The organism is Ammonicoccus luteus (assembly GCF_050880385.1).
In the GTDB taxonomy this organism is placed as follows: domain Bacteria; phylum Actinomycetota; class Actinomycetes; order Propionibacteriales; family Propionibacteriaceae; genus Enemella.
Genome location: NZ_JBNZCI010000005.1, coordinates 147,290 through 246,939 on the forward strand (window position 1 = coordinate 147,290; position 99,650 = coordinate 246,939).

Below are 99,650 nucleotides of genomic sequence, written 5' to 3' on the forward strand. Positions count from 1 at the left end.
CAACCTGCCGCGCGCTTCGACGCGAGGAGAAACACTAGCAACGAACGTTGAGTTTGAGAAATCCGATCTATCGACAGCACCCGAGCACATCGATCAGCGCCGCGATGGCATCGCGGTCAAGCGAATAGAGCACCGCGGCACCAGCGCGCCGTTTCGCCACCAGGCCCGCTTGGAACAGCTGCTTGAGGTGATGGTTCGTGGTCGGCTCCCCCAGGCCGACGAGCGGCGCGAGCTCGGAGGTGGTGGCCTCCGGCGTGCGCACCAGGTGATCGACCAGCCGCAACCGAACGGGATCGGCCAAGGCCTTGAGCCGCACGGCCAGCTCGATCGCGTTGCCCTCGGTCAGGGGGACCATCCCCAGCGGGTCACAGCAGATGGGCGACGCATCGACGAGCAACGGGAGCGCTTTCGGCATGAAAACAGCCTGCCAGCTATTTGACGAACATCAAATCAGGAATAGGCTGGCTCCAGTGATTTGGCATATGTCGAATCACACCATCGGAAGGATCAGCCATGTCACGACTCCAACTCGCCCTCAACGTCAACGACCTGAACGCTGCCATCGTTTTCTATTCGACCCTGTTCGGCACTGAGCCGGCCAAGACCCGGCCCGGGTATGCCAACTTCGAGGTCGTCGACCCGCCCCTCAAGCTGGTTCTCTTCGAGAACCCGGACGAGTCCGGCACGCTCAACCACCTGGGCATCGAACACGAAACCCTCGAGGCGGTGCGCGCCGAGGGAGTCCGGCTCCACGAGACCGGCCAACAGCTGTTGTTCGAGGAGAACGTGGATTGCTGCAATGCCAATCAGACCAAGTTCTGGGTTGAGGGGCCGGACGGCCAGAAGTGGGAGAACTATGTGGTCCTCTCCGATTCGACACCTGAACTCGAAGGACAGACCAAACTGGCAGGACCCGCCTGCTGCGCCGGCGAGCAGGGAGCTCCGTCAGCCGGCTGACCAGACGCCGCCAGCTAGTACGGCGGACTGGCACGGCGGACTGGCAAACGGCGCGTTCCGGCGGTCGATGCGCCATGGGGCAGAATGTCGCTCCAGATCCGAAGACATCCGACCGGAGGGAGCCGCTGTGGCCGCCGACAGCTCGTTCGACGTCGTTTCGAAGGTGGACCGCCAGGAGGTCGACAACGCACTCGGCCAAGCGGCCAAGGAGGTCGCCCAGCGCTTCGACTTCAAGAACACCGATTCCTCGATCCGTTGGTCCGGTGAGGCCATCGAGATGGAGTCGTCCTCGGAGGAGAAGGTCAAGGCCATCTGGGACGTATTCCAGTCGAAGCTCGTCAAGCGCGGGGTCTCCCTGAAGGCCGTCACGGCCGGCGATCCACGCGTGTCGGGGAAGATGTGGAAGATGACCGCCTCCACCTCCGAGGGCATCACGCAGGAGAATGCCAAGAAGATCTCCAAGCTCATCCGCGATGAGGGCCCGAAGGGCGTCAAGTGCCAGATCCAGGGTGATGAACTGCGTGTGTCGTCGAAGAAGCGCGACGATCTCCAGGAGGTCCAGCGGATGATCCGAGAGGCCGACTACGACTTCGCGGTCCAGTTCACGAACTATCGGTGACCGGTGTGCTGCGGAGAACCGCAGGAACTGAACAGTCGATCTGAAAATTGGGCGCTTCAGGCCCAGATTTTGCGATCGAGTGTTCAATTCTTGCGCTCAGGGCCAGTTAACCCCCGGCGCCGGCTGCCCTCCGGCCGGCCAGGGCCCGCCGGACCCACGCCAGCAGTTGTTTCTGCTCGGCCAGCATGGCAGCGGTCACGAGGAACAACTTCCAGCCGGCGTCCTGGAATTGATTCACCTTGAGTCGGTCTCGCTCGAACGACGCGGCATCGGAGTGGAACTGTCGGCTGTCGTATTCCAGTCCCACGCGCTCCTCGGCGAACGCAACGTCCACGAACCACGTGTCCGCCAGCTGAACCCGATGGTTCCCGGACCATCCTTCGAGGCGGTTCGCGCGCAACAGGTTGTGGAGCTCGCGTTCGGCCTCCGACCACGGCCGACGTTCACATTCGGCCAGGACCCGTCGGCGCTCGGCCATTCCTCTGCGTCCTTTCATGGACTCGAGCGCCTCCCACATCAACGCGAGTGCAGCTTCCCCGCGCGACTCCCCTGCCAGTCGGAGGACATCGGTGATCGCTTCGCCGCCGTGGGTGGGGACCAGATCGACGGCCGTGTACTCCGGACTCGTGAACCGCACGCCAGCCCTCTCCACCACGAACTCCAGGGGAACCAGCCGCCGTTCGAAGGTCAGCAGCGTCGACGCCCCCCTGAGTTGGCGGCGCGACGCACAGTGCAGTGCCCGGACGTCGTTGGCCGCCCAACCCAGGCTCCTCGCGCCTTCGCCCAGCACAATCGCATCCGGATCCACGAGCTGCGCACCTTGCAGCAAAGCCTCCAGATCGACCGGTCGTCCAGCCGGCGCCAGAACGCCCGGATAGAGCCCGACCAATCGGCCGGCCGCAAGCGCTCGGTCGACTCTGTTGGGATCAGGGTGATCAGATCGACGAAAAATCTCCTCCACACCCGGAAAGGCCGAAAAGCCCCGGACAATCGCACCACGTTTGCGCCGCGGCCGCCTGAATAGGAAGGAAAAGCGAGATCCGCCCGGTCCGGAACTGCGGATGACCCGATGGACGTCGACTGCGGCTCAGTCGAGCAGGATGTCCGCCACCTCTGTCAGTTCCACGCCGAACGCCTCCGCGACGCCGGGGTGGGTGACCTGTCCGCGGGCGACGTTGAGCCCCTTGGCGAGGGCCGGGTCGGCGTGGAGCGCGTCCATCCAGCCGAGGTTCGCCAACCGCAACACATACGGCAACGTCGCATTCGTGAGCGCCTGGGTGCTCGTGTTGGGCACCGCGGCGGGCATGTTGGCGACGCAATAGAACGTGCTGCCGTGCACCTGGAAGGTCGGCTTGTCGTGCGTGGTCGGGCGAGTGTCGGCGAAGCAGCCGCCTTGGTCGACCGCGATGTCGACGAGCACCGATCCGGGTTTCATCTCCGCGACCAACTCGTTGCTCACGAGCCGCGGCGTCCGGGCACCCGGGATCAGCACCGCGCCGATGACGAGGTCGGCGTGCCTGACCTGTTCGGCAATGGCGAACGACGAGGACGCGAGCTGATGGATCCGGTTGCGGTGCCGCCAATAGATCGACCGCAACTTGTCGAGGTCGGTGTCGAGCACCGTCACGTCGGCGCCCATCCCGAGGGCGGTGTTGGCGGCGTGCTGTCCGGCCACCCCGCCGCCGATCACCAGGACGCGGGCGTTGCCGACTCCGCCGACGCCTCCCATGAGCACGCCGCGGCCGCCCTCGGGTCGCATCAGGTGGTACGCCCCCACCTGCGGCGCCAGACACCCGGCCACCTCGGACATCGGATAGAGCAGCGGCAGCGTGCCGGAGTCGAGCTGCACTGTCTCATAGGCGAGCGCCGTGGTCCCCGCCTCCATCAGGCGGTCGCCCAGCGGACGGTCCGCAGCGAGGTGCAGATAGGTGAAGAGGACCAAATCCTCGCGCAGCCGGTGGTATTCCTCCCCCACCGGTTCCTTGACCTTCAGCACCAACTCGCCGAGGCCCCAGAGCTCGTCGGGATCGTCGACCAGCGTGGCGCCCTGCGTGGCATATTCCTCGTCGGTGATCGACGACGCCTGGCCGGCACCGGACTGGACGAAGACCTCATGACCCGCCGCGGTCAACTCGGCAACTCCGGCAGGCGTGAGTCCGACGCGGTTCTCGTTGTTCTTGACCTCGGTGGGGATCGCGATGCGCATCCCCGAAGGCTAGACCCAAACCGGTGGCGACCGTGAGCGGGTGGCCTATGCTCCCGGGGTTTGGGAAACACCGTGAGACAGGGAGAAACATGCGGGTCGCCACCTTCAACGTCAACGGAATCCGAGCCGCCCACCGGCGCGGGTTCCGGGGCTGGCTGGACCGGTCCGACCTCGACGTGGTGGCGCTGCAGGAGATGCGGTGCCCGCCGGAGGAGGTCCCGGCCGAGGCTGTGGACGGCTATCACCTCGCCTACGACCCGGGCGGCATCGCGGGACGCAACGGCGTCGCCCTCCTGACCCGGCACGCACCGCTGGCCGTCCGGCCGGGTTTCGGCAACCGCGAGTTCGACGGTGAGGGTCGCTATGTCGAGGTGGATCTGCCGGGGGTGACCATCGGTTCGCTGTACCTGCCGAAGGGCGGGACCCCCTTCGAGGACGCAGCGTCGGAGGCGAAATATCGCCGCAAGCTCCGCTTCCTCGCGTCCTTCCAGCACCACCTGACCCGCTCGCGACGCCAGGCCCTGGCCGCGGGCCGGGAGTTCCTCGTCATGGGCGACTTCAACATCGCCCACACCGAACGGGATCTCAAGAACTGGAAGACCAACCGGCGTTCGGAGGGTTTCCTGCCCGAGGAGCGGGAGTGGTTCACCGGCATCCTCGGCACGCGGCGCCTGGTGGATGTGGTGCGGCGGCTGCATCCGGAGACGCCGGGGCCCTATTCGTGGTGGTCGTGGCGTGGGCGGTCCTGGGACACCGACGCGGGCTGGCGGATCGACTATCACCTCGCGTCCCCCGGGCTCGCGGCCCGTGCGATGGCAGGGGGGACGGACCGGGATGAGTCCTATGCGGCACGCATGTCCGATCATGCGCCGGTGGTGGTGGAGTACGCAGACCCGGCGCCCGCTATCGAGTGAACGGCTTTCCCCAAAGCGCGGTGTGCCGGCGCCCGTACGATGCCCGCATGACAGTTCTGGAGATCGCGCACATCACGACCAAGCCGGGCAGCGAGGACGCGTTCGTCGCCGCCTATCGAGAAGGCGGTAACCTGCTGACGGACCTCGCCGAGTGCCACAGCGTGACCATGACCCGAGGAATCGAGTCGCCCAGCGACTTCCGTCTGCTCGTGGTCTGGGACAGCGTCGAGGCGCACCTCGAGAAGTTCCGCAACGACGAAGAGCGCTATGGGCAGTGGCGGTCGCTGATCGGCCCGCACTTCGCGGCACCGCCTGTCGTCGAGCACTATGCCGACGTCGACGCAGGCTGAACCGAGGGCTAAGTCCGAATCCGCGGGGCTCAGGCGCGCTCCAGCAACGGGCAGTCGAGCCAGGCGTCGGCGATCCCGAAAGCGTCGACCAGCGTGTCCGCGTGCGGGGCGAGCTGGGCGCAGAGCTCATCGACCCGGCGGGAGATCTCCTTGGACTGGGCCGCCGAAATGCGCCCGTGCTCGAGGAACCAGGCCGCGTTGACCTCGACGGTCGAATAGACGAACAGGTCGCACACCAGACCGAGCAGGTGGTGGCAGGCTTCGTCCTCGCACTCCTCGGTGGCACCGGCAAGGGCCTCCAGCAGGAGCCTGTCGATGTGCGCCCAGGCAGCGGCAAGCATGTGAGGCTGGACGATGTTGAGCACCCCGACCGGATCGGACTTGAAGTCGTCGCTGCGGGCACGCATGCGCGCTGCCAGCCCGGCGAGCGTGTGCTCGTCGCGATCCTCGAACACCGCCAGCTGTCCGCCGCGGTCCGCCAGCGCGTTGTCGGTGTCACGCCCGGGCGCGCCGGCGATCAGGCGCTGGATGATCGTCCCGCCGAAAGCCCGCTCGACCACCGTCTCGGCGACATCGCGGGCGGCGAACCGGATCATGGCACCGGTGTCGAACGACTGGAACGCATCCTTGTATCTCGTCAGCAGCCCCTTCGCCACCAACTGGAGCAGCACCGTGTTGTCACCCTCGAATGTGGTGAACACGTCCGTGTCGTTCTTGAGAGCGCCGAATCGGTTCTCCCACATATAGCCCGCTCCCCCGCATGCCTCCCGGCAGGCTTGGATCGTGCGCGTGGCGTGAGCTGTGTTGGCGATCTTGAGCGAAGCAGCGCGTTCCTCGAGACGCCGGATGTCGGCCTCGTGGGCCTGCTCCGCCTCGGCGACGTGATCGCTCTCCGCCGCGTTCCCCACCCGCTCGTCGTCGGTCTGCTCTTGTTCCCACTGGGCGCGCTCCTGCTCCAGGGCGTGCAGGTCCTCGACGAGCTCGTTCGTCGCCAGCGCGAGCGCATAACTGCGCGCCAGCGGCACGAGCAACCGCCGCCGATGGGTCGCATAGTCGATCAGTCGGATGCCGGTGTCCCCGTCGGGGCGGAGGAACTGCTCGCGGCGCGCGGCATAGCGGACAGCGAGCGCGAGCCCGTTGCGGGTCGCAGCACCGGCGGCCGCACCGACCGACACGCGGCCGCGAACCAGCGTGCCGAGCATCGAGAAGAACCGGCGGGCGTCGTTCTCGATGGGCGAGCTGTACGCCCCATCAGCGCCGATCGTCCCGAACCGGTCGAGAAGGTTCTCCCGCGGCACCCGCACCCGTTCGAAGGCGATCTCACCGTTGTCGACGCCCGGCAGCCCCATCTTTGCGCCGCAGTCCCGCAGGGTCACACCGGGCAGTGCCGCACCGCCCGAGTCCCGGATCGGCACAAGCACGCAGTGGACGCCATGGGATTCGCCGCCCACGATCAGTTGGGCGAAGACGGCCGCCATCGTGCCGTCCTTGGCCGCATTGCCGATGTAGTCCTTCATCGCGCTCGCCGTCGGCGTGTGGACCACGATCTCGTCGGTGTCGGGGTCATAGGTCGCCGTGGTCCGCAGATTCGCCACATCGGAACCACCACCGGTCTCGGTCATCGCGAAACAGCCGAGGAGGTCTCCGGTGGAGACTGCCGGGAGGTACGCACTGTGGTGACGCTGCGTGCCCAACCCCGCGATCGCGCCGCCGAACAGGCCGATCTGCACCCCGAACTTCACGAACAACGACAGGTCGACGTGCGCCAGGGATTCGAAGAACGTGAGGGACGCGCCGACATCGCCGCGGTTGCCGGGCTCGGCGGAGAAGCCGGCCTCGGTCCAGTCCTCGTGGAGCAGTTCGACGAGTTGGGCTGTGGTGCGTGCGCGATAGTCGGTCAGCGGCAGCGGCGCGGTCGGGGTGGCCCACTCCTCGGTGCCCAGCCGCTCCCGGACCCGGGTGCGCATGTCTGCCCAGCGGCCGTCGAGGATCGCGCGCAGCGCATTGACTTCGTTGTCAGCCATGCCCCGACCTTACGCATCGTCAGCGCCCGACCGACTCGTGGATGGCCTCCGGATCGCGGTCGGCCATTTCGGCGCGCTCCCTGCGTGGACGCGGATAGTGACGGAAGTGCAGCCGGTCGTGGGCCAGGATCATCCACGTGACGACAGCCGCGGCGGCAACCCCGACAGCGGTGAGGTCGTTGCGCCACGAAAAGCTCACCGACGAATAGGTCAGCAGCCCGATCGACGCCCAGGACGAGATCCGCACGATCATCGGGGAGGGCCGGCTGAAGGCGAGGAAGACGGCGGGCCACGTGAGATACCACGGATGCAGAGCCGGGCTGCCGAGGATCAGCGCCATCCAGGCATAGACGAGAAAGCGCATCGGCCGTGTCGGCGCCATCCGGACGAGCATGACCAGGATCAGCAGCACCATGATCACCATGGCGATCTGCCGGCTCAGCCGGACCATGCCGAGCGCCTCGCGGTGATAGCCGAGCTCGTTGAGGATGATCCGCGCCAAGTCACCGATCAGCGTCGGCGGCGAGATCGTCGAGACCATGCCGGGCACGTTGATCGCCTGGATCCAGCCCCAGCCCTGGCCGTCCGGGAGACAGGCCAGCGTGATGAGCGCGAGGGCGAGCACCATCACCAGGGTCGCGACGAAGACCCGCCAGCCGGCCTGCCACAACCGCCCGAACGGAGTGGCACCGGGCCGGCGTACCCCCCAGCCCAACAGGGCCACCGGCACGATCGCGAGGATCGCGGGAATCTTGACCGCCGCCGCGGCCGCGACGAGCACGCAGCCCAGCAGGAAACGCCGGCGCGACGCCGCAAGGAGGGCCAGGGCGATGAACCCGATCATCACCGCGTCGTTGTGTGCGCCGCCCACCAGGTGCGCGATCGCCAGCGGGTTCACCAGGCCGAACCACATCGCGCGACGCGGGGAGACGCGGAGACGCTCGGCGAGGATCGGCACCACATAGGCGGTCGCCACGATCCCTGCGATCGCCAGCATCCGCATGCCGACCGCGGAGGACCAGTACGGGGAGTGGCCGAACACGTCGACGACGAGGTGGGAAAGCTGCAGGCTCAGCGGCCCATAGGGCGCCCGCGTGAACCGCCACGTCTCGACCACCTGCTCGCCCCACCGGTTCTGGAGCATCCCCGCGCCCATCTCATAGGGGTTGAGCCCCTCATGGACCATGTATCCCTCGGCGGCATAGGCGTACGCATCATGACTGAAGATCGGTGGCGCCAACAGCATCGGGAGTGACCAGAGCGCGAGCACGGCCCGGAAATCGACCTCGGGGGCACCGTCGACCGGACGGATGCGGAACCAGGCGTCCATCACGAGGAGGACACCGGTCAACGCGGCGACCGTGCCCAGCGTCGGTCCGAGCCAGGAATATTCGCGGAACGCGCCGAGCACCCGCCACCACGGGCTGTTGGCGGGCAGGAACGCCGGCGACAGCCCCCCGATCGCCATCAGCAGACAGCCGACCATGCCGCGCCGGACCCACTTCACGCTGTACGCCTCGAACAGCGCTTCCGTAGCCCCCCGCTGGAGCTGGTTCGTCCGGTCCGCTATCCGCCGATAGAGCGGGACGGCCCAGCTCACGCCAGATCCTCGATCTCGTGGATCAGGTCCGTGAGCGACGGTTCCGCGGGCATCGCGTCATGGCGCCACTCGAGCGCGTCGAAGGGGCACTCCTCGACGCAGATGCCGCAATACATGCACAGCGACCAGTCGATCGCGAACCGGTCCAGGACGTTGATCGTGCGTTCGCGCAGACCACGGCCGGTGAGTTGCGCGGGTGCCTCCGGGTCGACCTCGGTGTGCGAGTCGATGTGGATGCACCACACCGGACATTCGCGGGCACAGATCATGCAGGAGGTGCACTTGTCCTCGATGAGCCGGATGCGCGCATGGGGTTGGTTGGCTGATGAGGTCGCGCCGGCGAGGGTCTCGGAGCCACTCATCGCCGCCTCCGCACACGGCCCCCCTGGGCGCTCTGGACGACCTCGGTCGGGTCCGCCGGGTCTGCGGCGGGATCGCGGTCGCCCCAGATTTCCGGATCGGGTACGCCGGGGGGCGCCATCCTGCGCCGGCCGGCCGATGCCTGGGCTTCGCCCGGTTCCTTGGCACCCGGCCAGGGCACCGCTGCACGGGCGGCGAGGATCTCGTCCTTGCGCAGGGGGTGGCCGCCATAGCGTCGGGGCAGCAGCAGCGGGGTGCCGTCACCGCCCAGGAACTCGACCCCGAACAGGTCATGGATCTCCCGCTCGGCCCAGCCTGCGCCGGAGAAGACCTCCGACAGCGTCGGAACCCGAGGGGTGTCCCGGTCGGTGCGCGTCTCGAGGCGACGGGTCTCCGCGGTGTCGCGGTCGAGCAGTTGCAGCACGAGCCGGAATTCGTTGCTCCGGCCGATCTCGTCCACGCAGTCGAGCCAGTCGAAATAGCGGAAGCCCGCCTCGCGGACGCCGGCGACAACCGCGGCCCAGTCCTCGACGGGCACTTTCTCGTTCATGCACCCACCCCCGGAGCACCCGTCCCGACGGGCGTGCTCCCCTGCTGGGCACTGGAGTCTCGCAGGGACACGAGCGCCTCGCGAAGTGCCGTCGGGGTGGGTGGGCAACCGGGCACGAACAGGTCCACATCGATGATCTGCTCGATGCCCTTCGTGACGGCGTACGAATCCCAATAGGGACCGCCCGCCGACGCGCAGGCGCCGAACGAGACGACCCGCGCTCCCGGGACCTGGTCGAAAATGTTGCGCACCAAGGGCAACACCGTGTCGGTCACGGTGCCGGACACCACGACCACGACCGGATCGTCCGCGCGCAGGTCGGAGAGCTCGAGGCCTTCGGCGGCTATTTCGACTTCAAGGGCGCAGCAGGCCAGGGCAATGTCGATGACGACCAGCGAACGGTCGCCGAACCAGTCCCAGCAGCGCACCGGGCCAGCGTACCCACCGCGCCCACGCGGGTCAGGCCACCGGGCCGTGCGCGCGGATGACCGACCGGCGGTGCGCGGTGAACGCGACCAGGACGGCTGCCAGCCCGAACAGGGCCGCGATCGCGAACGAGGACTGCATGCCGAGCGCTGCGCCCGCCACGCCGGTGACGCGGGTGGCGGCGAGGTCGAACACGAGGGACATCAGTGCCGTGCCGGTGATGAAACCAAGATTGCGGGCCAGGTTGAGGACACCCGAGACCGCGCCCTGCTGAGCCTTGTCGGCACGGGACATGACGGACGTGTTGTTGCCGGCCATGAACATCTGGTTGCCGGGCGTGAGAATCACCGCGGCGATGAGGAAGCCGATGACGCCCCAGACGGGAGGCAGGAGCACGAAGGCGAGGGAGGCCACTGTCATGGCCGACAGGCCCACCAGGGTCACCCTCGCGGCACCGAGGCGGTCGGCGAGTTGCCCGGCGGGTACGCCGGAGAGGATCGCCATCACCGGGCCGACCGCCATGACGAGGCCCATCGTCCAGGTGTCCAGGCCGAGGGCCAACGTCAGATAGAACGGCGGGATGACGGTGAACGTCATCATCACCAGCGCCCCGGCGAAGGTCATGCCGAGTTGCGGCACGATCCGCAGGGAGTTGAGCATCCGGAGGTCGACCAGGGGCGCGACGGAACGCAGCTCGCGTCGGACGAAGAACGCGAGGACAACCACGACACCGACACCGATGGCGGTCGTGCCGATCCAGCCGCCCGGGGTCATGGTGACGGCCAGTGAATAGCCGGCCAGCGCGAGCGCCAGCAGCAGGAGACCGGCGAGGTCCAGCGGACGACGCTGCGCCGGAGCGACAGCCTTGGCCGGCAGCTTCTTGCCGACGAGGAACAGCGCGAGCAGGCCCAAGGGCAGGAAGAGCAGGAACGCACCTCGCCAGCCGAGGCCGCTTGCCGCGATCAGACCGCCGACCGCCGGGCCCAGCGCCATGCCGGTCGCCATCGAGGAACCGATGACCCCCATCGCTCGACCCATCTCCTGGGGCCGGACGGTTTCGCGGACCAAGGCGACGGGGAGTGCCAGCATCGCGGCGACGCCGACTCCCTGCAGCGCACGACCGGCGATGATCACGCCGAGGCTCGGGGCCAGGGCTGCGACCAGCGATCCGGCCAGGAAGACGATGATCGCACCCTGCAGGACCCGCGCGCGGCCGAGCGTGTCGCCCAGCCAACCGGCCGGGACAATCAGCACGGTGCTGCTGAGCAGGAACGCCAGCGTGGCCCACTGGGCCGTGGACATGCCGGCGCCGAACTGCACGGCGACCTGCGGGAGGATCACGTTGATCAAGCTCGTGCCCAGCGCCGCAACGATCGTGACGATGGACAAGGGATAGATAGTGCGCAGCACAGAGGCTGACGAGTGGGTCGTCACCTGCGGCTCGCCTGAAACCTGTGCGGAATTCATGCATACCACCCTAGGTATGCGAATCGGCCACGGCAAAGCCGTTTGCCATTTTGGCAAACGATTGCCTAGCGTCAGCGCCATGGCGGACCTCGACAAGATCATGCACGGCATCGGGCCGCGCCTGCGCGGGCTTCGCACAGAGCGCGGGACCACCCTGGAAGAGCTTGCGGCCAGGACCGACATCTCGGTGTCAACGCTCTCCCGGCTCGAGACCGGCCAGCGCAAACCCACCCTGGAGATGCTGCTGTCCCTGAGCGCGCACTATCACGTGCCACTGGACGACCTGGTGGGCACACCGGAGCCCGAGGACCCCCGCATCCGCCTGCAACCCCGCAGGATCAGCGGCGGCCGAACCGTGTGGCCCCTGTCGAACAACACGGAAGGCGTGCAGGCCTGGAAGATCGAACTCCCGCCCGCCGGGAGGCCGCACAAGCTGCACACCCACGATGGACACGAGTGGTTCTACGTCCTCACCGGCACCGTTCGCCTGATTCTCGGCGAGCAGGACCTCGAACTGCAGGCCGGCGAGGCCGTGGAGTTCGACACCCGGGTCCCGCACTGGTTCGGCGCCGCGGGGCACGAGAGTGCGGTCATCCTGAGCCTCTTCGGCCGGCACGGCGAACGGGTGCACGTGCGGGACTGACGCTTGGCGCGGGAGGGGCATCAACCCCCGCAAGTAGGATCGCCTATGGACAGAAAAGAAAAATCTATGGCTGGAGGAGTATCGTCTCCCGAGACCCAAGCGTGGCCGCTCCGGACGCCCCTGCCGCCGACCCGCACCCAACGACTGCCACAGCCAACACAAGGAGCACACAACAGTGACCCCGACCCAGACCCTCGACCGCGTGGTCATCCGCTTCGCGGGCGACTCCGGCGACGGCATGCAGCTGACCGGTGACCGTTTTACTGCGGACTCCGCAGTGTTCGGCAATGACATTTCGACCCTGCCGAACTTCCCGGCGGAGATCCGCGCGCCCCAGGGCACGCTCCCGGGCGTCTCCAGTTTCCAGCTGCACTTCGCGAACTACGACATCATGACGCCGGGCGACAAGCCGGATGTCCTGGTGGCCATGAACCCGGCCGCGCTCAAGGCCAACCTTCGCGATGTCGCGTCGGGCGGTGTGATCATCGTGGACACCGCGGAGTTCACCAAGCGCAACCTGACCAAGGTCGGCTATGCCACGAGCCCGCTCGAGGATGGCTCGCTCGACAGCTATCAGGTGCACGCGTTCGACCTGTCCGGCCTGACGGTCGGCGCGGTCAAGGAATTCGGGTTGACCCGCAAGGACGCGACGCGCGCCAAGAACATGTTCGCGCTCGGCCTGCTGTGCTGGCTGTTCAACCGTCCCACCGAGGGCACCGAGCGCTTCCTGAGCGAGAAGTTCGCCGGGAAGCCGGAGATCCGGGATGCGAACATCACCGCGTTCCGGGCGGGCTGGGCCTTCGGTGAGACGACGGAGTCGTTCGCGCACACCTATACGGTTGCGGCCGCGACGATGCCGCCCGGGGACTACCGACAGATCACCGGCAACACGGCGATGGCGTTCGGTCTGGTGACGGCCGCCCAGAAGGCAGGCCTCACGCTGTTCTTCGGGGCGTACCCCATCACCCCCGCCTCGGACATCCTCCACGAGCTGACCAAGCTGAAGCGGTTCAACGTCCAAACCTTCCAGGCCGAGGACGAGATCGCCGCCGTCGGCGCCGCACTGGGCGCGAGCTTCGCGGGCGCACTCGGCGTGACGTCCTCGTCCGGCCCGGGCATCGCCCTCAAGGCGGAGACGATCGGCCTTGGCGTCATGACCGAGCTCCCGATGGTGGTCGTGGACGTGCAGCGCGCCGGTCCCTCCACCGGCATGCCGACGAAGACCGAGCAGGCCGACCTGCTGCAAGTGCTGTTCGGGCGCAACGGCGAGGCTCCCGTGCCCGTGATCGCGGCCAACTCCCCGTCGGACTGTTTCGACTCGGCGATCGAGGCCACGCGCTGGGCGGTGAAATATCGCACCCCCGTCATCGTGCTCTCCGACGGCTATCTCGCCAACGGCGCCGAGCCGTGGCGTCTGCCGAACGTCGCGGAGATCCCGGGGATCGATCCCGGCTTCGCGACCGCGCCCAACGGCGAGGACGGCACCACGTTCGAGCCCTATCGCCGTGACGCCGAGACCCTGGCCCGGCCGTGGGCCATCCCCGGCACCAAGGGCCTGGAGCACCGCATCGGTGGCCTGGAGAAGGCCGACATCACCGGCAATGTCTCCTACGACCCCGAGAACCACGAGCGGATGACCGGTCTCCGCCAGGCGAAGGTCGACGGGATCGTCGCCGACATCCCGGACCTGGTGGTGGACGACCCGTCGGGTGAGGCGAAGGTTCTCGTGATCGGCTGGGGTTCGTCCTATGGTCCGATTACCGCGGGAGTACGCCGGGTTCGCGCGGTGGGCGGCAAGGTCGCGCAGGTGCACCTCCGCCACCTCAACCCGTTCCCGGCGAATCTCGGTGAGGTGCTGCGGGCGTACGACACCGTGATCTGCCCCGAGATGAACTCCGGCCAGCTCGCGATGCTGCTCCGCGCGAAATATCTGGTCGACGTCAAGAGCTATTCCCGGGTGCGGGGCCTGCCGATCTCGCTGTCGGAGCTCGCCCACGACCTGCTCGAGTTCATCGGCCATCGGATCGAACCGACCGCCGAACAGCTCAACGAAGAGGTCACGTCGAACGGGCGGGAGCCCCGCCACGAAGGCCACCACGACGCTGACACCCAGACCCTTTCCGATCTCGCTGCGAAGGACGCCCAGTGACCACCGATGCGCGCAAGACGATTGAGGAGTACGCGGGCCTGAACCGCGTGCCGCTGGCGATCGAGCCGCTCAACCGCAAGGACTTCACCTCCGACCAGGAGGTGCGCTGGTGCCCCGGTTGCGGTGACTATGCCGTGCTGGCGGCGTTCCAGGGCTTCCTGCCCGAGCTCGGCATCGCCCGGGAGAACACGGTGATCGTGTCGGGCATCGGCTGTTCGTCGCGGTTTCCGTACTACGTGAACTCCTATGGCATGCACTCCATCCACGGCCGGGCGCCGGCGATCGCGACCGGTGTGGCCACGTCGCGTGAGGATCTGGGCGTCTGGGTCGTGACCGGCGACGGCGACGCGCTCTCGATCGGTGGCAATCACCTGATCCACGCCCTGCGCCGCAACGTGAACCTGACGATCCTGCTGTTCAACAACCGGATCTACGGGCTCACCAAGGGTCAATATTCGCCGACCTCCGAGCAGGGCAAGGTCACCAAGTCCTCCCCGTTCGGCTCGGTCGATGCCCCGTTCAACCCGTTATCGCTGGCGCTCGGCGCGGAAGCCACGTTCGTGGCGCGCACGATCGACTCCGACCGCAAGCACCTGACGCAGGTCCTCAAGGCCGCTTCCGCCCATCGCGGCGCGAGCTTCGTGGAGATCTATCAGAACTGCCCAATCTTCAACGATGGCGCGTTCGATGCGATCAAGGGCGGATCGACCGCGGACACGATCATCCCGCTCGTCCACGGCGAACAGATCCGCTTCGGCGCCGACGGCAGCCGCGGCATCGTCCGGGGTGCCAATGGGGACCTCGAGATCGCGGAGGTCGCGGAGGTCGGTGCGGACCGGCTCGTCGTCCATGATGCGCACAACCCGGACCCGGCGTACGCCTTCGCCCTCTCCCGCCTCACCAGCACAGGCGTGCTGCGCCAGACCCCGATCGGTGTGCTGCGGCAGGTGGACCGGCCGGCGTACGACGACACCGTCCGCGACCAGATCGACACCGCGAAGAACGGCCAGGAACCGACCGAGGACCAACTGCAGGACCTCATCAACGGTCGGGACGTCTGGACTGTCGTGTGATCTGACGCCGAGCACCTGCAACAGCGTCAGCTGAACGGGAAGCGCTCCGGCTCTGAACCCAACTGGGATCAGAACCGGAGCGCTTCGTCGTTCACCGAGGCTCAGGTGCTCAGTGGTTGTCGAGCTTCCAGATCCGCTCGATGTAATCGCGCATGGACCGGTCGGACGAGAAGAAGCCGCAGCGGGCGACGTTGAGAATCGCCGAACGCGTCCAGGCCTCCGGGTCCCGATATCGCTCCTCCACCCGCTGCTGCGCCTTCGCATAGGACTCGAAGTCGGCCAACGCGAGGAAGCGGTCGTTGTTGAGCAGGTCGTCGATCACCGGCTCCCCGTCGCCACCGCCGTTGAAGTGGCCGCCGGCGATGAGGTCGATGGCCCGGCGAAGCGTCTCGTTGTTTTCATAGAAGTCGCGGGACCGATAGCCGCGCGCCCCCAACTCGGACACCTCGGGTTCGCTGAGCCCGAACAAGAAGAAGTTGTCGTCGCCGACCAACTGCCGGATCTCGACGTTCGCGCCGTCGTCGGTGCCGATCGTCAGGGCGCCGTTGAGGGCCAGCTTCATGTTGCCGGTGCCGGATGCTTCCTTGCCCGCGAGGGAGATCTGCTCCGACAGGTCAGCCGCGGGGATGATGAGCTGGGCCAAGGTCACGTTGTAGTTCTCGGGGAACCACACCTGCAACCGGCCGTCGAGTTTGGGATCCGAGTTGATCGTGGCGGCGACGCGATTGATCAGATACATCGTTTCCTTGGCGATCCAATAGCCCGGCGCCGCCTTGGCTCCGAAGACCACCGTCCGGGGCACGATGTCGGCCGGATCGAGGGCGCCCGAGAGGACCTGCTCATAAGTGCTGACCACGTGGAGCAGCTTGAGGCTCTGGCGCTTGTATTCGTGCAGGCGCTTCACCATCACGTCGATCATGTGGTCGTCGTGCAGGGTGGGGCCGGAGAGTTCCTTCGCGAGCGTCCCGAGGCGCTGCTTGTTGGCGTTCTTCGCCTTCCGGAACGCCTCGCGGAACGCGGGGTCGTCGGCATGCGGCTCGAGCTGAGCGAGCTGATCGAGATCGTTCACCCAGCCCTCGCCGATGGTGTCGGTGATGAGCTCGGACAGGCTCGGGTTGGCCCCGCGGAGGAAGCGGCGCGGCGTGATCCCGTTGGTGACGTTGGTGAACTTGTCCGGCCACATCTCGGCGAAATCGACCAGCACCTTGTCCCGCAGGAGCTGCGAATGCAGTGCGGCGACGCCGTTGATCTTGGTCGCGGCGACGGCGGCAAGGTGTGCCATGCGCACGGCCTGATTGTCCCCGTCGCTGATGATGGACATGCGCCGGATCCGATCCAGGTCGCCGGGCCAGCGCTCGTTGACCTCGGCCAGGAACTCCTCGTTGATCTGGAAGATGATCTCGAGGTGGCGCGGCAGGAGCCGCCCGACCAGCTCGACCGGCCAGACCTCGAGGGCCTCGGGGAGAAGGGTGTGGCATGTGTAGGCGAAACACTGCGCGGTGATGCCCCACGCCTCGTCCCAGTCGAGCCCGTATTCGTCGATGAGGAGACGCATCAGCTCCGGGACAGCGATCACGGGATGGGTGTCGTTGAGCTGGAAGATGATCCGCTCCGGCAACTCCCGGACGTCGAAGTCCACGGGCAACGTGCCGCTGATGTAGTCCTTCAGTGAGCAGGCGACGAAGAAATATTGCTGCTGCAGCCGCAGCTCGCGGCCCTGTGGGGTGGAGTCCTCCGGATAGAGCACCTTGGAGATGTTCTCCGCGAAGGTCTGGGCTCGGACGGCTTCGGCGTAGTCACCGGCGTTGAAGATGGAGAGGTCGAAGGCGCTCGTGGCCTGGGCGCTCCAAAGACGCAGCGTGTTGACGACGCCGTTGCGATAGCCGGGGACCATGTAGTTGTAGGGCACCCCGAGGACGTTCCAGCCCGGAACCCAGCGACGCTGCGGCGTGCCGGAGTCGTCGGTGTATTCCTCGGTGTGGCCGGCGAAGTTGACCTGGACGGCGCGCTCGGGATTGGGGAACTCCCAAGGGGCACCCATCGAAAGCCAGCCGTCGGGCTGTTCGGACTGCCGGCCGTCGACGAACGTCTGCCGGAAGATGCCGTATTCGTAGCGGATGCCATAGCCGATGCAGCTCACGTCCATGGTCGCGAGGGAGTCGATGAAGCAGGCCGCGAGTCGGCCGAGGCCACCGTTGCCGAGGCCGGGCTCAACCTCGAGGGTCCGCAGGTCGGCCAGGTCCAGCCCGCACGAGGCGAGTGCACGTTCCACGATTTCCGCCAGGTCCTGGGCGAGCAGGGCATTGCCGAGTTGCCGACCGAGCAGATATTCAGCAGACAGATAGCCGACCATCTTGTCCTTCGGCGCCTGCCGCCGGCGGCGGGCCGTCTTGAGCCAGTCGGCCATGAGGTAGTGCCGGACGGTCCGGGCCAGCGCGAGATATTGGTGGTTGGCCGTCGAACGCTCGAGACTCGCGCCGCCGCCGAAATTCAGTTCCCGCAGGAACGCACGGGCGAAACCGTCCACAGAGTGGGGAGGAGCCACCGCCGGTTCGAGCGCCAGCGGGTGGGACGGATCATGTTTGGGCCCCAGCGTGCGGGCGTCCACGTCCTGCCCGGCGGGCCAGGCGGGGCGCTCCGGAGACGGTGTGACAGTCAGTCGCGGACGGGTCTCGGTCATGTTTCTTCCTCCGAGCGGTGGCGGGCGTGTCCCTGAGGCTAGTCCACCACCCTGACAAACGAGGAAATAGCTGTTGGCGCATCGATCAGCAGGCGCGTGAGGCGGCGCAGCGCAGCAGGTCGACGCGGCGAGGAACGCCGGGCGACCGTGCGCGACGCGGATTGCGCCGCAGCCGATACAGTCCCTCCGTGAACCCTGACCGTCGTTCCCACAATCTCGGTGTGGCTGCTGCTCTCGGTGCGTACACCCTCTGGGGCCTGGTGCCGGTCTTCTGGCCGTTGCTCGCGCGAAGCTCGGCGCCGGAGATTCTGGCGCACCGCATCGTCTGGTCGACGGTGCTCGGCGCGATTCTGATCGCCTTGTTCGCGCGAAAGCGGTGGCGTGCCCAGGTGCGGGGCCGGGGAACACTGATCCGGTTGACGCTGGCGTCGATTGTGATCGCGGTGAACTGGGGTGTGTACATCTGGGCGGTGAACAACGGCCGGGTCACCGAGGCGGCGTTGGGCTATTACATCAATCCGTTGCTGGCGATCCTGGCCGGTGTCTTCATCTTCTCGGAAAAGCTCGCCCCCATGCAGTGGGCCGCGATCGGGCTGGCGACGGTGGCCGTGGTGGTGATCACGATCGAATACGGTCAGCCGCCCTGGGCCGCGCTGGTGCTGGCGGTCTCGTTCACGATCTATGGCGTCATCAAGAAGCGTGTGCAGGTTGAGCCGATCGTGTCGATGACCGCGGAATCGGCCTTGATGACCCTGCCGGCCATCGGGTTTCTGGTGTTTCTCGCCTCGCGCGGTGACGGCGATTTCGCGCAGCACGGGATCGGCTATGACCTGCTGCTGGCCTGTTCGGGTGTGGTGACGGCGGTGCCGTTGCTGTTGTTCGCGTACGCGGCCCAGCGCATCCCGCTGAGCCTCATCGGCCTGACCCAATATTTGGCTCCGACGATGCAGTTCCTGCTCGGTGTCTTCTATTTCCGGGAGGCGATGTCGACGGGCCGGTGGATCGGGTTCGCGCTGGTCTGGGTGGCGCTGATGGTGATCTCGGTGCAGGCGGTGCTCGCTGCCCGGCGGTCCCGGCGGGTTCCGGTCACTGAGCCGACCTGAGGCCGCGGGCGGTCTTCGGTCGGCTGGCTAGGCTGGCCGGGTGACCACTGAACTCTCCACTTCCGAATCGGCGCCGGCCCTGACGTTCGCCGATTTCGACACCGCCATCAATCCGGGCGACGACCTGTTCCGCCACGTCAACGGCACCTGGCTGCGCACGGCGGAGATCGACGCGGACAAGCCCGGCGCGGGCGCGTTCATCACCCTTCGCGACCAGGCCGAGGAGGCGGTGCGAGACATCATCACCGGACTCGGCGGCCAGGATGGCGACGGTGTCGCGCCGGGAACCGATGCGGCCCGCATCGCGGATCTTTATGCCAGTTTCATGGACACCGAGCGGATCGAGGAGTTGGGCGCGCGCCCGCTGCTCCCCTGGCTCGACCAGGTCGACCGGGTCGACTCGACCCGGGCGTTGTCCCGGCTCCTCGGGACCTGGCTGGGCCTCGGCGTGCGCAGCGTGCTCGGCATCGGCTCCGACTCCGATCCGGGCAATCCCGAGCGCGCGTTGCTGTTCAGCGGCCAGTCGGGGTTGGGGCTGCCAGACGAGAGTTACTACCGCGAAGAGCAGCACGCGGAGATTTTTGGGGCGTACGCGGAGCATGTGGAGCGCACGTTCGCGCTCCTGGGCGCGGCTGACCCGGCGGCGGCCGCCGCACGCGTCGTCGAGTTGGAGACCGCGCTCGCCGCGGTGCACTGGGACAAGGTGCGCACGCGTGATCTGCAGCAGATGTACAACCTGCAGACCTGGGCCGACTTCACCGGGGCCGCGCCGGGGATCGACTGGGCCGAGTTCCTGGCCGGTGCCGGAATCCCCGACTCGGCGCTGGCCGAGGTGGTCAATGCCCAGCCGTCCTTCGTGACCGGGCTGGCGGAATTGGTGACAGACGACCGACTGGAGCAGTGGCGGGACTGGGCGCGGTTCGCTTTGGTGTCGTCGCTGTCGCCCTATCTGTCCGAGGATTTCGTGGCCGAGCGGTTCCGGTTCTATGGGACCGTGTTGAGCGGTGTGCCCACCAACCGCGAACGATGGAAGCGTGGCGTCGCCCTCGTCGAGGGCGCTCTCGGGGAAGCGGTCGGGCGGATCTATGTCGACCACCACTTCACGCCCCAGGCCAAGTCCCGCATGGATGAACTGGTCGCGAACCTGATTGAGGCCTATCGCCAGTCGATCAGCGATCTCGACTGGATGACCGAGGAGACCCGCGCCGAGGCGCTCCTCAAGCTGTCCCGATTCACACCGAAGATCGGTTTCCCCGAGGAGTGGAAGGACTATTCGACGCTGGCGATCGACGCCGACGACCTGATCGGCAACGTGATCGCCTCGAACAGGTTCGACCTCGACCAGGAGATCGACAAGGCTCTCAAACCCGTGGACCGCAACGAATGGTTCATGACGCCGCAGACGGTGAATGCGTACTATCACCCACTCCGCAACGAGATCGTCTTCCCGGCCGCGATCCTGCAGCCGCCGTTCTTCAACGATGCCGCGGATGATGCGGTGAACTACGGCGCGATCGGCGCCGTGATCGGGCACGAGATCGGCCATGGCTTCGACGACCAGGGCTCCACCTGTGACGGTGACGGACGCCTGCGGAACTGGTGGACCGACGCCGATCGGTCGGCGTTCACGGAGCGGACGGCGAAGTTGGTGGATCAGTACGCAGTCCTCTCCCCCGAGGGCGCCGACGGCCAGACGGTCAACGGCCAACTGACCATCGGTGAGAACATCGGCGACCTGGGCGGCATCGGCATCGCTCTGAAAGCGTGGCGGATCGCGACCGCCGGCACCGAGGTCCCGGAGATCGACGGGCTGACCGGCGAACAACGGCTGTTCCTGTCCTGGGGTGCGATCTGGCAGGCGAAGTTCCGGCCCGAGATGGTGAAGCAGCGCCTTGCGACCGACCCGCATTCGCCCAACGAGTTCCGATGCAACCAGATCGTGCGGAACATGGACGCGTTCTATGACGCATTCGGCGTGACGCCGGACAACCAACTCTGGCTCGCCCCCGAGGAGCGCGTCGCGATCTGGTGATCGCCGCCCGTTCGACTCACGCGCGGCGTAGCTGCGTGGGCCCGCGCACCCTGCATTCCGCCCGCGGGGCCAGCGTTAGGCCCGCGCACCCTGCATCACGCCCGCGGGGCCAGCGTTAGGCCCGCGCACCCTGCATTCCGCCCGCGGGGCCAGCGTTAGGCCCGCGCACCCTGCATTACGCCCGCAGCGGCCACATTCCGCATGCGCTGCACGCCGTGCGGGATGCTGCTCCAGCGGGCCTGATGCCGGTCCAGCGGGCCTGATGGCGGTCCAGCGAGCCTGATCGCCGTCCAGCCAGCTGGAGGCTGCCATGAGGCCCATTTGCGCCCGCGCACCCTGCATCACGCCCGCGCACCCTGCATCACGCCCGCGCACCCTGCATCACGCCCGCAGCGACCACATTCCGCATGCGCTGCACGCCGTGCGGGATGCTGCCCCAGCGGGCCTGATGCTGCCCCAGCGGGCCTGATGCTGCCCCAGCGGGCCTGATCGCCGTCCAGCCGGCTGGATGCTGCCATGAGGCCCACCTACGCCCGCGCACCCTGCATCACGCCCGCGCACCCTGCATTACGCCCGCAGCGACCACATCCCGCACGCGCTGCACGCCGTGCCCGATGCAGCTCCAGCGGGCCCGATGCCGGTCCAGCGGGCCTGATGCTGCTCAGCGCCTGACGGCGGATCAGGAGTCAGCCCAGGGTGGGGCGCACGGTGAGCATCTGCTGGATCGTGCCAACCGGGCCGGCTTCGTCGTGCAGGATCGTCGAGGTCAGGCCGTGGCCCCGGGCGCCGATGGTGACATGCGTGTCGAGCCCCATCCAACCCACGACGGGCTCGCGGTGCAGGTGGATCGTGATGTCGACGTTGGGGAAGGCCCACTCGTGTGGGGACACGCGGGTCGCCACACCGTTGGCAGTATCCGCGAGCCGCAAAAAGTGCGCGGTGGGCGTCGACTCCTCGTTCAGCACAATCGGCACCCCGGAGCGCAGCCACGTGCGCGACCGGCCGGGCCGACGACCTTCGGCCGTGCGGAACTCCAGACCTCCGATATACCCGCCGCCCCACAGGTCCCCCGCCGCCCAGCCCGGCAATTCATCGGGCGCCGGCATCGGCTCGAGCTCGTGACCGGCAACTCCGACGGAGTCGAATTCCGCGAGCCGCCAAGCCCGGGCGCTGACCCGCGGCCGCCCGTCGATGATCGCGACGGCCTCGACCAGCTCGATCGACCTGCCGGGTCGCAGCGTCCGCACCTCCACCGTCGTCGCCTTGAGGGGGATCATCCCGAGGATGTCGAAGGACACCCGCGACAACTGCACACCCGGCCGTGGTTCATGGCGCTCGATGCAGTGCGCAAGCAGCCCACCCACCGGGGCCATGTGCTGCTCGTCCAGGCGCCAGGCGCCCTGCACGTGGAGCGTCGGCTCGAAGGTCGCCTCGTCGAGGCGCCGGTAATAGGCGTTCGGCTGCTGCGCGACGAGTTCCATGGCCGCCACCTTAGGTCGGGTCGAGAATCATGGCAGGATCGGCCCGTGACGATCATCGCTGCTGCAGACGGATCCGCCCTCGGCAACCCCGGGCCCGCCGGTTGGGCGTGGTATGTCGATGACACCTGCTGGGCCGCCGGCGGCTGGCCGCACGGCACCAACAACATGGGTGAACTCATGGCCGTGCTCGATCTGCTGCGCCAGACCGCCGGATCCGACCAGGATCTGCACGTGCTCTGCGACAGTCAATACGCGATCAACGTCATCTCCAAGTGGACCGCCGGCTGGAAGCGCAAGAACTGGCGCAAGGCCGATGGCAAGCCGGTCATGAACGTCGAGCTCGTCAAGGCCCTGGACGAGGCGATGCAGGGTCGTCGCGTGACCTTCGAATGGGTACGCGGGCATGCCGGTCACGAACTCAATGAGGCCGCGGATCGACTGGCGCGGGCAGTTGCGACGGCGTACCAACAGGGTCAGGACCCGATCACCGGGCCGGGCTTCGAGGGGGCCGCGGCATCACCGGCGGATGATTTCCGCGTGGGTCAGACCGAGCCGGTGGCCGCGCTCTTCAGCCTTGATCCCGAGGACCCCGAGCTGGACGACGACCTCGAGGACCTGGCGCTGCCGGGCGACGAACCGATCGAGGACCCCGACCCGGACGACCTGTTCGGGCCGGTCGACGTGCCGGGTCTGGACGCGGACGTCACCGCGATCGAGCACGTCATCGACCTGGAGCGGGCATTGTTGACGGCCACGGTCCGCAGCGACCCCAGCCGGGTCGCCGCCCTCCTGCATCCGGACTGGTATGAGATCGGGACCTCCGGCCGCATCTGGAACCGGGCGGAGATGCTCGCGGCCATCGGTCCGCTGCCGGGCGAGGCGGAGTGTGAAGTCGTCGATGCACAGCGCCTCGGACCCGACCAGATCCTGCTTGTGTGGCGCAGCACCGGCGTCGGGCCGGCGGCCCTGCGCACCTCGCTGTGGGTACGCCGCGAGGCGAATTGGGAGCAACGATTCCATCAGGGAACGCCGGAGGCCTGACCCGCCAGCAGTTGCTGAGCCACCGCACTGCTGAGCCACCAGCACTGCTGAACCACCAGCAGGGCTGAGCCACCAGCAGCGCTGATCAGCACACCAGGAGGGGGCGGTCAGGGTGACCGGCGCCGCGATCACCGCCGGTCTCGATGGTCAGTGGAGGAGCACCGCGATCGTGTGGATCACCAGACCGGCGAGCGCGCCCACGATCGTGCCGTTGATGCGGATGAACTGCAGGTCGCGCCCCACGAAGAGCTCGATCTTGCGGCTCGCCACATCAGCGTCCCAGCTCTCCACCGTGTGAGAGATAATGCCGGCGAGTTCCGGTCCATAGCGCTGGACCAGATAGCAGACCAAGTCGTTGAAACGGTCCTCCAGCCGGGCCCGGAACGGCTCGTCCTCGACGAGTCGCGCCGCGAACTCCGCCAACCATCCGTCCGCGCGTCGCCATAGGGAACTGCTCTCGTCCTCCATTGCCGCCAGCAGCGACGTGCGCAGCGACGCCCAGAGGCTGATGACGGTAGCGCCGAGCGAGGGGTGGGTGAGCAGACGGACCTTCAGCGCCTCCGCCTTCTCCCGGATGTTGTCGTCCTCCTGCAGGTCTTGAGCGAGGTCGGCGAGCAGATCGTCCAGGGCGACGCGGATGTCGTGATCGGGGTTCTCGCGGATCTGGGTGATCCAGGTCTGGATCTGCTCATAGCCCCACTTGCCGACCATCCGGTCCACCCATACCGGGCTCCAGACCGGGGCCCGGTCACCGATCAGCTTCTGCAGTCGCTCGGGGTTGCGTTCGACCCACAGGTCCAACTCGCGCAGCAGCAGGTCCACCAGGCCGTGGTGGGCGCCGTCCTCGACGATCCCCTCGAGGAAGGCCCCCGCGATCGGCGCGAGCTCCTCCTTGGCGAGTCGAGGCAGCAACGACTCCTCCACGATCGTTCGGATGTCATCGTCGCTGACCCGGCCGAGAGCCTTGCGGGCCAGCGACACGACCTCGGTGATCACCCGGTGCCGGTTGCGGTCCTCGGCCAGCCACTCGGCCAGCCGCAAGCCGGTCCGGGTGTGCTCCAGACGTTGCCGGACGACGGCTTCGGTGAGGAAGTTGGTCGTCACGAACTGCTGCAGCGACCGGCCCAGGTCGTTCTTCCGGCGCTTGATGAGCGCAGTGTGCGGGATGGGGATGCCCAAGGGATGACGGAACAGCGCGGTCACCGCGAACCAGTCCGCGAGCGCACCGACCATAGCGGCCTCTGCGGCCGTGTTGATGAACCCGAGCACGCTGGTCGGCGGTTGCCCGAGCGTCAGCAGGAAGATGACAGCGGCGACGCCCAGCAGCGACGTCGCGACGATCCGCATGTGCCGGAGCCCTTTGCGCCGGGCCTCGTCCTCCGGAGAGTCCTCGAGCATCGACGGCGGTGCCGGCAGGAGATCCGAATCGGCCGGATCCTCGATCGCACGACGCGGAGCAACCTCGGTCGGCTCGATCGGAGCAGGCCCCCGCGCCCGCTCCCCGGTCTCTGGATCGGGCGGTGTCGAACCGGGCGTGGTGGAAACTGTCACGGCGCGAGAGTCCCCTTCTGCTCGAACGCGGCCACCTGGGCGAGCCTGCGTACATGCCGCTCCGCACCGGAAAAATCCGCTGCCAAGAACGTCTGCACAATCTCCCACGCCTCGTCGGGGGTGTGCATCCGGGCTCCGATCCCGATCACGTGAGCGTCGTTGTGCTCGCGGGCGAGGCGGGCGGTTTCGGGAGAGTACGCCAACGCCGCTCGGCAGCCCGGCACCTTGTTGGCGGCGATCTGTTCCCCGTTGCCCGAACCGCCGAGGACGACCCCTCGTTCCCCCGTCTCGACGCACGCCCGGGCGCAGGGAATGACGGTGGTGGGATAGTCGTCGTCGGGCTCGTACGCCGCCGCACCGTGGTCGACCACCGACCAACCGGCTTCCGCAAGCCGCGTGACGAGGAACCCTTTCAGCTCGAATCCGGCATGGTCCGTGGCGATGTGGACGCGCATCAGCCCTCCTGTTGGATCGGGTCGGTGGGAGGTTGGGGTTCGATCCCGCGGGGCCGGCCCGCATCGACACGCGCCGCGGAGGGGCCCTGCGGCGGGACCAGCAGGAGACAGGCAAAGACACCCAGCACGGCCACGCCGGCGGGCAGCAGCATCGACTGGCTCATGGCCGTGGAGAAGCCCTGCTCGAGCGGGGCGGGGATCCGGGTTCCCATCATCGCCATCCCGCTACCCCCGCCGGCTCCCAGTTGCGCGGAGAGCCGGGCCTCCATGAACGCCGCGACCGCGGCGCTGCCGAGGACTGCACCGATCTGGCGAGTGGTGTTATAGACGCCTGCGCCCGCCCCCGCCCGGTGCATCGGGAGGTTGCGGGTCGCCGATACCGACAGCGGCCCCCAGATGCAGGCGTTGGCCGCGCCCAGCATCCCCGACGGGATCAGCAACCAAAGGATCGAAATGCCGGGGCGCATGAACCAGGCGTACACGACCAGGGAGGCGACCATCAGCGAAAAACCCGCGACCGCGAACCATTTGGGATCGCCCCGGTCGATCAGCTTCCCGATGACCGGCGCGAGCCCGCCCGTGATCACGGCGAGCGGCAGGGACAACAACGCAGCCTGCGTGGGCGTGAGCCCGCGGGCGGTCTGGGCGAACAGGGTCATCGGGAACATCATCGACGTGATGAGGAAGCCCATGACGAGGATGGCACCGTTGGCGACCGAGAAATTGCGGTCGCGGAACAGGCCCGGGGGCACGAGCGGTTCGGCGGCCCGGGACTGGAAGACCGCGAAGAACGCAAGCACTACCGCGCCGACAATGATCAGGGACCAGACTGAGACCGGCCCGACGATCGTGCCCCAGTCGTACGTCTGGCCCTCCTGGATGGCGAACACGATCAGGAACATGCCGACCACGTTGAGAGCGACACCGAGCCAATCGAAACGGTGGTGATGCCGTTCCAGGCTCGGCACGTTGCGCACGACCGCGATGAACCCGATCACCCCGACCGGCAGGTTGATGAAGAAGATCCATTCCCAGCCGAGGGTGTCGATGAGCACGCCGCCGAGCACCGGGCCAACCAGACTGGCGACACCTGCGACAGCACCCCACAGGCCCATCGCGGGTCCGCGCTTGTCGGGCGGGAAGATCCGGGTGATGACCGCCATCGTCTGCGGAGTCATCATTGATGCCCCCAGACCCTGGACCGCGCGCGCAGCGATCAGCATCTCGATGGTGTCCGACAGCCCACAGGCCGCGGACGCGAAGGTGAAGACAGTCAGGCCGACGAGGTAGACGCGCTTGGGTCCGTAGCGATCGCCGAGGCGCCCGGTGATGAGGAGGGGCACGGCATAGGCCAACAGGTATGCACTGGTCACCCACACGACCGCCGAGATGCCGGCGTTCAGGCCGCGCATCAGCGCGGGGGTCGCGATCGAGACGATCGTCGAGTCAACCAGGATCATGAAGAACCCGATGACGAGCGACCACAGGGCGGGCCAGGGGCGCGCCGTGGCGAACGCGGGCGCGGTCATGTGGCGAGGCCGTCCCGGTCGGCCCACTCGAGCAACGGCTCAAGGCCGTGGTGGACGTCGTCGATCGACGCATGGAGGTCACCGAGGCGGGCGAACCGATCCGGGACCGTCGCGAGGGTGAAGTCCCGCGGATCGACCGCGGCGATCTCGGTCCACGCGACAGGGGTGGAGACATTGCCGGCGGGGACGCCGCGGAGCGAGTAGGCCGATGCGATCGTGTGATCGCGAGCATTCTGGTTGTAGTCCACGAACACCACATCGCTCGGGCGGTCCTTGCGCCACCAGGCGGTCGTCACGTCGTCCGGCGCGCGTCGCTCGATCTCCTTGGCGAACGCGAGCGCGGCCCGCCGGACCTCCTGATGACCCCAGTCGGGACGGATCCGCACATAGATGTGGAGGCCGCGACCGCCGGAGGTTTTCGGGAACCCCACGATCCCCAGTTCGTCGAGCACGCCCTCAACCACAGCGGCGACCCTGCGGACCCGGTCGAACGGGCAATCCGGCATCGGATCGAGATCGATCCGCCACTCGTCCGGCTGCTCGACCGCGCCCCGCCGGGAATTCCAGGGGTGGAACTCGACGGTCGACATCTGGACCGCCCAGATCACCTGGGCGAGCTCGGTGACGCAGAGCTCGTCCGCGGTCAGTCCGTAACGGGGGAAGAACAACTCGACGGTCTCGACCCAGTCCGGCGCGCCCTGAGGCAGTCGTTTCTGGTGAACCTTCTTGCCCGCCAGCCCCTTCGGAAAGCGGTGGAGCATCGTCGGCCGTTCCCGCAGCGCACGGACGATGCCGTCGCCGACGGCCAAGTAGTACTGCGCGACATCGAGCTTCGTCCACCCCTGCTCGCAGCCGTTGCCGCCGGCGGGAAAATAGACCCGGTCAGGGCTGCTCAACCGGACCGTGCGTTCGCCGACGGTCAGTTCGACCGCCGGGGCGGCATCTTTCGCCATGGCGACCACTGTAGAACTCCGGCGTCGCGCGGCGTTCGCACCACCTCCGGACCGGGGTCAGGCCGGGGTCGGCGAGGCGTCGCCGCCCTCCTCCCGCCCGGTCAGCATGGCGTCGAGGTCGACGGTCTCCTCCTCGGCAGCGGCTGCCCGTTTGCCGCCGGAGGTGCGGCGGTTGATGCGGTCGCGCAGGTGCTCGGTCAGGTGATAGAGCACAGGCACCAGGATCAGGGTCAGCAACGTCGACGACACGAGACCGCCGATCACGACGATCGCCAGGGACTTGGAAATGAACACGCCCCCACCGGTGATCCCGATCGCCATGGGCACGAGCGCCATGACCGTAGCCAACGCCGTCATGATGATCGGCCGCAGCCGGAGCCGGGCGCCGTTGATGACGGCTTCGTCGATCGCTGCGCCCTTGTCGCGGTATTGGTTCACCAGATCGATCAGCACGATCGCGTTGGTGACCACGACACCGATCAACATCAGCAACCCGATCATGGAGGCGATGCCGAGGGCGGTGTTCGTCACCAGCAGCAGCCCGATGGCGCCGGTCGCGGCGAACGGCACCGACACCAGCAGGATCAGGGGCTGGATCAGCGAACGGAACGTCGCCACCATCACGAGATAGACGATGACAATGGCGACCCCCATCGCCAGGAAGAGTTGGTTGAACGCCTCGGTCTGGTCGCTCGAGACGCCACCGATCGTGGCCTGCACCCCGGCCGGGAGGTCCAGCCGGTCCAGGCCGTCCTGCAACGCAGCGGTCGCGGCGCCCAGGTCGTCACCCGTCATCACCGCGGTCAGCGTGACCGCGCGCTCCCCGTCCACGCGCCGGATCGTCGCATCACTCGGGACCTCCACGACGTCCGCGACCTGGCGCAGCACCACCGGCGACCCGGTCGCTTCGCGGATGGCCTCGCTGCGGCGCTGCATCTCCTGACCGCGGGCCCGCTGGGCAGCCGCGTCAGCGCGGGATTCCCGGAGCTTCACCAGTTGTTCGTCCATGGCGGTCAGCTGCTCCCGCAGCTTGTCGCGTGACTCGCGGAGCTGCTCGATCTGCGCGTCCCGCTGGGCCTGTGCCTGAGCCTGTGCCTGGGCTGCCGCTGCAGCCTGCGCGCGGGCAAGTTCCGCGGGATCTGTGGGCGCGCCGGGGTCGCCGGGCGCCGGAAGGCCCGGAACCATCCCGCTCGGCACCACGACCGGCGCCCGCTCGAGTTCGGCGATCTGGTCGATCAGCCGGGCCAACTGGGTCTCGAGCTCGGCCCGCTGGTCGCGCAGCTGTTCCTCCTGCTCATCGAACTGCTCCTCGGCTCTCGCGGTCTGGCGGGCCGTCTCGGCGTCCTGCTCCTCCTGGAGCGCATCGGATTGGCGCTGCTGTTCGTCCATCGTCTGCTTCTGGGTCACCGGCAGCGCGAGATTCTCCAGCTCTTCCTTGGTCCGCACCGGTTCGCCCGAGCGCAGCACCAGGTCCTGTGACCGGCCATCGATAGTGACCTCGCCCAGCGGCGTGCCCCGCATTGCCTGCAGCACAGCCGGTCCGATCGTGCCCTGGTTCATGCCCACGGCAGCCGCATCAGCGGGGCGCACGTTCACCTGCAGGACTGTCCGGCGCTCCGCCACATCCGACTTGACCTGATCCATGTCCGGCAGATCCTGCATCATCCGCAGGACGCGGTCAGCCCCGTCGATGAGCTCATCCTCGTCCCGGCCGGTGACCTGCACGGCGAGGTCCTGGCTGCCGGTGGCACCGCCCGCGGTGATCACCTCGACCTCACCGATGTCCCGCCGGGCACCGAGATCGGCCCGCAGGCGATCGCCGACCTGTTTGCCCGATGAGCCCGGCACGAGGGACACGGAGATGTCCGCCTTGTTGGTGTCGGAACCGCCGCCGAAGAACTGGCTCTCGAAGCCTGCGCTGCCGACCGTCGTCGAATAGGTCTCCACGTCCGGGTCGTCCGCGAGCAGTTCCTCGATCCGCGCGGTGGCGGCGTCGGTTTCGGCCAGCGACGTGCCCGCCGGCATCGCCTGTCGGATGCTGAGGGAGGTGTCCCCGGTGTCACCGAGGAAGTCGGTCTTGAGCACGGTGGCACCCAACATCGTGGTGACGAACACCAGCGCCGCGATCCCGAGCGTCACCAAAGGGTGCCGCAAGGACCAGCGCAGCACCGGCAGGTAGGGCCGCTGCAGACCCGTCTCGGCCGACTCATGGGACTGCCTGACGGTCTCGGCCGCCAGCTTCTCCTGACGTTTGCGGCTGGGGCGCATAAACCAGTACGCCAACACCGGCACGACCGCCAACGCCACCGCGAGCGAAGCGATCAGGGCGATCGACACCGTCAGCGCGAACGGGCGGAACAGCTCCCCCGCCATGCCGCCGACGATCGCGAGGGGCATGAATACCGCCACTGCCGTGGCGGTCGATGACGTGACGGCCGCAGCCACCTCGCGCACCGCCCGGATGATGAGCGCGGGCCCGAACTCCTCGCCCAACCCGACATGCCGCTCGATGTTCTCGATGACCACGATCGAGTCGTCCACCACGCGACCGACGGCGACCGTCAGACCGGACAGGGTCAGGAGGTTCAGCGAATAGTCCGCGGCATAGAGGGCGAGGATCGCGAACAGCAGAGACAGCGGAATGGAGATCGCCGTGATGATGGTCGACCTCGCCGACCGGAGAAACAGCAGGATCACCAGCACGGCCATCAGCAGGCCGAGCCCGCCCTCGGTGGCCAGGTCATGGATGGACTGCTCGATCCAGGGCGCCTGGTCGAAGACGGTCGCGAACGTGGTGTTGGCGCCGATCTCGCGGCTGACCTGGGGCAGCACGTCGTGGACGGCGTGGGCGACCGTGACCGTGTTGGCGTCCAGGGTCTTGGTGATCGACAGCGTCAGGGACGGCTTGCCGTTGACGCGGGAGATCGTGGTGGCGTCGACTGGCACGTCGGCAACCTCCGCCACGTCGCCCAAGGGAACCGGACCGTCACTGCCCTGCAGCCTGATCTGCCGGATGGCGTCGAGCGAATCCAGCGTCGACCCGACCTGCACGGTGATGTCTTGGCCGTCCTGATTGATCTGACCACCCGGAACGACCGAACGGTGCGCCTGGATCATCTGCGGGATCTGGCTGCCATCCACCCGGCGCTCGTTGAGGTCGGCCTGGCGGGTCGTGATGACGACGTGGCGCGCCTGCTCCCCCGAGACCGTCGCGTCCCTGACTCCCGGGATGGCATTCAGCCTCGGCAGCGCGACCGTCTTGAGCTCGTCGGCCAAGGCATCGGGATCCTTCGTCGAGGACACCGCCATGAGCAGCACCGGGAGGTCATCGAGGCTGCCGACGGTCACCCGCGGGTCGACGTCCGTGGGCAGCCCCGATCGGACGCCTTCCACGGCTGATCGGACCTTTGCCTCCATGTCGCCGTTGTCCTCGCCGAAGTCCCACTGGACCTGGACCTGGGACATGTTGGTGGAGGACACCGACGACACCCGGGTGACGCCGGTGACGCCCTTGACGGCATCCTCCAGCGGCCTGGTGACATCCCGCTCGATGGTGCCGGCTGCTGCTCCCGGATAGACCGAGATCACGCTCGCGCCGGGGATCGTCAGCGACGGATAGATCTCTTGCTTGAGCGTGCCGGCCGCGAAGATGCCGAAACCGACGATGATGAGGGAGACCAACATGACCACCGCGCGGTTGGCCAAACTGATCCGGGTGAGGCCTGTCATGGGATCTCCTCCGACTGTGCTTGCCACCGCAAGATTAACCAGTCGGACAGACAGTGCTGACCGGCGAAACCCAGCGGGCCGCGGACGCCGCGCCGGCCGGGGACGCTCACGCGTCGCAGCCCCGACCCGCGACCCCTGATTCAACCGCTGTCGGTGCGCTGTGGTTGAGTCGGTCCATGCACCCCACACGCCGCATTCCTGCTCTCGACACCGCCGTCTCCGCCCTCGGTTTCGGCTGCATGGGCATCAGCTGGGCCTATGTCTCCGCCGAGGAGCGCGATGATGACGCGGGCGTCGCCATCATCCGTGAGGCACTCGACAGCGGGGTCACGTTCCTCGACACCGCCGACGCCTATGCCGGGGGGCACAACGAACAGGTCGTCGGCCGCGCGCTGGCCGAGTCGGGCGCAGCTCCCGTCGTGGCCACCAAGGCGGGTCTCGTCGGCAATGTGGTCGACGGGGAGATCGTGATGTCGCGCAACGGCCGCCCGGACCACATCCGCGCCGCGTGCGATGCCTCGCTCCAACGGTTGGGGCTGGAGGTCATCGATCTCTACTACCTCCACCGCGTCGACCCCGACGTCCCGCTGGAGGAGTCCTGGGGCGCCTATGCCGAGCTCGCGCACGCCGGCAAGATCCGGGCCGCCGGTCTGAGTGAGGTCTCCGTGGAGCAGGCCTCCGCTGCCCAGGCCATCCACCCGGTCGCCGCCATCCAGTCCGAGTTCTCGCTCTGGGCGCGCGACGCGCTGGGCGGTGGCCGGACGCACGACGGCGCCGACGCGGGTGACCTCATCACCTGGACCAAGGAGCATCAGTCGATCTTCGTGCCCTTCTCTCCCCTGGGTCGCGGCTTCCTCACCGGCCGTGTCTCGGTCGGTGATCTCAAGGCGGGCGACTTCCGCACCCAGCTCGGACGCTGGCAGAGCGACGCGGTGCAGGCCAACCAGGCGATCGTGGAGGGCGTCCGCAGGGTCGCCGACCGGCACGGGGTCACCCCGGCTGCGATCGCGCTGGCGTGGGTCCTCGCCCAGGGCGATCACGTCATCCCCATCCCGGGGACCACGAAGTCCGCGAACCTTCAAGCCAACCTCGCCGCGCTGACCGTGAGCCTCACCACCGAGGATCTCGCGGAGTTGGAGGGGCTGCCCCCGGCGGTCGGCGGCCGCTACTGATGGATCCCGCGGGGGACGCTGCGCGCGCACGGCTGGCTCGTTCCTTCGGCGCGCAGGCGGACGCCTAGGCCCGGGGCCGGCCGGACTATCCCGACCAGGCCGTGGCCTGGCTGATCGGCGGCGACCGACACGTCGCGGACGTCACCCCGGCGGTGACGCGTTTGTCGACTTATGGCAACCTCGTGCTGCTGGCACTGCAGCCACCCGAATGGAGCTGACATGGGACTTCTCGACCTTTTTCGACGCGGCGGAACCAAGGAAGACATCGCCACCACGCGATCCGCGATGGAGGCGGCCCTCGACCCGAACTCCGATGCCCAGGGGCCGGTGTCCCGCCTCATCGCCAAACTGCTCGACGTCGGGATCGACGGGCGCGGTCCCTTCGCCGGCGCGGCCAAGGTCGCGGACAAGGCCCGGCGCTCGGTCGGCGACTCCCCACGCGAGCAGGAGAAGGCCCTCGACAAGCTCGTCGCGCAGCACGTTCGCGGTGGCGCCGCGGGGGGCTTCGCCACCAGCCTCGGTGGTTTTGTCACCATGCCGGTGGCGGTCCCGGTCAACGTGTTCGAGTTCTATGTCCAGGCCACCCGCATGGTCGCGGGCATCGCGCACCTGCGCGGCTATGACATCACTGCGCCGGAGGTCCGGACGGCCGTCCTCCTCACCTTGATCGGCAACGACGCCACCGAGGTGCTGTCCCAGGCAGGCCTCCCGACGGGTGCCATCGCGGGCGGGGCCGCCACGTCCCTGCTCGCCGGCCGACTCCCGAAGTCCGCACTCATGGTCGTCAACAAGGCGGTGGGCTTCCGGCTGCTGAGGTCGGTCGGCCAGCGGACGCTCGCGCGGTTCGGCAAGCTCATCCCGGTCGCCGGCGGTGTGCTCGGCGCAGCACTCGACGGCTTCCTCATGCGTCAACTCGGCCAAGCCGCACGCCGGGAGTTCCCCCGCCGCTAGGTCTCGGCGTGTCTCACCGACGGGTCGGCAATCCAAGCCTCAGCAGACCCGCCGGACCCATCCGCGCGTGTCTTCGACCACGCCCTGCTGGATCCCCAGGAGATGTTCCCGCAGGGCGAGCGCCTTCTCCCCCGGCGCGCCCGCTCCGACGACCAGATCGAACCCGTCGCCCGCAAGCGCGGTGATCGGCGTGATCACGGCTGCAGTCCCCGCCGCGAACACCTCGGTGATCAGCCCGTTGCGAAGACCCTCCAGGAATTCGGCCAGGGTGATCTCCCGCTCGCGCGCCACCAGCCCGTGCTCACCGGCGAGTTCCAGGATCGACGCCCGGGTGACCCCCTCCAGAATGGTCCCGAGCCCGGGCGTCCACAGCTCTCCTTCAGCGGTGACGACCATGAGATTCATGGTCCCCGCCTCCTCGAGGATGCGGCGGTCGGCGGGACCGGAGGTGTACATCACCTGATCACACCCCTGCTCCTGCGCCTCGGTCTGCGCGAGCAGGCTGCCCGCATAGTTGCCGCCGCACTTGATGTCGCCGGTGCCGCCGATCGCCGCGCGGGTGTATTTCGTCGTCACCCACAGCTTGATTCCCCTGACACCCCCCGGGAAGTACGCTCCCGCGGGCGACGCCACGACACAGAAGGTGGACGTCGCAGACGGGCGTACCCCCAGGAACGACTCCGACGCGAACTGGATCGGCCGCAGATAGAGGCTCGCCTCGTCGCCGTGCGCCGGCACCCAGGCCGCGTCCGCTTTCACCAGTTCGACCAGCCCCTGGAGAAACAGGTCCTCGGGCAACTCCGGGAGCGCCAGACGTCGCGCGGACCGCGCGAACCGCGCCGCATTCCGGTCCGGGCGGAACAGGTTCACCGACCCATCGGGATGCCGATAGGCCTTCAGCCCCTCGAAGATCTCCTGCCCGTAGTGCAGCACACCCGATCCGGGGTGCATGGCGAACGGCTCGAGGGGACGCACGCGCAGGTCATGCCAACCCTCGCCCACCGACCACTCCGCAGTGGCCATGTGGTCGGTGAAATGCCGGCCGAATCCGGGATCGGCCAGGACCGCCGCGCGCTCCGCGGCGCTGCGTGGCGATGCCGTGAGGGTGATCGTGAAGGACATAGGCGGCATCGTAAGGCCGCGCGACGGCCACTTAGTAGGACGTCCAAGCATTTTTTCCGCCGGCATTTTGCAGCCCTCGAGCACCCCAGCCATCGCTGCCACGGGGCACCTTGCTAGACAGTTCACATGGCTCGTTATGTGATCCTCGGCACGGGTGCGATCGGCGGCGGCATCGGTGGGCGTCTCGCCCAGGCCGGGGTGGATGTGGTCTGGGTGGCACGGGGTGAGCAGTCTCGGGTCCTGCGGGAGTCCGGCCTGACCGTGCGCACACCGGACGAAACCATCCACGCCACTGCTCCGGTCTGGTCCGGGCCCGAGGAAGCGCACCTGACCCTCGAGGACGTGCTCGTGGTGGCGGTCAAGACCCAGCAGGTGGTCGACCTGCTGGCGACGTGGGCGGATGTGCCGGTCGAGACTCCGGAGGGAGTACGCCCGGCCGGGGCGGTCCTGCCGATCGTGCTCGCGACGAACGGAGTCGCGGCGGAGGACTTGGCGCTGCGCTGGTTCCGGCGCGTGTTCGGCATGTATCTCTGGATGCCCGTCACCTATCTCACCCCCGGTGAGGTGATCGCGCCGATGGCCCCGCACACCGGCGAGATGCTCGTTTCGCGTGTGCCGGCGGCGCTCACCGATGACGACGACCGCGCCCTGTTGGCGCAACTCGAACGGGACTGGGAAACAGCCAAGCTGGACGTGACGCTGCCCGACGACGTGATGCCGTGGAAATATCGCAAGCTCATCTCCAATATCGGCAACGTCTTCGAGGCCCTTCTCGGTCCGGGACCCCGTGGCGACCTCCTCGACGCAGCCGTCGCCGAGGCCCGCGGAGTCCTCGATGTCGCCGGCATCGACGTGACCTCGGACGATGAGGAAGCCACCTTCCGACAGGCGGGTTCCAACCCGGCGCCCGTGCCCGGCAATCCGGAGACCGGCAGCTCGACCTGGCAGTCGATGCGCAAGGGCGGATCGCTCGAAACCGACTATCTCAACGGGGAGATCGCCGCGATCGCGGCCCGCATCGGCAGCGACGCCCCGCTCAACGCGCGCCTCGCCTCGCTGGCCCGTCGCGCCGCAGCTGCCGGACGGCAGCCGGGATCCATGACATTGCACGAGCTTGAGGAAGAACTGGGCCTGCCGGGCTGAGCCGGCGGGCCGTTGCTCCCCCCGAGAACAGCAACGGACCGCCGAACTGGTCTTTCGACCACCACTCAACGCGCCTACTCAACACGCCCCGCGCAAAGGAAGCGCAAAGGTGACCTTCCTCACTGTGTGACACCGCCCTAGGATCCTTTGCGTGAGGAGCGCGGAGGCATGGTGACGATCCCGGCTGCCCCGGTCAAGATCTTGCTGCTGGGGCCGGCGGTCGTCGTCCGCGACGGCCGGGAGATTCGCTTGGGCGACCGGCAGCGAGCGGTGTTGACGGCGCTCGCAGCGAACCCCGGTGACGTCATCACGACCGAACGGCTCATCGACCGGGTGTGGGCAGGCGATCCCCCGGCGAGCGCGGCTTCTGCCGTCCGGGTCCACCTGTCCAAGATCCGCCGCGTCCTGTCCCGGGGCGGGAACAATGCCGTGCCCCGCCTGCCCACGGGCTATCGACTCGAACCGGACGGCATCGCCACCGACCTCGCTGAGCTCAAGGCCCTCACGAGCCGCATCGATCTGTCCGACCCCACAACAGCCGAGCCGCTGTTGTCCCGAGCGCTGGATCTCTTCCGTGGCGAACCGCTCGCCGATCTCCACGACGACGAAAGCCGCGCCATGGCACGGGGACTCCTCGAGATCCGGGAGCGGCTGGCCGAGGATCGCCTCGACGTCCTGCTCGCCATGGGCGAGGAGTCGAGCGCGATCGAGCTCGCCGCTGAGCTGGTGCGCGCCGACCCGTTGCGTGAGCGGCGCACCCGGCAGTTGATGTTGGGGCTCTATCGCGCCGGGCGCCAGGCGGATGCACTGGCTGCCGGCGGCCGCCTGCGGGAACTGCTGCGCGAAGAACTGGGCGTCGGCCCGGCCCCTGACACCGCGGAGCTGGAGGTCCTGATCCTCCGTCAGGACCAGAGCCTTCTGCGCCCGCGGCAGGACACCCCGCTGCCCGACCGGCACCGGACACCGCACCGACCCCGGACCCCTCGGCAACTGATGAACGCCCCCATCCGCGACCTGATCACCGCCCGCCTCGCCGATGCCCCCGAGGCGTCCCGGACCGTGGCGATGCTGATCACACTCCTCGACGACCTTCCCCAGCCGCGGCTGATCGCCGCCGCGACCGGTCTCACGTCCGACGAGGTCCTGGCGGCAGGCCACGACCTCGCCCGACGCGGGATTATCACCGCCCCGGTGCCGGGCGCACCCTTTACCCTGACCCGCACCGAGTTCGCCACGGCGCTGGCCGAGATGCTGTCGGACGACGAGCGAGCATTGCTGCACGAGCGAGCGGCGGACGGTGTGGAACGGGCCCTCAGCCCCGATGCTTATGCGTTGACCGCCGTCGCCTGGCACCGGCTCGCAGGACCCGACCCACGTGGCGAGCGGACCTTGGGCGCCGTGGCGCAGGCAGCAGCGAGCTGTGTCGTCAACGGCTTCCCGGAGTCGGCCCAAGCGCTCTGCGAGGCCGCGATGGACCAGCAGATCCCGGACCCCGCGCGCCTCGACATCACCCGACTGCTCATCGAGGCGCTCTTCGCCCAGGGCGGCACCGAACGCGCCGAGCTGGAGTGGGCAAAGGGTCTCGAGCTGGCGCGGGCCATCGACGACCCGGAACGGTTCGCGCTCACCGCCCTGACCCGCACCTGGATAGCCCGCAGCGTCATGCTGCAGAGCAACTTCGTCGATGTTCTTGAGGAAGCGCTGGAACGTCTGGGCCCCGGACCCACGGCTCTCCGGGTGCGGGTTCAGGCCGCGGTTCTGCTGGAGGCCTCGGTTCCGGGCGCCCGTCGTGTCACCGCCCGGGAGGACATTCGGGCACTGCGGCTCGCGGCCGACCGCGTCGGCGACCCCGAGTCGCTCCGCTTCGCCCTGCTCACCGAGCACGCGCTGCTGCGCAGTTCCCCGGATCTCACGGCACGGACGGCGATCGCCGACGAGTTGCTGGGGATGAGCCAGGGACTGCCCACGTGGGAGTGCCACGGCCTCACGGAGTCGCTGAACGACACGTTCACGCTGGGCCGTTTCGAGGCGGTCCCCGACCTCATTCACCGGCTGGAGGTGGCGGCCAAGGCCGCGAATGTGGAGCGCCCGCGATGGATGGCACACCTCGCCAAGGCCACGTTGCACCGGGACATGGGCCGCTTCCCCGAAGCCGATCGCCTCGCGGAGGCGGGCTTGCTCATCGGCGCGACGGGCGGCCTGCCCGATGCGATGGCGGCCCACGCGTCCCACCAGTTGGTGTCGCTGTTGCTGCGCGACTCCCTGACGCCGCTCCTGCCCGCGCTCGAACGTTTTTGGGCGGCCGCCCCGGACAATGCGAGCACCGCGGCCGCGATCGCTCTAGCGCTGGCCCATTCCGGTCGAGGCGCCGAGGGAAAGCAGTGGCTCGAGCGCAGTGTCACCACCATGCTGAACACGCCACCCAACGAGTTCACCGTGTTCGCCGTCGCTGTCGCGGCGGAAGCACTGTGGGCCGGTGCGGAGGGCTCGGCCGACCTGCCGCCGACTCTCGCCGAGTGCATGGAGCCCTATGCCGGGCAGTTCGTGACGCTGGGTCTGGTCAGCAGCAGCCTCGGTCCGGTCGACCGCATCCTGGGTCTGTTGGCGGCCGTTGCCGGCGACTGGGAGCGGGCCCGCGCGAAACTGACGTCGGCGCAGCACGGGTCGGCAGAGGCGGGTACGCCGGTCTGGGAGATCCGCTCGGCCGCCGACCGGGTGCGGGTGTCTCCACGGTCGACCGGTCGTGAGCTCGCGGCTCGCTATCTGCGCCGTGCTCGCGAGCTGGGCCTGGGCCCGAGCGTGCGGATCTTCGAGGCCGTGCAGTGATCAGCAGATCGGCATGCCCCAGCTTTCGAGCAGCCAGTCGCGGGTGAGATCCGCCGCTCGCTGGCGGTTCGCCGGACGGGTGAAATCGTGGCCCTCGCCGTCGATGACCACGCACTCGGCGGTCTTGCCACGGGCTTGCAGCGCCGCGACCATCTGCTCGGACTCGGAGACGGGCACGTTGGTGTCCGAACCGCCGTGGATGGCCAGCAACGGAACATCGACGGCATCGACTTTCCGCAGCGGGGACAGCGCCGCCAGCAAGTCGGCGTCGTGGTCAGGGTGACCATATTTCGACACTGCCGCCGCCCCGATCCATGGCTCGGTGTTCGCATAGAACGTCGTGAGATCGCTCATGCCGCACGTGGCGACCGCCGTCGTGAAGGTCCCGGGGTGGAAGGCGATCAGCGCATTTGTCAGATAGCCGCCATAGCTCCGGCCCGTCGCGGCGATCCGTTCGGGATCGGCGATGCCCGCGTTGATGAGTTCCCGCGCGACGTCGATGCCGTCAGTGATCCCGGCCCAGCGGAGTTCGCCGTCGTCGGCGTGCACGAACTCCCGCCCGAACCCCGACGAGCCCCGCACATTGGCCGCGAACACGGTGATGCCGGCGGAGAGGAGGGTGGGGAAGATATACGAATACTCCGGTCGCGCCTGCCCCTCCGGACCGCCATGGAACCAGACGGCGACCGGACCCGGTCCGACCTGGCCGGGAGCGCAATAGAGCCAGCCGTTGAGCTCGACTCCGTCGCGCGCGCGGAGAACGCGGAAGACGGGCCGGACGAGATCGGGCACCCGGGCCGGCCGCGTGATATCGACCCACTCCCCCGTGCGGGTCGAGCAGAGCTCCACCGACCGCGGCAGCCCCGGTCCCTCGACGGTCACGGCCAGAAGACTGCCGTCAGCGGAGAGGCTGGGTTCACTCGCCACCGAGCCCGTGATCGGGATCGGGTCGAGCAGCGAGCCGTCGAGCAGGGAGAGCAGCTGCAGCTCCGAGAAGCCCCCATCCACATTCCACAGCAAAGCTGCGGTCGACCCGTCGTCGCTGACGACGAAGTCGTCCAGCTCTGCGTCGCCTCGCTCGGCCAGGGTCCGCCGGGACACACCTGCGCCGGTGACGGTCAACAGCACCAGGTGCAGCCGGTTCGCGTCGTGATCGGTGCGCGCCACGACGCGCACATAGGTGTCCTGCTCACCCTCGGACTCGACCTGGTGAACGGGGTGGAGTTGATCCCCCCAACCGGTCACGTGCGGAAACCGCATGGGCCGTTGGTCGTCGAGAATATGTCCGGGATCGGTGGTCGACCCCGGGTCGCGGGTGAGCAGCGCGATCTCGCGACCCGGCCTGAGCAGCACCATCGACCGGTCACAGCGCGGCCCCTGCCGCACCAGGTGGCTGCCCGCCCAGGAGTCGGCGAACCGTCCGCCACGGCGCCGGTCGACGATCTCGACCTCGTGGGTCGAGGGGTCGACGAGCCGAGACTCCCCGATGCAGTCGTCGTCCTCCACCGTGATCGCGATGCGGTGCCCGTCCCATCCGACGAGCTCGGCGTTGACGTCCTCGGCCTCGTTGATCCGCCAAGCGCTCTTGTCGGTCGGATCGTTGGTGACGACCCACACCTGCGATCGTTCACCGCCGTCGGGGTCGACCTGGCAGGCCAGCCACTTGCTGTCGGGGGAATGGATGACCTTGCGCACCGGCCCCTGCACCGGCAGCTTCACGAAGCGCGAGGTGCTCACCTGCGGAGCCGAGGTGGCATCCGTGCGAGTCAGATAGCGCTGGACCGCCCGCGGATAGCCGTCCACCTCGATGATGTGCGCAAAGGCGCTCCCGTCCGGAGAAACCGATGCGCCCCTGGTCGGCCGGCCGAACAAGTCCATCGATCAACTCCTGTCAGCGGCCCAACTCCTGCAGCCACAGTTCCAGCGTCGCGACCTGCCACAAGGTGTTGGCATCGAGCGCGGTGCGGTGGGCGTTGGGGTCTGCGTACAACTCTTCCAACGCCTCCCGACGATAGAGCCCGCGATACCGCGCGACCTGCGAGTCCAGCGCATCGTGCACGAGATCGAGCAGCCCTCCCGACAGGTGCCGGATGCCCGGGACCGGGAAGTGGCCCTTGGTGCGGTCGATGACGGCGTCGGGAACCAGGCCCCGTGCGGCGTCCTTGAGGACGCCCTTGCCGCCGCCGGCGAGCTTCAACTCCGGTGGACACGCGGCCGCGAGCTCGACGAACTCGTGGTCGAGGAACGGCATCCGCGCCTCCAGACCCCACGCCATCGTCATGTTGTCGACCCGCTTGCCCGGGTCCTCGACGAGCATCGTCTGGGAGTCCAGGCGCAGGGCTGCGTCCACGGAGGTCTGGGCGCCCTCGGCGGTGAGGTGCGCTTCGGCGTACGCCCACGATGGGTCATAACCCAGCCGGTACGCCGGCTCGAGCAGGTTGTTGATCCGCTGGTGGTCGCGGTCGAAGAAGACCTTGGAGTACGCCTCCGTGGCCTCGTCCAAGGGCACGTCCAACAGCGGCGGATACCAGCCATAACCCGCCAGCACCTCGTCCGCACCCTGACCCGACTGCACCACGCGGACGTGCTGGGACACCTCCTCGGACAGCAGGTGGAACGCGACGCAGTCGTGGCTGACCATCGGCTCGCTCATCGCGCGGATCGACGGCAGCACCGCCGGCTCGAGCCGGCTGGTGTCGATGTGGATGCGGCGGTGATCGGTGCCGAAGGTCTCGGCCACGAGATTCGAATACGCATACTCGTCCCCCGTCTCCCCCGATGCCGCGTCGAAGCCGATGGAGAAGGTCTTGAGGTTGCTGTGGCCGCGCTCGGCGAGCAGGGCGACGATCAGGCTGGAGTCGAATCCACCGGAGAGGAGCACGCCGACCGGCACGTCCGCGACCATCTGCAGACGGACCGCCTCGCGGAGGGAACCCAGCAGCGCGTCCTGCCACTGCTCGGTCGACCAGTCCGCCTTCTCCGGGTCGCGGGCATAGGGCGGGTCCCAATAGCGTCGCTCGGTGACCTGGCCGTCGCGCTCATAGCGCCGGATGGTCGCCGGCGGCAGCTTGCGGATGCCGTTGAAGACCGTGCGGGGCGCCGGGACGACCGCATGGAACGAGAAGTAGTGGTGCAGCGCCACCCGGTCCAGACTCGTGTCGACGTCGCCGGCCTCGAGCAACGCCTGGAGGCTGGAGGCGAAGCGGAGCCGGCCGGGCCCCTCGGAGAGATAGAGCGGCTTGGCGCCGAACCGGTCGCGCGCCAGGACGACACGGCCGGAGTCGGTCTCGACGAGGGCGATCGCGAACATGCCGCGCAGCTTCTCGACGAAGTCCATGCCCCAGTGGTGATAGGCCTTGCCGATCACCTCGGAGTCGGCGTGGGAGAAGAACTTGTAACCCACCTTCTCCAGCTCGCGCCGGAGGTCCTGGTGGTTGAAGACGCATCCGCTGAACACCCATGCCAGGCCGAGCTGTGAATCCACCATCGGTTGGGCGCCGCGCTCGGTGAGATCGATGACCGCGCGGCGTCGATAGCCCAGCGCCCAGCGACTTCGTGCGTGGAAACCCGCCCCGTCCGGGCCGCGCGCGGCCATCCGGTCGGTCATCCTCCGGACGGCCTCGATGTCCACGGGCTCGTTGTCGAAGCGGACTTCTCCGCACATTCCACTCACAGGCTTGAGCTTTCCGGGCACACATCGTCCCATGTGTCCCTATGTCGGCTGGTTTTTTGACCGTTCCAGAGTAGCCAGCCGACCCAGCCGACCAAGCGCACGGGCCGGGAGCGACGCTTGGGCCGACCTATCGAGTCGCCGAATGCGCCACCTCGGCAAGCTCGCGGATCGACGGATCCGGCACCCGGGCCGCGGCTGCTGTCGCGTCCACCGCGATCTGCGGGAACGTCCGGTGCTCGGCCCACGGCCCGCCCCGGAGTTCCTCGGCCAGGCTCGCGGCGACGACCGTGGCATGCAGATGGGGGTCGGCGGCGTCGGGGCTGGGCGCGAGCATGAAGTTCATCAGCCCGGCCCGCCGCTCGATCGGTTCGCGGGTGTCCGGGTGCAGATAGCGCACGGTGGCGGTCACCATGGGCCGCACCGGAGCGGCGTGGGGGCGTACCCGAATCTCATAGACCGCCGTCGCCGCATGCCCGGCGCCCAACTCGCCACCGTCGACCTCATCGTTGCGGAAATCGTCGTCGGGCACGTCGCGGTTCTCATAGCCGAGCAGCCGATAGGTCGCGACCTGGTCGGGATCGAACTCGACCTGCGCCTTGGCGTCGCGGGCCGTGACGACGAGGGTGCCGGTGAGGTTCTGGGTGAAGATGCGGCGGGCTTCGTTGTCGTTGTCGACGTACGCATGGAAGCCGTTGCCCCGGTTCGCGAGCTGCTCCATGAGCTCGTCGTTGTAGGACCCGAGGCCGAACCCCACCGTGACCAGATCGACCTGCTGCTGGGCGGCCCTGCCGATCGTGTCGAGGATCGCCTCGGGCCCGGTGTTGCCGACGTTCGCCACGCCATCGGAGAGCAGGACCACGCGGTTGAGCTCGCCGTCGACCCGGTTCTTCAACGCCGTCTCATAACCGAGCTTCAGCCCGGCCTCGGCGTTGGTCGAGCCCTCGGTGTCCAGGTCGTCGACGACGCCCTTGATGCGGCTGCCGTTGCGGGCTTCCGTCCGCGGGAGCACCACGCGGGTGTTGTCGGAATAGACCACGATCGCGACCGAGTCGTCCGGCCGCAGAGAGTCGACGAGCTGGTGGAGCGAGGACTTCACGAGGTCGAGCCGCTCCGGGCCCTGCATGGAGCCGGAGACGTCGATGACGAAGGTGAGATTCGCCCGCGGCCGGGCGGCCTGATCGACGACCGCGGCCTGAACGCCGACGCGGATCACACGGGTGTCCCGGGCTTCCAGCCAGGGCACGGACGTTCCGTCGATGTGCACGTTCAGACCGTCGGCCGGTGGTGCATAGCCCTGGTTGAGATAGTTGATGAACTCTTCCGTGCGGACCTCGCTCGCGACCGGACGGCTGCCGGAGTTGAGCTGCGCCCGGGCCCGGGTGAACGAGCCGGTGTCGACGTCGAGCGCGAACGTGGACTTGTTGTCCTCCCGGGTGTCGACGGTCGGGTTCTGGTCCGGCCCGCGCGGGGTGACCGGCGACCCGGGTTCCTGGGTGGCCCGGTCCACCGGATAGGGCTGGACGGGTGCGGCGCCACCGTCCTGCTCGGAATAGGCAGGCCCGGTGGTGCCGATCGTCGTGCAGCCGGTGGCGAAGACCGCGCCCGCCAGAGGCAGGACGAGGGCGAGTCGCAGGGTCCGGCGGGGGCGGGCGGATGCTCGGGTGGGCTGGGGCATTGATCCTCCTCGGTTCACGCCCATCAAGACGGCCCCGCTGCGTGGAGGGTTCTGGCCCGACGGCCGACATGCCGTGACCCCGCGACTGCGCATAATGCGCGGTCGCGGGGCATTCGACGGCCGCCGGGCCTGCCGAAGACCCGGCCCGCGGGGTCAGACGCGCTCGGACTGTTGGTCCGCCAACTCCGTTTCCGTCAGTTCAGCCACCTCGCCCGCTTCGAGATAGACTCGCTTGCCGAGTTCGACGAACTGTTTGGACTTCTGCGCCATGCCCTCGCGGAGTTCGGCGGGATAGGCGTCCCGGATGTCCTGGCTGATCCGCATGGAGCAGAACTTCGGACCGCACATCGAACAGAAGTGCGCGGTCTTCGCGGGCTCGGCCGGGAGGGTCTCGTCGTGATAGGCGATCGCCGTCTCCGGGTCGAGGGCCAGCGCGAACTGATCGTGCCAGCGGAACTCGAACCGGGCCTTCGACAGCGCGTCGTCCCGCGTCCGGGCACCCGGGTGGCCCTTGGCGACGTCGGCGGCGTGGGCGGCGATCTTGTAGGTGATCACCCCCACCTTCACGTCGTCCCGGTTGGGCAGCCCGAGGTGCTCCTTCGGCGTGACATAGCAGAGCATCGCCGTGCCGTGCTGGGCGATGACCGCGGCGCCGATGGCGGAGGTGATGTGGTCATAGCCGGGCGCGATGTCGGTGACGAGCGGGCCGAGCGTATAGAACGGCGCCCCGTGGCACCACTCCTGCTGCAGCCGGACGTTCTCCTCGACCAGGTCGAGCGGGACGTGGCCCGGGCCCTCGACCATCACCTGGACGTCGTACGCCCACGCCCGCTGCGTCAACTCCGCCAGCGTCCGGAGCTCCGAGAGCTGTGCTTCGTCGTTGGCGTCGGCGACCGAGCCGGGCCGGAGCCCGTCGCCGAGGGAGAACGCGACGTCGTACTGCGCGAAGATCTCACACAGCTCGTCGAAGTTCTCATAGAGGAACGACTCGCGGTGGTGGGCGAGGCACCAGCCGGCCATGATCGACCCGCCGCGGGACACGATGCCGGTCACGCGATCGGCGGTGAGCGGGACATAGCGCAGCAGGACTCCGGCGTGGATGGTCATATAGTCCACGCCCTGCTCGGCCTGCTCTATCACGGTGTCGCGGAAGATCTCCCAGGTCAGCTTGTCGGCCTCGCCATTCACCTTTTCCAGAGCCTGATAGATCGGCACGGTGCCGATCGGGACCGGCGAGTTGCGCATGATCCACTCGCGGGTGGTGTGGATGTCGTCACCGGTGGAGAGGTCCATGACGGTGTCGGCGCCCCATCGGGTCGCCCAGGTGAGCTTCTCGACCTCCTCGGCGATCGACGAGGTGATCGCGGAGTTGCCGATGTTGGCGTTCACCTTGGTCAGGAACCGTCGGCCGATGATCATCGGCTCGGACTCGGGATGGTTGATGTTCGCCGGGATGATCGCCCGGCCGGCGGCCACCTCGGCTCGCACGAGCTCGACGTCGACGTTCTCGCGCAGTGCGATGAACTGCATCTCGGGGGTGATCTCGCCGCGGCGCGCATAGTGCATCTGCGTCACCGTGCGCCCCTCGCGGGCGCGCAGCGGCGTACGCCTCTCGCCCCGCCACGCCTGGGAGGCCTCGCCGCGGCGAACCGCCGCCCGGCCGTCGTCGGCCAGGGTGCGCTCGCGACCCGCGTACTCCTCGACGTCCCCGCGTGCGGCGATCCACTCCGCACGCCGGGGCGCCAGACCGACGGTTGGGTCGCTGCCCGGACCGGCGGTGCGATAGACGTGCACGTCGGGATTGATCTCGCCATCGGGCGACGCGGCCAGGGAGATGGCTGTGACAGGGACGCGGAGGCCGTCCTCATCGAGGTGGTGGAGGCGGTGCTGGGGATGGATCTCGTCCATGAGATTCCTCACTTCCTTCGCCGGCATGACCCGGACAGGTTCGACGGTCCGGGCGGCGTCAGCCCGATCTCAGCCTCCTGCCGAAGGCCCCCGTGTGGGTAACTGCCGCACACCCTAGCGAAGGAATCCTCACGACTCGAAGCGGTGCGCCTTCTTCTCCCCGGCCCGCACGGGCACGGTGATCGTGTTGCCGTCCACGGGCCTGGGGCAGGTGGCGTGGTCGGTGAACACGAACCACATGTTGATCGTGCGGTTGAAGTCGAGGGTGACGTTGCCGTCGGCATCGGGATCGTCGAACTTGAGCTGGCGCCACGCTTCGGTCTCGGTGCCGTTGGTCGGATCGTGGAACTCGATGCTGAGCCCGGTCTTGATGTTGGTCGCGATCAGGCGCTGTTCCTCGCCGTCGAGAGTGAAGACGACCTCGCCCATCGCCGGGAGCTGTTGCCGCAGCTCCGGCTTGTGGGTCGCCACGTCGACCTTCCGGCCGGCGGGATAGGGCTCGAAGCGGGCGGTGACGACCCAGTCGGGGTCATAGTCGAAGGTGGGCACACCGGCGAACGCTTCCCGGTGCGCCGACGTCTCGTTGCGCATCCGGATCGCCAGGCGCCCACCGCGGCGCAGGAGCTCGATCTCGGTGTCACCGTGCTCGATCCACGGCACCCGGCTCGTCTCGGCCACCGTCCGAACGGAGCGGCCGTCGACGATCTCGCCGTTCTCGGTCAGCCCATCGGTGGCCGTCGCATCGAGGAAGGCATCGGTGCCGTCGGTGGACCAGCGGCCGGGCAGGCCGTCGAACTCGGTCGGTGTCTCGGACAGCCACTCGAAGCCCGACAGAGTCAGCCATCCCCTCGGCTGCGCGAGCTCCGCCTCGCGGGTCCGCCGGAACTCCTGCCACTGTTCGATCGCCTCGGTCATCTGTGTCCCCTTCGCTCGGCTCGATCCATGCCTATCACCCAGACCTATGATTCGGTCATGGAGACGCACACGCCGGGAGAACGCATGAGGGCGGCTCTCGCCGAGCTCGACGAAACCACCGATCCGCAGCAGCGCATCGCGACGGCCCAGCGCATCCGGCAACTGGCCGAGGAACTCGAGCTCGCCCAAGTGCGCTCCGCCCGCGAACGCGGCACGTCGTGGAGCAAGATCGGCGCCATCTATGGGCTCACCAAGCAGGGCGCCCAGCAGCGTTTCCGCAAGACCACGAAACGCGACAAGGGCGCCGCTGACGACTGACGGTCACTCCAGCAACTCGGCGAGCCGGTGGATCACCGTTCCTTCGCCCTCCACCCGGGGCACCGGCAACCCGGGCGTCACCAGCAGCACCCAGGGGAGGCCGGCGCGACCCGCCGCCACCGAATCGATCGCCCGATCCCCCACGGCCAGGCACTCGCCTGGATTCAGTCCGTTCTGCTCCACCACCAAGTGGTGCATCGTGGGGTCCGGCTTGCGCGGAAAGCCGTCCGGCGCGCAGATCATGTCGTCCACCTCGAGCCGGTGCGCGGCCAGCAGATCCTCGGCGCTCTCGCGATCGCGATGGGTCACGACCAGGTTCAGCCCGCCCCGCTCACGGACGGCCGCCAACAGTTGCCGGGCCCCCTCCATGACCGGCGGGGGATCGGTCTTCCAGCCCTGCTTCAGCCGCGCGTACGCCGTCACGAACTCCCGCACCGGGATGCCGCACCGCCGCGCCAACTCCTCCCCCGCCTCCGCGATCGACACACGAGTGAGGCGGGAGATCTCCCCGTCGTCGATCTCGCAGCCGTGCACGCGACAGACGCGATAGAGGGCATGGTCGACCTGGGGATAGGTATCGATCATCGTCCCGCCCATGTCCCACACGAGGTGACGCCAGGCGGTCGGCAGTCGCGTCATGGAAGGGTGATGACGACACGGCCCCGGGTCTGACCGGCGAGGATCCGCTCGGCGAGCTCGGGGATTTCGTCGAACCCGTGCACCTCGGTCATTGCATCGAGGGTGTCGGTGGACAGGTCCTCGCCGAGCCGCTGCCATGCCTGCCGCCGACGCGGCATGGGGCACATCACCGAGTCGATCCCCAGCAGCGAGACACCCCGCAGGATGAACGGCATCACGGTCGTCGGCAGGTCATGACCGCCTGCGAGACCGCACGCCGCCACCGCGCCGGCACGCCGGATCTGGCTCAGCACGTTGGCCAGCGTGGTGGAGCCGACGGTGTCGACCGCACCTGCCCAGCGCTCCGACCCGAGCGGCTTCCCCTCCCCGGTGAGTTCGGCGCGATCGACGATCCCACTGGCCCCGAGGCCGCGGAGATAGTCGTGGGTCTCTGCACGGCCGGTGGCGGCCTCGACCTCGAACCCGAGCTTGGCCAGCACGGCCACCGCCACGCTGCCGACGCCGCCGCCCGCGCCGGTGACGAGCACGGGACCTGAGTCGGGGCGCACCCCCGCATCCTCCAGTGCCAGCACCGCCAGCATCGCAGTGAACCCGGCGGTCCCGACCGCCATCGTCTGCTGCAGCGACAGGCCCTCGGGGCGCGCGACGAGCCAGTCGGACCGGACGCGCTGGCGGGTCGTGTAGCCCCCGGGATGGCCCTCCGACAGCCCCCACCCCGTCAGCACGACCTCGTCGCCCGGCTGCCAGTCCACCGAGTCGGACCGGGCGACGGTGCCTGCGAGGTCGATGCCGCACACCATGGGCAGGCTCCGGGCGATGCGGCCCTTGCCGGTGACGGCGAGGCCGTCCTTGAAGTTGAGGGAGGAGTATGCGATATCGACCGTCACGTCCCCCTCCGGCAGGTCGGCGTCGGTGAGTTCGACGCGCCGGGCGGGTTGGCCCTTGTCGACGAGTTGGTACGCGGGATAGGTCACGGGGTCCTCCTCGGTGTGCGGGTGCGGCTCACCCTCGATCACATCACGTGAACGTCGCGCCCGCAGAAGAAGGGCACGACCCGGTCACCGGGTCGGCCTGTAGCGCATCGTGCCGGCGATCACCGCATAGACGATCAGCGCACCCAGCGTCGCCCACATCGTCCAGGCGGACCAGGCAGGCGCTTCCGCCGTTTCGGCCGTCGCTTGGGCCAGTGCCCCCGCGAGCACACCGAGAAAGAGCACGACCGTGAGCAGTGAGATCACCAGCATGTCGGCCGCGAGCTTGTCGCGCAGTTCCTGCTCCCGCTCGCGCGTCTCGAGCCACCACTTCTTGTGCGGGACGTTCACGTGGGTGAGGCTGCCGCCCCGCCGGATCCAGCCGCCGAGCCAGACGGGGAGTGCCACCGTCAGCAGCGCGGCACCGCCGAGCACACCGAGCAGTTCCCACCTGCTGCCCCATCGGGTGGCGGTCCCGGTCCAATCGGTGTGCACGGGCACCCGATCGGGCATCGTGAGCAGCGCCCAGACCCAGAGGATGACGAACCCGGCAACAGCCATGAGCCACAGGCCGAACAGGATTCTCGTCGCGCTCATGGTCACAGTCTGCCTGCGATCCCTGCCACACCCTTGGCAACCCCCGGCGGTTGGCACAAGATGGGGACAGACAAGTAGTGACCCGGAGGCACCGATGCCCATTCCCACTGGATTTCATCGCGTTCGCCCCGAGGGTAGCGCGCTGGTTTTCACCCGGACGTTCAAGGACTCGATGACCGAGGTGTGGGCCTCCGTGACCGACCCGGAGCGCAGCGCCCACTGGTTCGGCTTCTGGACCGGGGACCCGGCGGACGGGTTCGTGATGTTCACGATGAACGCGGAGGGCGAGGAGAACGCCACTCCTTTGCGCTATGACCTCAAGCGGTGCGAACCTCCGCGGGTCCTCCACGTCACGTCCGACACCGACTTCGGCTCGTGGAACCTCATCGTCGAGCTCGAGAAATCGGCCACGGGCGACACGCATTTCACGCTCAACCACATCATCACCGACCCGGAATCGGTGCCGAGCATCGGCCCCGGGTGGGAGTACTATCTCGACCGCCTCTCGACCTATCTCCGCGGGCGGAATCCCGACGATGTCCTGTGGGACGACTACTATCCGGCGCTGGAGCGGCACTATGTCGCGATCCAGCAGTCACTCCCCCGGGAGGACGCGTCCAGCGTCCAGTGAGCGGTCGAGAAAGTCGGCGACGCGATCGATGTACGCCGGCCGGTCCGCGAAATAGCCACCGCAGTGGTCGACGCCCTCGAACGTGACGAGCTCGACCGTGCCGGAGGTGGCGGCCTCCGCCAATTGGACCGCATGCTCATAGGGAATGACACGATCCGCGGTGCCGTGCAGCAGCAGGATCGGCCGCGGTCCCAGTGCGGCGATCATCTCCAGCGGCCGGACCTGTGCGAACCGATAGCCATAACGCAGCCGGTTCACGAGGTCGGCGACCGGCAACAGGGGTTCCGACGGCAGCCGATAGCGCCGATAGTTGGCGGCGATCACGTCGCTCATCGTCGCGAACGGCGAGTCGAGCACGAGCGCCTCGATCCGTTGGTCGGCGGCGGCGGTGAGGATCGCCGTGGAGGCGCCCATCGAGAAGGCGACGACGGCGATGCGTGCGTCGGGACGTCTGCGGCGTACATAGTCGAGGGCGGCGCTCAGGTCCCGCTGCTCGTGATGCGCGAGCGACTGCGGACCGTCGCCCGACTCGCCGTTGCCGCGGAAGTCGAAGAGCAGGACGCTGTGGCCCTTGCGATGCAGGCCGGGACCGATGCCGAGCATGTCCGCCTTGTTCCCGCGGTGGCCGTGACAGCAGATGACCACCGTGTCGGCCTGCGGATCGTCCAGCCACCAGCCGGCGATCTCTACGCCGTCGTCGGCAGTGAACGTCACGTCCTCGGTCGGGAGGCCGATCTCGAACGGAGTGAAGGTATAGGGCGGCCACGGGCGCCTGGCCGAGTTCAGCGTCCACGCCGTGTATCCCGCCAACGCACCCACCCCGAGGCCGGCACCGGCGGTCACCCAGCCGGCGACGCGTGCCGCATGTTTCATCCGCATGGCGTCAGTATTCAGGCTGCCCTCGGCGGGCGTGGACCGGGTGGCGTGCCGCTGACGAAAGGGCGGAATGTCGGAACAGAACCGCGCACTCGCGGGGATCTATGCCCCCCGGCGTCCCCGCGAGCGCGGCTTGTGACCTTGACAAGCAAATCCCGGTCGCAAAACCAGCTGACCCGAGACTCCCCCAAGCACTTGCCAATGCGCTCCATCCAAGCCGAGCCCCGGAACATTCCCCAGTTCCTCTCCGGGAGGTCCCGTCCGGCAGCACTCGACCATGGGTACATGGGTGTGTGGTCTTGGGCGCGAGGGTAATGTTCGTGCATCTGACCGCGTGAGTCGGGCAATGCCCGCCCAGCACACTGACAAACCCCGCTCGAGCAGACAAGGTGACCTGATGGTCAATTGGCACCTCCCGGACGTCGCAGACCTCGACGACGTGCAATTGAGCTCGGTGCTGCGGAACATCAACCGCTGGACGGCGGAGGGGCGACTGCGCGCCGCGCAGAACCCCGCCACCCGAAGCTATCTCCAAGCGGGTCTGCGGCTGCTCGCCGAAGCGCTGATGCCTCCGGAGGACGGCGAAGAGGCCACCGATCCGGTCATTCATCCGTTGGTGGCGTTCCTGTCCCGCAAGAAGGTGGTCGACGAGGTCAACGAGGAGGCGCATCCGGAACTGCCCCGGCGGGGCTCGGTGGGTGGCCTGCGGGACTTGTGGGATCCGCATCGGGATTATCTGATGGATCTGTTGCGCACGGCTCTTCTGGAGGACGCGTGGGTCTCCGCGGTTCCGGCCACGACCAAAGAACAGGTGCTGGCCCTCGGGGACCCGATTAGCATGGTGCGCGCTTTGGCGCTCGCCAACGCCCGCTCCGTGCCGAAGCACGCCTCGTTTCGGTTCCAGTTGCTCGCGACCTTGCTGACCGCTCATGAACCGGAGTTGCACGAGCCGCTGGTGGAGGCGTACGAAACGCTGAACAGGTCGTGGTCGGAGGTCTTCGGCGCGGTGATCGCCGCGCAGGGATACAAACTGCGCGAGGGCATCACCCTCGAGATGCTCACGAACATGCTGATGGCGTTGGCGGAGGGACTTTCATTGCGCATCGTCGCCGCCCCCGATCCGGTCATTCTCGACGACGAAAAGGGGACCACCCTCATGGAGACCGCAGCGCTGGCGCTGTTGAGCTCCTGCGTCGAGCCGTTGGACGGCGATGTGAGCTTCGAGGACTACGTCCGCGCACGCTTCGGCGGGCAACACCAGGATCCGGGGGCTGAGACGCCTCGCCGGGGACTGGCGTGAACGCAATGGAAGAACGTGCCAGCAGGCCCAGCTCCCAACGCATCGGGATCATCGGCGGCATGAGTTGGGAATCGACCGCACAATATTTCCGACTGCTGAACATCGGCGCCCGTGAACGGCTCGGCGGTCTGCATTCGGCGCGGTTGTTGCTCGCCACGGTCGATTTCGCACCGATCGTGGAGATGCAGCGGGCCGGGGACTGGGCCTCCGCCGGCGAGGCGCTCGCGGCGGAGGCCCGGGCACTCGAGGCCGGCGGCGCGGACTTCGTGCTCATTGCAGCGAACACCATGCATCGAGTGTTCGATCAGGTCGCCGACGCGGTCTCGATCCCGGTGCTGCATCTGGCCGACATCCTCGCCGACGCCGTGCGGGCGACGGGGTTGTCGCAGGTGGGATTGCTCGCCACGAAATACACGATGGAACTCGACTTCTATCGAGACCGCCTCGCCGCGCACGGGGTCCGAACTCTGATTCCCGACAGCACCGATCGAGCCGTGCTGCAGCAGATCATCTTCGACGAGCTCTGCCAGGGCCTGGTCCTCGACGCCTCACGCGAGCGGTTGCTCGAGATGGCCCGGAGCCTGCTGGCCGGCGGCGCGGAAGGCATCGTCCTGGGTTGCACGGAACTCGAGCTCAGCATCCGGGCCGAACACCTGGCGGCGCCCCTTTTCCCAACGACGGCCCTCCACTGCGAGGCTGCGCTCGACCGGGCGTTCGGACAGGTCAGCGAGGCTCCGTGACGGACGCCCCGCGAATGAGTTGATAGATCTCGCTGCGCACCTCGGCGAATTGCTTCGTCCGCTTGGTGGTCAGTTGATCGCGCTCACGGGGAAGGCCGGTCCGGACGATTGCCTTGATCGTCGAGGGTTTCCCGCCCAGCGCGAGCACGCGGTCGGACAGATAAACGGCTTCGTCGATGTCGTGGGTCACCACGAGGAACGTGATGCCCAAATGGTCGCGCACGCGAAGCGTCAGGTCCTCGAGGTCGGCCCGCGTCTGTGCGTCGACAGACGCGAAGGGCTCATCCATCACCACCAGTCGCGGACGGAAGGCCAACGCCCTCGCGATCGCGACCCGTTGTTGCATGCCGCCGGACAACTGCCATGGATATTTCCGGCCGGCGTCGGAGAGGCCGACCTCGGCGAGCGCCTCTGCGGCCTGCTGCCGCCGTTGGTCCTTGGGGATGCCGGCAGAGCGCAGCGGCAGCATGACGTTGTCCTCCACCCGCAACCAGGGCATGAGTGACCGGCTGTAGTCCTGGAACACCACGGCCATGCCGCGCGGGGTGCCCACGATCGGCTGGTTCTCGAAGAGCACGGCACCTGCCGAGGGCCGGCGAAGTCCCGTCAGACAGTTGAGCAACGTGGTTTTCCCGGCCCCGGAGGGCCCGACGATGCACATCAGCTCGCCCTGGGCGATCGTGAAGTTCAAGCCACGCAGCACCTCATGGTCGCCATAGGAGTGCCCGAGGTCGCGCGCTTCGAGCGCCGGGGTTGATCGATCGTTGGTCACTTGTGCCCCTCATGGTGTTGCAGCATGCCGCGGTGCCACCGCAGGACACGCGACTCGGCGAGCTCGAAACCTTTGTTGACGGCGTACCCGATGATGCCCAGCACGAACACCCCGGTCCACATCTCACTGATGTCGAAGCTCCTTTGCGAATCAAGAATGAAATAGCCGATCCCTCCGGGCGCACCCACCATTTCCGTCACGACCGTCACGACCACCGCGACGCCGAGCGCAGTCCGTCCGCCTGCGAGGATCTGGGGGGCAGCGGAGGGGAGGACGATGTCGCGGATCCGGCTCACTCTGGTGAGTTGATAGCTGCGGGCGACGTCCACCAGCACGGGCTCCACCGCACGGACGCCATCGATGGTGTTGAGCAGGATCGGCCAGCAGGAGACCAGGGCGATCGTGAAGACCTTCATGGCGTCACCCGTGCCGAGCACCACCATGATGATGGGCAGCATCGCGATGCCCGGCGTCGCCCGGACGAACTCGATCACGGGTCTCGTGGCGGTCTCGAGCGCGGGGTTGGTCCCGAGCAGCAGACCGATCCCGACCCCGACGATGAAGGCGATGCCGAAGCCAATCGTCAGCCGGACGATCGTCGGCAACGCGTCCGTCAGGAGGTGGTCGAAGACCCAGAGTCTGCGGAAGTCGCTGAGGATCTCGGCCAGCGGCGGCCAATAGAACGATTCACTGCCCAGGGAGGCGAAGAACCAGACCACCAGCAGCAGCACGGGGAGCCAGATCTCCCAGACGAGGCGTCGCAGCGAGCTCATCGCGCGACCTCCCCACGGACCGACGGATGCCAGAAGAGCACCTGGCGCTGGAGGAAGAGGAACAGATAGGTAACGGCGATGCCGATGCCGGCGGCGGTCAGGGCGTACACCACGATCTTGCTGCCGTCGTTGACCTGCAGCGCGAGATAGAGGTTGCGGCCCACGCCCTCCGCGCCGCCGAGGAACTCCGCGCTGACCGACATCAGCAGGCACACGGTGGCTGCGATCCGGACGCCGGTCGCCAGGAAGGGCATGGCCGCGGGCAGATAGACGAACCGCAGCCGGTCGGCGAACGTGAGGTGGAAGACGCGACTGACGTTGCGCAGTTGCGGCGACAACTCCCGCACGGCGTAGGTCGCCTGGATCAGCAGCGGCCAGACCGCCGACAGCAGGATCAGCGTGACCTGCATCGCGCGGGATGCACCGAACAGCAGGAGGACCAGCGGAAGCAGGGCGACGGAGGGGATGAACCGGCCGAAGTCGACGATGACCCGGGTGCTCAGGTCGAGTTTGCGGCTGAAGCCGATCAGCACGCCCAGCGGGATGCCGATCGCCGCGCTGGCGACAAGCCCGATCGCGGTGGTGAGCAACGTCTGGCCGACCGCCAGCCAGAAGTCGGCCGTCCCCATCTCGGCCACCAGGGCGAGAAGCGCCTGCCAGGGAGTGGGCAGGTCGGCCGGCTGGCCCGGACCACGTGCGAAGACCGTCCAGATCAGCAGGGCGGCGGCCAGGACCGACAGACGACCCGCGAGGCGCACGGCGGGGGCGCGGTGTGGTTTCGACTCAGACAAAGAGGGCCTCGTCAGGAGTGGGTACGCCCTCCGGCAGGAGGCCGTATCGGTCCATTGCGGTCGTTGCGTCCACGATGTCCGTGGCCTCGATCTGCCGCTCGGCGAACTGCGGGAACACGCTGCGGGAAATGAGCTCCGGCTCCAGGTCCATGATCTGGGCGGCGGCTGAGACGCGAAGGGCCTCGTCGGTGTTGGCGAGATGGTTCGCCTCGAGCATGGCGGCCCGGAAAGCGAGCACCGTGTCGGGATTGCGATGGGCGAAGCGACGGCTGGTGATGAAGGCTGTCGTCATGCCCTCGCTCGGGTTGTGGCACAGAAACCTCATGTCGGGATCGTCCAGGCTGAGCGTGCCCACCGGCTCGGAGGTGGTGATCGCGTCCACTTGGCCGGCTCTCAGGGCCGCGACCGTGTTCGGCGCCTCCATGAAGCGAATCTTGGAGGAGTCACCCCCGGCCTCGTCCACCGCGCGCCGGATGGTGACCCAGATCTGGCTGTTGATCTCGGGAATGGCGAAGGTAGCGTTTTCCAGCTCGCGGATCGTCGTGATCGGGGAGTTGGGGCGCACCCAGATGTTCCCGAAGGCAAGCGGGCTCTCCCCTGTCGGCGGACGACCGACCACCCCACCGGCCACATAGAGGATCGGCACCCCCTTGGACATGGCGATCAGGGGCGCGGTCAGATCCACCAGTGCGAAGTCGATCTGACCACCGAGGACTTGCGGAATCGCCTGGCCGGGCGTGCCGAGCACCTCGAGCTCGACATCGAGCCCACGGCGCGTGAAGATCCCCGCCTCCGCGGCGGCGGCCGCGGCGACCGCGTTCATGGACGGGAACACCGCCACGGTGACCTTGCTGCGTTCCAGCACGCTGTCGCGGGTGCCTGCGACACCGTCGTCACCACAGGCGACGAGCCCCAACGCGACGAGCGCTGCTGCGCCACCGCGAAGGAGGCCCCGACGGGAGACGGACTTCATTGACGTTCTCCTAGGACTCTCAGATGAGAAGGGTAGACCGCACGTGACTGACCGGCATCCGTGGGGATGCCGGTCAGTCACGTTCGATGTTCAGGACACGGGGGTCCGGATGGACTGCTCGCCGGACTCGGCGGCCGGAGCCGTCGTGGCGAGCGCTGCGGCCTGCTGCTTGCGCTCGATCTGGTCATCGTGCGGATCGTCCAGGCGCGCCATGCGGACCTGGCCGCGGACGATGGCGAGCAGGATGACGACCACGATCATGGTCACGCCGGCGCCGAGGATGGCGGTCTGCACGCCGTACTGGTCCGCGATCCAGCCCTGAGCCAGGCCACCGATCGGGAACGAGAGGGTGTAGACCACGTGGCGCAGGCCCAGGATCCGGCCGCGCATGTGGGAGGCGACGATCAGCTGGACTGCGGTGTTGATCGCCGACAGCGCGGCAAGCGCGGCGGCGCCGAGCAGCGCCAGGGCGATCAGGCCGACGACGAAGTTGTCGGTGAGACCCACGACCACGAGGCAGGCGCCGTAGGCAACCATGGCCCCGCCGATCACCCAGGACATCTTGAACTTGTCGTTGAGGCCGGCAGCGATCGGGGCGGACAGGATGGCGCCCAGGCCGAGGGCCAGGTTCAGCGCACCGACGCCACCTTCGTTGACGCCATAGACATCGGCGCCGAGCACGACCGTGAAGCCATAGATCGGGTTGCCGGCGAGGCCGACGAGGACCGACAGCAGGATGGCGACGAAGATGCCCTTGGAGGAGAAGATATAGCGGGCGGCGTCGACCGTCTGCTTGATCACGTGGCCGTCGACGTGCTGCGAGTGGGAGATCGGGACGGTCTTCAGGGCGAACAGCGCGCCGATCACGAAGAGGTAGGACAGGGCGGCGACGAGGAAGGCCCAGTCTGCGCCGACCACGAGGAGCAGCACTCCGGCCAGCGCCGGGCCGATCGCCTTCGCGATGTTGTTCTGCAGCGAGTTCAGCGTGACGCCGGACATCAGGTCCTTGCGGGGAACCAGGTCGTTGATGAAGGACGCCCAGCCCGGAATCGTGATGCCGTTGAAGATGGCGATCAGACCGACGAGGCAGAGGATCACATAGGGTTCACGGACGTTGAAGACGGTCCAGGCCAGCCACATCAACAACGTGGACGCCATCATGCCGAACTGGGCGAAGATGATGACCTTGCGGCGGTTGAACTTGTCGGCCAGGGAGCCGCCGACGGGGCCCATGATGACGCCGGGGAGATACTGGAACGTCGTGACGAGGCCCACCATGACGGCGGATCCGGTCATTTCATAGAGGACGATCGGCACGGCCAGGGCGGCCAGAAACTTGCCGGTGTTGGTGAGGACCGCACCGGTCCAGAAGATGCGATAGTCACGGTGCTTCAGGGCCCGCAAGGAGTGGAGGAAGACTCTCCAGCCCCCGGATCGGGGCAACGAGGGCGCGCTCGGGTTGGACATTGGGATGACTCCTAGAAGATGGCTGCCGGAGCAGTCCGGCGGAAGAGGTGTGGCAGAGGAACGATCTGGGCAGGGCGGGGCCTGCGGGCCGGCAACGGAGGGGGCCGGCCCGCAGGGACGGTGCTGGGGAATGCTGCTTTGGGCGGTGTTGGCCTGAGGATTAGACCTTGACGCCGAGGGGGCCTTCGACCCCGTAGTGGTCCAGGCTCCAGGCCCGGTACTTGGGCTCGGCCACGTTGACGATGTGGTTCATCCCGGCGTGCATGTCGCGCCAGAACCGCTGGAGCGGCTGGTGCAGGTGCAGCGAGCCACCGCCCGCGTGCAGGAAGAGATCGTCGACGGCAGCCAGCGCGCGGTGGGTCGAGGAGGCCTGGTTCCGAGCGACTCGCAGCCGCTCGTCCAGACCGACGACCTGGCCGGTGGCCGCGAGGTCATAAACGCGGGAGAAATCGGTCTTCATCTGGGTGACCGCGGACTCGATCTCAGCAGCGGCGTGACCGATGGTCGAGAGCTGATAGGGGTCCCCCGCGGCCTTCTGGCCGCTCATGCCGACGCGGTGCGCCGCGAAGGCGATGGCGGACGCGAGCGCGCCTTGGGCAATGGCCAACGTCGCGGTCGCGACAGCACCCGAGAACATGACGCTGCGCGGGATGGCGTACAGCGGGTTGTCGAGGCCCAGCGCCTTGGCGGCGGTGCCGGCGTTGATTTCCTCCTGGCCGATGACGCGATAGTCGGGGACGAAGACGTCGTTGACGATCAGGTCCTTGGAGCCGGTGCCGCGGAGACCGAGCACGTCCCAAGAGTCCTGCACGATTTCGTAGTCCTTGCGCGGCAGGCAGAAGTGGCGCACGTCGCCGCGGTTCGGCGAGCCGTCCGGGTTGGCGACGAAACCGCCGATCATGACCCACTGGCAGTGGTCGGTGCCGGAGGAGAACTTCCAGTGGCCGGTGAAGCGATAGCCGCCCTCGACCGGGGTGGCGATGCCCATCGGGGCGTACGGCGAAGCGATCCACGTGTCCGGGTTCTCGGCCCACAACTCCTGCTGCAGGCGATCGTCGGCCTGGGCGAGCTCGTGGGGGTGCACACCGACCACGCCGGCGACCCAGCCGGTCGCGGCATCGGCGGTTCCGGTGGCCAGCACGGCCTCCATGAACTCGACCGGGTGAGCTTCCATGCCGCCATAGCGCTTGGGCTGCAGCATGCGGGCGACGCCGGTCCACTTGACCCGGTCGGCGACCTCGTCGGTCAGGCGGCCGAGGCGCTCGTTCTCGGCGCCATTGGCGGCATAGAAGTCGACGAGGCTCTCGATGCGCTCGAGAACGGTCGAGGAGCTCTTGGCAGGATCGGCGACCTCGCCGGTGGTGACGGGGGGCTTCTCATCGATAACGGTGGCAAACATGATGTGTCCTTGAAGTGTGAGGGGTGTTGGATTCGGAACGTTTTTTCAGTTGGTGGGCCGATTGCGCTGGTGGCCCCAGTAGTGGGCGCCGGGATAGCGCGTCGGGGTCCAGGTGTCGTCGTCGATGACGACGCCACCGGTGCCGTATTCCACGGCGAAGCCGCCGGGTGACTGGGCGTAGAAGCTGATCATCTTGTCGTTGGTGTGCATGCCGAGCGTCTGCACGATCGGGGCCGCGTTCTTGAGCAGCACCTGGTCCCAGGCGCGGCCCACGACGTCCAAGCCGGTGACCTCGAACATGAGGTGCCCGATCCGGGGCGCGACGCCGTCGATGTGGCCGAAGGCGTACGAGTGGTGACGCGGATTGCAGTGGAGGAAGGTGAGCTCGACGTCCTGGTTGGCGCCGCCGTCGACGAAGTCGCTGAGGCGGAAGCCGAGGAGGTCGAAGTAGAGGTGGCGGTAGGCCTCCCAGTCCTCGACGAACTGGAACACGTGGCCCAGTCCCAGGTCACCGGTGACGAAGCGGGCGCCGGTGGGCGACACGAAGGCGGTGAAGGACTCTCGCAGGGCATAGAAGAGCTCGATCTCGAGCACTCCGTCCGGGTCCGGGAAGCGCACGCCACCGGAGATCCGGCGGGCGCGGAGCTCGTCCTTGGTGAAGGGGGTCACGACGTAGCCGGCCATCGTGAGGCGGTCGGCGAGGGCATCGAGTTCGTCGGGGCCGGCGACTTCCCAGCCGAGAGCGCTGACTCCGTCGGTCTCGCCGGCGGTGATCGCGAGGCGGTATTCCTTCTCGTCCATCCGGAGCTCGAGGAGGCTGTCGCTCTCGCGTGCGATCTGCAGACCCATCAGGTCAACGGCGTACGCCTTCCAGGCCGCGAGGTCGGTCGTGGTGATGCGGATGTAGCCAAGGCTGCGAACGGTTGCCTCGGGGAGGCTCTTGCGGGCCACTTCGGGGAGCTGCTGCGGCACCGCCAGGAGCGCACCTGCTGTCATGAGAAATCTCCTTGTCGGTCTGTGCGGTGATCAGCGGGTGGTCTCGAGGAACGAGTCGACGGCGCGGTTGAACTCGGCGGGGTGCTCGACCTGGGCCCAGTGGCCGCAGCGGTTGAGGAGGAGCAGGCGCGAGTTGGGGATCAGCGTCGCCAGCCGGAGTCCGTGCTCGTAGTGGACGACGCGGTCGTCGCGGCCATGCACGATCAGGGCCGGGATCTCGGTGCGGGCGAGCCCGGAGAGATCCATGGGGAGCCGGCCCTTGGGGATGCCGTTGATGAAGTTCTCCAAGTGGTCCGGTCGGGACCGCGCGGTCTCGGACCGCTGCTGGACGAGCTCCTCCGTGGCGAACGCCGGATCGAAGGTCATGATGTCGACGAGCTTGCGCATGCCCTCGACCGAGGGATCGCGATAAGCGCCCTGCAGCACCTTGATGCCTTCGGACGGGCCGGCCGGCTGGAAGATCGGGTTGGCGGAGGCGCCGGCGCCGGAGCCCATGGTGATGATGTGGCTGATCCGGTCCGGGTGGGCCATCGCGAAGCGCAGCACGGTCGCGCCACCCATCGAGTTGCCCATGAAAGCGGCCTTCTCGATGCCGAGGGCATCCATGAAATCAACGGCGGCCTTGACGTGATTCCGGTCGTCGAAGGAAACCGGATCCGACGCGCCCCAGCCGGGCATATCGGGTGCGATCACGCGATATTTCTTCGAAAGCTCCAACATGTTCGGACCGAAGTTGCTCCAGCCGGTCGCGCCCGGCCCACTGCCGTGCAGCATGATGAGCGGATAGCCCGTGCCGGCCTCGTGATAATGGATGGTGCCGGACTCGGTATTGACGACGCGGTGAGTATTTTCCTTGGTCAGTTCAGCGGGCGAGACAGGGGTCAGCAGAGCAGTCATTCGTTGCGTCTTTCTAGTATTTGGGATTCGAGCGGAATAGATCAGGAGTTGGCGGCGACGAAGCGGATGGAGGCTTCTTCCGCGGCGCGGATGAGGTGGTGGGCCCAGAACTGGACCTCGCTGCCCTTCACCGCCTGGGGCAGTTGGGTGAGCCGCAGCACGAGCTGGACGGCGCCCTTGTCGTTGAGCACGGGGGCGACGATCGAGCCGATGTCGAAGCTCTCCTCGTCCGACAGTTCGACCGGCCGATAGCGGTCCGCGGCACTGGTCAGGGTCTGGTTGATCTGGCGTTCCAGGGCCGGCGTGCGCGACGGGTCGTTGTAGAGGCGGAAGGCTTCGAGGATCGGGTCCGAGGAACCGTCCCCGGCCTTGGCGAGGGTGAAGGCCCAGCCGGCCTCCCGGGTTCGCGACAGCCGGTCGCGATAGAAGTCCTTGACCTCGTCGGTGAGCCCGTGGGCTCGGCCGAGCCAGGTGTCGATCTCCGCGTCGTCCCAGGCCACGAACAGCTCGCCCATGGGCGGCATGAGCGGGAAGCGGGAGCCGAGCACAGCCTGCGGGTCCAGGCCCTCCCCTGCGACTGTCGCGACGGCGGCGATGTCGTCGCCGATGCGGGCATAGGCGGTGACCTCGACGCCGAGGCCTTCCGCAAGGACCTCCATCTCGGCCCGGGCCTCGTGCGCCATCGCCACGCCGGCCGCGAGGTCGCGATCCGAGGGCACCATCAGGGAGCGGGGGGTGAAGCCGCCATAGCCGCCCTGGAAGAACAGCAACGGGACGACGGGGCGATGCACCTGCAGGTCCCTGACCCGTCCGAGGACGATCCAGTGATCGCCGCCCTCGACCTCGGCGTGGAACTCGCAGTCGAGGCTGGCGACGACACCGTCGATGATGGGCGCACCGCTGCGAGCGGGGCTCCAGTCGAGACCGGCGAACTTGTCCCCCGAGGACTGGGCGAGCTGGCGGCAAACGCTTTCCTGGTCCTGAGCGAGAATGTTCACCGCGAAAGAACTGGCGTTGCGAATCCGCTGATAGGTATAGGACGTCTTGGTCGGGAGAAAGGCAACCAGCGGCGGATCGAGAGAGACGGAAGTAAAGGTTCCGACAACCATGGCGAGGGGTTCTTCATCCTCGGCAATCGCGGTGATAACGGCGACGCCGGTCGGATAATGCCCGAGCACTTCTCGGAACTTCTTCGGATCAATCTCGATCAGTTCTGCGGTGGTTGTCATGTTTCGGCCTTCGGTTCTGGAGTGTCATTTCGTTTCCTTCTGACATCAATGGAACAGCAGCGGAAACGTCTGGAACAGGCTTCGGTTCCAAGGTGTGGAACTTCGCCAAACTTCCTGGTTGGGCGGGCTCTGGCTACACTCCGTTGCACCCGGCGTGCACGTGGACGCCGCACCAGGAGTGCACATCAACGGCGATGGAGGCTCGGACGTGACAACGTCTGCGAACAGCTCACGACCGGCTCGACGATCCCCTGCGGCAGACGATGCGAGCGCTGTCACGTCGGTGTCGAAAGCACTGGCGCTGCTCGACTGCTTCCGCCTGCAGGACACCCCGATGGGGGTCACCGAGCTCGCGCGCCAGACCGGTTTACCCAAGAGCACGGCCTTCCGGCTGCTCGCGCACCTCGAGGAGATCGGTTATGTGGAGCGCCACGGGAAGCAATACAGACCCGGGTGGCTGCTGTTCGAACTGGGCACGGGCTTCGACGCCGTGCAGCCGCGCGGCCTGCGCAGCGCAGCGCTCCCCCACATGGCGGACCTCTTCGCCCTGACGAAGCAGACGGTCCACCTGGGCGCCCTGCAGCGGGACGAGATCATCCACGTTGCCCGCATGCGCGGCTCGCAATCCGTCGTCTGGCCGATCCGCTATGGCGGGCGGGGACCCGCGACATGCTCGTCGATGGGCAAGATCCTGCTCGCTCACCGCCCGGCATCGGAGGTGTCGAAGGTGCTGCGCGGGCCGTTGCCGAAGATGACGAAATATTCGATCGTTGCCCCGGGCGTTCTGGCCGAACAGCTGAAGCGGGCCCGGGAACAGGGCTATGCGGTCGAACGCGAGGAAACGGGGCCGGGCTTGTTGTCGGTCGCGGTCCCGGTGAACTATGGCGGCCGGGCCATCGCGGCGCTGGCTCTCGCGGGGCGCAGCGGCGCGTTCAAGTTCGAGGCCCACGTCGACCAACTGCGCCGGAGCGCAGCCTTGATCGGCAAGTCCCTGCAGGAGATGCGGTGATCGGTTCGGGGCCGCAGGTTCCGGCGATCATCGAGGTCGCAGGGCTTGCGTACCATCTGGAACGCGCCACCGCCGACGATCTGCCCGCGCTGGTCGCGCTCCTGACCGACGATCCCCTGGGCAGCACCCGCGAGACCCCCGATCCGGCGCCCTATGCCGCTGCGTTCGCCGCTATCGACGCCGACCCTGCGCACCTGCTGCTGGTGGCCCGGGATGCGGCGCATCAGATCGTCGCCACCATGCAACTCACCCTCATCCCCTGCCTGGCCCGGGCCGGGGCGACAAGACTGCAGATCGAGGCGGTGCGCGTGGGCGCGGGCGTACGCGGGCGTGGCCTCGGGGCCGCGCTCATCGCTTGGGCGCACGACTGGGGCCGGGAACGCGGAGCGGCGCTGGCCCAACTCACCTCGGACCAGCGCCGCCCGGACGCGCATCGCTTCTATGAACGGCTCGGCTATGTGGCGAGTCACACCGGCTTCAAGCGGAGCCTCTGACCGCCGACAGACGAGCCGGGAACTCAGTCCCAGCCGGGGAACTCAGCCCTTGAGTCGCGCCTTCAGGTTGACCTCCTCCACGCCCGCGAGGGCGCGGGTGACGAGGCAGGCTGCCTTCGCCTCTTCTGCGGCCGCGACGAAGCCGTCCTCGCTCAGGCCTTCGACCACGCCTACCGTGGTCAGGTTGATCGCCGTGATCGTGGGCGCGCCGTCGATGAACCGCAGCTGGCAGACGGCGTCGGTGTCGACGCTGGTGGCCGGCGTACCCTTCTCCGCCAACATCGCCGACAACTGCATCGAATAGCACGCGGCATGCGCAGCCGCGATCAGTTCCTCGGGGTTGGTGCCGCTGCCGTCCTCGAAGCGAGACTTGAAGGAATAGGGACCTGTGTGGACGCCATTGCCCACCGTCACCTCACCCTCGCCGGTCTGCAGGTCGCCGCGCCAGATCGCGTTCCCGTTGCGTGTTGCCATCATTGCCTCCTCGCAATTGGGCTGTTCGGGAATACCTACGCTAACCGCCGACTAAATGCGCCAGCCGCTCGGTAGGGACCCGACGCACCCCAGCCGACCCGGAACACCTAGTCAGCAGTGGGTACGCGGTCCGATCGGCTCACCGAAGACGATCAGCAGCACGCCGACGCCGAAGCCCCCACCCCACCAGCAGCGCCACCGCCACGAGCAGGATCACCGTGACCTCGACGACCGGGCCGCTCGCGCGCGCCGCCTGCTGGGTGAGCCATGCCTGTGTGTCGGCCGGGATGAGCTCGGGCGCGCCGACGAGTCCGTTCGTCGTCCAGAACAGGATGCCGACACCGATCATCAGCAGACCGGTGACCAGTGAGGTGGTGTGGAAGTCGCGGCCGAGGACCGTCACGCTGCGCCCCCGCAGGGCTCGGCGTCCTCGATCGCCCAGCGTCCGCCACAGGGCGGCGATCCCGAGCAGCGGCGCCACCATGCCGGCACCATAGACCGCCAGCAACCCGGCCGCCGTGATCGGGTTGCCGCGGGACGCGGCCAGCGTGAGCACAGCACCCAGGATCGGACCGGCGCAGAAGCCCGCGACCCCGCTGGCGATGCCGAGGAGAAATGTCTTGGCCAAGCCCGTAGCCGCACCGGCGCGCGACTGCAGGCCGGAGACTCCGGGCAGCGCCCGGGACACGTCGAAGCCGGCCCCGAAAAGCTGAGCGATGCCGAGAACGATCAGCACGAGCGAGGCCACGATCACGATCCCCTGCCGATGCTGGAGAAACAGGGATCCGACGACCCCGGCCGCGACTCCGAGCGGGAGGAGCAGCACGAGCATCCCGACATAGAACACCGCACCGTGCAGCAGCAGCCTCGGCCCCGAGCCGATGGTCGACGCGAAGAATGCGGGCAACAGCAGCGCGGCACAGGGGCTCAACAGCGCCAGCACACCGCCGAGGAACGCGCTGACGAGCCCGATGTCCATCAGGAGTTCTCCGCCCCGGCGAGCGCCAGGTCGAACGCGCTCTCGAACACGGATGCCGGCTGCGCCCCCACGATCGGCTGGCCGCCGAACACAAACGACGGCGTCGACGCCACCCCCAGTTGCAGGCCCAGCATCGCGTTGCGATCCACGGCCTCCTTGGTCTCCACTGATGCGAGGTCGGCACGGAACCGCGCCATGTCGAGACCGCCCATCTCTTCGGCGAGCGCGATGAGGTTGTCCTCGGTGAGCTCGCGTGCGGTTCGTGACTGTCCGTCGGCGAACAGGACCTCGTGATAGTCCCAGAACCGGCCCTGTTGCCCGGCCGCGAAGGCCGCCCGCGCGCCCCGGTCCGAGTCCTCGCCGAACACGTTCACGTCCCGCCACTCGAGGCGGAGCTTGCCTGCGTCGATGTGCCGCTGCAGGGTCGGCAGCGTTTCCGCGTTCCACTTCGCGCAATAGGGGCACTGATAGTCGGAGAAGACGACCAGCACCACCGGCGCGTCGACCGGTCCCATCGACAGGGCGTCCTCGGCGTCGCGGCGCTCGACCTCCTCGCGCAGGGGCGCCTGCTTGTCATAGACGTCCTGCGCGCTCTCCCGCTGCTGTTGTTCCTGGCCCGACACCTCGGCCGTCGGCACCGGACCGGGGGTCGCCGCGTCGCGGCCCTGGCTGCGACCCAACGACGCCGCGATCAGAATCACTGCGAGTGTGACGACGATGACGGGGAACAGCCAGGCGCGCTTGCCCGACCGTCCGGAGTTCTTCGCGCGATCGGGATTCACTGGATTCTCCGGGTGACGGCTCTCCGGGCTCACTGCATCTCTCCTGAGTATCGGCGGCGCCGCCACCCTAGTCCGAAATCCCGGTCCGGCCCCTGAGATGTACCCGTCAGCGGCCCGGCATCGCTCCTATCGGGGTCGCACCCGGTCCGTCGGTACTTCCCACACCGACACGCCCGGACCCATGAGCCATAGTGGAGGCATGGAACCAATCGCGCGCCTCTCCGAGCAGCCCGCGACCGAACTCGACATCCAGACGGTCCGTCCTGCCGGACGGTCTCCGCTGCTGGAGACCCCGCGCCAGGCCTGGACAGCGCTGCGGATGTGGGGCCGGCGCCAGATTCTGGTTGCGGTGTTCGCGTCGGTGGCGATCGCGCTGCTCATCGGCGCCGCGACGGTGATGTTCCCGAATCCGGTGTTCGGGCGCGAGGTGCCGACGGTGTGGTGGAACTATCCGGTCTGGCTGCTCGCGTCGGTGTTGTCGGGAATGCTGGTCGCGACCTACGTACGCAGACCCGGCGGCACCCAGGTTCCCGCTGACCCTGCGGCCGAGCGCGCCGAGCGACGCAGCGGCCGGCTCGGCATGGCCGGTGGTGTGCTGGCCTGGTTCGCCGTCGGATGCCCGGTGTGCAACAAGATCGTGCTGCTGGCGCTGGGCTCGGCCGGCGCGATGACGTGGTTCGCACCCGTCCAGCCGTTCATGGGACTGATCGCGCTGGCGATGGCCGGCGTTGCCCTCGTCTGGAGCCTGAAGGGCCAGGTCGCCTGCCCGGCGCCGAAGCGGCCGGGCTCCATCGCCGGCTGACCTGCGTGCGCACCCCAGCAGCCCCGGGCGGTGCGTCAGCGACTGTGGAAGAAGATGTGCGCGAGCACCCGCGTACCCAAAGTGAAGGCCAGGAACAGGCACACCAGGCCGAGGAACTGGAACATCCCGAACGTCGGCAGCAGCATCGCGCCGCCGTCGCGGGTGATGAGGAACGTGCCGCCGATCCCGAGCATGCTGGCGAGCAGGGTGACGTTGAGCTGATGTGCGACCCCGGCCACCCAGGCACGATCGCGCACGTCCCCCATGCTGCGGACGTTCACCGTCAGCGTGCCGTCCTCCAGTTGCTCGCTGATCCGGGACAGTCGGCGCGGCAGCCGCGCGAGCACCGGCAGCAGGGTCGCGAGTTGATGCTCGGCCTGCTCTTTCACGGCCGCGGGACCGGTGATCTGCTTGGCGAGTTCGCTCCCCCGCGCCCGGGCGACACCGACGAGGTCGATGCCCGGATCGAGCAGGCGGAGAGTCCCGTCCAGGGTGCCGAGCGTCCGGAACACCGCCGCCAACTGGGGCGGCACCCGGAACCCGTGCCGGGCGACGAGGTTGATGAGCTCGGTGAAGACGGCGGCGGCTCCACCGGGGGCGAGCCCGTCGCCATAGCGCACGATCATCGACCCGATCTCCCGCTCGAGGACGCGGTCGTCGAGGTCCGCGGGCCGGTCCAGCAGGTCCAGCAGAGCGTCGGTGGCGGCGATGGAGTCCTGCCGCTCCACGGCGTACAACAACATCACCAGCGCCATGCGCACCGGCCGGTCCAGGCGACCGACCGACCCGAAGTCGAGCAGCGCGAGGCCGTCGGAGGTGAGGACGACGTTGCCGGGATGCAGGTCGGCGTGGAAGACACCGGAGACGAAGATCTGTTGGAGCACGCCGCCCAGCAGCTCCTCGGCGAGCTCCTTGCGACGCTCGGCAGACAGTGCGGCGAGCTCCGCACCCGCCGAGGACAGCGGCTTGCCCGCGAGCCGCTCCATCACGATGACTTCCGAGGAGGACAGTTCGTCGAATGGCTCGGGCACGATCAGATCGTTCGTCCGGGCCACGCCGCGCATGTTGGCGATCTCGATCCGATAATCGAGCTCTTCGTGCAGCGACTGCGCGAAGCCCTCCGCGAGCGCCACCGCGCCGATCGCACGGCCCCAGCTGGTCTGCTGCTCCAGCCGCGCCGCGAACCGGTGGAGGATGTCGAGATCCGCGGTGACCTGCTTGCGGGCCTTGGGCCGCTGCACCTTCACCACGACCTCCGTGCCGTCCACCAGCGTGGCGGCATGGATCTGCGCGACCGAGGCCGCGGCCATGGGCACGTCGGACAGTTCGGAGAAGACCTCGTCGAGCGGTCTCGCGACCGCGTACGCGACCGCTGGGCGTACCTCCGCCCAGGGCTCCGCCGCCACCTCCGAATGCAACTTCGACAGCTCGGCGACGACGGCCGGCGGCAGCAGATCCGCCCGGGTCGCGAGCATCTGCCCGAACTTCACGAACGTCACGCCCGCGTCGGTCAGCGCCAGCCGCAGGGACCGGGCGACCCGTGGGGTGGGGAGGTCGGGGTTGGGGGTGGGGCCGAGGTAAGCGGTCAGTCCCCGCCGCAACAGGATCCACCAGATCCCGGCATAGCGGCGCAGGCGACGAAACCATGCGGGCATGCCGGTCAGGACCGCGGTCAGTGCCGGCACCTTGACGGTCGGCAGGAAGGCCTCGATCACGGTGAGCACGATCATCTGGGCCGTGACCACGCAGCCGAGCACGACCACGGTCAGCGCCAGTGCAGCCAGCTGCGGGCTCGACGGGTCGATCTGGAAAGTGTCGAGATAGAGCTGCGCGGCGTCGTTGAGGAACCCGTTGGTGATGAAGGAGACGATCGCGACGCGGCCCCAGCCGATGGGTACGCCGAGGAGGCGGCGCGTCACATAGAGCAACAGCACCACGTTCACAAGGGCGGCGATAAGCGTCAAGGAAACCTCCGGGGGTGTCGGCTGCGGCGAGTCTGTCAGAGATCCGCTCCGTGCCCGAGCGCCTGTTTCGTCCGCGAATCTTCCCGGCTTGCCCCCACGCAGGCGATGGCGCACAGTGGTGCCCGTGTCCGACCAGCCCGCGCACGAACCCCTTGGCACGAACGATGAGCAGCCCCCTCGGGCGACCGGTCCGCAGGACCCGACGGGCCGCGGTCGTGGCCCGTCCCCCAGCCGCAAACAACCCCAGCGGGGGCAGTTCATCCGGCGGGCTCGCGACGTGGTGCGGGATCTGGACGCGCCGACGTGGGGCATGGACCTGCGGGCCTACAGCGACGGGGTCGAGCAGGCACGCTCCCGCAGCGTGATCGACCTCGCGATGCGGATCGGCGACTCGACGCTCTCGACGGGTGCCTCGTCGGCGGATGTCACCGCGGCGATCATCGCCGTGACCCGCGCCTATGGGCTGCGGTCGGTGCACGTCGACGTCACGTTCACCTCGATCGCCGTCACCCACCACCGCGGCCCGTTCGACGACCCGGTGACGATGGTGCGGATCGTGGTGGCCCGCACACCCGACTATCAGCGGCTCGCCGAGACCCACCGCCTGATCAACGATATCGCCCGCAAGGAACTCCCCCTCGACGACGCACGGGCCCAGTTCGAGGAGATCATGGCCCGCCCGCGGCTCTATCGGCGCTCGATCGTCACGCTCGGTTTCGTGGTCATGGCGGCCGGTGTGTGCGCGCTCCTCGGCGGCTCCCCGCTCGAGATCCTCCTCGCCTCGGTGATCGTGGCGATCGTGGACCGTGCCTCGCTGTGGACGGCCCGCCGGCGCCTCCCGGCATTCTTCGGCCAGATCGTCGGCGGCGCGATCCCCACGGCGTTCGCAATGGTCCTCGTGGCCCTGCGCTCCTATTGGGAGCCCATGGTCGACGGCTTCCGGCCCTCGATCCTCGTGGCCACCGGCATCGTCGTGCTCCTCGCCGGACTCGCGGTCGTGGGCGCGGCCCAGGACGCGATCGACGGCTACTACGTGACCGCGTCGGGACGCACTTTCGAGGTCGTCATCCTGACCCTGGGCATCCTCGTCGGCGTCCTGGCCGTGATCACCGTGTCGTTCCGGCTGGGCGTGCCGGCGTACCTCATCCCGCCCGCCACCCTCGCCTCCTCCCTGCTCGTGCAGACCGGGGCGGTGATAGCGACCGCGGCGGGGTTCGCGCTGAGCGGCTATTCGGGCGGACGCACGATCCTCGTCTCCTGCCTGCTCGCCGTCCTCGGCTGGCTGGTCTATGTGCTCGCCACCGAGCTCGGCTTCCAGTCGATCGTGGGGACGGGATTCGCGTGCGTCGTCGTGGGTTTCCTCGCCCAGCCCGTGGCTGCGCGGCTGCGCGTGCCGGCGCTCGCCATCACCACTTCGGGCATCGTGGCGTTCCTGCCCGGGGGCATGGTCTATCGCGGTCTGTACTACCTCGTCGAACCGGGCCCCGCCGCCACCGCGGGCACCAGCGGGCCGAGCCTCCTGTGGGGAGCAGCGGCGATGGGGTTGACGATTGCGGGCGGGATCAGCCTGGGGGCGTACTTCGGGCGGTTCACCGCCCGCACCCACCGCGCCGGGGCACGCGCGAAGTCCAAGGCGCTCGCCCGGTCGACCGCGAACTCGCGGGAGTGACGCGGGCGTACCGTGCGTCCGTGCATCGGATGGCAACGTGCTCAGCCTCCTGCAGGACCGCTCACCGGGGGAGAATGTCACTGGACGAACACGTTGGCGCATGGTGCGGTGACGTCATGACCTCATCGATCCGGAACCGACTCCGGTCAGCACTCAAGCAGGCCATGCGGCAGCGCGACAGGGAGACCGCAGGCGCGCTGCGGGTCGCGCTGTCCGCCATCGACAACGCGGAGGCCGTCCCGCTCGAAACCGCACCCGACGCCGGAGCGATCGAGATGTCCTCCGTCGGGGTGGGCAGGATGGACAGACCGCGCCGGGAGCTGACGGAACAGGCCATGCGCTCGCTCGTGGCCAACGAGGAGGCCGAACTCCGGGAGTCAGCTGAGCGCTACCGAGACGCAGACCCCACTCGTGCCGACGCTCTCGCGCACGCCGCCACGACGCTGCGCCGCACGGAGCGGAATCGGGCGCGGGCTTCCGGGATTGCGCGAACGCGTGCGGGCACGCGGCGGCAGGCTGGAGGCGGGGCAGACTGCTGAGGGGGGCTATCGCTTGGCGGCGTGGCTGCCGTGGCCGACCGCGGAGGATGGGATGGAAGATGGCTGAATCGATCCGGGTCGTGATCGTCGACGACGACGCACTCGTGCGGGCGGGGCTGGCGATGATCCTCGGTGCGGCGGATGACATCACCGTCGTCGGCGAGGCCGAGTCCGGCCATGGGCTCGCGGCGCTGGTCGATGAGACCAACCCCGATGTGGTGCTCATGGACATCCGGATGCCCAGGGTCGATGGCCTGGAGGCCACGCGAGTGCTGACGGCCCGCCCGGGCCATCCCGCGGTGCTCGTGCTGACCACGTTCCATCTCGACGACTATGTCTTCGGTGCGCTGGAGGCCGGGGCCTCCGGGTTCCTGTTGAAGGACACGCCACCGCAGCAGATCATCGAGGGCGTGCGGGTCGTCGCCGCTGGTCAGGCCATCCTCTCCCCCGCGGACACGCACAAGCTGGTGCGGCGTTATGCCGCTCGCCGCGAGGACGCGAAGGCCGCGCTGCATCGCGCGCGGCTGTCCGAGCTCAGCGAACGGGAACGGGAGATCGCGGTGCTCGTCGCGCGCGGGTTGTCGAACGCCGATATCGCCGCAGAGCTCGTGGTGGCCGAGGCGACCGTGAAGGCGCACGTCTCGCACATCCTCACGAAGCTCGATCTCGACAACCGAGTGCAGATCGCGATCGCCGTGCTGGAGGCGGGGCTGGACGGCAACTGACCGCGCGCGTTCAGTTCTTCGCCACACCCAACTGGATCGTCCCCCACGAGATGCTCGTGCTCTCGCCGCGGAAATGCTCCGGCGTGCGATAGGCGAACGGCACAACGGTCCCGTTGTCCGGATCGGGCCGGCACTGCACGCGCACGCGCTCCAGCTCGAACAGGTCGGCCGCACAGTGCCATGCGCGAGGTGCCAGGGCTTGCTGCACCTGCGGGCTCTCACAGAGTTCGAGGTGCGACTGGGCATAGCGGGCGCGCTGCTCAGGGTCCTCGTGATAACCGTCGATGTAGTGCTCCACCGCCGCGGCACACCCCTGCGTCAAGGCGATCTCGAGCAGCTCCTGGGCCTGGACCTCCGACGGGTGATCGCCCGCGCGGGTGACGGTGACCTGCTGGGCACATCCCGCCAGTCCCAGTCCCAGAGCCAGTCCCAGAGCCAAAGCGGTGGCCAGACCTCGCACCGCGGCAGGACTCGGCATGGCATGAACTTAGCCGAACCTGACGGCGGCGCCGCACCGTGAACGGGCCGCCGCTGGGCCGCTGAAGGCACACGGAAGCGAGGCAGCTGCCTGATCAGGGCCTCTGTTGGGTCTTGATCCCGACAGGTGTTGAACTATCCGGCCAAAGTCGTCCCGCTCGGCGGACATCGGCCCTTGTCGGCGATGACGAGGGACCCGAGCTTGACCGGATAGTTCGAGGGGTTCGGAATAGCTCTACCGTGGAGACCAGTCCACGATGGGAGCAACGATGCGACTTCCCACGATTCCGATCTCGATCCTCGACCGGGCGAATGCGCGCGCCGGGAGCTCCCCCGCCGAGGCATTGAACGCGGTGATCGAGCGGGCGATCCGGGCCGAAGAGTTGGGATATCGACGGTTTTGGGTCGCCGAGCATCACGCCGTCCCGGGCATTGCGGGGTCGACACCGACGCTCCTGATGGCTGCGATCGCGTCACGGACGAGCAGGATCCGCGTCGGGTCGGGCGGCGTGATGCTGCCGAACCACCAGCCGTTGGTTGTCGCGGAACAGGCCGCCACGTTGCAGGCGCTGTTCCCGGGTCGCATTGACCTCGGCCTCGGCCGCTCGGTCGCGTTCACCGAGGCGATCCGGACCGCGTTGCGGCAGGGGTGGGATGCAGCCGAACGCTTCGAGCAGGACCTGGACGAGCTGCTGGCCTATCTGTCCGGCACGGCCTCGATCACGGCTCGGCCGGCCGATGGCGGGATGACGCCGCCGTTCGTGTTGGCGATGGGCAAGGGCGTCGAATATGCCGCGCGTGCCGGCCTGGCGGTCGTCGTCGGCGGCCCTGCGTTCACCGGACGGAAGTCGGCCCAGGCGCAGGAGACCCTGCAACGCTATCGCGAAGAGTTCGCGCCGTCCCAGTGGTGGGCGGAGCCCTATGTGATCGCGTCGGGGAATGTTGCTGTCGGCGAGACCGCCGAGGCTGCGCGGGACCTGCTGCTGCCGGAGGCGTGGGCGATGACGGCCGCCCGCACCATCGGTGACTTCACCCCGCTCGAGCCAGTGTCGACCGTGCGGGATCGGAGCAAGACCCCGCGGCAACAGACGATGGTCGACGAGCATCTCGCCGCCGCCATCCACGGGACAGCGGATCAGGTCGCGGAGCGCCTGACCGAGCTGCTGACACGGACTGGGGCCGACGAACTGCTGGTCACGACGAACACGTTCGACACCGACGCGCTGTGGGACTCGGACCGTCGCCTGGCAGAGCTCTTCGAATGAACCGGAGCGCTGGTGCTCCAGACCGGGGTCGGGCCCGGCGGCACCTTATGGCGCCTGCGTCGACGGCGTCCCTCAGGGACACGCAATCCGGATCCAGGTCGGGCTCGGATCACTGAAGTCGCCTGACCTCAGCAATCCCGGAACGCCGCCTCGAAGGCTTGTGGGCCGCCGGCAGTGCGATATTCCGAGCGGCAGATGCCGGTCGGGAATCCCGTATAGAACTCCCAGCCCTCGCCCTTCGGCCGCAGCATCAGGGTCGAATCCCCGGGCTCGTTCGAGGCCAGCCGCACCCACCGGTCGACGCACTCGCCCTTGAGCGACGGGTCGTTGGCGAAGAAGTCGAACCCACCCGCCCGAAGTGCCTGACGCATCGGGTCGGTCACCGCACAACTGACATCGGGGTGGCGCTTGGTGATCAGGAGGTTGCGGTCGGGAGCCTCGCTCGGACCGGCCTTGACGAAGACCGTCTGGTCGGTCCGAGCGTCCTCGACGGTGAGCAGGAACCCGCCAACGCTGGCATCCGCCCCGAAGGGTCGGCGCTCGTCGACCGTCCAGGTGGCGAGCTTCTCGCCCTGCTCATAAGTCGCGAGGCCGTCCGGACACATGGCAATGACGAGCGTGCCCTCGGCGTCCGCACCCTCGACCGCCCACTCGGCACCTGAGCAAGGCACCCACGCGGGCTGCCCTTGCGCCGTGGGTAGAGCCGACTTGGTCGGTGTCGCAGAGTGCGCCCCCGTCGGGGTGGCAGTGGGGGCGGCGGACGATGCCGTGGGCGTCGGGGTCGAGGCCGTCGGCGAGGAGGACGCCGGGGTGGGGGTGATTGCCGTCACAGGCTCGGAGGAGGGGGCGGTGCCGCAGCCTGCGAGCACTATGCAGAGCGCGGCGCCCGCGAGCGCTTGGGAACGGCCGGCGATGTGAGTCTTTGCGTGCACGTTCGCAGTCTGCCCCAGCAATCTCACTGACCCGGTGCTGGCTGGCGAGGCGTGTTGACTCGGACCCTGCAACCTGAGTCGCGACCCTGCAGCACGACCCTGACTTAGTGACATGCATGCGTGTCGGAGAGTGCATCTGGTGATGCAGAGTGATGGGGCGTGTTGCGAGGTCGGCCAAACAAAGCAGCGAAGCAATCGGCCGTGGGGCAATCGTGACGTGATGGCTCGCAGCAGAGAAGAGATCGTCTGCCAAGCCGACCCCGGCACCATCCACCCCGGCACCACAGCTGCATTGACCGGGGAGCTCGACCGCGTCGCAGTGCGCGGTGAACCGCCCGTCCCCATGTGTTCGTGGTCGAGAACAATCGCCCCGTGAAGCGGACGGTCACAGCACCCGTGCGATCGAGGAAGCCGGTGTTGATGCGGACGACGAGGCCGACGGGCAGATCGCGATCACCTCGCCCCTGGACGATGCAGCTCACGGATGGCGCCGCGGGTGGAAGCTCGCTGACGGCCTGTCTAATACCTCCTCCTTGCAATCAAAAGCACGCTCGTGCTTTTCTTGTGCCGTGAGCAAGGGCGAGGAGACCCAACAACAGATCGTGCGCGGCGGCCTGCGCGAGGCCAGCCGGATCGGCCTGACCCACCTCACGATCGGCGGCCTGGCCGCCGCACTCGACCTGTCGAAGAGCGGGCTCTATGCCCACTTCGGATCGAAGGAGAACCTGCAACTCGCGATCCTCGACCACGCCGCCGAACACTTCAAGAACACCGTCGTCCTGCCGTCATTGAAGGAACCGGCGGGCCTTCCCCGGATCCGCACACTGGTCGAGCGATGGGTGGGGTGGGATGGGGAGGCGGAGTACGCACTGCCCGGGGGTTGCGTCTTCGTGGCCGCGGCCAATGAACTCGACGACGCCCCCGACGGGCCCATGCGTGACCGCCTCGTCAGCCTTCACACGACCTTCCAGGAGACCATCGAGCGGGTCCATCGCTCCGCGGTGACCGCCGGCGACCTGATCCCCAGCGACAGCACAGACTTCGCGCATGAGCTGTATTCCCTGATGCTCGGCCACCACTTCGCCCACCGCATGACCCGAGACCCCGAAGCGGCCGCCCGCACCCGGCGAGCCGTCGATCGCCTGCTCGCCGCTCTGCGCGCCTGAATCGCCCCGTCCCCGCCAACCCCGATTCCGCACCCGCCTCACCCCCAAGGAGTCCCAATGACCAAGAAAAGCACGATCGTGCCAATGCTGACGCAGCACGCCCTGCACCTCACCACCCGCAGCCTGGAGGCCGTCCACCCCGAACTCTCCGCGGCCATCGCCGCGCGCCTCTGGTTCCACGTTGGCCGACCCCCGACCGCCGCGGTCCGCAACCGGCACGCCACCCCCAAGGGGACCCCGTTCAGCGTCGCCCTGCACGGCAAACCGGTGCACGGCATGCAGTGGGGCGATCCGGCTGCGCCGCTCGCGTACCTCGTCCACGGGTGGGGTGGCTGGTGGCAGCAGCTCAGCTCCTTTGCACCGCTCCTGCTGGGCCTGGGCTATCAGGTGGTCGCGTTCGACGCCCTTGCTCACGGCGACTCCGGGCCCGGCGCGTTCGGGCGTCGATCGAGCTCGGTGCCGGAGATGGCGGAGTCCTATCAGGCCGTCGCGGACCGCTTCGGGCAGCCGACGGCGACCGTCGCACACTCCATGGGGTGTCTGTCGGTGTTGTGGACCCAGCGCCATCACGGCGTCGTGCCGCAGCGTCAGGTGCTGATCGCGCCCGCCGCGAGCACCCGGGGCATGGTGGACGTGTTCGCGCAGGCGGTCGGAATCGGCAAACCCACCCTGACCCCGCTGGCCCGGCGGTTCCGGAGTCGGATGCATCGGCCGCTCAGCGACTTCGACCTCCTGCCACTCGTCGCGGCCGAGCGGCTGTTACGACAACTCCCGCCCGCACTCATCGTGCACGACCACGACGACCGGATGACGAGCCCTGCCGAGTCGGAATTGCTGGCGCAGCAGTGGCCCGGATCCGAGCTGCTCCTCACCACCGGGCACGGGCACTATCGCGTTCTGCGTTCTTCCGAAACCCTCGCCGCCGTCGTCGGGATCCTCGCGGAGGTCACCGCATAGGCCGGAACGGCAACAACTCCTTCGGCACCACACCCGTGGCGATCTGCTCGGCCAGCAGACGCCCGGTGACCGGGCCGAGGGTGATGCCCCACATTCCGTGGCCGCCCGCAACGAACACCCGGGGCGAGGCTGTCGCGCCGATGAGCGGCAGCCCGTCCGCGGTGCACGGGCGCGAACCGACCCATTCGTCGGCGCGATCATCGAGGTCGACCCCGCGCAGGAATGGCCGGGCGGCCTCGACGATCGCACGGATCCGCCGAGGATCGAGTGGCGCCTCGGGGTGCCGGAACTCCATCATCCCGGCGACCCGCAGTCTCGAGCCGAGCGGCGTGCACGCCACCCTCGCAACCGGGAGATAGACCGGGCCCTTCGGCAACTGCTCGGCGGGCACGCTGAAGCTGTACCCCCGACCCGCCTGCACCACCCGCCGCATACCAAGGGGGCGCGCCAGCCGGCTGAGCCACGCGCCGGTGGCCAGGACGACCGCGTCGTAGTCATCCTCGCCACTCGTCGTGCAGACGGTGATCAGCCGGTCACGATCGACGATGTCGGTCACCTCAGGACCGACGTCCAGTTTCCCGCCGCGCGCCACGACGGCATCGGCAAGGGCTTGGGCGAAATCGCCGGGCGCCAGATATCGCTGACCCCGGAGCCGGATGGCGGCGCCGACCTCGTCGGACAGCACCGGCTCGAGCGCGCGGGCCTCGTCCCCAGTCAGCGCTTCGAAGTCGATCTCCTGCCCCGCGGCATGGATGTGCCGGATCTCGGCGAGGAGGGTCTCGCGGTCCTTTTCCGTGCGGTACGCCGCCACAAAGCTCTCGGCGGGTTTCGTCCTCGCCGCGACTCCCCCGGCCTCGAGCAGATCGAACGAGTCCAGGGCCAGGCGGTTCAGCGGAACAAGGGCGCCCATCGCCCGGCGCCACGCACCCATGGTGCTGTGCCGGGTGAAGCCGACGACGAAGCGGAGGAAATCGCTGCGCACGCTGGGCGGGACGTAGACCGGCGAGGAAGGGCTGAACACCGCCCGGAGGCCATAGCGCAGGACCGCCGGCTCGGGCAGCGGAGTGCAGATCCCGGGGGTCAACCACCCGGCGTTTCCCCAGGACGCGCCGGCCGCGACGCCCTCGCGCTCATGGACGACGACCGAGATGCCGCGTTCCTGGAGGAACCAAGCGGTCGCCAGGCCCACCGTGCCGGCGCCGATGACCGCGACCCTGTGTGGCTGATTGAGGGCGCTGCCCGGTGCAGCAGCGCCACCCGGTGAGGTTGTCATGCCTCCATGGTGCCCCTATGTGACCTGCATCACTGATCCGGCCCCGACGGTGCCCCGGGGCTCACTTCCCGAACGCCGGTCATCACGCGATGCGCTCGCCGCAGCGCAGTTGACCTTGATGGTGAGCATGAGAGAAGGGCGGGACCTCGATGGGTCCCGCCCTTGCATGCGTGGCAGGTTAGGCGTTCGGGCAGTCGGCCGGAGTGCGCTGAGCGCGCGGGCCGGTGCCGTCGCGCAGGCCGTTGCCCGTGCCGTCGGCCTTGCGCTGACCCTGGGCGCTGCCATCGGCCCTGCGCTGCCCCTCGCCGGCGCCATCGGCACGAGGCTGCTGCTGGTCGTCGGCGTTGTCGGTCTGGCCATGGCGGTGCCGCAGGCCCGTGCCGTCCATCGGTCGAGTGCCGTCGCAGGTGCCGTCAGCGCGTGGGCCGGTGCCGTCACGCGCGGGCCCGGTGCCATCACAGGTGACCGCGGGTGCCGGCGCAACGGGACCGGGATCGGGAGTCGCGAAGGCAGCAGGTGCTCCGAAGGCAATCACGGCGGCGGTGAGCAATCCGAGCCCGGCTCCGAGTGTCTTTTTCATGATCTGCTCCTCTCTTGTGTTCGATGACTTCATTCCATCGCGCGCGGATGAAGGAACAACGAGCCGCATCATGAAGCTTCTGTATGGCCGCCTCCCCGGGTCAAGGTGGATCAATCGGGACCCGCGAGCTATCCGTTCCACCTCGGGATCGTGAGGCCCGGGGGCACATCGTCGCGGTTCTCGGGATATCCATCCATCCGCTCAGTGGCGTCCGCCCACCACGCCAGCGTGCGGTCCCGCAACGGCCCGTCGGTCACTCCCACGTCCGCCAGGGCTGCGGCGAAGCACGCGGCGCCGGCTGCATACATCTCCGCCGCGTCACCATTGCCCGAATGCATCCGGACGACCTCGGTTTCCGTGCCCAGCACGCCGGAATAGCGCGCCGGACCGCCCAGCGCCTCGGTCCAATAGGCCGCCAACCGCGCCGTGTGCTCGGGATGGAAGCCGTGCGAGAACGCGTGCGCGACGATCGGATCAGCCAGGCACCGGGCGTGCCACGCCTCGGCGAGCCGTCGAATTCCCGACTCCCCGCCCAGGCCCTCGAACAGCGTGGTGGATTTCGTCATGGTCCCAGCCTGTCGCGCTTGGTCAGGCTTTGTCTTGAACGATCGGGCAGAACCTGACAGATCCGAATTCCCGGACATAGTCGGCCAGGCTGTCAGAAACCGCATTCTCCGGCCGGTCCACGACAACCACGTCGACGGACCCCCGCGGCAGAGCGGTTTGTGACACGGTGCCCGTGAACCAGCCTGGGGTCAGCAGGGACGCCAGGTCTTGCCACCCGGTGCATAGCACCGCGGACCGTTGTATCCGGGATAACTGCCGGACTCCGACTGGGTCGTCTGCGCACTGGTCGGGCGCGGGGCGGTGGTGGGCGCGCTCGTTCGGCGCGGCTGCGTCGCTGGCGCCGTCCGTTGGGTCCGGGGCGCCGGTGCGTTGGTGCGGGTGTTGCCGCTGACGGGGGCGGAGGTGGCTCGCGACCTGGTCGTTGCCGCGCGCTCGGCGGCCTCACGTTCGGCCTGCTCACGAGCCGCCTCTTCGGCAGCCCGCCGCTCGGCCTCTTCCCGAGCCCTGCGCTCCTCCTCCTCGCGAGCCAACCGCTCCGCCTCGACCAGGTCCTTCCGGTGCTTTTTCAATGCTGTCCGCTGGGTGCGCACCCGGGTGTCCACGTCGCGCACATCGCTGCGCAGCCGGTCGAGGTGTGTCGGCGAATAGAACGCGAGAACCGACGGATCCTCCGGTGTATCCACCGCGTTCAGGCGCGTCAGCAGCACCGAGGCCACGTCAAGGTGTTCCTGCAGCTCGGCTATCTCGGCATCGACCTCAGCAGGGGTGCTGGGTTGCGCGGCCGCCGGCTGCGCGGCCGTCGCGGCCACGAGTGCTGCGACCTGCACGGGCAGCGCACATTCTTCGTTCGGCGCATAAGCCCCGACTTGGTTTCGCTGTGCATCCTCCGAGGCAGCACGAACTTCCGGATAGAAGCGCCGGTTCGGCTCGAAGACGACGGGCGCGCCAAGGCCGGCCGCGGCGATCTCGGCATTGATCAAACTGTCCGACTCGAAGACGCCGGCGAGCAACCGTCCATGCTTGTCGCGGCGCTCCTCGTCGTATTCGAGTTTGATGACCGTCCCGGCAGGCAAGCGATTGGTCAGAAAGGCCGAGGCCTCCGGCCCAAGGCACTCGACTTCCTTGCCCGGATGTTTGGTCTCCGGCGCATCAATGTTCAGCAGGCGCACCGTGTCCGTCTTGTCGCCGATCCGCACATTGATCGTGTCGCCATCGACCACCCGGTCAACGACGACGGTGGGCCGGGCTAGGGCCATGGCGGAAACGCCAGCAGCGACCAAGGCAATCGAAACCCCACCGACGGCGAGGGCAAATCGAGGGCGCACGGAAAAACCTCCAGGAGACGGTGAACTGGCGTCATGTTCCCGGATCGGCACTCCGTGGAGCGCCCGCGCCCACGTCTCGGGCGTCCGACTCCTGATCAACCGCGCCGGCCCCGCGCGGCCGCCAATGCGCTCAGCCCATCGTGCGCTGCCCGTCGATGGCTTCCCGGATGATGTCGGCGTGGCCGGCGTGCTGCGAGATCTCGGCGATCATGTGCAGCGCCACCCGGCGCACGGACCAACTGGTCCCCGGCTCGAACCAGGGTGCTTCCGGCAGCGGCGTCGAGTGGTCCAGGTCGGCCTCGCGCAGGATCTGCTCGGTGGCAGCGGCAACGGTGTGGATGCGGGCGCGAAGCACGTCGAGGGTCTCGTCGTCGCTGAGGACGAAGCGCGTGTCCTCCCATTCGCTCGAGCCCCAGTCACCGTTGTTGTCGGCAGCAGCCGCGTCGACGGCCTCCCAGTCGACGTCCGACTCGTACACACCGCCACCACCGAACGACTCACTGCCGTGGATCGCGAACTGCATCCACCCCTCCTCCGTGTCGGCGACATGCTTGAGCAACCCGGCGATGGTCAGGGCGCTCACCGTGCTGGCGGTCCGCGCCTGCTCCTCGGTGAGCCCCGCGGCGGTGTGCAGCAGGAAGCCCCGATGGCGGGCCAGGGTCTCGATGAGTTCGTCGCGTTCGGTCATTGCGTCCTCCTTGAGCGGCTGGTGACATCAACGCTAGAGCTCAAGGCGGACAGCTCCTGTCCGCAGACGCTGGCTTCATCGCCCGGCGCGCCGGAGTGCCTCCAAGGCGTCGCTGTGGGCGATGGTGTTGTCGCGGACATACGCCTCGTGCTGGTCCTCGATCAGCGTCGGGTCGTAGCGGTAGTTGATCATCACGCCGTGAGCGCGTCGCAGCGCGTCCTCGGACAGGTCCGCCGGCCAGTTCAGCTGCCAGGCCGAGGCGCCGTTGCCGAGGTGGAAGCGGGCGACCGGATCGAGCGGCTCCCCCGAGTCGGCCTTGGCCCGGAGGATGTAGGCCGCAGCCGCCGCGAGAACGTCCGCGCGCAGGGACTCCCGCGTACCCTCCTCCGCACGCCACCCCGCCTCCCCCAGCCGCTCAGCGAGCTCGCGGGCGCGCTCGTCGTGCTCGGCCTCGGCGGCGAGCCACCGGGCGAAACCGGGGACGGGCGAGAGGGTGACGAAGGTACGCAGGCCCGGCAGGTCCGCGGCGAGCGCGGCCGCCACGTGCTTGATCAGGAAGCTGCCGAAGGAGATGCCGCGCAGGCCGGCGAGGGAGTTGTTGATCGAATAGAACACGGCCGTGTCGGCGTCCTCCGGGTCGACCGGGTCGCCGGGCAGCAGCAGCGGGGCGATCGATTCGGGGATGCCGCGGGTGAGCGCGACCTCGACGAAGATCAGCGGTTCATTGCCGGTCGTGGGGTGGAAGAACGCATAGCAGCGCCGGTCGACCGGGTCGAGCCGGCGGCGCAGCTCGTCCCAGCCGACCATGGGATGCACGGATTCATAGTCGAGGATCTTCTCCAGGATCGACGCCGGGGTATCCCAGTCGATGCGCCGCATCTCCAGGAACCCGCGGTTGAACCAGGCGCGGAACAGGTGGGCGAAGTCGGCGTCGATCGCCGCGAGATCCGGGTCGGACTTGGCGGCCCGCAGCAAGTCGGCCCGCATGTGAACGAGCGCAAGGGTCGCGTTGGGCGCCATGTTCAGCCGGCGGAGCAGCTTCTGGCGGCGGGGCTCGGCGGCCTGGAACAGCGTCGCGAGCCGGGCGGCATCCGGCTGGTCCGCCCACGCTGCGTAAGCCCGCTCGATCGGCTCCGGCTCCGCGCCGAACCGGTCGCGGAGATGGGCGAAGAAGATGGGTTTGTCGGTGGGGGGAAGTTCGGAGTACGCCTCCACGGCGGTTTCGGCCACCGCCAGAAGGGCCGCTTCGCCTAGGTGGCCCATGAGGACATCGCACGCCGCGAGGAGCCGTTCGAGCGGCGGTCGGGCCAGCGCCTGCGCGACGGCCTCGGGGCTGTCGGCGTCCCGTTCCTTGCTGCGGCGCTCACCCGTCAGCGCGCGGATGAGGTCGGTGAGAAACGGTCGGGTCCGCTTGGCCATCGCTCCTCCCCTGATCGCCGTCGCATCCCACCCTGACACATGGCGATCGGTGTGTGCCGACGAAGGGCGGACCGCGCCTGTTCGCGCTGCGACTTTCGTCGTACCCGAGGTCGATCAGGTCGGCCGATGGCCGGGGCTGTGAAGCGAGCGAGGGTGGGAGTGACAAGAAAATCAGGCCACGGCATTCCGTGGCAGGCAGGGCGAAGGGCAGCAGCCGTGTTTCTCAATCAGGCCATTTCGGCACTCATCCAGACCGTTCTGTTCATGACCATTCCGTTCATCTGGTGGCTCGTGACCGCACGCAAGCGGAAGGGGTTCTTCCGATGGCTCGGGTGGACGCGGATCAGGACCGATCGACCCCGCCTGCTCATTGCGGCAACCGCCGGCACGCTCGTCGCCTTCTGCGCGTTGAGCCTGCTGCTGGTCCCGGCCCTCGCCGGGCGTACCGGCAACTCGATCTATTCCGGAATGGGCTGGGCCGCGCTCGCCCCCATGCTGCTCAGCGCCCTCTATCAAACGTCCTTCATCGAGGAGTGCGTCTTCCGCGGTTTCCTGCTGAAGCGCGTCGGCGCCCGGTTCGGGATCACAGCCGGCAACATCGTTCAGGCCACGCTCTTCGGCCTCATCCACATGGTGCCGTTCGTCCTCCAGGGCATGAGCTTCGGGCTGGGCCTCATCCTCGCCGTGTTCTCGGGCGCCATCGGCTTCATCGCCGGCTGGATCAACGAACACCTGGCCGGCGGGTCGCTGTGGCCGTCCTATGCGCTCCACGCGCTCGCGAACGTCTTCGGCGCCGCCCTGGTGCTCGTGGGCATGGTCTGACCGGGGCATCGCCGGACGGGTTGCACAGGTCCGGCGTCTCGGACTTCATCGACCGACCCGAGTTCCCCGACATTGTCGGCCCGGCGGTTAGAAACCGCATTCTCCGAGGGGTCCACGACACCCACATCGATGGACCCCCGCGACAGAGCGGTTTGTGACACGGTGCCCGTGAACCAGCTCGGGTCAGCAGGGACGCCAAGTCTTGGTCGCATGATCGACGTGCAACCGCTAAGCGTGGCCACGCGACGATCAGGGTCACGAAGCGCTCTATAGCTGGGCCCCGGATGCGGTTCGGCGACCGTACGGGGCGGTCGCCGCGATCGCGAAGAGGGCGACGAGAGCGGATCCTTGAAGGGCCACCCACAGCCCTTCCGGCGAGCCGAGGCCGAGGTCGGGGTTGACGCCGGCGGGGGTGAAGGCGGTACCCACGACGCCGGCCACCGCGAGGACGCCTGTCGCCACGCGGGCGGCGGGACGCCCACGCCCGGCGAGGGCGTAGGCCCCGGCCATGGCGACGAGGGCGATGCCGAGCGCGCCGGTGCCCTCGCCGGTCCGGAACACGCGGAGCAGATTCGGCGGATAGAACAGGGCGACGCCGAAGATGAGCGGCGCAGCGACGAGAGCCCGCGGCACCGGCCGGCCGGCCCGGCGCAGCCCGGATGCGTAGCCGAGCAAGCCGCCGATCGCCGCGCCCGGCGCCAGGACGAAGACCGGCGTCTGCCAGGTGGTGACCGACGCGTCGCCCGCCAGGTGGACCATCCAGTCCCGGAACGCGCCCGCCCACGCGAACCCGGCCAGCGCGCCTGCCGCGATGCGGGCGGGTGTGACAGCACGGACCATGACGACCTCCTTCCTCGATATTAGGAAGGTAACCTTTCTATTACCCTGCTGTCCATGATGGCGCCCGATCTCTCCCGGCTGAACACAGTGGCGATGCTCGGCCAGGCGTACAGCCTGCTCGGTTTCCGGATTGTCGACGGCGTCGTCGGGGCCGGATATCCGCAGCGCGCGATTCGCGAGGTGTTGACCGGGGCACGCGGCCTCAATCCTCAAGGCGGAGAAGCGATATCATGGCTGATAACGTTAGGAGGTTGGCATGACCGACGTGCTGATTCGCGATGTCCCCGAGGATGATCTGCGCAAGATCGACGCAGAGGCTGCTCGGCTCGGGCTGTCCCGAAACGCCTTCCTCAGAAGGGAGATGCACCGGATTGCCCGGCACCGGACGGTCGGCGCTGCGACGGCTGAGAACTACCGGCAATCCCTTGATGCAGTGCCTGACATCGACTCCGATGAGGTCGCGCGCCAGGCCTGGTCATGACCTCAGGATGGCTGATCGACAAGTCAGCCTACGCACGCCTGGGCCGGTCGCCCGATTTCGAGCTGTGGCTCACCCGGATCAACCGAGGCCTCGTGCACGTGTCCAACCTGACGTTGCTGGAGCTGGGCTTCTCCGCCACCAACAGCCAAACCTGGGCCGACGCACTCGAGTCGCCACCGCTCGCGTTGCTCATGGTGGAATATCTCACGCCGGCGATGGAGGATCGCGCGCTCGAAGTGCAGCAACTCCTGCTGGCTCGCGGCCAACACCGAGCGCCCGGCATTCCCGATCTCGTGATAGCCGCGACAGCCGAGTTCCTGGGCCTCGCGATCTTGCACGTGGACAAGGACTTCGAACTGATTGCCTCCCTCACCGGGCAGGCCGAGGAGCGGCTCACAGGTGTCTTCTGACCTCGCGCGCCTGCTGGGAGCTGTTATCACGCAGCAGCACGGCAGGGTGCTCGAGGAATCCCTGGAGTTCGTCGCCACAGAACCGATCGACGTCGGCGCGTGCTCAGTCGGACGGCGAATTTCGCAACGGCACGCGGTACGCAGCCGGTTTCCCGAAGCAGACTCCCTGCTTGGCCTGCCTTGTCCGCCGACCAGACCGAATTGGCAGATCGTCGCGACGTCATGGCCGCTCATGGTGATCTGCGCTCGGGTCTCCCAGGACACGCAGGTACGCGGCGACGTCGGGGATGAGAGTTCGGATTCGGTCGACGGCAATGTTCGCCAGGACCGAGCTGAGTTCCTGCAACTTCAGGAGGCTCTCGACGAGAAGCGGGGTGGACAGGAGCTTCATCCCCATGAGCGCTTGCGGCCCCCACCACTCGGGGTTGATCTCCGCAGGCAGGTCCAAGTTCTGCGCCAGCAGCGGAGCATCCAGGAAGTCCCAGGGCAAGTCACTCAAGAGGGTGGCTGCGTCGCGCAGGAGCGCCCACACCTGACCCGGCTCCTTTGGCAAGGGCTGCTCGACCACGATACGCGGCACCTTGAGCGCCTCCGCGCACCGGGCGAGATGCTGCACCACGAAGCCCGCGCACATGAGATCCGCAGCGCGCAGTGCCTCCATGACCGCTTCATCGGACGCTTGGGCGGCCTGCCCACTCTCGGCCAAGGCAGCCAAGTCAGCGGCGAGAAGTCCGATCTGCTGCGCGTAGTCCGCCATCCCCGCCGCCACCGCATATCCCACAATGTCCTCCCAGGGGTGGGGTGTGTGCACGTGCCCGCTGCCGGTGATGAAACGCTCCACCGCTGCGAGATCGAGCACCGGATGCGGTGTCAGCCCCACATCGGCGAGCAGTTCGGTGAGCCGGTCATCCCAGGGTCGCAATCCCACGGCGGGCGCACGAATGGCCATCCAGGTATGCGTCCAACCGGTGCGAGTGACGGCAGTGACGACCCGCATGTCGGGATAACGATCGAGGGGGACGGGGGAGATGAGGAGTGCGCCGTCGGCGTCGGACTTGCGCGTCAAGCGCTGGAGCACGACCCGGGCACGCGCAGCGGGCCAACCCCGCAGGATGCTGACCAGCCCCATCGTCTCGCGGAACTCCACCACGCCCCGGTCATAGCGAGCGACCGCATGTTCGATCAACGCTTCTAGACGCACGAGCCCCACGCTAGGTCACGGGCGGCAGGGCCGCGCGCGCCTCAAGCGTCGCTATGACCAACCCTGAGTGACACACCAGCCACCCTGGGTGGAGTGCTATACCACGGAACAAGACGTGAAGTCATGTTTTGGACATGCGAATGTTGAATCGTTAGAAAGCAGCCCCAAAAGTTTCTTGGGGCTCCGCGAGGGCAGTGGCACGGATTGCCGACCTCCTCGCAGCTTTCGCCAACGAAGCCATCACATCCAGGGAGTTTTGTCGTGTCACAAAGTCCGATCCACAAGCCCGAAACCCCTCGCGCCCAGCGCGATGGCGGCCGGAGCCCGAGGCGACTCGTCGCCGGTGGACTCGCCTCTGTGATCGCCTCAGCGGCGCTCGCCACGGCCTCCGTCGTCGCCCCCGCACCGGCCCTTGGCGCAGAGATGGCCAATGCGACCGCTGCCAACCAGGCGGACGTCTATTCTCTCCCGACCGTCAACCTGGCCCCCGAAATCGAGGACACCCTGCTGCGCCACCAGGCGGCCGAGGACCTGAAGCGTCAGCAGGAGGAAGCCGCCCATCGCGCGGCTGCGCCCGTGGCCCACGAGCACTACACCCTCGGCAGCGGCTGGGGCGCTGTCGGCGCCTGGTCGCGCTATCACACGGGCGTGGACCTCCAGGCCCCCGTCGGCACTCCTGTCCATGCCGCGGCCCACGGCGTCGTCGAGGAATCGAAGGCCGGCGGCTGGGCCGGCGTACACGCTGTCATCAAGCACGACGACGGCTCCAGCCTCTATGCACACCTCGACTCGCTGACGGTCAAACCCGGCGACACCGTCGAGGCGGGCGACCTCATCGGCTATGTCGGGATGACCGGGCGCACGTTCGGCGCTCACCTGCACTTCGAGTTCTATCCCGACGGCGCGGCCACGTCCGATCCCTATACCACCAGCGACCCGTCGCGCTGGCTCGAATCACGCGGCGTGCACCTCTGAGGCTGCCGCCTCGTGGGACAGGCGGGCCCTGAGCTGGGTTGCGAGCTTGTTCATCTGGTCGACGTGAGCGGAGTCGCCGTCGCTCTGCACCTCGGCGGGACCAACCCCGCTGGTGATGAGCGCAACGGCGTACCCATCAACGATCCCCATCTGACGGGTCTCGGTGTTGGCCCGCAGCCAGCCACCCTTGTAAGCACTCGAACCGGCGGCACCCAGCCCCCAGCTCTGGGATGTGATCGGCTGCATGTGGTCGAGGATGTACTGACTGCTCTCCGGTGACACCACCCGCCCCTCGTGGAGGGCGACGAGAAACTCGACCTGCCGTTCGACGCGCCAGGTCATCGTGCCCTCCAAGCGGCTCGGGACTGTCGTCTCATCGTCCCCGATGGAACGCAGCACCTTCGTCATCCCCGCCTGCTTGCCGCTCGGGATCGCATTCGCCAGCGCAACCACCGACGTCATGTCGGACTCCGAGAGCGACCGCGACATCTCTCGCTGTTGGGCGGCCGACGCATTCCGCGGGTCGCCATCGCAGGCTTCGTCGAGAAAGGCGGCGACGACCAGCAGTTTCGACGTGGACCATGCCCGTTGGCTCGGGACGCTGCCCTCCACCACCAGACGCTCCGGGGCATCCAATGGCGCGAAGGCCCACGCGTTCAAATTGTCTCCGATGAGGCTCGGCGGTGGCTTCGGGCTCTGCGATGGGCTGGGGGTCGCGGTCGGAGTACGCAGCGGCGACGGCTGAGCGGGCGGGGGCGTGACGGCGGATGATTCGGGCGTACGCTCCGCAGCCGCTGGAGCGGACGGCGGCACACGGTCGACCGGCACCCCACAACTGCTCGACAGGAGCACGACGCCGACCAGAGCGCCCAGCAGAGGTCGGTTCACTGGCACAGTGCGATCCCATTCACGGGCTGGTTGGTGGCACCCTGCGCCAGCGCTGTTTCGGGGAACCAGTCCCAGGTTCCGTCGTCGGCCGTCGCCCGGAACCACCAAGTATTCGTCTGCCCTGCGGTATAGACGGGATTCGGTTCCTGCAGGTCAGCCTGACACGTCACCGTGAGCGTCCCCGTCCTCAACGGGGCCTGGGTCAGCAATCCCGTGGAGGGCTTCCACGTCCGACACGTGGCCACCGGATATGAACCCCACGCTGACACCGCAGAACCCGCACTGCAGGCACTCCCGCTCGACGAAGTCTGGACGACCGGAGACTCCGGCGTACGCGTGGGTTCCTCCCGGCCCGTGCGCTCCCGTTTGGTCGGCGATGGCTCGGGGCTCGGGGTGGGTTCCGGAGCCGCTTCGACGATGGCAGGAGTTGTTGCGTCCGACGGGGTCGGGACGGTCGTCGTCAAAACAGCCTCGTCGCTGTCGCGCAGGGTGAACGCGAAGATTGCGGCAATCAGGGATCCGACCACGATTACGGCAGCAGCGGCAATCGTGGCGCCCTTCTTGCGACTGGGGCGAGGAGGATCCGGAGGAAGCGGCTGACCAGGGGGGACCTGCCTGGAAGGCGGGAAACCGGAGGGCGACCCCGTCATCGTCGGATGCTGCGGGGCACCCCAGGGCGGCTGCGCGGGCGGAGGGTTTCCCCATTGGGCTTGAGGGGCCCACTGCCCGCCGGGTGGCTGCCCCTGTCCCGGTGGCGGGCCACCCACACCGCCGGGATTAGCCCGATCGGGTCCCGGGTGTTGCGGCCCATTGACGTACCCACACCGCACGCAACGAGGCCCTTCTCGCAAGGGTTGCTGGCAACGGGCGCACTGCATGTCAGCCCTCATCTCACCCTCCCCCGGCGGATGGCACACATTGTCATGCCTGAATCAGCATCCTAGGACGCATCACGCTTGGCCTCAGATCATTCCGAGCCCCGCCTGAATCGGCACTGACCGCGACATCGGACGTACGCCCGAACGACGACTCGCTAGGGTCAAACGCACCCACCAGCAGTTGAGGAGCCGCCATGACCCTGACAGTCGCGCCGGGATCCGTGGTGGTCGTCCGCGACGAGGAGTGGCTGGTCACGTCCGTCGAGGCGAAGGACGACGGCCAACTCCTCCACGTCCAGGGCCTGTCCGAACTCGTCCGCGGCACGAACGCGGCGTTCTATGAGTCGCTGGACACCATCACAGCCCTCGACCCGACTCAGGCCCGACTCCGCGCTGACGACTCCCCCGGCTATCGGCGCGCGAAACTCTGGCTCGAGGCGACGGTCCGGAAGACTCCTCTGCCCGTAAGCGACCAATCCCTGTCCGTGTCCACCCAAGCACTGGCTGACCCGCTGCCCTATCAGCACTCGGCCGTCACGAAAGCGCTCAACCCCGACCTCCTGCGCCCCCGCATTCTGCTCGCGGACGCGGTCGGCCTGGGCAAGACGCTGGAGATCGGGATGATCCTCGCCGAGCTCGTCCGCCGTGGTCGCGGTGAGCGCATCCTCATCGTCTGCCCCCGCCACGTGCTGGAGCAGATGCAGCACGAGATGTGGACGCGCTTCGCTCTGCCGTTCGTCCGGCTGGACTCGGTCGGCGTACAGCGCGTGAAACAAGTCCTCCCCGCCACCCGCAACCCCTTCACGTTCTTCAAGCGCGTGATCATCTCCATGGACACGCTCAAGCAGGACCGGTTCGTCCGCGATCTCGGCCGCCACCGCTGGGACGCCGTGGTCATCGACGAGTCGCACAACGTCACCAATACGGAAACCCAGAACAACCGGCTCGCCCGCATCCTCGCCCCCAACACCGACGCGCTGATCCTCGCCTCGGCCACCCCGCACAACGGGCGGGCGGAGTCGTTCGCGGAGCTGGTACGCCTGCTCGAGCCGACCGCGGTCACCCCCAGCAACGAGCTGATCGAGGCCGAGGCCAAGCGCCTGGTCGTCCGCCGGCACCGCCACTCCGACGAGGTCGCCGGCATCGTCGGCGCTCAGTGGGCCGAGCGCGCCGAGCCGAACAATCTGCTCGTCGACGCCTCCCCCGCCGAGGACGCGGTCGCCACCGAGCTCGACGAGATCTGGCTTCACCCGTCATTGCCGGCTGAGGAGCGAGGAACGAGCGTCTCGAAGGCCCCCACCCAAACGCGGCTCTTCCCGTGGACGCTCGCGAAGGCGTACCTCTCCTCCCCCGCCGCCCTCCGCGACACCATCAGAGCCCGCCTCAAGTCCAGCACCGACGAGCGCGAGATCGAGGCACTCCAGCGCCTCGACAAGCTCAACGACGCCTCGTTCGCGTCGTCGGCGAAGTACGCGGAGCTGCTGAAACTCCTGACCGAGATCGACGTCAAGAAGTCCAACCGCGCAGTCGTCTTCGCCGAGCGGGTAGCGACGCTGCACTGGCTCCAGGACAAGCTCTGCAAAGACCTCAAACTCAAGCCCGAGGATGTCGAGATTCTTCACGGCGGTCTATCCGATGAGGAACAGCAGCGCATCGTTGAATCGTTCAAGCAGGCAACCTCTCCGATCCGAGTCCTGGTGACCGGCGATGTCGCGTCCGAAGGCGTGAACCTTCATCGGCAATGCCACGAGCTGATCCATTTCGATATCCCGTGGTCGCTGATCCGGATCGAACAGCGCAATGGCCGAATTGACCGGTACGGCCAGCTTCATTCCCCGCGCATCACCACGCTGCTGCTCAATCCGAGTTCGCGGCGCTTTTCGGGTGACGTCCGCGTGCTCACCCGCCTCATGGAAAAGGAAGCCGAAGCCCATCGCGCACTCGGCGACGCCGCCTCCCTGATGGGCGCCTATTCGGTGACGGCGGAGGAGAACGCGATTCGCGAGGTGTTGGCCGGGAAACGGGATTTGGATGAGGTCGTACGCAGCCCTAAGCAGGTGGTTGAGACCGATTTCATCGGGGCTTTCCTGGCGGGCTGGGAGAACGTCAAGGAGCAGGCGCCTCGCGCGGCGACGACCCCCAACAAACCCACCTATCCGGACCTCGATTTTCTGCGCGATGCCCTCTATGAGGTCTTCGGCACTCCCGAGGCCCCGACCAGCGCCAACGGCGTGAACTGGCGCGAGCATGCCCACCACGGCACGGTGGAATTCACCCCGCCCGCCGATCTGCGTCAGCGCTTGGAGGTCCTCCCGCAGAGCTATCTGCGCGATCGCAAGGTGACCGAGACGCTCAAGCTCGCGACGACGGCCCAGCGTGGCAAGCAGCTCCTCGCCGATGCGCTGACCGACGAAACCGACTCGTCGTGGCCGGAGGCGCACTATCTGTCTCCACTCCACCCGGTGCTGGAATGGGCCGCCGACCGCAGCCTCGCGTCGCTCGGCCGCAACGAGATCTTCACCGTGCGAGGTGCGGTCGACTACCCGACGTTCGTCGTCCTGGGCACCCTCACCAACCTCCGCGGACAGGTCGTCGCCGCGAGCTGGATCGCGGTCGAGTGGACGGGCACGAACGCCTATCCGACCACCTATGACTCCCCGCGCGAGCTCCTCGAGCATCACCCGATCGACCAGCACAACCCCGGCCCGATCCCCGACCTCGACCGCTATCAGGCAGCCGTTCCCAGGGCCGTTCAGGCCGCCGAGAACGATCTCGCCCTCACCTTCGCAGCGGCGGAGCAGGCCACAATGGATCGCGTCGCCCGCTGGCAGCGCCGCGCCGAGGCGTGGCAGGAATCGGCCGACCATCTCGCGCAGCGCGCCGAGATCAGGAACCGCAGAACCGGCGTACGCGATGAAGCCGAGCTCATTGCCGAGATGGCGCCCGATCGCCGACTCGTGCGGCCGCTGCTGCTGATCGTCCCCACAGCGACCTCGTGATCGCTTGGCGCTCGCAACCGTCAACCAGGCATACGGACCGTCTGGAACAATTACAGCGATGAAAGTTTCCACAATGGCCAGTACTGTTGCATTGTGGATCTCGAACTGTTCCAGAAGGCGCCCTTCGGTGACTTGATACCGATCTCTGGGACGAGCCCGGATGGGACCCCATGGCATCATCGCGCGTTCCTCCCTCATGCGCTCGGCGATGACAGCCCTGAGCTGACCGGCGAGGCGTACCGACGCGTCGGGGACGCGCGAGCCGCATTGGCAGCGCTCGACGCCACGGCACAGCGACTTCCGAATCCCAGCCTCTTCCGCACGTCGACACTCCGGCTGGAAGCTCAGTCCACTGCAGCACTCGAAGGAACCTATGAGCCATTGGCAGACGTGCTCGCGGCGGACTCGGAGGACCCTCAGGACGCCTCGATGCGGGAGGTCCTGAACTATGTAATCGTGGCCGAGACGGCGTTCGGGTGGGCTGAGGAAGGGCGCAGGTGGACAGTTTCCTCGCTCGCAGACCTACAGGCCCAACTCATGGACGGAACCTCATCAGAGCGCGAGTTCTCGGGAATGGTGCGTCCCATCCAAGTCGTCATAGGGCGTCGCGACGAGGTCCCGTTGACTGAGCTGCCGATCAAGGCGGCGCGCTATGTTCCGCCACCGCCTGGCCACGATCTCGAAGCCCGCTTGGGCGACCTCATCAACTGGATGCAAGAGGATCACAGCGCGCAGATTGACCCTGTGGTCGCGGCGGCGATGGCGCATTACGAGTTCGAGGCACTGCACCCATTTCATGATGGCAATGGTCGACTCGGCCGGCTGCTGATCGTCCTGCAGTTGTACGCATCAGGGGTGCTGGCTGAGCCAACCCTCTCCGTCTCACCGTGGTTCGAACAGCGCCGATCCGAGTACTACGACTCGCTGCTGAGCGTGTCGTCCAATGGTGACTGGTCAGGCTGGGTCGAGTTCTTTGCCCTTGGTCTCGCACAGTCTGCGAAGACTGCACAGAAGCGGATGCTCGACCTCGCAACTGTCCAAGCGCACCTCAAGGATCGCTTGCGCGCCACCACCATTCGAACCGCGAACGCCCGCGTGTTGATCGACTTCGCTGTAGGGCACCCGATCTTCACCGTCGCCCAAGCAGCAAAGGCGATGGCCATGGGGGCAGCGGGCGCGAAGAAGTTGATCGACTCCATGGTGCGGCACGAGATCCTCCAACCATTTGGTGCTCGCGTTTATCAGCGTCGGTTCCATGCTCCCGAGGTGACTGACGTCCTTCTCCGCGGCGGCTGACGCCGCCGCATCGCACACCGGGCCCGAGCGGGAGCGCTTCACCCGGATCATCCTTCGCCGACGGGAACAATGACCTGAGGCAGCTCTGATGAGGTCGAGCGCGAGTCCTGGGCGTGACTTCAGGATGGCCGATTGACTCAGTGTTTCAGCGTTCGCGTGCGTCGTGGCTACCGCCATCACGACAGCAGCCGCGCACACCAAATCGGGTGTACGCGAGAACGAGGCCTCAGTGCGACGCCGCGATGTTCAGCACGTTCCCGCTGGGGTCCCGGACGAAGAACCGGCGTACGCCCCACGGCTCGGTGACCAGCGGATGCACGATCTCGTATCCCCGCCGGCGCGCCTCGGCATACGCGGCGTCCACATCGGCCACCCGGATCGTGGCCACGGAGTCCTCGGGCGCGGTCGCGTCGCGCGTGACCATCTGCAGATGTGCGCCCGAGTCGGGGCACTCATAGCGGACCACCCAGCCTTGGTCCATCGTCGCCTCCAGCCCGAGGAAGTCGCCGTAGAAGTCGTCTGAGCCGTCCCGATCAGCCATGGGCAGATTGGTGATGATGTCGGAGATTCCCATGCTGGCATTGTGCACGATCGAACACATTCCGTAATGTGACTGAACGAACACATCGCGGGAGGTGGCATGAACAGGCGCGTAGCGACGGCCGCGGAGCTGGGTCGCGCCATCCGGGACGCTCGCAACGAGGCGAGGCTGACCCAAGAGGAGCTATGCGCCGCAGCCCACGTCTCGCGACGCTGGCTGGTCAGGCTCGAGCAGGGACATCACGCCGCCGAGCTCAGCAAGGTGATTGACATCCTGCGGGCATTGCAGCTCGACATTGCGCTGGCCCCGCGTCCGGAGATCAAGGAACCGACGCTGGCCGAAGGCGGGCTCCACGATGACGCCACAGATGTCAACGACGCTCTGAGAGCTGCGCGGAAGCGCCGAGGTTAGGACTGCTTTGGCCAAGGCCAACCGTTTTACTTTATGACTTAACGTAAAACGGAGCGCCTGTCCGGAGTACCTTTCCGCGCAACCTCCCACGGCGCACACATGCCCCTTCTCGCCCGATCACCCCCGCGAGCACACGGGAACACGAGCGTCGCGTCGATCGCCAGAACCACATCTGGAAGGATCGGTCCATGTCCGGGGGAATGAACTGATGGCTACCAGTGATGCTTTGGTCGTGGTCGAGGACTGGATCTCCGAGCACTACTTCACGTCTGACGCGACCAAGGAGACCTTCCGCAAGCACGTCCTCGACCGCCGCAAGGAATGGGACGCAGACAAGGCCACGTCACCGCTCGCACGGTTCACGGCCCAGCGCGCCCAGCTGAGTTCGGATCTCGCGGCTCTGCACGACTACGACGTCGCCGATGAGGCCTCCGAGGCCGACGATCCCAAGCCGAACCCGGTGGACCTCCAGCTCAACGCTTCGGTCCAGGACAAGCTGCTCACGATCCTCGGGTTCACGACCGCTCCACTCACCATCACCCACGACGGTCCGCTCATCCGGTACGCCACCCCCGGCATCGACGCCCCCGCCCCGTTCGTGGTCGTCCGCGCGAAGCCGATCGAGACCCCGACGGACATCTTCGCCAAGAACGAGTCCACGCTCGCGACCCCAACGACCCTCGACGACACGGACTACACCTCCACCGCCCGCTTCCTCTCCGCTCTCTTCGTCTCCGACGAAGCGCCGAAGTTCGCGCTCATCCTCGCGGGCCGCTGGGCCGTCGTCGCAGAGCAGGGCCGCTGGGCCGAAGCCCGCTGCCTCGCGATCGACCTCCAGACAGTCGCGGACCGCAACGACACCAAGCGCGGCGGCGAGATCGACACGGCCCTCACCTGCCTGGAGGCCGCCTCGCTCGCCCCGACCCCGGACGGCGACATCTGGTGGGAGAAGGTCTTCGAGGACTCGGTCAAGCACACGGTCGGGGTGAGCAAGGACCTGCGTGAGGGCGTACGGCTCTCGATCGAGATCATCGCCAACGATGTCGTACGCCGCCGCCAGGCGGAGAACCTCCCCTCGCTCCCTGCAGAGGACGCCCAGCCCCTCGCGACCGAGGCGCTGCGGTTCCTCTATCGAATCCTGTTCCTGCTGTTCGCCGAGGCGTCGCCGGAGCTGGAGGTGCTGCCGACGGGCGCGCCGGACTACGACCAGGGCTACTCCCTCGATCGCCTCCGCGAGCTCGTCCTCGTGGAGCTGACCTCACCCCAGGCCAGGGAGGGCAAGCACTTCTATGAGTCCCTCGCCGTCCTCTTCAAGCTCGTTGACCGCGGCCACAAGTCCGAGGACGGCCTCACGTTCAACTCCCTGCGCGCGGACCTATTCCTCCCCAAGGCGACGGCACGGATCGATGAGGTCGGGCTGTCGAACGAGGCGCTGCAGAAGGTCCTCCGCCACCTGCTCCTCAGCAAGGAATCGCGCCGCCAGGACCGCGGCTTCATCTCCTATGTCGAGCTGGGCATCAACCAGTTGGGCGCGGTCTATGAGGGCCTGATGTCCTACACCGGCTCGTTCGCGACCGAGGATCTCTATGAGGTCGCGAAGAACGGCGACCCCGAGAAGGGCTCGTGGGTCGTGCCGATCGACCGCGCGCATGACATCGCGGACAGCGATTTCGTGAAGGTCGAGGACGAGGCGACGGGCGAGAAGCGGCCGGTCATCCATCGGCGCGGGACGTTCGTGTTCCGGCTCTCCGGGCGCGAGCGGCAGCAGTCGGCCTCGTACTACACCCCCGAAGTCCTCACCAGGTTCACCGTCTCCCAGGCGCTGGAGGAGCTGTTGGATCAGGACGGGCACACGACCACGGCGGCCGAGATTCTGCAGTTGTCGGTCTGCGAGCCCGCGCTCGGCTCGGGCGCGTTCGCGATCGAGGCGGTACGCCAGCTCGCTGAGCAGTACCTTCGCCGCCGCGAGGACGAGCTCGGCGAGAAGGTCGATCCGGAGGTACGCCCGCAGGTCCTGCAGCGGATCAAGGCGTCGATCGCGCTGCATCAGGTGTATGGGGTGGACCTCAACGCGACCGCGGTGGAGCTGGCGGAGATCTCGATGTGGCTGGACACGATGGCCGCCGGACTGGAGGCGCCGTGGTTCGGGCTTCGGCTGCGTCGTGGCAACTCGTTGATCGGGGCGCGCCATGCGGTCTACACCGAAACCGACCTCAAGAAGAAGACCTGGCTCAAGGCGCCTCCCACCGACGTACCCCTCACCAACCTCGTCGACGCCCACAACTCCAGCAACCCGTGTGACTCCGGCATCGAAGGCCGCATCCACCACTTCCTCCTGCCCGCCGAGGGCTGGGGCTCGACCGCAGAGTCCGCCGAGGCGCGGAAGCTGGTCCCCGAGCGGGTGAAGGCGGTCCGCGACTGGTCGCGTTCCCTGCGCAAGGCCCCGACCACCGCGCAGATCAAGCGGCTCAAGGGCTTGAGTGAGCGGGTGGAGGTGCTGTGGACGTACGCCTGGCGCCGCCTCACCATCGCCGAACAGCAATCCGCCCGCGACATCGATCTCTGGCGCAATCCCACGACGGCTGAGGAGGCCGCTCGCGGCCGTCTCGAAGCCACCGTCACCCGCGAACAGATCGAGGAATCCCTCGCCGACCCCGATGGCGCGTACCGCCGCCTGCGCTTGGTCATGGACGCCTGGTGCGCACTGTGGTTCTGGCCGCTGACTCTGCCGGACGGAGAATTCGGTACGCCGGTCGCGCCGCCGGGCTTCGACCAATGGCTCGACGCGCTCGAGGGCATCCTCGGTACCCCCGTCCAAGCCACTCGCGCCGACCGCACCAAGGCCAAGAGCGGTCAAGCCGTACTCACCTCCTCCTCCTGGGAAGCCCTCGGCGAAGACGAGGAACTGGACCGTACGCTCGCCGGTGCCCGGCGGATTGCCGACGTCGAGGCGGACAACCCCTGGCTCGGTGTCGTACGCGAAGTCGCCGCACGCCAAGGCTTCTTCCACTGGGAACTCGACTTCGCCCCCGTCTTTGGTCGCGGCGGATTCGACCTCCAGGTGGGGAATCCACCGTGGGTACGCCCGATCGTCGACGCCGACGCTCTTCTCGCTGAGACCGACCCCTGGTGGATGCTGGCCCTCAAACCCAGCGAGGCACAGCGGACGGCCAGGAGGCAGCAGACGCTGGCCCACCCCAAAGCCGTACAGCTTCTGCTCGAAGGAGCTGCGGAGCAGATCGCTGGCGCTGCGTTCATGGGGAGCGGCGTGACCTTCCCTGTGCTCACTGGCCTGCAACCTGACATGTACCGCTGCTTCATGGCTCGCACATGGGCGAACGGCTCAGTGCAAGGAACAATCGGGCTGATTCACCCTGAAACTCACTTCACAGATGAAAAGGCGGGCCTACTCCGAGAAAGCACCTACACGCGTCTCAGGCGGCACTGGCAGTTTGTAAATGAGAAGACCCTGTTTGAGATTGACCACCACGTCAGCTTCGGTGTGCATGTCTATGGACGGCTAATCAGCTCTCCAAGGTTCTCCAACGCATCGGCGCTATATCATCCCGAAACCATCGAACGATCTCTACAACATGAGGGCCAAGGTGCCCCACCCGGCCTCAAGGACGAGGAGGGCAACTGGGACCTCCGGCCTCATGGCCAACGGATCGTGAGCGTAAACGATGAGGTGCTCGGCGTCTGGCGAGACGTACTAGAGGAGCCAGGCTTCTCACCGCGTCGTACCCGCATGCTTTACACAGTCAACGCCGCTGTATCAGATGTACTGGCTAAGCTGGCCAAGGCCACTCGCTTTGGTCAGCTTGGACTCCAGTTCTCCTCGGGGTGGCACGAGAAGATGGACCGAACAAAGGGCCGTTTCGAGCAGCGTTGGGGGGCCCCTCAGTCGTGGCGCGACGTCATACTGCAGGGCCCGCACCTGCACGTGAACAATCCAGCGTACAAAGTTCCCAACTCCACGATGAAGCACAACCTGGACTGGTCCGACGTCGATCTGGAAACGCTGGCCTCCGACGCAGTCCCCGTCACCGCGTACAAACCCGCCGGCGATCGATCTATCTACGACGCCGCTTACACCCACTGGGACGGCACGCCCGCCCGCGACCATTACCGGGTTGCCTGGCGCGCGATGGCTGCGAACACCGGCGAACGGACCTTGATTCCAGCCGTCATCCCGCCCGGCACATCGCATATCCACGGCATCGTTAGTGGCGCTGGGGTACCGAATGTCGACCTGATGAAGGCACAAGCCGTAGCAGCCACGCTGCTTGCCGACTTTGTGGTGCGCTCAGCACCGAAAGCCGTCGTCTACCAGGGAGCCTTCAACCGACTGCCGTTGCCCGGCCATCACCCGCTCTGGCCACACGTACTGCTTAGGTCCCTTCGCCTCAACTGCCTGACAGAGGCGTACGCAGAGATGTGGCACGAGTGCTGGAACCCAGCGTTCACGCATGACTCATGGATCCTCGATCACACGGTCCTGCAACTCAGCGACGTATGCCTTGAGTGGACCCCCAATACGCCGCTGCGCCGAGCGATCGACCGCCGCCAAGCGCAGGTGGAGATCGACGCACTCGTGGCGCTCATGCTGGGGGTGACAGCCGATGAGCTGTGCACGGTGTACCGCACCCAGTTCGCCGTGCTCCGCGGCTACGACAAAGACAAGTACATCTATGACGCCAACGGCCGTCTTGTCCCGACACCAGTCCTCCAGGCCTGGCGCAAGAAGGGCGAGTTCCTTTCCAACGAGGACCGCACTCACGCGAATGCCGCGGGCAACACCTACGTCTACGAGCTTCCGGTGACTGCGTACGATCGCGAAGTGGATATGCGCACCGCGTACAGAGAGTTCGAAGCGCGACTGGCCGCGCTCTCGACGCGGGATCGACATGAGTGACCGGGCAACATTCGTCGGCGCGGATACTCGTATCGAAGAGCTCGGATTCCCTGGCTGGACCGATGTCAGTCAACGTCTTTCCATCGCTGATCTGTTCTTCAAGAAAAGCAACCGGTGCGGCATCTACGTGCTCGGCTTCGCGGATGGTGAGCGGTACGTCGGCCAGTCCATCGATGTGGTCAAATGAGGTTTCCCCAGAAGCGTGGAGGCATCGACAATAGGGAATGAGATGCCAGAGAAGCGTAAGAAGTACGACCGGGA

89 protein-coding genes and 1 riboswitch are annotated in these 99,650 nt (G+C 67.8%); of the genes, 37 read left to right on the forward strand and 52 right to left on the reverse strand.

From position 1 onward, the window contains the following. Positions 1 to 67: 67 nt before the first annotated feature. Positions 68 to 415, reverse strand: a complete 348-nt coding sequence (locus ACQ260_RS12875) for a metalloregulator ArsR/SmtB family transcription factor (RefSeq protein ID WP_432559853.1) — start codon at positions 413 to 415, stop codon at positions 68 to 70. Positions 416 to 513: 98 nt separating this feature from the next. On the opposite strand from ACQ260_RS12875, the gene ACQ260_RS12880 reads away from it, so the two are divergent. Both ACQ260_RS12880 and ACQ260_RS12885 read left to right on the forward strand, forming a co-directional pair. Next, the gene (locus ACQ260_RS12880) at positions 514 to 957 is read left to right on the forward strand and encodes an ArsI/CadI family heavy metal resistance metalloenzyme (protein ID WP_432559854.1); all 444 of its coding nucleotides are present in this window, start codon (positions 514 to 516) and stop codon (positions 955 to 957) included. 127 nt (positions 958 to 1,084) lie between these two features. Continuing rightward, positions 1,085 to 1,576: a YajQ family cyclic di-GMP-binding protein gene (locus ACQ260_RS12885; RefSeq protein WP_432559855.1), complete on the forward strand. Its 492-nt coding sequence runs from the start codon at positions 1,085 to 1,087 to the stop codon at positions 1,574 to 1,576. A gap of 106 nt (positions 1,577 to 1,682) precedes the next feature. Here the strand turns inward: ACQ260_RS12885 and ACQ260_RS12890 are convergent, their stop codons facing one another. Further along, on the reverse strand, positions 1,683 to 2,384 hold the full coding sequence (locus tag ACQ260_RS12890; protein ID WP_432559856.1) for a DUF559 domain-containing protein: 702 nt from the start codon (positions 2,382 to 2,384) through the stop codon (positions 1,683 to 1,685). 279 nt (positions 2,385 to 2,663) lie between these two features. Next, positions 2,664 to 3,782: an alanine dehydrogenase gene (gene ald, locus ACQ260_RS12895; RefSeq protein ID WP_432559857.1), complete on the reverse strand. Its 1,119-nt coding sequence runs from the start codon at positions 3,780 to 3,782 to the stop codon at positions 2,664 to 2,666. Between the two features lie 89 nt (positions 3,783 to 3,871). Between ald and ACQ260_RS12900 the strand changes: the two genes are divergently transcribed. Together ACQ260_RS12900 and ACQ260_RS12905 are read left to right on the forward strand one after the other, a co-directional pair. Next, complete coding sequence (locus ACQ260_RS12900; protein WP_432559858.1) at positions 3,872 to 4,696, forward strand: exodeoxyribonuclease III; 825 nt, start codon at positions 3,872 to 3,874, stop codon at positions 4,694 to 4,696. Between the two features lie 47 nt (positions 4,697 to 4,743). Then, positions 4,744 to 5,046 (forward strand): antibiotic biosynthesis monooxygenase family protein, encoded by a 303-nt coding sequence (locus tag ACQ260_RS12905; RefSeq protein WP_432559859.1) that lies wholly within the window; start codon positions 4,744 to 4,746, stop codon positions 5,044 to 5,046. A 29-nt stretch (positions 5,047 to 5,075) separates the two neighbouring features. Here ACQ260_RS12905 and ACQ260_RS12910 read toward each other — a convergent pair whose 3' ends face one another. Genes ACQ260_RS12910 through ACQ260_RS12935 form a run of 6 tightly spaced genes read right to left on the reverse strand, consistent with a single transcriptional unit; the run spans position 5,076 to position 11,395 of the window. Continuing rightward, positions 5,076 to 7,070 (reverse strand): acyl-CoA dehydrogenase family protein, encoded by a 1,995-nt coding sequence (locus ACQ260_RS12910; RefSeq protein WP_432559860.1) that lies wholly within the window; start codon positions 7,068 to 7,070, stop codon positions 5,076 to 5,078. A 19-nt stretch (positions 7,071 to 7,089) separates the two neighbouring features. Further along, positions 7,090 to 8,670, reverse strand: a complete 1,581-nt coding sequence (gene mptB, locus ACQ260_RS12915; protein ID WP_432559861.1) for a polyprenol phosphomannose-dependent alpha 1,6 mannosyltransferase MptB — start codon at positions 8,668 to 8,670, stop codon at positions 7,090 to 7,092. Next, positions 8,667 to 9,032, reverse strand: a complete 366-nt coding sequence (locus ACQ260_RS12920; RefSeq protein ID WP_432559862.1) for a 4Fe-4S binding protein — start codon at positions 9,030 to 9,032, stop codon at positions 8,667 to 8,669. The genes mptB and ACQ260_RS12920 overlap by 4 nt, the downstream gene beginning before the upstream one ends. Continuing rightward, positions 9,029 to 9,580 (reverse strand): NADH-quinone oxidoreductase subunit C, encoded by a 552-nt coding sequence (locus tag ACQ260_RS12925; RefSeq protein WP_432559863.1) that lies wholly within the window; start codon positions 9,578 to 9,580, stop codon positions 9,029 to 9,031. Before ACQ260_RS12925 ends, ACQ260_RS12920 begins: the two co-directional genes overlap by 4 nt. Beyond that, positions 9,577 to 10,008 carry an NADH-quinone oxidoreductase subunit B family protein gene (locus ACQ260_RS12930; protein ID WP_432559864.1) on the reverse strand — a complete coding sequence of 144 codons (432 nt, stop codon included), beginning with the start codon at positions 10,006 to 10,008 and terminating at the stop codon, positions 9,577 to 9,579. The genes ACQ260_RS12925 and ACQ260_RS12930 overlap by 4 nt, the downstream gene beginning before the upstream one ends. A 31-nt stretch (positions 10,009 to 10,039) precedes the next feature. Further along, positions 10,040 to 11,395: an MFS transporter gene (locus tag ACQ260_RS12935; RefSeq protein ID WP_432559865.1), complete on the reverse strand. Its 1,356-nt coding sequence runs from the start codon at positions 11,393 to 11,395 to the stop codon at positions 10,040 to 10,042. 157 nt (positions 11,396 to 11,552) lie between these two features. Between ACQ260_RS12935 and ACQ260_RS12940 the strand changes: the two genes are divergently transcribed. From ACQ260_RS12940 to ACQ260_RS12950, 3 genes are all read left to right on the forward strand, one after another. Continuing rightward, positions 11,553 to 12,116 carry a helix-turn-helix domain-containing protein gene (locus tag ACQ260_RS12940; RefSeq protein WP_432559866.1) on the forward strand — a complete coding sequence of 188 codons (564 nt, stop codon included), beginning with the start codon at positions 11,553 to 11,555 and terminating at the stop codon, positions 12,114 to 12,116. 175 nt (positions 12,117 to 12,291) lie between these two features. Beyond that, on the forward strand, positions 12,292 to 14,265 hold the full coding sequence (locus ACQ260_RS12945; protein ID WP_432559867.1) for a 2-oxoacid:acceptor oxidoreductase subunit alpha: 1,974 nt from the start codon (positions 12,292 to 12,294) through the stop codon (positions 14,263 to 14,265). Further along, entirely contained in the window at positions 14,262 to 15,338 is a 1,077-nt protein-coding gene (locus tag ACQ260_RS12950) for a 2-oxoacid:ferredoxin oxidoreductase subunit beta (RefSeq protein ID WP_432559868.1), read from the forward strand. Before ACQ260_RS12945 ends, ACQ260_RS12950 begins: the two co-directional genes overlap by 4 nt. 109 nt (positions 15,339 to 15,447) lie before the next feature. Here ACQ260_RS12950 and ACQ260_RS12955 read toward each other — a convergent pair whose 3' ends face one another. Continuing rightward, positions 15,448 to 18,018 carry a glycogen/starch/alpha-glucan phosphorylase gene (locus ACQ260_RS12955; protein ID WP_432559869.1) on the reverse strand — a complete coding sequence of 857 codons (2,571 nt, stop codon included), beginning with the start codon at positions 18,016 to 18,018 and terminating at the stop codon, positions 15,448 to 15,450. A gap of 188 nt (positions 18,019 to 18,206) precedes the next feature. Between ACQ260_RS12955 and rarD the strand changes: the two genes are divergently transcribed. Both rarD and ACQ260_RS12965 read left to right on the forward strand, forming a co-directional pair. Further along, the gene (rarD, locus tag ACQ260_RS12960) at positions 18,207 to 19,121 is read left to right on the forward strand and encodes an EamA family transporter RarD (RefSeq protein WP_432559870.1); all 915 of its coding nucleotides are present in this window, start codon (positions 18,207 to 18,209) and stop codon (positions 19,119 to 19,121) included. 40 nt (positions 19,122 to 19,161) lie between these two features. Continuing rightward, positions 19,162 to 21,153: a M13 family metallopeptidase gene (locus ACQ260_RS12965; RefSeq protein ID WP_432559871.1), complete on the forward strand. Its 1,992-nt coding sequence runs from the start codon at positions 19,162 to 19,164 to the stop codon at positions 21,151 to 21,153. A gap of 686 nt (positions 21,154 to 21,839) precedes the next feature. Here ACQ260_RS12965 and ACQ260_RS12970 read toward each other — a convergent pair. Then, a complete protein-coding gene (locus ACQ260_RS12970; RefSeq protein WP_432559872.1) occupies positions 21,840 to 22,634 on the reverse strand; it encodes a thioesterase family protein in 795 nt (264 codons plus the stop codon). 45 nt (positions 22,635 to 22,679) lie between these two features. On the opposite strand from ACQ260_RS12970, the gene ACQ260_RS12975 reads away from it, so the two are divergent. Beyond that, entirely contained in the window at positions 22,680 to 23,675 is a 996-nt protein-coding gene (locus ACQ260_RS12975; protein ID WP_432559873.1) for an RNase H family protein, read from the forward strand. A 147-nt stretch (positions 23,676 to 23,822) separates the two neighbouring features. Here ACQ260_RS12975 and ACQ260_RS12980 read toward each other — a convergent pair whose 3' ends face one another. Genes ACQ260_RS12980 through ACQ260_RS13000 form a run of 5 tightly spaced genes read right to left on the reverse strand, consistent with a single transcriptional unit; the run spans position 23,823 to position 31,892 of the window. Beyond that, positions 23,823 to 25,226, reverse strand: a complete 1,404-nt coding sequence (locus ACQ260_RS12980) for a DUF445 domain-containing protein (RefSeq protein ID WP_432559874.1) — start codon at positions 25,224 to 25,226, stop codon at positions 23,823 to 23,825. Beyond that, complete coding sequence (locus ACQ260_RS12985; protein WP_432559875.1) at positions 25,223 to 25,681, reverse strand: ribose-5-phosphate isomerase; 459 nt, start codon at positions 25,679 to 25,681, stop codon at positions 25,223 to 25,225. The genes ACQ260_RS12980 and ACQ260_RS12985 overlap by 4 nt, the downstream gene beginning before the upstream one ends. Then, positions 25,681 to 27,210: a DHA2 family efflux MFS transporter permease subunit gene (locus ACQ260_RS12990; protein ID WP_432559876.1), complete on the reverse strand. Its 1,530-nt coding sequence runs from the start codon at positions 27,208 to 27,210 to the stop codon at positions 25,681 to 25,683. The genes ACQ260_RS12985 and ACQ260_RS12990 overlap by 1 nt, the downstream gene beginning before the upstream one ends. Then, complete coding sequence (gene ligD, locus ACQ260_RS12995; RefSeq protein ID WP_432559877.1) at positions 27,207 to 28,163, reverse strand: non-homologous end-joining DNA ligase; 957 nt, start codon at positions 28,161 to 28,163, stop codon at positions 27,207 to 27,209. Before ligD ends, ACQ260_RS12990 begins: the two co-directional genes overlap by 4 nt. A 57-nt stretch (positions 28,164 to 28,220) precedes the next feature. After that, positions 28,221 to 31,892, reverse strand: a complete 3,672-nt coding sequence (locus ACQ260_RS13000) for an efflux RND transporter permease subunit (RefSeq protein ID WP_432559878.1) — start codon at positions 31,890 to 31,892, stop codon at positions 28,221 to 28,223. Positions 31,893 to 32,068: 176 nt separating this feature from the next. Here ACQ260_RS13000 and ACQ260_RS13005 point away from each other — a divergent pair, with 176 nt between their 5' ends. Further along, on the forward strand, positions 32,069 to 33,064 hold the full coding sequence (locus ACQ260_RS13005) for an aldo/keto reductase (protein ID WP_432559879.1): 996 nt from the start codon (positions 32,069 to 32,071) through the stop codon (positions 33,062 to 33,064). Positions 33,065 to 33,283: 219 nt separating this feature from the next. Continuing rightward, the gene (locus tag ACQ260_RS13010) at positions 33,284 to 34,015 is read left to right on the forward strand and encodes an EcsC family protein (protein ID WP_432559880.1); all 732 of its coding nucleotides are present in this window, start codon (positions 33,284 to 33,286) and stop codon (positions 34,013 to 34,015) included. Positions 34,016 to 34,054: 39 nt separating this feature from the next. Here the strand turns inward: ACQ260_RS13010 and ACQ260_RS13015 are convergent, their stop codons facing one another. Further along, positions 34,055 to 35,137 (reverse strand): branched-chain amino acid aminotransferase, encoded by a 1,083-nt coding sequence (locus ACQ260_RS13015; protein WP_432559881.1) that lies wholly within the window; start codon positions 35,135 to 35,137, stop codon positions 34,055 to 34,057. A 126-nt stretch (positions 35,138 to 35,263) separates the two neighbouring features. On the opposite strand from ACQ260_RS13015, the gene ACQ260_RS13020 reads away from it, so the two are divergent. Next, a complete protein-coding gene (locus tag ACQ260_RS13020) occupies positions 35,264 to 36,280 on the forward strand; it encodes a ketopantoate reductase family protein (RefSeq protein WP_432559882.1) in 1,017 nt (338 codons plus the stop codon). 168 nt (positions 36,281 to 36,448) lie between these two features. Next, the gene (locus tag ACQ260_RS13025; protein WP_432559883.1) at positions 36,449 to 39,106 is read left to right on the forward strand and encodes an AfsR/SARP family transcriptional regulator; all 2,658 of its coding nucleotides are present in this window, start codon (positions 36,449 to 36,451) and stop codon (positions 39,104 to 39,106) included. Here ACQ260_RS13025 and ACQ260_RS13030 read toward each other — a convergent pair whose 3' ends face one another. From ACQ260_RS13030 to ACQ260_RS13050, 5 genes are all read right to left on the reverse strand, one after another. Next, positions 39,107 to 40,984 carry an alpha/beta hydrolase family protein gene (locus tag ACQ260_RS13030; protein WP_432559884.1) on the reverse strand — a complete coding sequence of 626 codons (1,878 nt, stop codon included), beginning with the start codon at positions 40,982 to 40,984 and terminating at the stop codon, positions 39,107 to 39,109. 13 nt (positions 40,985 to 40,997) lie between these two features. After that, positions 40,998 to 42,770 carry an N-acetylglutaminylglutamine amidotransferase gene (locus ACQ260_RS13035; protein WP_432559943.1) on the reverse strand — a complete coding sequence of 591 codons (1,773 nt, stop codon included), beginning with the start codon at positions 42,768 to 42,770 and terminating at the stop codon, positions 40,998 to 41,000. 136 nt (positions 42,771 to 42,906) lie between these two features. Continuing rightward, entirely contained in the window at positions 42,907 to 44,454 is a 1,548-nt protein-coding gene (locus ACQ260_RS13040) for a vWA domain-containing protein (protein ID WP_432559885.1), read from the reverse strand. Positions 44,455 to 44,607: 153 nt separating this feature from the next. Further along, entirely contained in the window at positions 44,608 to 46,362 is a 1,755-nt protein-coding gene (gene thiC / locus ACQ260_RS13045) for a phosphomethylpyrimidine synthase ThiC (RefSeq protein WP_432559886.1), read from the reverse strand. Beyond that, positions 46,358 to 46,466, reverse strand: a riboswitch (TPP riboswitch). Its footprint overlaps the gene before it by 5 nt. 25 nt (positions 46,467 to 46,491) lie before the next feature. Further along, positions 46,492 to 47,277, reverse strand: a complete 786-nt coding sequence (locus ACQ260_RS13050; protein ID WP_432559887.1) for a DUF1684 domain-containing protein — start codon at positions 47,275 to 47,277, stop codon at positions 46,492 to 46,494. A 57-nt stretch (positions 47,278 to 47,334) separates the two neighbouring features. Between ACQ260_RS13050 and ACQ260_RS13055 the strand changes: the two genes are divergently transcribed. Continuing rightward, on the forward strand, positions 47,335 to 47,595 hold the full coding sequence (locus tag ACQ260_RS13055) for a hypothetical protein (protein ID WP_432559888.1): 261 nt from the start codon (positions 47,335 to 47,337) through the stop codon (positions 47,593 to 47,595). Positions 47,596 to 47,598: 3 nt separating this feature from the next. Here ACQ260_RS13055 and ACQ260_RS13060 read toward each other — a convergent pair whose 3' ends face one another. The 3 genes from ACQ260_RS13060 to ACQ260_RS13070 all read right to left on the reverse strand — a co-directional run bounded on the left by ACQ260_RS13060 (position 47,599) and on the right by ACQ260_RS13070 (position 49,802). Beyond that, positions 47,599 to 48,234, reverse strand: coding sequence for an HAD family hydrolase (locus ACQ260_RS13060; protein ID WP_432559889.1), 636 nt, complete (start codon positions 48,232 to 48,234; stop codon positions 47,599 to 47,601). Beyond that, complete coding sequence (acuI, locus tag ACQ260_RS13065; RefSeq protein WP_432559890.1) at positions 48,231 to 49,208, reverse strand: acrylyl-CoA reductase (NADPH); 978 nt, start codon at positions 49,206 to 49,208, stop codon at positions 48,231 to 48,233. Before acuI ends, ACQ260_RS13060 begins: the two co-directional genes overlap by 4 nt. A gap of 84 nt (positions 49,209 to 49,292) precedes the next feature. Then, positions 49,293 to 49,802, reverse strand: coding sequence for a DUF1648 domain-containing protein (locus ACQ260_RS13070; RefSeq protein ID WP_432559891.1), 510 nt, complete (start codon positions 49,800 to 49,802; stop codon positions 49,293 to 49,295). Between the two features lie 94 nt (positions 49,803 to 49,896). Here ACQ260_RS13070 and ACQ260_RS13075 point away from each other — a divergent pair, with 94 nt between their 5' ends. Beyond that, on the forward strand, positions 49,897 to 50,433 hold the full coding sequence (locus ACQ260_RS13075) for an SRPBCC domain-containing protein (protein ID WP_432559892.1): 537 nt from the start codon (positions 49,897 to 49,899) through the stop codon (positions 50,431 to 50,433). Here the strand turns inward: ACQ260_RS13075 and ACQ260_RS13080 are convergent. After that, positions 50,398 to 51,312: an alpha/beta hydrolase gene (locus ACQ260_RS13080; protein ID WP_432559893.1), complete on the reverse strand. Its 915-nt coding sequence runs from the start codon at positions 51,310 to 51,312 to the stop codon at positions 50,398 to 50,400. The genes ACQ260_RS13075 and ACQ260_RS13080 overlap by 36 nt on opposite strands. Positions 51,313 to 51,706: 394 nt before the next feature. Here ACQ260_RS13080 and ACQ260_RS13085 point away from each other — a divergent pair, with 394 nt between their 5' ends. Then, positions 51,707 to 52,609, forward strand: coding sequence for a hypothetical protein (locus tag ACQ260_RS13085; protein ID WP_432559894.1), 903 nt, complete (start codon positions 51,707 to 51,709; stop codon positions 52,607 to 52,609). Between the two features lie 5 nt (positions 52,610 to 52,614). After that, positions 52,615 to 53,349, forward strand: a complete 735-nt coding sequence (locus ACQ260_RS13090; RefSeq protein WP_432559944.1) for an aspartate/glutamate racemase family protein — start codon at positions 52,615 to 52,617, stop codon at positions 53,347 to 53,349. On the opposite strand, the gene ACQ260_RS13095 is transcribed toward ACQ260_RS13090, so the two are convergent. The 9 genes from ACQ260_RS13095 to ACQ260_RS13135 form a co-directional block, all read right to left on the reverse strand. Next, complete coding sequence (locus ACQ260_RS13095; protein ID WP_432559895.1) at positions 53,333 to 54,121, reverse strand: ABC transporter ATP-binding protein; 789 nt, start codon at positions 54,119 to 54,121, stop codon at positions 53,333 to 53,335. The genes ACQ260_RS13090 and ACQ260_RS13095 overlap by 17 nt on opposite strands. After that, positions 54,118 to 54,894, reverse strand: coding sequence for an ABC transporter permease (locus ACQ260_RS13100; protein ID WP_432559896.1), 777 nt, complete (start codon positions 54,892 to 54,894; stop codon positions 54,118 to 54,120). The genes ACQ260_RS13095 and ACQ260_RS13100 overlap by 4 nt, the downstream gene beginning before the upstream one ends. Next, complete coding sequence (locus ACQ260_RS13105; protein ID WP_432559897.1) at positions 54,891 to 55,685, reverse strand: ABC transporter permease; 795 nt, start codon at positions 55,683 to 55,685, stop codon at positions 54,891 to 54,893. Before ACQ260_RS13105 ends, ACQ260_RS13100 begins: the two co-directional genes overlap by 4 nt. Further along, on the reverse strand, positions 55,678 to 56,658 hold the full coding sequence (locus ACQ260_RS13110) for an ABC transporter substrate-binding protein (RefSeq protein WP_432559898.1): 981 nt from the start codon (positions 56,656 to 56,658) through the stop codon (positions 55,678 to 55,680). Before ACQ260_RS13110 ends, ACQ260_RS13105 begins: the two co-directional genes overlap by 8 nt. A 90-nt stretch (positions 56,659 to 56,748) precedes the next feature. After that, positions 56,749 to 58,125: an MFS transporter gene (locus ACQ260_RS13115; RefSeq protein WP_432559899.1), complete on the reverse strand. Its 1,377-nt coding sequence runs from the start codon at positions 58,123 to 58,125 to the stop codon at positions 56,749 to 56,751. Positions 58,126 to 58,285: 160 nt separating this feature from the next. After that, positions 58,286 to 59,524, reverse strand: a complete 1,239-nt coding sequence (locus ACQ260_RS13120; protein ID WP_432559900.1) for an acyl-CoA dehydrogenase family protein — start codon at positions 59,522 to 59,524, stop codon at positions 58,286 to 58,288. Positions 59,525 to 59,569: 45 nt separating this feature from the next. After that, positions 59,570 to 60,520 carry a VOC family protein gene (locus ACQ260_RS13125; protein ID WP_432559901.1) on the reverse strand — a complete coding sequence of 317 codons (951 nt, stop codon included), beginning with the start codon at positions 60,518 to 60,520 and terminating at the stop codon, positions 59,570 to 59,572. 30 nt (positions 60,521 to 60,550) lie between these two features. Beyond that, positions 60,551 to 61,417 carry an alpha/beta fold hydrolase gene (locus ACQ260_RS13130; protein WP_432559902.1) on the reverse strand — a complete coding sequence of 289 codons (867 nt, stop codon included), beginning with the start codon at positions 61,415 to 61,417 and terminating at the stop codon, positions 60,551 to 60,553. Positions 61,418 to 61,458: 41 nt separating this feature from the next. Then, entirely contained in the window at positions 61,459 to 62,646 is a 1,188-nt protein-coding gene (locus ACQ260_RS13135; protein ID WP_432559903.1) for a flavin reductase family protein, read from the reverse strand. Between the two features lie 283 nt (positions 62,647 to 62,929). Here ACQ260_RS13135 and ACQ260_RS13140 point away from each other — a divergent pair, with 283 nt between their 5' ends. Both ACQ260_RS13140 and ACQ260_RS13145 read left to right on the forward strand, forming a co-directional pair. Continuing rightward, a complete protein-coding gene (locus tag ACQ260_RS13140) occupies positions 62,930 to 63,655 on the forward strand; it encodes an IclR family transcriptional regulator (RefSeq protein ID WP_432559904.1) in 726 nt (241 codons plus the stop codon). Beyond that, on the forward strand, positions 63,652 to 64,149 hold the full coding sequence (locus ACQ260_RS13145) for a GNAT family N-acetyltransferase (RefSeq protein WP_432559905.1): 498 nt from the start codon (positions 63,652 to 63,654) through the stop codon (positions 64,147 to 64,149). The genes ACQ260_RS13140 and ACQ260_RS13145 overlap by 4 nt, the downstream gene beginning before the upstream one ends. Before the next feature lie 42 nt (positions 64,150 to 64,191). On the opposite strand, the gene ACQ260_RS13150 is transcribed toward ACQ260_RS13145, so the two are convergent. The 3 genes from ACQ260_RS13150 to ACQ260_RS13160 all read right to left on the reverse strand — a co-directional run bounded on the left by ACQ260_RS13150 (position 64,192) and on the right by ACQ260_RS13160 (position 66,384). Beyond that, the gene (locus ACQ260_RS13150) at positions 64,192 to 64,623 is read right to left on the reverse strand and encodes an OsmC family peroxiredoxin (RefSeq protein WP_432559906.1); all 432 of its coding nucleotides are present in this window, start codon (positions 64,621 to 64,623) and stop codon (positions 64,192 to 64,194) included. Positions 64,624 to 64,762: 139 nt separating this feature from the next. After that, positions 64,763 to 65,602, reverse strand: coding sequence for a cytochrome c biogenesis CcdA family protein (locus ACQ260_RS13155; RefSeq protein ID WP_432559907.1), 840 nt, complete (start codon positions 65,600 to 65,602; stop codon positions 64,763 to 64,765). Then, positions 65,602 to 66,384, reverse strand: coding sequence for a DsbA family protein (locus tag ACQ260_RS13160; RefSeq protein ID WP_432559908.1), 783 nt, complete (start codon positions 66,382 to 66,384; stop codon positions 65,602 to 65,604). The genes ACQ260_RS13155 and ACQ260_RS13160 overlap by 1 nt, the downstream gene beginning before the upstream one ends. Positions 66,385 to 66,583: 199 nt before the next feature. Between ACQ260_RS13160 and ACQ260_RS13165 the strand changes: the two genes are divergently transcribed. Continuing rightward, the gene (locus ACQ260_RS13165) at positions 66,584 to 67,186 is read left to right on the forward strand and encodes a hypothetical protein (protein WP_432559909.1); all 603 of its coding nucleotides are present in this window, start codon (positions 66,584 to 66,586) and stop codon (positions 67,184 to 67,186) included. A gap of 35 nt (positions 67,187 to 67,221) precedes the next feature. On the opposite strand, the gene ACQ260_RS13170 is transcribed toward ACQ260_RS13165, so the two are convergent. After that, positions 67,222 to 69,150 (reverse strand): ABC1 kinase family protein, encoded by a 1,929-nt coding sequence (locus ACQ260_RS13170; protein WP_432559910.1) that lies wholly within the window; start codon positions 69,148 to 69,150, stop codon positions 67,222 to 67,224. 124 nt (positions 69,151 to 69,274) lie between these two features. On the opposite strand from ACQ260_RS13170, the gene ACQ260_RS13175 reads away from it, so the two are divergent. From ACQ260_RS13175 to ACQ260_RS13185, 3 genes are all read left to right on the forward strand, one after another. Then, positions 69,275 to 70,819, forward strand: coding sequence for a threonine/serine exporter family protein (locus tag ACQ260_RS13175; RefSeq protein ID WP_432559911.1), 1,545 nt, complete (start codon positions 69,275 to 69,277; stop codon positions 70,817 to 70,819). Positions 70,820 to 70,935: 116 nt separating this feature from the next. Further along, a complete protein-coding gene (locus ACQ260_RS13180; protein ID WP_432559912.1) occupies positions 70,936 to 71,358 on the forward strand; it encodes a GatB/YqeY domain-containing protein in 423 nt (140 codons plus the stop codon). Between the two features lie 59 nt (positions 71,359 to 71,417). Continuing rightward, positions 71,418 to 72,083, forward strand: a complete 666-nt coding sequence (locus ACQ260_RS13185; protein WP_432559913.1) for a response regulator — start codon at positions 71,418 to 71,420, stop codon at positions 72,081 to 72,083. 10 nt (positions 72,084 to 72,093) lie between these two features. On the opposite strand, the gene ACQ260_RS13190 is transcribed toward ACQ260_RS13185, so the two are convergent. Beyond that, positions 72,094 to 72,561, reverse strand: a complete 468-nt coding sequence (locus tag ACQ260_RS13190) for a hypothetical protein (RefSeq protein WP_432559914.1) — start codon at positions 72,559 to 72,561, stop codon at positions 72,094 to 72,096. A gap of 268 nt (positions 72,562 to 72,829) precedes the next feature. On the opposite strand from ACQ260_RS13190, the gene ACQ260_RS13195 reads away from it, so the two are divergent. Further along, positions 72,830 to 73,825 (forward strand): MsnO8 family LLM class oxidoreductase, encoded by a 996-nt coding sequence (locus ACQ260_RS13195; protein ID WP_432559915.1) that lies wholly within the window; start codon positions 72,830 to 72,832, stop codon positions 73,823 to 73,825. A gap of 128 nt (positions 73,826 to 73,953) precedes the next feature. Here ACQ260_RS13195 and ACQ260_RS13200 read toward each other — a convergent pair whose 3' ends face one another. Further along, positions 73,954 to 74,496 (reverse strand): hypothetical protein, encoded by a 543-nt coding sequence (locus ACQ260_RS13200; RefSeq protein ID WP_432559916.1) that lies wholly within the window; start codon positions 74,494 to 74,496, stop codon positions 73,954 to 73,956. A gap of 22 nt (positions 74,497 to 74,518) precedes the next feature. On the opposite strand from ACQ260_RS13200, the gene ACQ260_RS13205 reads away from it, so the two are divergent. The 3 genes from ACQ260_RS13205 (at position 74,519) to ACQ260_RS13215 (ending at position 76,880) form a co-directional block, all read left to right on the forward strand. Next, a complete protein-coding gene (locus ACQ260_RS13205) occupies positions 74,519 to 74,743 on the forward strand; it encodes a hypothetical protein (protein ID WP_432559917.1) in 225 nt (74 codons plus the stop codon). A 583-nt stretch (positions 74,744 to 75,326) separates the two neighbouring features. Further along, positions 75,327 to 75,923, forward strand: coding sequence for a TetR/AcrR family transcriptional regulator (locus ACQ260_RS13210; protein ID WP_432559918.1), 597 nt, complete (start codon positions 75,327 to 75,329; stop codon positions 75,921 to 75,923). Positions 75,924 to 75,980: 57 nt separating this feature from the next. Continuing rightward, positions 75,981 to 76,880 carry an alpha/beta fold hydrolase gene (locus tag ACQ260_RS13215; RefSeq protein WP_432559919.1) on the forward strand — a complete coding sequence of 300 codons (900 nt, stop codon included), beginning with the start codon at positions 75,981 to 75,983 and terminating at the stop codon, positions 76,878 to 76,880. Here the strand turns inward: ACQ260_RS13215 and ACQ260_RS13220 are convergent. The 6 genes from ACQ260_RS13220 to ACQ260_RS13245 form a co-directional block, all read right to left on the reverse strand. After that, on the reverse strand, positions 76,870 to 78,153 hold the full coding sequence (locus tag ACQ260_RS13220) for an NAD(P)/FAD-dependent oxidoreductase (RefSeq protein WP_432559920.1): 1,284 nt from the start codon (positions 78,151 to 78,153) through the stop codon (positions 76,870 to 76,872). The genes ACQ260_RS13215 and ACQ260_RS13220 overlap by 11 nt on opposite strands. A gap of 178 nt (positions 78,154 to 78,331) precedes the next feature. Beyond that, a complete protein-coding gene (locus ACQ260_RS13225; protein WP_432559921.1) occupies positions 78,332 to 78,733 on the reverse strand; it encodes a hypothetical protein in 402 nt (133 codons plus the stop codon). A 128-nt stretch (positions 78,734 to 78,861) separates the two neighbouring features. Further along, positions 78,862 to 79,299 (reverse strand): globin domain-containing protein, encoded by a 438-nt coding sequence (locus ACQ260_RS13230; protein ID WP_432559922.1) that lies wholly within the window; start codon positions 79,297 to 79,299, stop codon positions 78,862 to 78,864. Between the two features lie 189 nt (positions 79,300 to 79,488). Beyond that, positions 79,489 to 80,625 carry a thermonuclease family protein gene (locus tag ACQ260_RS13235; RefSeq protein ID WP_432559923.1) on the reverse strand — a complete coding sequence of 379 codons (1,137 nt, stop codon included), beginning with the start codon at positions 80,623 to 80,625 and terminating at the stop codon, positions 79,489 to 79,491. A 130-nt stretch (positions 80,626 to 80,755) separates the two neighbouring features. After that, positions 80,756 to 81,313 (reverse strand): DinB family protein, encoded by a 558-nt coding sequence (locus tag ACQ260_RS13240; RefSeq protein ID WP_432559924.1) that lies wholly within the window; start codon positions 81,311 to 81,313, stop codon positions 80,756 to 80,758. Between the two features lie 75 nt (positions 81,314 to 81,388). After that, positions 81,389 to 82,732 (reverse strand): malonyl-CoA decarboxylase domain-containing protein, encoded by a 1,344-nt coding sequence (locus ACQ260_RS13245; protein ID WP_432559925.1) that lies wholly within the window; start codon positions 82,730 to 82,732, stop codon positions 81,389 to 81,391. Positions 82,733 to 82,948: 216 nt separating this feature from the next. On the opposite strand from ACQ260_RS13245, the gene ACQ260_RS13250 reads away from it, so the two are divergent. Continuing rightward, positions 82,949 to 83,554, forward strand: coding sequence for a CPBP family intramembrane glutamic endopeptidase (locus tag ACQ260_RS13250; RefSeq protein WP_432559926.1), 606 nt, complete (start codon positions 82,949 to 82,951; stop codon positions 83,552 to 83,554). A gap of 267 nt (positions 83,555 to 83,821) precedes the next feature. On the opposite strand, the gene ACQ260_RS13255 is transcribed toward ACQ260_RS13250, so the two are convergent. Then, positions 83,822 to 84,394 carry a hypothetical protein gene (locus ACQ260_RS13255; RefSeq protein ID WP_432559927.1) on the reverse strand — a complete coding sequence of 191 codons (573 nt, stop codon included), beginning with the start codon at positions 84,392 to 84,394 and terminating at the stop codon, positions 83,822 to 83,824. A gap of 256 nt (positions 84,395 to 84,650) precedes the next feature. On the opposite strand from ACQ260_RS13255, the gene vapB reads away from it, so the two are divergent. Together vapB and ACQ260_RS13265 are read left to right on the forward strand one after the other, a co-directional pair. Continuing rightward, entirely contained in the window at positions 84,651 to 84,875 is a 225-nt protein-coding gene (gene vapB / locus ACQ260_RS13260; protein ID WP_432559928.1) for a type II toxin-antitoxin system VapB family antitoxin, read from the forward strand. Then, positions 84,872 to 85,285 (forward strand): PIN domain nuclease, encoded by a 414-nt coding sequence (locus ACQ260_RS13265; RefSeq protein ID WP_432559929.1) that lies wholly within the window; start codon positions 84,872 to 84,874, stop codon positions 85,283 to 85,285. Before vapB ends, ACQ260_RS13265 begins: the two co-directional genes overlap by 4 nt. A gap of 220 nt (positions 85,286 to 85,505) precedes the next feature. Here ACQ260_RS13265 and ACQ260_RS13270 read toward each other — a convergent pair whose 3' ends face one another. Continuing rightward, a complete protein-coding gene (locus ACQ260_RS13270) occupies positions 85,506 to 86,486 on the reverse strand; it encodes a hypothetical protein (protein ID WP_432559930.1) in 981 nt (326 codons plus the stop codon). Between the two features lie 261 nt (positions 86,487 to 86,747). On the opposite strand from ACQ260_RS13270, the gene ACQ260_RS13275 reads away from it, so the two are divergent. Continuing rightward, the gene (locus ACQ260_RS13275; RefSeq protein ID WP_432559931.1) at positions 86,748 to 87,461 is read left to right on the forward strand and encodes a M23 family metallopeptidase; all 714 of its coding nucleotides are present in this window, start codon (positions 86,748 to 86,750) and stop codon (positions 87,459 to 87,461) included. Here the strand turns inward: ACQ260_RS13275 and ACQ260_RS13280 are convergent. After that, positions 87,441 to 88,349, reverse strand: coding sequence for a serine hydrolase (locus ACQ260_RS13280; RefSeq protein WP_432559932.1), 909 nt, complete (start codon positions 88,347 to 88,349; stop codon positions 87,441 to 87,443). The two genes, ACQ260_RS13275 and ACQ260_RS13280, sit on opposite strands and share 21 nt — an antisense overlap. After that, positions 88,346 to 88,876, reverse strand: a complete 531-nt coding sequence (locus tag ACQ260_RS13285) for a hypothetical protein (protein WP_432559933.1) — start codon at positions 88,874 to 88,876, stop codon at positions 88,346 to 88,348. Before ACQ260_RS13285 ends, ACQ260_RS13280 begins: the two co-directional genes overlap by 4 nt. Before the next feature lie 545 nt (positions 88,877 to 89,421). Between ACQ260_RS13285 and ACQ260_RS13290 the strand changes: the two genes are divergently transcribed. Together ACQ260_RS13290 and ACQ260_RS13295 are read left to right on the forward strand one after the other, a co-directional pair. Next, positions 89,422 to 92,226, forward strand: a complete 2,805-nt coding sequence (locus tag ACQ260_RS13290) for a helicase-related protein (protein ID WP_432559934.1) — start codon at positions 89,422 to 89,424, stop codon at positions 92,224 to 92,226. A gap of 93 nt (positions 92,227 to 92,319) precedes the next feature. Continuing rightward, entirely contained in the window at positions 92,320 to 93,522 is a 1,203-nt protein-coding gene (locus ACQ260_RS13295; protein ID WP_432559935.1) for a Fic family protein, read from the forward strand. Positions 93,523 to 93,748: 226 nt separating this feature from the next. Here the strand turns inward: ACQ260_RS13295 and ACQ260_RS13300 are convergent, their stop codons facing one another. Further along, positions 93,749 to 94,096: a VOC family protein gene (locus tag ACQ260_RS13300; RefSeq protein ID WP_432559936.1), complete on the reverse strand. Its 348-nt coding sequence runs from the start codon at positions 94,094 to 94,096 to the stop codon at positions 93,749 to 93,751. Positions 94,097 to 94,162: 66 nt separating this feature from the next. Between ACQ260_RS13300 and ACQ260_RS13305 the strand changes: the two genes are divergently transcribed. The 3 genes from ACQ260_RS13305 to ACQ260_RS13315 all read left to right on the forward strand — a co-directional run bounded on the left by ACQ260_RS13305 (position 94,163) and on the right by ACQ260_RS13315 (position 99,576). After that, positions 94,163 to 94,474, forward strand: a complete 312-nt coding sequence (locus tag ACQ260_RS13305) for a helix-turn-helix domain-containing protein (protein ID WP_432559937.1) — start codon at positions 94,163 to 94,165, stop codon at positions 94,472 to 94,474. A 208-nt stretch (positions 94,475 to 94,682) separates the two neighbouring features. Beyond that, on the forward strand, positions 94,683 to 99,389 hold the full coding sequence (locus ACQ260_RS13310; protein WP_432559938.1) for a DNA methyltransferase: 4,707 nt from the start codon (positions 94,683 to 94,685) through the stop codon (positions 99,387 to 99,389). Beyond that, complete coding sequence (locus ACQ260_RS13315) at positions 99,382 to 99,576, forward strand: hypothetical protein (RefSeq protein WP_432559939.1); 195 nt, start codon at positions 99,382 to 99,384, stop codon at positions 99,574 to 99,576. The genes ACQ260_RS13310 and ACQ260_RS13315 overlap by 8 nt, the downstream gene beginning before the upstream one ends. The last annotated feature ends 74 nt before the right edge of the window (positions 99,577 to 99,650 follow it).

Bases quoted from the DNA above. Each gene is read 5' to 3' on its own strand.
- ACQ260_RS13265 (WP_432559929.1), top strand. From the start codon at position 84,872: ATGACCTCAGGATGGCTGATCGACAAGTCAGCCTACGCACGCCTGGGC.
- ACQ260_RS13255 (WP_432559927.1), bottom strand. From the start codon at position 84,394: ATGGTCCGTGCTGTCACACCCGCCCGCATCGCGGCAGGCGCGCTGGCC.
- ACQ260_RS13240 (WP_432559924.1), bottom strand. From the start codon at position 81,313: ATGACCGAACGCGACGAACTCATCGAGACCCTGGCCCGCCATCGGGGC.
- ligD (WP_432559877.1), bottom strand. From the start codon at position 28,163: ATGGCGAAAGATGCCGCCCCGGCGGTCGAACTGACCGTCGGCGAACGC.
- ACQ260_RS12940 (WP_432559866.1), top strand. From the start codon at position 11,553: ATGGCGGACCTCGACAAGATCATGCACGGCATCGGGCCGCGCCTGCGC.
- ACQ260_RS12990 (WP_432559876.1), bottom strand. From the start codon at position 27,210: ATGACCGCGCCCGCGTTCGCCACGGCGCGCCCCTGGCCCGCCCTGTGG.
- ACQ260_RS13010 (WP_432559880.1), top strand. From the start codon at position 33,284: ATGGGACTTCTCGACCTTTTTCGACGCGGCGGAACCAAGGAAGACATC.
- ACQ260_RS13215 (WP_432559919.1), top strand. From the start codon at position 75,981: ATGACCAAGAAAAGCACGATCGTGCCAATGCTGACGCAGCACGCCCTG.
- ACQ260_RS13120 (WP_432559900.1), bottom strand. From the start codon at position 59,524: ATGTTTGCCACCGTTATCGATGAGAAGCCCCCCGTCACCACCGGCGAG.
- ACQ260_RS13060 (WP_432559889.1), bottom strand. From the start codon at position 48,234: ATGACGCGACTGCCGACCGCCTGGCGTCACCTCGTGTGGGACATGGGC.
- ACQ260_RS13100 (WP_432559896.1), bottom strand. From the start codon at position 54,894: ATGAGCTCGCTGCGACGCCTCGTCTGGGAGATCTGGCTCCCCGTGCTG.
- ACQ260_RS13125 (WP_432559901.1), bottom strand. From the start codon at position 60,520: ATGACAGCAGGTGCGCTCCTGGCGGTGCCGCAGCAGCTCCCCGAAGTG.
- ACQ260_RS12925 (WP_432559863.1), bottom strand. From the start codon at position 9,580: ATGAACGAGAAAGTGCCCGTCGAGGACTGGGCCGCGGTTGTCGCCGGC.
- ACQ260_RS13165 (WP_432559909.1), top strand. From the start codon at position 66,584: ATGGAACCAATCGCGCGCCTCTCCGAGCAGCCCGCGACCGAACTCGAC.
- ACQ260_RS13130 (WP_432559902.1), bottom strand. From the start codon at position 61,417: ATGACTGCTCTGCTGACCCCTGTCTCGCCCGCTGAACTGACCAAGGAA.
- ACQ260_RS13015 (WP_432559881.1), bottom strand. From the start codon at position 35,137: ATGTCCTTCACGATCACCCTCACGGCATCGCCACGCAGCGCCGCGGAG.
- ACQ260_RS13185 (WP_432559913.1), top strand. From the start codon at position 71,418: ATGGCTGAATCGATCCGGGTCGTGATCGTCGACGACGACGCACTCGTG.
- ACQ260_RS13245 (WP_432559925.1), bottom strand. From the start codon at position 82,732: ATGGCCAAGCGGACCCGACCGTTTCTCACCGACCTCATCCGCGCGCTG.
- ACQ260_RS13155 (WP_432559907.1), bottom strand. From the start codon at position 65,602: ATGGACATCGGGCTCGTCAGCGCGTTCCTCGGCGGTGTGCTGGCGCTG.
- ACQ260_RS13290 (WP_432559934.1), top strand. From the start codon at position 89,422: ATGACCCTGACAGTCGCGCCGGGATCCGTGGTGGTCGTCCGCGACGAG.
- ACQ260_RS13180 (WP_432559912.1), top strand. From the start codon at position 70,936: ATGACCTCATCGATCCGGAACCGACTCCGGTCAGCACTCAAGCAGGCC.
- ACQ260_RS13070 (WP_432559891.1), bottom strand. From the start codon at position 49,802: ATGAGCGCGACGAGAATCCTGTTCGGCCTGTGGCTCATGGCTGTTGCC.
- ACQ260_RS13035 (WP_432559943.1), bottom strand. From the start codon at position 42,770: ATGTGCGGAGAAGTCCGCTTCGACAACGAGCCCGTGGACATCGAGGCC.
- ACQ260_RS12970 (WP_432559872.1), bottom strand. From the start codon at position 22,634: ATGGAACTCGTCGCGCAGCAGCCGAACGCCTATTACCGGCGCCTCGAC.
- ACQ260_RS12955 (WP_432559869.1), bottom strand. From the start codon at position 18,018: ATGACCGAGACCCGTCCGCGACTGACTGTCACACCGTCTCCGGAGCGC.
- ACQ260_RS13115 (WP_432559899.1), bottom strand. From the start codon at position 58,125: ATGTCCAACCCGAGCGCGCCCTCGTTGCCCCGATCCGGGGGCTGGAGA.
- ACQ260_RS13080 (WP_432559893.1), bottom strand. From the start codon at position 51,312: ATGCGGATGAAACATGCGGCACGCGTCGCCGGCTGGGTGACCGCCGGT.
- ACQ260_RS13030 (WP_432559884.1), bottom strand. From the start codon at position 40,984: ATGGACTTGTTCGGCCGGCCGACCAGGGGCGCATCGGTTTCTCCGGAC.
- thiC (WP_432559886.1), bottom strand. From the start codon at position 46,362: ATGGACGAGATCCATCCCCAGCACCGCCTCCACCACCTCGATGAGGAC.
- ACQ260_RS13005 (WP_432559879.1), top strand. From the start codon at position 32,069: ATGCACCCCACACGCCGCATTCCTGCTCTCGACACCGCCGTCTCCGCC.
- ACQ260_RS13230 (WP_432559922.1), bottom strand. From the start codon at position 79,299: ATGACGAAATCCACCACGCTGTTCGAGGGCCTGGGCGGGGAGTCGGGA.
- ACQ260_RS13310 (WP_432559938.1), top strand. From the start codon at position 94,683: ATGGCTACCAGTGATGCTTTGGTCGTGGTCGAGGACTGGATCTCCGAG.
- ACQ260_RS12880 (WP_432559854.1), top strand. From the start codon at position 514: ATGTCACGACTCCAACTCGCCCTCAACGTCAACGACCTGAACGCTGCC.
- ACQ260_RS13055 (WP_432559888.1), top strand. From the start codon at position 47,335: ATGGAGACGCACACGCCGGGAGAACGCATGAGGGCGGCTCTCGCCGAG.
- ACQ260_RS13300 (WP_432559936.1), bottom strand. From the start codon at position 94,096: ATGGGAATCTCCGACATCATCACCAATCTGCCCATGGCTGATCGGGAC.
- ACQ260_RS13305 (WP_432559937.1), top strand. From the start codon at position 94,163: ATGAACAGGCGCGTAGCGACGGCCGCGGAGCTGGGTCGCGCCATCCGG.
- ACQ260_RS13050 (WP_432559887.1), bottom strand. From the start codon at position 47,277: ATGACCGAGGCGATCGAACAGTGGCAGGAGTTCCGGCGGACCCGCGAG.
- ACQ260_RS13220 (WP_432559920.1), bottom strand. From the start codon at position 78,153: ATGACAACCTCACCGGGTGGCGCTGCTGCACCGGGCAGCGCCCTCAAT.
- ACQ260_RS13135 (WP_432559903.1), bottom strand. From the start codon at position 62,646: ATGACAACCACCGCAGAACTGATCGAGATTGATCCGAAGAAGTTCCGA.
- ACQ260_RS13225 (WP_432559921.1), bottom strand. From the start codon at position 78,733: ATGAAAAAGACACTCGGAGCCGGGCTCGGATTGCTCACCGCCGCCGTG.
- ACQ260_RS13195 (WP_432559915.1), top strand. From the start codon at position 72,830: ATGCGACTTCCCACGATTCCGATCTCGATCCTCGACCGGGCGAATGCG.
- ACQ260_RS13110 (WP_432559898.1), bottom strand. From the start codon at position 56,658: ATGAAGTCCGTCTCCCGTCGGGGCCTCCTTCGCGGTGGCGCAGCAGCG.
- ACQ260_RS13025 (WP_432559883.1), top strand. From the start codon at position 36,449: ATGGTGACGATCCCGGCTGCCCCGGTCAAGATCTTGCTGCTGGGGCCG.
- ACQ260_RS13315 (WP_432559939.1), top strand. From the start codon at position 99,382: ATGAGTGACCGGGCAACATTCGTCGGCGCGGATACTCGTATCGAAGAG.
- ACQ260_RS12900 (WP_432559858.1), top strand. From the start codon at position 3,872: ATGCGGGTCGCCACCTTCAACGTCAACGGAATCCGAGCCGCCCACCGG.
- ACQ260_RS13040 (WP_432559885.1), bottom strand. From the start codon at position 44,454: ATGCCCCAGCCCACCCGAGCATCCGCCCGCCCCCGCCGGACCCTGCGA.
- ACQ260_RS13000 (WP_432559878.1), bottom strand. From the start codon at position 31,892: ATGACAGGCCTCACCCGGATCAGTTTGGCCAACCGCGCGGTGGTCATG.
- ACQ260_RS12875 (WP_432559853.1), bottom strand. From the start codon at position 415: ATGCCGAAAGCGCTCCCGTTGCTCGTCGATGCGTCGCCCATCTGCTGT.
- ACQ260_RS13085 (WP_432559894.1), top strand. From the start codon at position 51,707: ATGGTCAATTGGCACCTCCCGGACGTCGCAGACCTCGACGACGTGCAA.
- ACQ260_RS13190 (WP_432559914.1), bottom strand. From the start codon at position 72,561: ATGCCGAGTCCTGCCGCGGTGCGAGGTCTGGCCACCGCTTTGGCTCTG.
- ACQ260_RS12910 (WP_432559860.1), bottom strand. From the start codon at position 7,070: ATGGCTGACAACGAAGTCAATGCGCTGCGCGCGATCCTCGACGGCCGC.
- ACQ260_RS12985 (WP_432559875.1), bottom strand. From the start codon at position 25,681: ATGCGCGTCCACATCGCCACGGACCATGCCGGATTCGAGCTGAAAGGG.
- ACQ260_RS13150 (WP_432559906.1), bottom strand. From the start codon at position 64,623: ATGGCAACACGCAACGGGAACGCGATCTGGCGCGGCGACCTGCAGACC.
- ACQ260_RS13090 (WP_432559944.1), top strand. From the start codon at position 52,615: ATGGAAGAACGTGCCAGCAGGCCCAGCTCCCAACGCATCGGGATCATC.
- ACQ260_RS12905 (WP_432559859.1), top strand. From the start codon at position 4,744: ATGACAGTTCTGGAGATCGCGCACATCACGACCAAGCCGGGCAGCGAG.
- ald (WP_432559857.1), bottom strand. From the start codon at position 3,782: ATGCGCATCGCGATCCCCACCGAGGTCAAGAACAACGAGAACCGCGTC.
- ACQ260_RS13075 (WP_432559892.1), top strand. From the start codon at position 49,897: ATGCCCATTCCCACTGGATTTCATCGCGTTCGCCCCGAGGGTAGCGCG.
- ACQ260_RS13020 (WP_432559882.1), top strand. From the start codon at position 35,264: ATGGCTCGTTATGTGATCCTCGGCACGGGTGCGATCGGCGGCGGCATC.
- ACQ260_RS12920 (WP_432559862.1), bottom strand. From the start codon at position 9,032: ATGAGTGGCTCCGAGACCCTCGCCGGCGCGACCTCATCAGCCAACCAA.
- vapB (WP_432559928.1), top strand. From the start codon at position 84,651: ATGACCGACGTGCTGATTCGCGATGTCCCCGAGGATGATCTGCGCAAG.